Annotated in this window: 121 protein-coding genes, 5 tRNA genes, 3 pseudogenes, 1 riboswitch and 1 other annotated feature (2 of these 131 only partly in view); of the genes and pseudogenes, 61 read left to right on the top strand and 68 right to left on the bottom strand. The window is 51.9% G+C overall.

The genetic code is table 11. The annotated features are described in order from the left end of the window. From HV229_RS26450 to uvrY, 15 genes and pseudogenes are all read right to left on the bottom strand, one after another. Positions 1–119: the 5' portion of an HNH endonuclease family protein gene (locus HV229_RS26450; RefSeq protein ID WP_256435244.1), read on the bottom strand. Its footprint begins 1276 nt before the window's first position; only the first 119 of its 1395 coding nucleotides appear in the window; its start codon is at positions 117–119; its stop codon lies off the left edge, out of view. After that, positions 112–597 (bottom strand): DUF262 domain-containing protein, encoded by a 486-nt coding sequence (locus HV229_RS26275; protein ID WP_252491783.1) that lies wholly within the window; start codon positions 595–597, stop codon positions 112–114. The genes HV229_RS26450 and HV229_RS26275 overlap by 8 nt, the downstream gene beginning before the upstream one ends. Positions 598–654: 57 nt before the next feature. Continuing rightward, positions 655–1164 (bottom strand): hypothetical protein, encoded by a 510-nt coding sequence (locus HV229_RS10185; RefSeq protein WP_047358320.1) that lies wholly within the window; start codon positions 1162–1164, stop codon positions 655–657. A gap of 51 nt (positions 1165–1215) precedes the next feature. Then, a complete protein-coding gene (locus HV229_RS10180) occupies positions 1216–1971 on the bottom strand; it encodes a SprT family zinc-dependent metalloprotease (RefSeq protein ID WP_080858834.1) in 756 nt (251 codons plus the stop codon). Next, positions 1968–5252, bottom strand: coding sequence for a type I restriction endonuclease subunit R (locus HV229_RS10175; protein ID WP_080858835.1), 3285 nt, complete (start codon positions 5250–5252; stop codon positions 1968–1970). The genes HV229_RS10180 and HV229_RS10175 overlap by 4 nt, the downstream gene beginning before the upstream one ends. Positions 5253–5321: 69 nt before the next feature. Beyond that, positions 5322–7106, bottom strand: coding sequence for a cold shock domain-containing protein (locus HV229_RS10170; RefSeq protein ID WP_080858836.1), 1785 nt, complete (start codon positions 7104–7106; stop codon positions 5322–5324). Between the two features lie 22 nt (positions 7107–7128). Continuing rightward, positions 7129–7813 (bottom strand): annotated as a pseudogene (locus HV229_RS10165) (YecA family protein). After that, positions 7810–8994, bottom strand: coding sequence for a restriction endonuclease subunit S (locus HV229_RS10160; RefSeq protein WP_080858837.1), 1185 nt, complete (start codon positions 8992–8994; stop codon positions 7810–7812). The pseudogene HV229_RS10165 and the gene HV229_RS10160 overlap by 4 nt, the downstream one beginning before the upstream one ends. After that, on the bottom strand, positions 8984–10507 hold the full coding sequence (locus tag HV229_RS10155; protein ID WP_181547468.1) for a type I restriction-modification system subunit M: 1524 nt from the start codon (positions 10505–10507) through the stop codon (positions 8984–8986). Before HV229_RS10155 ends, HV229_RS10160 begins: the two co-directional genes overlap by 11 nt. Positions 10508–10740: 233 nt before the next feature. After that, positions 10741–10827, bottom strand: a tRNA-Leu gene (locus tag HV229_RS10150). Positions 10828–10839: 12 nt separating this feature from the next. After that, positions 10840–10913, bottom strand: a tRNA-Cys gene (locus HV229_RS10145). A gap of 51 nt (positions 10914–10964) precedes the next feature. Next, positions 10965–11040: transfer RNA gene (locus HV229_RS10140), tRNA-Gly, on the bottom strand. Between the two features lie 151 nt (positions 11041–11191). Further along, a complete protein-coding gene (pgsA, locus tag HV229_RS10135) occupies positions 11192–11740 on the bottom strand; it encodes a CDP-diacylglycerol--glycerol-3-phosphate 3-phosphatidyltransferase (RefSeq protein ID WP_016153472.1) in 549 nt (182 codons plus the stop codon). 55 nt (positions 11741–11795) lie between these two features. Then, positions 11796–13628 (bottom strand): excinuclease ABC subunit UvrC, encoded by a 1833-nt coding sequence (gene uvrC / locus HV229_RS10130; protein ID WP_181547466.1) that lies wholly within the window; start codon positions 13626–13628, stop codon positions 11796–11798. Next, positions 13625–14281 (bottom strand): UvrY/SirA/GacA family response regulator transcription factor, encoded by a 657-nt coding sequence (uvrY, locus tag HV229_RS10125; RefSeq protein ID WP_006684079.1) that lies wholly within the window; start codon positions 14279–14281, stop codon positions 13625–13627. Before uvrY ends, uvrC begins: the two co-directional genes overlap by 4 nt. A gap of 458 nt (positions 14282–14739) precedes the next feature. Between uvrY and HV229_RS10120 the strand changes: the two genes are divergently transcribed. Further along, complete coding sequence (locus tag HV229_RS10120; RefSeq protein ID WP_016153474.1) at positions 14740–14964, top strand: DUF2594 family protein; 225 nt, start codon at positions 14740–14742, stop codon at positions 14962–14964. Between the two features lie 66 nt (positions 14965–15030). Here the strand turns inward: HV229_RS10120 and sdiA are convergent, their stop codons facing one another. From sdiA to HV229_RS10080, 8 genes are all read right to left on the bottom strand, one after another. Then, positions 15031–15753, bottom strand: a complete 723-nt coding sequence (gene sdiA, locus HV229_RS10115) for a transcriptional regulator SdiA (protein WP_181547464.1) — start codon at positions 15751–15753, stop codon at positions 15031–15033. Positions 15754–15984: 231 nt separating this feature from the next. Then, positions 15985–16737: an L-cystine ABC transporter ATP-binding protein TcyN gene (gene tcyN, locus HV229_RS10110; RefSeq protein WP_003030477.1), complete on the bottom strand. Its 753-nt coding sequence runs from the start codon at positions 16735–16737 to the stop codon at positions 15985–15987. After that, entirely contained in the window at positions 16734–17402 is a 669-nt protein-coding gene (gene tcyL, locus HV229_RS10105) for a cystine ABC transporter permease (RefSeq protein WP_003030474.1), read from the bottom strand. The genes tcyN and tcyL overlap by 4 nt, the downstream gene beginning before the upstream one ends. Before the next feature lie 21 nt (positions 17403–17423). Next, positions 17424–18410 carry a D-cysteine desulfhydrase gene (gene dcyD / locus HV229_RS10100; protein WP_181547462.1) on the bottom strand — a complete coding sequence of 329 codons (987 nt, stop codon included), beginning with the start codon at positions 18408–18410 and terminating at the stop codon, positions 17424–17426. Between the two features lie 106 nt (positions 18411–18516). After that, on the bottom strand, positions 18517–19317 hold the full coding sequence (gene tcyJ, locus HV229_RS10095) for a cystine ABC transporter substrate-binding protein (protein ID WP_016156835.1): 801 nt from the start codon (positions 19315–19317) through the stop codon (positions 18517–18519). 100 nt (positions 19318–19417) lie between these two features. Beyond that, positions 19418–19969, bottom strand: coding sequence for a flagella biosynthesis regulatory protein FliZ (fliZ, locus tag HV229_RS10090; RefSeq protein ID WP_016153478.1), 552 nt, complete (start codon positions 19967–19969; stop codon positions 19418–19420). 57 nt (positions 19970–20026) lie between these two features. Further along, on the bottom strand, positions 20027–20746 hold the full coding sequence (fliA, locus tag HV229_RS10085) for an RNA polymerase sigma factor FliA (RefSeq protein ID WP_016153479.1): 720 nt from the start codon (positions 20744–20746) through the stop codon (positions 20027–20029). A gap of 162 nt (positions 20747–20908) precedes the next feature. Further along, complete coding sequence (locus HV229_RS10080; RefSeq protein ID WP_181547460.1) at positions 20909–22405, bottom strand: flagellin; 1497 nt, start codon at positions 22403–22405, stop codon at positions 20909–20911. Positions 22406–22660: 255 nt separating this feature from the next. On the opposite strand from HV229_RS10080, the gene fliD reads away from it, so the two are divergent. From fliD to amyA, 4 genes are all read left to right on the top strand, one after another. Further along, complete coding sequence (fliD, locus tag HV229_RS10075; protein WP_181547458.1) at positions 22661–24067, top strand: flagellar filament capping protein FliD; 1407 nt, start codon at positions 22661–22663, stop codon at positions 24065–24067. A 15-nt stretch (positions 24068–24082) separates the two neighbouring features. Further along, positions 24083–24490: a flagellar export chaperone FliS gene (gene fliS, locus HV229_RS10070; RefSeq protein WP_047502078.1), complete on the top strand. Its 408-nt coding sequence runs from the start codon at positions 24083–24085 to the stop codon at positions 24488–24490. Beyond that, positions 24490–24861, top strand: a complete 372-nt coding sequence (gene fliT, locus HV229_RS10065) for a flagella biosynthesis regulatory protein FliT (RefSeq protein ID WP_003030458.1) — start codon at positions 24490–24492, stop codon at positions 24859–24861. Before fliS ends, fliT begins: the two co-directional genes overlap by 1 nt. A 68-nt stretch (positions 24862–24929) precedes the next feature. After that, positions 24930–26417 (top strand): alpha-amylase, encoded by a 1488-nt coding sequence (gene amyA / locus HV229_RS10060; protein ID WP_181547456.1) that lies wholly within the window; start codon positions 24930–24932, stop codon positions 26415–26417. Positions 26418–26457: 40 nt separating this feature from the next. On the opposite strand, the gene yedD is transcribed toward amyA, so the two are convergent. Next, on the bottom strand, positions 26458–26871 hold the full coding sequence (gene yedD / locus HV229_RS10055; protein WP_016153484.1) for a lipoprotein YedD: 414 nt from the start codon (positions 26869–26871) through the stop codon (positions 26458–26460). 185 nt (positions 26872–27056) lie between these two features. On the opposite strand from yedD, the gene yedE reads away from it, so the two are divergent. Together yedE and yedF are read left to right on the top strand one after the other, a co-directional pair. After that, positions 27057–28262 (top strand): selenium metabolism membrane protein YedE/FdhT, encoded by a 1206-nt coding sequence (yedE, locus tag HV229_RS10050; protein ID WP_019077070.1) that lies wholly within the window; start codon positions 27057–27059, stop codon positions 28260–28262. Then, entirely contained in the window at positions 28259–28492 is a 234-nt protein-coding gene (gene yedF / locus HV229_RS10045) for a sulfurtransferase-like selenium metabolism protein YedF (RefSeq protein WP_000790504.1), read from the top strand. Before yedE ends, yedF begins: the two co-directional genes overlap by 4 nt. 45 nt (positions 28493–28537) lie before the next feature. Here the strand turns inward: yedF and fliE are convergent, their stop codons facing one another. Further along, complete coding sequence (gene fliE / locus HV229_RS10040; RefSeq protein ID WP_016153486.1) at positions 28538–28852, bottom strand: flagellar hook-basal body complex protein FliE; 315 nt, start codon at positions 28850–28852, stop codon at positions 28538–28540. Positions 28853–29068: 216 nt separating this feature from the next. Between fliE and fliF the strand changes: the two genes are divergently transcribed. From fliF to rcsA, 14 genes are all read left to right on the top strand, one after another. Next, positions 29069–30751, top strand: a complete 1683-nt coding sequence (gene fliF, locus HV229_RS10035) for a flagellar basal-body MS-ring/collar protein FliF (protein WP_016156841.1) — start codon at positions 29069–29071, stop codon at positions 30749–30751. Continuing rightward, complete coding sequence (gene fliG / locus HV229_RS10030; RefSeq protein ID WP_016153488.1) at positions 30744–31739, top strand: flagellar motor switch protein FliG; 996 nt, start codon at positions 30744–30746, stop codon at positions 31737–31739. The genes fliF and fliG overlap by 8 nt, the downstream gene beginning before the upstream one ends. Further along, positions 31732–32439 (top strand): flagellar assembly protein FliH, encoded by a 708-nt coding sequence (gene fliH / locus HV229_RS10025; RefSeq protein ID WP_016156842.1) that lies wholly within the window; start codon positions 31732–31734, stop codon positions 32437–32439. Before fliG ends, fliH begins: the two co-directional genes overlap by 8 nt. Beyond that, complete coding sequence (gene fliI / locus HV229_RS10020; RefSeq protein WP_016153490.1) at positions 32439–33809, top strand: flagellar protein export ATPase FliI; 1371 nt, start codon at positions 32439–32441, stop codon at positions 33807–33809. Before fliH ends, fliI begins: the two co-directional genes overlap by 1 nt. Positions 33810–33830: 21 nt before the next feature. Further along, a complete protein-coding gene (gene fliJ, locus HV229_RS10015) occupies positions 33831–34274 on the top strand; it encodes a flagellar export protein FliJ (RefSeq protein ID WP_016153491.1) in 444 nt (147 codons plus the stop codon). Next, on the top strand, positions 34271–35485 hold the full coding sequence (fliK, locus tag HV229_RS10010) for a flagellar hook length control protein FliK (protein ID WP_047502069.1): 1215 nt from the start codon (positions 34271–34273) through the stop codon (positions 35483–35485). Before fliJ ends, fliK begins: the two co-directional genes overlap by 4 nt. 104 nt (positions 35486–35589) lie before the next feature. Further along, positions 35590–36057: a flagellar basal body-associated protein FliL gene (gene fliL, locus HV229_RS10005; protein ID WP_016153493.1), complete on the top strand. Its 468-nt coding sequence runs from the start codon at positions 35590–35592 to the stop codon at positions 36055–36057. A 4-nt stretch (positions 36058–36061) separates the two neighbouring features. Next, positions 36062–37066: a flagellar motor switch protein FliM gene (gene fliM / locus HV229_RS10000; protein ID WP_003030434.1), complete on the top strand. Its 1005-nt coding sequence runs from the start codon at positions 36062–36064 to the stop codon at positions 37064–37066. Beyond that, positions 37063–37476, top strand: a complete 414-nt coding sequence (gene fliN, locus HV229_RS09995) for a flagellar motor switch protein FliN (protein ID WP_003030433.1) — start codon at positions 37063–37065, stop codon at positions 37474–37476. The genes fliM and fliN overlap by 4 nt, the downstream gene beginning before the upstream one ends. After that, entirely contained in the window at positions 37476–37853 is a 378-nt protein-coding gene (gene fliO, locus HV229_RS09990; protein ID WP_029139581.1) for a flagellar biosynthetic protein FliO, read from the top strand. The genes fliN and fliO overlap by 1 nt, the downstream gene beginning before the upstream one ends. Then, complete coding sequence (gene fliP / locus HV229_RS09985) at positions 37853–38590, top strand: flagellar type III secretion system pore protein FliP (RefSeq protein WP_006684053.1); 738 nt, start codon at positions 37853–37855, stop codon at positions 38588–38590. The genes fliO and fliP overlap by 1 nt, the downstream gene beginning before the upstream one ends. 9 nt (positions 38591–38599) lie before the next feature. Beyond that, positions 38600–38869, top strand: a complete 270-nt coding sequence (gene fliQ, locus HV229_RS09980; protein WP_003030425.1) for a flagellar biosynthesis protein FliQ — start codon at positions 38600–38602, stop codon at positions 38867–38869. Between the two features lie 8 nt (positions 38870–38877). Continuing rightward, a complete protein-coding gene (fliR, locus tag HV229_RS09975) occupies positions 38878–39663 on the top strand; it encodes a flagellar biosynthetic protein FliR (RefSeq protein WP_019077076.1) in 786 nt (261 codons plus the stop codon). 289 nt (positions 39664–39952) lie between these two features. Beyond that, entirely contained in the window at positions 39953–40576 is a 624-nt protein-coding gene (gene rcsA, locus HV229_RS09970) for a transcriptional regulator RcsA (protein ID WP_016153497.1), read from the top strand. Positions 40577–40630: 54 nt separating this feature from the next. On the opposite strand, the gene dsrB is transcribed toward rcsA, so the two are convergent. Continuing rightward, complete coding sequence (gene dsrB / locus HV229_RS09965) at positions 40631–40819, bottom strand: protein DsrB (RefSeq protein ID WP_003030419.1); 189 nt, start codon at positions 40817–40819, stop codon at positions 40631–40633. Between the two features lie 163 nt (positions 40820–40982). Between dsrB and yodD the strand changes: the two genes are divergently transcribed. Beyond that, the gene (gene yodD / locus HV229_RS09960) at positions 40983–41210 is read left to right on the top strand and encodes a YodD family peroxide/acid resistance protein (protein ID WP_003030417.1); all 228 of its coding nucleotides are present in this window, start codon (positions 40983–40985) and stop codon (positions 41208–41210) included. 206 nt (positions 41211–41416) lie between these two features. Here the strand turns inward: yodD and HV229_RS09955 are convergent, their stop codons facing one another. Continuing rightward, positions 41417–41599: a DUF2158 domain-containing protein gene (locus HV229_RS09955; RefSeq protein WP_016153498.1), complete on the bottom strand. Its 183-nt coding sequence runs from the start codon at positions 41597–41599 to the stop codon at positions 41417–41419. Positions 41600–41676: 77 nt separating this feature from the next. Continuing rightward, complete coding sequence (locus HV229_RS09950) at positions 41677–42588, bottom strand: DUF808 domain-containing protein (protein ID WP_181547454.1); 912 nt, start codon at positions 42586–42588, stop codon at positions 41677–41679. A 178-nt stretch (positions 42589–42766) separates the two neighbouring features. Between HV229_RS09950 and yedA the strand changes: the two genes are divergently transcribed. Beyond that, entirely contained in the window at positions 42767–43687 is a 921-nt protein-coding gene (yedA, locus tag HV229_RS09945) for a drug/metabolite exporter YedA (RefSeq protein WP_016156848.1), read from the top strand. Here the strand turns inward: yedA and HV229_RS09940 are convergent. The 3 genes from HV229_RS09940 to HV229_RS09930 all read right to left on the bottom strand — a co-directional run bounded on the left by HV229_RS09940 (position 43679) and on the right by HV229_RS09930 (position 46326). After that, positions 43679–44146 (bottom strand): very short patch repair endonuclease, encoded by a 468-nt coding sequence (locus HV229_RS09940; RefSeq protein WP_049269529.1) that lies wholly within the window; start codon positions 44144–44146, stop codon positions 43679–43681. The genes yedA and HV229_RS09940 overlap by 9 nt on opposite strands. Then, positions 44127–45557: a DNA cytosine methyltransferase gene (locus HV229_RS09935; RefSeq protein ID WP_049282106.1), complete on the bottom strand. Its 1431-nt coding sequence runs from the start codon at positions 45555–45557 to the stop codon at positions 44127–44129. The genes HV229_RS09940 and HV229_RS09935 overlap by 20 nt, the downstream gene beginning before the upstream one ends. Positions 45558–45633: 76 nt before the next feature. After that, on the bottom strand, positions 45634–46326 hold the full coding sequence (locus HV229_RS09930; RefSeq protein ID WP_049041212.1) for a phosphohydrolase: 693 nt from the start codon (positions 46324–46326) through the stop codon (positions 45634–45636). A 442-nt stretch (positions 46327–46768) separates the two neighbouring features. On the opposite strand from HV229_RS09930, the gene HV229_RS09925 reads away from it, so the two are divergent. Further along, positions 46769–47830, top strand: coding sequence for a porin (locus HV229_RS09925; protein WP_181547452.1), 1062 nt, complete (start codon positions 46769–46771; stop codon positions 47828–47830). A 161-nt stretch (positions 47831–47991) separates the two neighbouring features. Here the strand turns inward: HV229_RS09925 and HV229_RS09920 are convergent. Next, a tRNA-Ser gene (locus HV229_RS09920) sits at positions 47992–48081 on the bottom strand. Between the two features lie 93 nt (positions 48082–48174). Between HV229_RS09920 and mtfA the strand changes: the two genes are divergently transcribed. From mtfA to HV229_RS09895, 5 genes are all read left to right on the top strand, one after another. Then, on the top strand, positions 48175–48972 hold the full coding sequence (gene mtfA, locus HV229_RS09915) for a DgsA anti-repressor MtfA (RefSeq protein WP_046275704.1): 798 nt from the start codon (positions 48175–48177) through the stop codon (positions 48970–48972). 99 nt (positions 48973–49071) lie between these two features. Further along, a tRNA-Asn gene (locus HV229_RS09910) sits at positions 49072–49147 on the top strand. A 262-nt stretch (positions 49148–49409) separates the two neighbouring features. Beyond that, positions 49410–50447 carry an extracellular solute-binding protein gene (locus HV229_RS09905; protein WP_181547450.1) on the top strand — a complete coding sequence of 346 codons (1038 nt, stop codon included), beginning with the start codon at positions 49410–49412 and terminating at the stop codon, positions 50445–50447. Beyond that, positions 50431–52119 carry an iron ABC transporter permease gene (locus HV229_RS09900; protein WP_181547448.1) on the top strand — a complete coding sequence of 563 codons (1689 nt, stop codon included), beginning with the start codon at positions 50431–50433 and terminating at the stop codon, positions 52117–52119. Before HV229_RS09905 ends, HV229_RS09900 begins: the two co-directional genes overlap by 17 nt. Before the next feature lie 10 nt (positions 52120–52129). After that, positions 52130–52813 (top strand): ABC transporter ATP-binding protein, encoded by a 684-nt coding sequence (locus HV229_RS09895; RefSeq protein ID WP_131346268.1) that lies wholly within the window; start codon positions 52130–52132, stop codon positions 52811–52813. Positions 52814–52836: 23 nt separating this feature from the next. On the opposite strand, the gene ldtA is transcribed toward HV229_RS09895, so the two are convergent. The 23 genes from ldtA to pduF all read right to left on the bottom strand — a co-directional run bounded on the left by ldtA (position 52837) and on the right by pduF (position 73626). Continuing rightward, positions 52837–53766 (bottom strand): L,D-transpeptidase, encoded by a 930-nt coding sequence (gene ldtA, locus HV229_RS09890; RefSeq protein ID WP_053390209.1) that lies wholly within the window; start codon positions 53764–53766, stop codon positions 52837–52839. Between the two features lie 854 nt (positions 53767–54620). Next, complete coding sequence (cobT, locus tag HV229_RS09885; RefSeq protein ID WP_016156857.1) at positions 54621–55685, bottom strand: nicotinate-nucleotide--dimethylbenzimidazole phosphoribosyltransferase; 1065 nt, start codon at positions 55683–55685, stop codon at positions 54621–54623. A 24-nt stretch (positions 55686–55709) separates the two neighbouring features. Beyond that, on the bottom strand, positions 55710–56453 hold the full coding sequence (gene cobS / locus HV229_RS09880) for an adenosylcobinamide-GDP ribazoletransferase (protein WP_019077089.1): 744 nt from the start codon (positions 56451–56453) through the stop codon (positions 55710–55712). After that, a complete protein-coding gene (cobU, locus tag HV229_RS09875) occupies positions 56450–56995 on the bottom strand; it encodes a bifunctional adenosylcobinamide kinase/adenosylcobinamide-phosphate guanylyltransferase (RefSeq protein WP_016156859.1) in 546 nt (181 codons plus the stop codon). Before cobU ends, cobS begins: the two co-directional genes overlap by 4 nt. Beyond that, positions 56992–58512 (bottom strand): cobyric acid synthase, encoded by a 1521-nt coding sequence (locus HV229_RS09870; protein WP_080858867.1) that lies wholly within the window; start codon positions 58510–58512, stop codon positions 56992–56994. The genes cobU and HV229_RS09870 overlap by 4 nt, the downstream gene beginning before the upstream one ends. Continuing rightward, the gene (locus HV229_RS09865; protein ID WP_046275697.1) at positions 58509–59324 is read right to left on the bottom strand and encodes an energy-coupling factor ABC transporter ATP-binding protein; all 816 of its coding nucleotides are present in this window, start codon (positions 59322–59324) and stop codon (positions 58509–58511) included. Before HV229_RS09865 ends, HV229_RS09870 begins: the two co-directional genes overlap by 4 nt. An 8-nt stretch (positions 59325–59332) precedes the next feature. Then, complete coding sequence (locus tag HV229_RS09860; protein ID WP_049040276.1) at positions 59333–60010, bottom strand: energy-coupling factor ABC transporter transmembrane protein; 678 nt, start codon at positions 60008–60010, stop codon at positions 59333–59335. Further along, positions 59997–60278, bottom strand: coding sequence for an energy-coupling factor ABC transporter substrate-binding protein (locus tag HV229_RS09855; RefSeq protein ID WP_006683999.1), 282 nt, complete (start codon positions 60276–60278; stop codon positions 59997–59999). Before HV229_RS09855 ends, HV229_RS09860 begins: the two co-directional genes overlap by 14 nt. A gap of 2 nt (positions 60279–60280) precedes the next feature. Further along, positions 60281–61018, bottom strand: a complete 738-nt coding sequence (gene cbiM, locus HV229_RS09850) for a cobalt ECF transporter S component CbiM (RefSeq protein WP_016153516.1) — start codon at positions 61016–61018, stop codon at positions 60281–60283. Beyond that, the gene (locus HV229_RS09845) at positions 61015–61728 is read right to left on the bottom strand and encodes a cobalt-factor II C(20)-methyltransferase (protein WP_095715300.1); all 714 of its coding nucleotides are present in this window, start codon (positions 61726–61728) and stop codon (positions 61015–61017) included. The genes cbiM and HV229_RS09845 overlap by 4 nt, the downstream gene beginning before the upstream one ends. After that, the gene (locus HV229_RS09840) at positions 61725–62519 is read right to left on the bottom strand and encodes a sirohydrochlorin cobaltochelatase (RefSeq protein ID WP_016156864.1); all 795 of its coding nucleotides are present in this window, start codon (positions 62517–62519) and stop codon (positions 61725–61727) included. The genes HV229_RS09845 and HV229_RS09840 overlap by 4 nt, the downstream gene beginning before the upstream one ends. Before the next feature lie 10 nt (positions 62520–62529). After that, positions 62530–63315, bottom strand: coding sequence for a cobalt-precorrin-6A reductase (locus HV229_RS09835; RefSeq protein ID WP_047357942.1), 786 nt, complete (start codon positions 63313–63315; stop codon positions 62530–62532). After that, complete coding sequence (locus HV229_RS09830; RefSeq protein ID WP_003030278.1) at positions 63312–64037, bottom strand: precorrin-3B C(17)-methyltransferase; 726 nt, start codon at positions 64035–64037, stop codon at positions 63312–63314. Before HV229_RS09830 ends, HV229_RS09835 begins: the two co-directional genes overlap by 4 nt. After that, positions 64037–65092 carry a cobalt-precorrin 5A hydrolase gene (gene cbiG / locus HV229_RS09825; RefSeq protein ID WP_016153520.1) on the bottom strand — a complete coding sequence of 352 codons (1056 nt, stop codon included), beginning with the start codon at positions 65090–65092 and terminating at the stop codon, positions 64037–64039. Before cbiG ends, HV229_RS09830 begins: the two co-directional genes overlap by 1 nt. Beyond that, positions 65073–65846 carry a cobalt-precorrin-4 methyltransferase gene (locus HV229_RS09820; RefSeq protein WP_003030275.1) on the bottom strand — a complete coding sequence of 258 codons (774 nt, stop codon included), beginning with the start codon at positions 65844–65846 and terminating at the stop codon, positions 65073–65075. Before HV229_RS09820 ends, cbiG begins: the two co-directional genes overlap by 20 nt. Continuing rightward, a complete protein-coding gene (locus tag HV229_RS09815; protein WP_016153521.1) occupies positions 65839–66408 on the bottom strand; it encodes a decarboxylating cobalt-precorrin-6B (C(15))-methyltransferase in 570 nt (189 codons plus the stop codon). The genes HV229_RS09820 and HV229_RS09815 overlap by 8 nt, the downstream gene beginning before the upstream one ends. Next, entirely contained in the window at positions 66398–67003 is a 606-nt protein-coding gene (locus HV229_RS09810; RefSeq protein WP_181547446.1) for a cobalt-precorrin-7 (C(5))-methyltransferase, read from the bottom strand. Before HV229_RS09810 ends, HV229_RS09815 begins: the two co-directional genes overlap by 11 nt. Beyond that, a complete protein-coding gene (gene cbiD / locus HV229_RS09805; RefSeq protein WP_016153523.1) occupies positions 66997–68133 on the bottom strand; it encodes a cobalt-precorrin-5B (C(1))-methyltransferase CbiD in 1137 nt (378 codons plus the stop codon). The genes HV229_RS09810 and cbiD overlap by 7 nt, the downstream gene beginning before the upstream one ends. Beyond that, complete coding sequence (locus HV229_RS09800) at positions 68130–68762, bottom strand: cobalt-precorrin-8 methylmutase (RefSeq protein WP_008785140.1); 633 nt, start codon at positions 68760–68762, stop codon at positions 68130–68132. The genes cbiD and HV229_RS09800 overlap by 4 nt, the downstream gene beginning before the upstream one ends. Before the next feature lie 10 nt (positions 68763–68772). Next, positions 68773–69732 carry an adenosylcobinamide-phosphate synthase CbiB gene (gene cbiB, locus HV229_RS09795; RefSeq protein ID WP_181547444.1) on the bottom strand — a complete coding sequence of 320 codons (960 nt, stop codon included), beginning with the start codon at positions 69730–69732 and terminating at the stop codon, positions 68773–68775. Next, positions 69729–71108, bottom strand: a complete 1380-nt coding sequence (locus HV229_RS09790) for a cobyrinate a,c-diamide synthase (protein ID WP_016156869.1) — start codon at positions 71106–71108, stop codon at positions 69729–69731. The genes cbiB and HV229_RS09790 overlap by 4 nt, the downstream gene beginning before the upstream one ends. Before the next feature lie 87 nt (positions 71109–71195). Next, a riboswitch (cobalamin riboswitch) is annotated at positions 71196–71371 on the bottom strand. A gap of 332 nt (positions 71372–71703) precedes the next feature. Beyond that, on the bottom strand, positions 71704–72615 hold the full coding sequence (gene pocR, locus HV229_RS09785; protein ID WP_016153526.1) for a regulatory protein PocR: 912 nt from the start codon (positions 72613–72615) through the stop codon (positions 71704–71706). Between the two features lie 201 nt (positions 72616–72816). Next, positions 72817–73626: a propanediol diffusion facilitator PduF gene (gene pduF, locus HV229_RS09780; protein ID WP_016153527.1), complete on the bottom strand. Its 810-nt coding sequence runs from the start codon at positions 73624–73626 to the stop codon at positions 72817–72819. A gap of 525 nt (positions 73627–74151) precedes the next feature. Here pduF and pduA point away from each other — a divergent pair. The 21 genes from pduA (at position 74152) to HV229_RS09675 (ending at position 90924) form a co-directional block, all read left to right on the top strand. Further along, a complete protein-coding gene (pduA, locus tag HV229_RS09775) occupies positions 74152–74433 on the top strand; it encodes a propanediol utilization microcompartment protein PduA (RefSeq protein WP_003030255.1) in 282 nt (93 codons plus the stop codon). Continuing rightward, positions 74433–75245: a propanediol utilization microcompartment protein PduB gene (pduB, locus tag HV229_RS09770; protein WP_016153528.1), complete on the top strand. Its 813-nt coding sequence runs from the start codon at positions 74433–74435 to the stop codon at positions 75243–75245. Before pduA ends, pduB begins: the two co-directional genes overlap by 1 nt. Before the next feature lie 18 nt (positions 75246–75263). Then, complete coding sequence (gene pduC / locus HV229_RS09765; protein ID WP_003030249.1) at positions 75264–76928, top strand: propanediol dehydratase large subunit PduC; 1665 nt, start codon at positions 75264–75266, stop codon at positions 76926–76928. A gap of 10 nt (positions 76929–76938) precedes the next feature. After that, positions 76939–77613 carry a propanediol dehydratase medium subunit PduD gene (gene pduD, locus HV229_RS09760; RefSeq protein ID WP_003844241.1) on the top strand — a complete coding sequence of 225 codons (675 nt, stop codon included), beginning with the start codon at positions 76939–76941 and terminating at the stop codon, positions 77611–77613. A 14-nt stretch (positions 77614–77627) separates the two neighbouring features. After that, positions 77628–78146: a propanediol dehydratase small subunit PduE gene (pduE, locus tag HV229_RS09755; protein WP_046275691.1), complete on the top strand. Its 519-nt coding sequence runs from the start codon at positions 77628–77630 to the stop codon at positions 78144–78146. 15 nt (positions 78147–78161) lie between these two features. Beyond that, positions 78162–79994 (top strand): diol dehydratase reactivase subunit alpha, encoded by a 1833-nt coding sequence (locus HV229_RS09750; protein WP_019077098.1) that lies wholly within the window; start codon positions 78162–78164, stop codon positions 79992–79994. Beyond that, the gene (locus HV229_RS09745) at positions 79984–80334 is read left to right on the top strand and encodes a glycerol dehydratase reactivase beta/small subunit family protein (protein ID WP_016156873.1); all 351 of its coding nucleotides are present in this window, start codon (positions 79984–79986) and stop codon (positions 80332–80334) included. The genes HV229_RS09750 and HV229_RS09745 overlap by 11 nt, the downstream gene beginning before the upstream one ends. 19 nt (positions 80335–80353) lie before the next feature. Continuing rightward, positions 80354–80629: a propanediol utilization microcompartment protein PduJ gene (gene pduJ, locus HV229_RS09740; protein WP_001057752.1), complete on the top strand. Its 276-nt coding sequence runs from the start codon at positions 80354–80356 to the stop codon at positions 80627–80629. Positions 80630–80653: 24 nt separating this feature from the next. Beyond that, complete coding sequence (locus HV229_RS09735; protein ID WP_053389622.1) at positions 80654–81130, top strand: BMC domain-containing protein; 477 nt, start codon at positions 80654–80656, stop codon at positions 81128–81130. Then, positions 81130–81762: a phosphate propanoyltransferase gene (locus tag HV229_RS09730; RefSeq protein ID WP_016153533.1), complete on the top strand. Its 633-nt coding sequence runs from the start codon at positions 81130–81132 to the stop codon at positions 81760–81762. Before HV229_RS09735 ends, HV229_RS09730 begins: the two co-directional genes overlap by 1 nt. Continuing rightward, positions 81759–82250, top strand: a complete 492-nt coding sequence (pduM, locus tag HV229_RS09725) for a microcompartment protein PduM (protein WP_049040282.1) — start codon at positions 81759–81761, stop codon at positions 82248–82250. Before HV229_RS09730 ends, pduM begins: the two co-directional genes overlap by 4 nt. Positions 82251–82253: 3 nt before the next feature. Continuing rightward, positions 82254–82529 carry a EutN/CcmL family microcompartment protein gene (locus HV229_RS09720; protein ID WP_003030211.1) on the top strand — a complete coding sequence of 92 codons (276 nt, stop codon included), beginning with the start codon at positions 82254–82256 and terminating at the stop codon, positions 82527–82529. An 8-nt stretch (positions 82530–82537) separates the two neighbouring features. Beyond that, positions 82538–83545: a two-domain cob(I)yrinic acid a,c-diamide adenosyltransferase PduO gene (gene pduO / locus HV229_RS09715; RefSeq protein WP_053389620.1), complete on the top strand. Its 1008-nt coding sequence runs from the start codon at positions 82538–82540 to the stop codon at positions 83543–83545. Then, positions 83542–84927: a CoA-acylating propionaldehyde dehydrogenase PduP gene (pduP, locus tag HV229_RS09710; RefSeq protein WP_047415486.1), complete on the top strand. Its 1386-nt coding sequence runs from the start codon at positions 83542–83544 to the stop codon at positions 84925–84927. The genes pduO and pduP overlap by 4 nt, the downstream gene beginning before the upstream one ends. 10 nt (positions 84928–84937) lie before the next feature. Continuing rightward, a complete protein-coding gene (locus HV229_RS09705) occupies positions 84938–86050 on the top strand; it encodes a 1-propanol dehydrogenase PduQ (RefSeq protein WP_047357933.1) in 1113 nt (370 codons plus the stop codon). Further along, on the top strand, positions 86047–87402 hold the full coding sequence (gene pduS / locus HV229_RS09700) for a cobalamin reductase PduS (RefSeq protein ID WP_080858873.1): 1356 nt from the start codon (positions 86047–86049) through the stop codon (positions 87400–87402). The genes HV229_RS09705 and pduS overlap by 4 nt, the downstream gene beginning before the upstream one ends. Before the next feature lie 2 nt (positions 87403–87404). Then, the gene (gene pduT, locus HV229_RS09695; RefSeq protein ID WP_003030201.1) at positions 87405–87959 is read left to right on the top strand and encodes a propanediol utilization microcompartment protein PduT; all 555 of its coding nucleotides are present in this window, start codon (positions 87405–87407) and stop codon (positions 87957–87959) included. Next, positions 87959–88309, top strand: coding sequence for a propanediol utilization microcompartment protein PduU (gene pduU / locus HV229_RS09690; protein WP_016156881.1), 351 nt, complete (start codon positions 87959–87961; stop codon positions 88307–88309). The genes pduT and pduU overlap by 1 nt, the downstream gene beginning before the upstream one ends. 4 nt (positions 88310–88313) lie before the next feature. Next, the gene (gene pduV / locus HV229_RS09685; RefSeq protein ID WP_181547442.1) at positions 88314–88766 is read left to right on the top strand and encodes a propanediol utilization protein PduV; all 453 of its coding nucleotides are present in this window, start codon (positions 88314–88316) and stop codon (positions 88764–88766) included. Next, positions 88751–89965 carry an acetate/propionate family kinase gene (locus HV229_RS09680; RefSeq protein ID WP_016156883.1) on the top strand — a complete coding sequence of 405 codons (1215 nt, stop codon included), beginning with the start codon at positions 88751–88753 and terminating at the stop codon, positions 89963–89965. The genes pduV and HV229_RS09680 overlap by 16 nt, the downstream gene beginning before the upstream one ends. Positions 89966–90057: 92 nt before the next feature. Next, on the top strand, positions 90058–90924 hold the full coding sequence (locus HV229_RS09675) for an L-threonine kinase (protein ID WP_046275680.1): 867 nt from the start codon (positions 90058–90060) through the stop codon (positions 90922–90924). Between the two features lie 40 nt (positions 90925–90964). Here HV229_RS09675 and HV229_RS09670 read toward each other — a convergent pair whose 3' ends face one another. From HV229_RS09670 to phsA, 7 genes and pseudogenes are all read right to left on the bottom strand, one after another. Beyond that, entirely contained in the window at positions 90965–91300 is a 336-nt protein-coding gene (locus HV229_RS09670; protein ID WP_003834176.1) for a DUF496 family protein, read from the bottom strand. A gap of 238 nt (positions 91301–91538) precedes the next feature. Further along, positions 91539–92597 carry an FUSC family protein gene (locus HV229_RS09665; RefSeq protein WP_016156885.1) on the bottom strand — a complete coding sequence of 353 codons (1059 nt, stop codon included), beginning with the start codon at positions 92595–92597 and terminating at the stop codon, positions 91539–91541. 86 nt (positions 92598–92683) lie between these two features. Beyond that, on the bottom strand, positions 92684–93151 hold the full coding sequence (sbmC, locus tag HV229_RS09660; protein WP_080858874.1) for a DNA gyrase inhibitor SbmC: 468 nt from the start codon (positions 93149–93151) through the stop codon (positions 92684–92686). 123 nt (positions 93152–93274) lie between these two features. Beyond that, positions 93275–94447 (bottom strand): serine-type D-Ala-D-Ala carboxypeptidase DacD, encoded by a 1173-nt coding sequence (gene dacD / locus HV229_RS09655; protein WP_032931656.1) that lies wholly within the window; start codon positions 94445–94447, stop codon positions 93275–93277. 138 nt (positions 94448–94585) lie between these two features. Continuing rightward, on the bottom strand, positions 94586–95353 hold the full coding sequence (gene phsC / locus HV229_RS09650; protein ID WP_019077107.1) for a thiosulfate reductase cytochrome B subunit: 768 nt from the start codon (positions 95351–95353) through the stop codon (positions 94586–94588). After that, entirely contained in the window at positions 95350–95928 is a 579-nt protein-coding gene (phsB, locus tag HV229_RS09645) for a thiosulfate reductase electron transport protein PhsB (RefSeq protein ID WP_016153548.1), read from the bottom strand. Before phsB ends, phsC begins: the two co-directional genes overlap by 4 nt. Before the next feature lie 14 nt (positions 95929–95942). Continuing rightward, a pseudogene (gene phsA, locus HV229_RS09640) lies at positions 95943–98217 on the bottom strand (thiosulfate reductase PhsA). Between the two features lie 400 nt (positions 98218–98617). On the opposite strand from phsA, the gene sbcB reads away from it, so the two are divergent. After that, entirely contained in the window at positions 98618–100042 is a 1425-nt protein-coding gene (gene sbcB / locus HV229_RS09635; protein ID WP_181547440.1) for an exodeoxyribonuclease I, read from the top strand. Between the two features lie 58 nt (positions 100043–100100). On the opposite strand, the gene plaP is transcribed toward sbcB, so the two are convergent. The 3 genes and pseudogenes from plaP to HV229_RS09615 all read right to left on the bottom strand — a co-directional run bounded on the left by plaP (position 100101) and on the right by HV229_RS09615 (position 103527). Then, positions 100101–101462: a putrescine/proton symporter PlaP gene (gene plaP, locus HV229_RS09630; RefSeq protein ID WP_003834188.1), complete on the bottom strand. Its 1362-nt coding sequence runs from the start codon at positions 101460–101462 to the stop codon at positions 100101–100103. Positions 101463–101676: 214 nt separating this feature from the next. Continuing rightward, positions 101677–102661, bottom strand: a pseudogene (locus HV229_RS09620) (LysR family transcriptional regulator). A gap of 41 nt (positions 102662–102702) precedes the next feature. Then, positions 102703–103527: an SDR family oxidoreductase gene (locus HV229_RS09615; protein WP_136392093.1), complete on the bottom strand. Its 825-nt coding sequence runs from the start codon at positions 103525–103527 to the stop codon at positions 102703–102705. 174 nt (positions 103528–103701) lie between these two features. On the opposite strand from HV229_RS09615, the gene hisL reads away from it, so the two are divergent. The 9 genes from hisL (at position 103702) to hisIE (ending at position 111054) form a co-directional block, all read left to right on the top strand. Beyond that, the gene (gene hisL / locus HV229_RS09610) at positions 103702–103749 is read left to right on the top strand and encodes a his operon leader peptide (RefSeq protein ID WP_100250077.1); all 48 of its coding nucleotides are present in this window, start codon (positions 103702–103704) and stop codon (positions 103747–103749) included. After that, positions 103725–103847: a sequence feature (His leader region), on the top strand. Its footprint overlaps the gene before it by 25 nt. 45 nt (positions 103848–103892) lie before the next feature. Beyond that, entirely contained in the window at positions 103893–104792 is a 900-nt protein-coding gene (gene hisG, locus HV229_RS09605; protein WP_003834191.1) for an ATP phosphoribosyltransferase, read from the top strand. 127 nt (positions 104793–104919) lie between these two features. Continuing rightward, positions 104920–106224, top strand: a complete 1305-nt coding sequence (gene hisD, locus HV229_RS09600; RefSeq protein WP_008785163.1) for a histidinol dehydrogenase — start codon at positions 104920–104922, stop codon at positions 106222–106224. After that, positions 106221–107300 (top strand): histidinol-phosphate transaminase, encoded by a 1080-nt coding sequence (gene hisC, locus HV229_RS09595; RefSeq protein WP_181547435.1) that lies wholly within the window; start codon positions 106221–106223, stop codon positions 107298–107300. Before hisD ends, hisC begins: the two co-directional genes overlap by 4 nt. Continuing rightward, positions 107297–108364, top strand: a complete 1068-nt coding sequence (hisB, locus tag HV229_RS09590) for a bifunctional histidinol-phosphatase/imidazoleglycerol-phosphate dehydratase HisB (RefSeq protein WP_000080054.1) — start codon at positions 107297–107299, stop codon at positions 108362–108364. The genes hisC and hisB overlap by 4 nt, the downstream gene beginning before the upstream one ends. Beyond that, positions 108364–108954, top strand: coding sequence for an imidazole glycerol phosphate synthase subunit HisH (hisH, locus tag HV229_RS09585; protein ID WP_181547433.1), 591 nt, complete (start codon positions 108364–108366; stop codon positions 108952–108954). The genes hisB and hisH overlap by 1 nt, the downstream gene beginning before the upstream one ends. Further along, on the top strand, positions 108954–109691 hold the full coding sequence (gene hisA, locus HV229_RS09580) for a 1-(5-phosphoribosyl)-5-[(5-phosphoribosylamino)methylideneamino]imidazole-4-carboxamide isomerase (protein WP_103014228.1): 738 nt from the start codon (positions 108954–108956) through the stop codon (positions 109689–109691). Before hisH ends, hisA begins: the two co-directional genes overlap by 1 nt. After that, positions 109673–110449 (top strand): imidazole glycerol phosphate synthase subunit HisF, encoded by a 777-nt coding sequence (gene hisF, locus HV229_RS09575; protein WP_000880132.1) that lies wholly within the window; start codon positions 109673–109675, stop codon positions 110447–110449. Before hisA ends, hisF begins: the two co-directional genes overlap by 19 nt. After that, positions 110443–111054 carry a bifunctional phosphoribosyl-AMP cyclohydrolase/phosphoribosyl-ATP diphosphatase HisIE gene (gene hisIE, locus HV229_RS09570; protein WP_000956425.1) on the top strand — a complete coding sequence of 204 codons (612 nt, stop codon included), beginning with the start codon at positions 110443–110445 and terminating at the stop codon, positions 111052–111054. The genes hisF and hisIE overlap by 7 nt, the downstream gene beginning before the upstream one ends. Positions 111055–111109: 55 nt before the next feature. Here hisIE and wzzB read toward each other — a convergent pair whose 3' ends face one another. Then, positions 111110–112093 carry an LPS O-antigen chain length determinant protein WzzB gene (gene wzzB / locus HV229_RS09565; RefSeq protein ID WP_181547431.1) on the bottom strand — a complete coding sequence of 328 codons (984 nt, stop codon included), beginning with the start codon at positions 112091–112093 and terminating at the stop codon, positions 111110–111112. A gap of 398 nt (positions 112094–112491) precedes the next feature. Between wzzB and HV229_RS09560 the strand changes: the two genes are divergently transcribed. Next, on the top strand, positions 112492–113496 hold the full coding sequence (locus HV229_RS09560) for an NAD-dependent epimerase (protein ID WP_181547430.1): 1005 nt from the start codon (positions 112492–112494) through the stop codon (positions 113494–113496). A 59-nt stretch (positions 113497–113555) separates the two neighbouring features. On the opposite strand, the gene ugd is transcribed toward HV229_RS09560, so the two are convergent. Continuing rightward, positions 113556–114722, bottom strand: coding sequence for a UDP-glucose 6-dehydrogenase (gene ugd, locus HV229_RS09555; RefSeq protein ID WP_181547428.1), 1167 nt, complete (start codon positions 114720–114722; stop codon positions 113556–113558). A 206-nt stretch (positions 114723–114928) separates the two neighbouring features. Then, positions 114929–115343: the 3' end of an NADP-dependent phosphogluconate dehydrogenase gene (gene gndA, locus HV229_RS09550; RefSeq protein WP_181547426.1), read on the bottom strand. The gene runs 992 nt beyond the window's last position; the window shows 415 of its 1407 coding nt (coding positions 993–1407); the start codon falls outside the window, past its right edge — the gene reads right to left on this strand; it ends in the stop codon at positions 114929–114931.

Below are 115343 nucleotides of genomic sequence, written 5' to 3'. Positions count from 1 at the left end.
TCAATGACAACCAGCTCAACTTTTGTTAAAAAAAAGCGAGCGAAGGAGATTAATCCATTCAAGCTATCTTGCAATTGGTATTTAAGATAATCACGAATGTGATCATACGCGTCAGCCATTTTTTTTTACTGAAGCTGTTTCCGCAAAGGTATTGGTTTGCCCTTCAATTAACCGCGAAATAAATCCTCGACTTTCTTCATATTGAAGATCTAGTCTAATTAGATTTTCCTCACTATTAATATCATAACTAGAGAGCCATTCCTCAATAGTTTTCAGATATTCCAGCCCTTTTTTGTCAAGTGTATCCAATCTATCTTTTAATAGATCCCGTAAGGCACACATAGTGATGACAATAGTGGTCAACCGCTGCTGTCCGTCAATAACATCATGCTTTTCCCCATTCTTTACGATAATAACAGAACCGAGAAAATAACCATTTTGATCTTTCTGCTCTGGTTGGTATTCATTGTCTAAATCCATGATAAACTGTTCAACCTGATCATCAACCTTCCATACATACTCACGTTGATAATCGGGAACTAAAAAATAATAATCGCTTAATTTTGATATATTTTTTACATCGGCTTCTATTTTCATTTTATATCCTTACATAGCTGGATGAACACCACAGATCATACTGATCCCAGATCCAATTCACAAACGAACAGGAGAGTAGACCCCTTCTACATTACAGCTATCTCCGTCATCAAAAATCAACTCTCCTGCACTATAACCATCCATGGATAAAATAGCCTTTTCATTGAGAGCCAGACTAAGGCACATTGATGTTTTTATCATATTATCTGTACCATAAACCTCATACCAGTTATCTTCTTTTTTAGAAACCTCTACCTCATACTTTCCTGAGTCAATATTAACCATGCTAAATACATTATCTACATCACATGAATCCTTGCTATCTGTAAAAATTATTTTTTTATCATAGCCATCAACCCTGAGATATGCGTCTTCAGAATAAGCATAAACATAACAATATTTAGTATTAACAAAAGAATCCTTCCCAGTAATTTGATATAAATTACTATCTTTTCTTGTGACATTTATTTCCCACGTATTGGCATGAACATAACCTGGAGCCAAAAACAGGGTTAATAAGAACGGTCCAATCTTGGCTTTAAAGTTTCTAACAATTTTGAAAAACATAAAACCCCTTCTTATATAGTTCTGTAATATTTTAATTTAGCTGGGCTCTTACTACATATCAGCCAACAACATCCCAGCCATGCCATCCAGCCGTTTCTTGACCTTTTCCCACCCAGGCATAACCTGCCCCATCAGGCGGTAAAACTCTTCACTGTGGTTGTGCTCAGCAACATGGCATAACTCATGTAGCAAAACATAATCGATACATTCTGAGGATGCCTTAACCAGCCATGGATTCAGGGTCAGACAGCCTTTTGCTGAACAGTTGCCCCATTGCGTTTGCATCGCCCGCAGACGTATCGGAGGACGCTCACTGACCCAAAGGGTCTGCGGAATCAGTAAATCAAGCCTGCGCTGAAAAACATCTCTGGCACGTTCCCGATACCATTCGGCCAGCAACGCTTTAATCTTTTCTGCCGATTTGTGTCTGACAGTCACTTCCAGCCGCCCACGCAACATTTTCACTCGTTGCGGTACAGTAGCGTCTTCTGTCACTTTCAACTGATATTGCTTACCGAGATAATAATGGCTTTCTCCGCTGACATACTGACGCGAAACAATGTGTGTCTGTTGCTCCCTGAAATCACGCAGTTGCTGGTATATCCAGCGACTTCTTTTTTTCAGCGCAGACAACACCTCGTGCTCCGGTGTTTCTGGAGGTACAGAGACAATAACCCGGCAGTCCGGATGCACCTTGATGAGCACCCTGCCCTTAACGACCTGACGCGAAACACACTGTACGACGATGACCTCATCACCATAGACAATGCGTATTGCTTTCATTGCTGGCGACTCTTTTTCACTCATGATTTCATTAAACCAACGCGCAGTATCTGGATGATAGTTTCCACAATACGGTTTACCTGGTTCATTCCGGCACCTATTTCCCGGCAGGCCGTAAACAGCAGCGGTAAGAGATTTGTCTTGACTGCTTTCTCGATATCCTGAGGGTTCAGGGAGTTTTCTGCCACCGCTTTGACGATAATGCTGTCCACTTCAAAAGCAAGTTTTGTCCACTTATCCTGCACCTGATCGTCGTTTACCGCAAAAACCTCAGGTAGCTCTTTTTTAAATACACCGTAATACGCCTGAGCATGTTTGTTTACCGCCAGTGCATCCGGGATATCACTGAGCTTACGGGCTTCAACTTTTTCTTCAAACTCACGGAATAGGAGATACTGTTTTAGTGGATGGTCGAACAGTTTTTCTGCTTCTTCGATAGCCATACGCAGGAGTTTTGAAAAAGCCTCCTGAGCGTACGGGTCATCACGCAGTTCCTGCTCAATCATCTTCGTCACACGGGTTTTAATGATGTCGGTTTCATTGCGGGTTTTATTGTTGTCCCACTCTTCGGGCTTTTCGCTCTTGCCCATTTTACCTACTTCATATACGCCATTCGGTTCGCGAACCTCAACGCCGGTGACATGCTTATCCAGCAATTTTTTCACTTGCTCAGCGTAGTCGTCATAATTGACCTGCTCGCCGCTGACCTGCATTGCCCACTGGCGCAGACTGGACATCTGTTTTACGGTTTCTTTATAGAGATTTCGGTCTTGTTCCGTAAAGCTCTTGTCGGTGAAGAAGGTAGCGGACTGCAGTGCCACTTTCAGGCATCCGGCAAAGGCCGTTAATGCCTCGAAGAAATCATCACGGGTTTTCTGATGGATATCGACCATATCTCCGTCACGTTCTTCCATTTTAGGCACCAGAACTGCACGCAACTGCTCAGTATCATTCTTGTTTATGACACCGGCAAATATGGCCCACAGTTGGTTATAGAGATGTGGCAGCCGCTTGTATTCAGAACTCATGGCGCTGTACAACCCATCAATATCCTTGATGTCGTATCCTCCTTGAGTTCGGGAGGCGAGATCCTGATATTTACCGATAGTCGTGTCCAGCTCAGCCAGAATGCCGCGATAATCAATCAGCAGACCGAACTTTTTCAGTGGATGCAGTCGGTTCACCCGGGCAATCGCCTGGATAAGGTTGTGGGACTTGAGCGGCTTGTCGATATACAGCACGGTATTCTTCGGTTCATCAAACCCGGTGAGCAGTTTATCAACGACGATCAGCAATTTAAGCTTATCATCGGTATCGAAACGACTGATGATATTGCGGGTATACACAGACTCCTCCTGCGTGCCGACATTATCCTTCCACCATTTCGTCACTTCCGGCAGTTTGCTTTCATCCACCTCGGTATTCCCTTCCCGGGAATCCGGCGGGCTGATAACTACAGCTGACTCAAACAACCCGGCTTCATCAAGATACTTTTTATATTTGATGGCGGAAATCTTGCTGTCGCAGGCAAGTTGCCCTTTCAGCCCCTCATCGATATTCTTCGAGAAGTGTGTGGCGATATCGAGTGCGATCAGCCGGATGCGGTCATCTGCACTGTAGACCTCACCTTTACGGGCATATTTACGTTTAAGGTCGGCTTTTTGCGCTTCGCTTAACCCATCGGTAATACGGTCAAACCAGGCATCTATTGCCCGGTCGTTTACCTCAAGATCAGGAATACGCTCCTCGTAGAGCAGAGGCGTCACCGCCTGATCTTCTACCGCCCGCTGCATGGTATAAGCGTGGACAATCGGCCCGAATTTATTGGTGGTCTTATCTTCTTTCAGCAGAGGCGTACCGGTAAATGCCACAAAGGCGGCATTCGGCAGGGCCAGTTTCATTCGCACATGGTTCTCACCACCCTGGCTGCGGTGTCCTTCATCAATCAGAACGATGATGTTGGGGCTGGTATTGACGCATTCAGGCAATTTTGTCGCTGAGTTAAATTTCTGGATAAGGGTAAAGATTATACGTTCTTTACCAGAGCCAATCTGCTGTGCCAGCTTCTGACCAGAGGTCGCCATCGCTTTGGCTTTATCATCCTTCCCGGCCAGTTCTCCACCAGAAGCGAAAGTACCGCTGAGCTGCCCTTCAAGATCGACACGGTCCGTCACCACCACAATGCGACACTGCTTCAGGCTGTCATGAAGAATCAGCGCCTTGCTGAGGAAAACCATGGTGTACGATTTACCTGACCCCGTGGTATGCCAGATCACCCCACCTTCCCTGCCCCCATCCGGTCTGCGAGTACTGATGCGTTCCAGCAGTCTTTTAATCCCGAACACCTGCTGATAGCGAGCGACTATCTTCCCGGTCTTTTTATCAAGCAGCGTGAAGAAGCGGGTCATCTCCAGCAGACGTTCCGGCGAAAGCAGGCTGATAAGCAGCTTATCCTGTCCACTGACAGCCAGTTCACCTGCGGCTATTAACTGTTGGTACCAGTCGAGATCGGCTGAAGGACGATGATCAAACAACGCATGAATTTGTTCAGACGATAACTTATGGTTGCGCAGCGCATACATCTGCGCGTCAGTAATATCTTCTTCGCGCCATGCCGCCCAGAATTTCATTGGTGTATGACAGGTACCGTAGCGCCCGTCATGCCCGTTAATCGATAGTAATATCTGGCTGTAAGCAAACAGCTGCGGGATTTCATCGTTGAGCTGGTTGCGGATACTCTGGGATATCCCCTCGTCAATGGTTGGCCCTTTCTTACCGTGACCTGCCGGGCTTTTCGCTTCAATGACAGCCAGCGGGATACCATTAACAAAACAGACAATATCCGGCCTGCGGGTTTCAACACCGCCTGACCGCAATACCGTAAACTCTTCAGTAAAATGGAACTGGTTATTTTCCGGATGTTCCCAGTCAATCAGCGCAATCGTGGGGTTCACCTTCTTGCCATCGACAAACTCGGTGACAGCAATACCGTAGAGCAGATGGTTGTACATCCGCTCGTTAGCTTTCAGCAGCCCTTCATTCAGTGCCGGAGAACAGACCTGTGATATCAGGTTATCCAGTGCCTTTTCCGATAACTGACAGGTTTTGCCACCTGCCATAAACGAGCGCTTCGACAACACCTCACGCAGAACCGGACGCAGCACTACCTCATCCTGTTTATAGCCCCGATAACCCATAATCTGTTTCGGGGATAAAAACGTCCAGCCGAGGCTGGTTAGTAATGTCAGTGCCGGAATTTTGGCGCTGTATTCTTCCTGGAATTTAGGTTGGTAGTGCTTATCCACCCGGTAATCCTTCTTGGCAAAGAGGTGAAACTGTATGCCTGGATGGACATACTCAAAATGGACGAAGACTTATGATGAAAAGAACGGCGAGTCCCGATAAAGGCGATCGTACTTGACCTGTTCTGTCTCTCCCTTGTTTACATTACCAAATTTCTCCTGATGCGTCGTACAGCAGGAACCACAGGATGCACAAATAAATCGTCCTTCTGAACATTTTTCATGCAAATCTCTGGCGTCAATTATTTCGCTACATTTGTAACCAATACAGTGATTAATGTAATGCCCAATACCAAACTGTTCGCAGGAATGACTGGCGCATTTAAAGACGGTTAGACGATACGCGGCCTGGAAAGGTTTTTTCACAAATCCTTTCGACTTCGTATCCCAGACGCTGACCTCAACACGAGCATATTTCATATCTGGAACCATCAACACCCCACAACTACGGCAATTCAAGCGGGAATGTAATTCTCTGATACGGTTGAAATACCCGGCCAGTTTAATTGGGAAATCTCGCTTAGAAGGTTCGCCAGCAAACAGATAGGTCATGCCATAATGGGCAAGCCAATCATAAATAGTGAAATCAATATAATCCCGACTGAGGTCGGGTAGTACCTGCGGATCATGGCAGACTTTCGAACGACAAAGGTATTTTTTCTCTATCGTTCCATCAGACTGTTTTGCATTCCAGTGAAATGCCTCACAGGATAATTTTAAATTCCGGGAACGAATTTTCAATGAGCTACACTGCGGGAATAATTTGAAAACAGAAGGATGACTTACAGGGATTTTACCCGATAACACTCCCTGCCATATCTCATGCAGAATAATACTCAGAACCGACTGTTCATCGTTGCGCCCAATCAACGGCAACAATTTACTCAGAATAAAGTATTCAGGATCAGAAGAAATCTCAGGATTTGATTCAATATCATTAACGAAACTGAAATCTTTTCTGAACACTTTCTGTTTAATCAAATACGCATTGATAAAAGGACTAATCACGGAATGTTTGTAAAATTTCTCTCTCGATGAGAATTTCTGCTGATAGGCATCACGGACAAATGGTTGTATATTCATTTTATTTTTCGTGAAACTACGTCGAACAAAGTTTCCTATATCATCATGCCGATGTTCAAGAATCAGCTTACTGCTTATATAATCGTAAAATGCCAAGTAGAGAATAGCACTTATAGATACGTGACTGAGTAATACATTGATGATGTCCGATGGTGCCCCCCCCTGGCAACTCGTAGCCGCAGAACAGCTTTTCACCCAAACAGCGAACTGACCAATATTATCATCGATAAATGACGAAGGCATGACCGCAGGAGATATTTGTTGTGCGATTAAATCATCAAAATTTTTATCAGAGGCGAAAGATGTAAATTGGTCATCGTAGTTACGTGATTTTAAAAATAGCGGTAATATTTTTGTGGCAGCAATATCACTCATAACTAACCGAGTTATAGCACCTTCGCCAAAGGACTGAGTAAGGCAATTAACAATGCTGTCACGATAAGGCCAACGAACGAAATCAACACCCTCCTCAATAATAGCCCGGAGATACTCAATGAGGAGCTCACCCGTCTCCTCATCTGTTTTATCAAGTAAGTGAACGTTAAAAGCTGTAGGCTTACCATTTTTACCTGTACCTTGCCTGAACAGTACCGGTGTATTGTCAGCAGGCGTATAGTTCCGGTTTATCTCATTCTTATGAAAAAACAGCTCATTACCGTTCTCAGACGAGATAAACCCAAAGTTATTTTCTCGATCCGTTTTGCTGTTATAGCCTCCGAACCAGAGAACATGTCCCAGGTACCACCGGGAACTATCTAGACTGTTCACTGCCATAAGTAAGCCTCCTTCCGCTTTGTCAGTGCAGGCAGCACTTTTTAAATTTTTTACCGCTGCCACACGGACACGGGGCATTACGACCGGGCAGTTTTTCTGCCCTCTTCACGGGAACAGGCCGGGATGATACCTCTGACATTCTCACCGACAACCAGTGCTGATAAAGCGCCAGTGCCGCAGGCTGAATGAGAGTAATACTCTGTCAAATTGAGCGGGTGACATTTTCTCAACCACAGGGAAGTTTTTTTCGATACCATGAAGGGCTATTGCCTCCAGCGAGGGGCGTAAGGCCTCCGGCAAGGCTGACCAGTCATCCAGAGACCGGCCTTTCATATACCCGAAACACCACACTCTTCGACGATGGTATATGTTTTACCTTTAACCTTACGTCCATTGAATATCGGTTCAAACTGTTCAGGGACCTCATACAAGCAGCCTGCAATATCGTTAATATGCTGAAAACACAGCCCCACAAAACGCGTCATCTCGATTTCGGTGGCCCAGTGAGGGTGGTAGTCACCACGTCCCCAGATAGCACTGAGCCAGGTATTAGGGGGAATCATATTAGGGCCAGAGACAATCGCCGTCAGGAAGCCATCCAGCTCAGAGAAACAGAGCACAGAGTCATCATTACCATATTTCAGCAACACCTCTTCCAGCCAGTCGATTTCCCGGTCAGTCAGTGGCCCTCTTTTCGTCAGTTTCATGCAGCAACAGCCTCATCGATTTTCACCCGACGTTTCCCGGTCAGTAATTGCTGCATCAGGGCTTTTTTCTCGTCTTTCAGGCAGGCGAGTTTTTTCTCCAGCGTGGAGATTTCGACGTCAGCTGCGGACAGGACGATGGCGATTTTTTGTTGTTCTTCATAATTAGGTATTGCTAATTTTAATGTCTTTATGTCATCACTATTGATTGATTCAAATGTGCTACCTTGTGATAGGGAACACCATTTTGGTTCAAACCAAAGAAACCATTGATAAAGAAATGATTGGCTCATTTTTCTCTTGGATTTTATAGCCGATATACCACGCCCTATACATGCTTTATGTTGAGAAAGTGCAACAGTACCTACAGGTGCCCTGACACTTAGAAGAATATCTCCGGGAGAACATTCTTTCGTAATGTCAGACGTATAAACTCTGGGACATGAAACTCGGCACTTTATATCGGTATTACCCTGTATTAATGGTAAACCTAAGCCATTATCATTGTAGGCTTCGGATTTAGGCGATGACCCCATAATAATATGCGCTACTTCAGACAATGAGCACGTATACCACTCCCCACTAAATCTCCCCCCATTCTCATCCAGCAACCGTTTTTTTCCCGTGAGCAATTGCTGCATCAGGGCTTTTTTCTGCTGCTGACTATTGGCGAGCAGCTTTTCCGTCACCGAAATGGCCTTATCCCAGGTTGACAGGATTTGGGCTATTTTCTTTTGTTCAGCAACAGGAGGGGTAAGCACAAATTGATTATCAATGTCTTTTTTTTGAACATGTAATAATGTTGATTTGAAACCATGAGCCTGCGCTTCAATTTTTTGAGTTATATGCAATAAAGCTAAATACAGCCAGTGTCCATGAACATTTTCATTTGCAAATACCTTGTAGATATGCTGATTCAAAACACCTTTTGGCCCATTCCAAATGAAAGGACCGAAGGATACACCTTTTGTACCTGCCCAGGAAAATAGTAACTGCCCTGGTTCAACCAACCATTTATCCTGAGGAACACCTGAAAAATAGTTATAATTATCGCTTCCATTCAAATTTTGAATTCGAATGATAGGGATACCTTGTGTATCCCACTCATGTGGCTTAAAACTATTACCATTTTGTAACTTACAAATATCTGACACTTGGAGAAGCGTCCACCCCTTAGGCACCATAACCCAACTCCTCCAGATAACCCGCCATCTGCATTTCCAATTTCGCTAGTTCCACTTTCAATTGCTCACGCTCAGCACGCACGGCTAGTAAATCAATCTCGTCCTCTTCCTCAAAGGTATCCACATAACGAGGGATATTGAGGTTGTAATCGTTGTCCTGAATTTCCTTCAGGCTGGCAAGATAAGCGTATTTCTCGACGTTATCGCCATTGCGGTAGGTCTTAACGATTTTTTCGATGTTTTCTTCACTGAGCTGGTTCTGGTTTTTACCTGCCTTGAATTCGCGGCTGGCATCGATAAACAGCACCTTGTCATCCACTTTCTGTTTTTTGAAAATCAGAATCGCAGCCGGTATCCCCGTACCGTAAAACAATTTTTCCGGCAGACCAATTACCGCATCCAGCAGATTTTCATCAATCAGTTTTTGGCGAATCTTACCTTCGCTGGAACCACGGAACAGCACACCGTGTGGCACTACCACGCCCATACGACCTGTCCCCGGTTTCAGGGTTTCTATCATGTGCGAGATAAAGGCGTAATCCCCCTTAGTCTTCGGCGGTACACCACGACGGAAGCGGCCAAACTTATCGTTCTCGGCCTCATCGTGGCCCCACTTATCCAGGCTGAACGGCGGGTTAGCGGTCACGATATCAAACAGCATCAGGTCGCCATTTTTATCGAGCAGCTTCGGGTTACGAATGGTATCGCCCCACTCGATTTTGTGGTTGTCTTCGCCGTGCAAGAACATGTTCATTTTCGCCAGCGACCATGTAGAGCCAATGGCCTCCTGACCGAACAACGCATAATTGCGGCTATCATGTCCTGAGACAATTTTACGCCCGCACTTCATTAGCAAAGAACCGGAACCACAGGCCGGGTCGCAGATGGTATCACCCGGTTGCGGATCGAGCAGTTCAGCAATCAGATCCGAGACTTCCGGCGGAGTATAGAACTCACCTGCTTTCTGCCCACCGCTGGCGGCAAAGTTTTTGATCAGATATTCGTAAGCATTACCGATAACGTCCAGCGTACCTACACGGCTCGGCTTCAGGTTGAGATCTTCACCGGCGAAGTCTTCCAGCAACTGGCGCAGAATTGTGTTCTTCTGTTTTTCTTCACCCAAGCGGTCAGTGTTAAACGAAATATCCTGGAAGACACTTTTCCCGGCGTCTTTCAGTTTGGTGCCATTGGCTTCTTCAATCGCATGCAATGCCTGATCGATACGCTCGCCGTTGCCCGGTTCATGACGGCGCTCATACAGAGCATAGAAACTGGCGATTTTTGGCAACACGAAGCGTTCATTCGCCATCATCGCTTCAATCAGCTCCGGCGTATCACCATATTGTTCTTTATATTCGTCGTAGTGATCTTGCCAGACATCCGAAATGTACTTGAGGAACAGCATGGTAAGGATAAAGTCTTTGTAAGTATCAGCACTGATGGTGCCACGGAAGGTGTCGCACGCGGACCACAGGGCTTTGTTGATGGTATCCTGACTGATTTTATTATTCATGAATCATCCAATTACGAGAGTGATTGCACCAGCATTCAGCATTGGCAATTAATGGGCTAATAATACCGGAAAACATATTTTGGGGCATGTCATACTCTGACAGAAATCAAAATGAAGTAAGAGGAAAAAGAGAAATGAAGCAGGATGATGAACGCAATAAACAAAAACAAAAAAACCACCCGTAGGTGGTTTCACGACACTGCTTATTGCTTTGATTATTCTTTTCTTTCCCATGGTACCCGGAGTGGGACTTGAACCCACACAGCGCGAACGCCGAGGGATTTTAAATCCCTTGTGTCTACCGATTCCACCATCCGGGCTCGGGAAGAAATTGGAGGCGCGTTCCGGAGTCGAACCGGACTAGACGGATTTGCAATCCGCTACATAACCGCTTTGCTAACGCGCCGAAATCTTCTGGCTTTTCAGCCGACATCCGCTATTGCCGATGTCTTTAATTTGGAGCGGGAAACGAGACTCGAACTCGCGACCCCGACCTTGGCAAGGTCGTGCTCTACCAACTGAGCTATTCCCGCATCACCAAGTAACTTTGTTAATCACTTGATTTTGTTATCGTCTGGCAATCAGTGCTGCCGTTCGATGCGTTGCATTCTACTTACCTGACGCAATGAGTCAACGATATTTTTCACCACTGACGATCGTTTGCTGAAATTTGCGCCGAAACGATCACTGTTCAAGCAAATCTCCCCACGCAGCGCTCAAATACTGGAACATTGACCACAACGTCAGTATCGCGGCGACGAAGAAAAGTGCGATCCCGGCGTACTCTACCCAAATATTTGGACGCCACAGCAGCCATGCGAGCGCGGCCATTTGCGAAGTGGTTTTCACTTTACCGATCCAGGACACCGCCACACTGCTACGTTTACCCAGTTCAGCCATCCATTCACGCAGCGCAGAGATAATAATTTCACGCGCGATCATCGTGGCGGCAGGAAGCGTTACCCACCAGCTGTGATAGTGCTCGGTCACCAGCACCATCGCGATAGCCACCAGTACCTTATCAGCGACCGGATCGAGGAAGGCGCCAAAACGCGTGCTTTGGTTCCAGCGACGCGCCAGATAGCCGTCAAACCAGTCGGTGACCGCCGCAATACAGAAGATCAGCGCACAAACGAAGGGAGCCCAGGTGAATGGCAGATAAAAAGCCAATACAAAGAATGGGATCAGGATGACGCGAAACAGCGTGAGCAACGTAGGGATATTAAATTGCATATGACGGATAACTATCTGTTGTCAGTAAAATTACCCCTATGTTGCTACAGAGGGCCTAATGTTTCAACGAGTAGAAGATCTTTTCTGCCAGAGCTTGCGAAATACCCGGCACTTTTGCAATTTCTTCAATACTCGCGTTACGAAGACCTTGCAAACCGCCCATATATTTCAACAACATCTGCCGACGCTTCGGCCCGACACCTTCAATAGTCTCCAGCATGCTGGTACTTTTCACCTTCGCCCGTTTTTTACGGTGCCCGCTAATTGCATGATCGTGAGATTCATCGCGGATATGCTGGATAACGTGCAATGCAGGCGAATCCGGCGGAAGGCTAAAGCCCTCACCTTCCGGCTCAAAGAACAACGTTTCCAGACCAGCTTTACGATCGGCCCCTTTTGCCACGCCCAACAAAAGCGGGTGCTGTTTGTCCCAGGGAACGTCCAGCTCAGCAAAAACGGCTTTCGCCTGCCCCAGTTGACCTTTCCCGCCGTCGATCAATATGACGTCCGGAATCTTACTTTCTTCAATCGCCTTACCGTAGCGCCGACGGAGAACCTGATTCATTGCCGCATAATCATCACCAGGCGTAATACCCGTGATGTTATAGCGGCGATACTCGGCGCGCAGTGGTCCATTGGCATCGAATACCACGCAGGAGGCTACCGTCTGCTCGCCCATCGTGTGGCTGATATCAAAGCACTCCATGCGTTTCACTGCGGGTAACTTGAGTACTGATGCCAGCGCCGTCAGGCGTTGAGTAATGGTCGACTGCTGGGAAAGTTTTGTGGTTAACGCCACCGCCGCGTTGGTACGCGCCAGCTTCAGATACCGCGCGCGATCGCCTCGCGGTTTCGTCTGAACGTTGATCTTCCGCCCGGCCAGCTCAGACAGAGAGTCTGCCAGCAGGGTTTTATCGCTAAGATTAAAATCGAGCAGGATCTCACCGGGTAAGGTGCGCATCTGACTTCCCTGCAGATAAAACTGTCCGACAAAGGTTTCAACGACCTCGCCGAGTTCTGTTCCACCTGGTACTTTCGGGAAATAGCTACGACTGCCTAACACTTTACCCTGGCGAATAAACAGCACGTGCACACAGGCCATGCCAGCGTCAAACGCCACGCCGATGACGTCCAGATCATCTCCGGTATTAGAGACAAACTGTTTTTCGGTCACGCGGCGTACGGCCTGAATTTGGTCACGAATGCGGGCAGCCTCTTCAAACTCGAGATTCTGGCTGGCTTTTTCCATCCGGGCGATCAGCTGCGTTAATACCTGATCGTCTTTTCCGGACAGGAACAGACGAACGTAATCAACCTGCTGCGCATACTCTTCCTCACTCACCAGGCCCGCCACACACGGACCGAGGCAGCGGCCAATCTGATATTGCAGACAGGGCCGCGAGCGATTGCGATAAACACTATTTTCGCACTGACGAATAGGGAAGATTTTCTGCAGCAACGCCAGCGTTTCGCGTACGGCGTAGCCGTTAGGGAACGGTCCAAAGTACTCGCCTTTGGCATGCTTGGCCCCGCGATGCATTGCCAGGCGAGGATGGGTATCGCCGCTGAGGAAAATAAAAGGATAGGATTTATCGTCGCGCAGCAAAACGTTATAACGCGGCTGATACAGCTTGATGTAGTTGTGCTCAAGCAATAACGCCTCGGTTTCGGTGTGCGTAACCGTGACATCAATCTGCTGGATTTGCGCGACCAGTGCTTCGGTCTTACGCGATGCGAGGTTGCTACGGAAGTAGCTGGAAAGCCTTTTTTTCAGGTCTTTCGCTTTCCCGACGTAGATGACCGTCCCGGCGTCATCATACATACGATAAACGCCGGGCTGACTGGTCACGGTTTTCAGGAACGCTTTGGCATCAAACTGATCGGTCACTGGCTTGTTAATGTCTCCGCATTACACAGGCCATGGCGAATTGCCAGGTGAGTCAGCTCAACATCGCCGTGAATGTTTAATTTACTGAACATTCGATAGCGATAGCTGTTCACCGTTTTAGGACTAAGATTCAGTTGCTCTGAGATCTCATTGACCTTCTGACCTTTGGTGATCATCAGCATAATCTGCAACTCACGTTCAGACAAACTGGCAAACGGGGTTTCCGTTTTCTCAGGCTCAATCTGGCTAAGCGCCATCTGCTGAGCGATATCGGAGGCAATATAACGTTGGCCAGAATAAACCGAACGAATCGCACTCACGACCTCCTGGGGCGCAGCCCCCTTACTGAGATAGCCCGCGGCTCCCGCCTGCATGACTTTTGCAGGTAACGGGTTTTCGGTATGGACAGTCAGCATGATCACTTTAATGTCAGCCGTTGAACGCGCAATTTTACGCGTTGCCTCAAGGCCACCAATACCGGGCATATTCATGTCCATCAGCACAACGTCAACGGAATTTGAGCGGCACCATTTTACCGCATCTTCACCGCAGCACGCCTCACCGACAACTTTAATGCCTTTTATATCTTCAAGAATGCGTCGTATCCCTGCGCGCACCAGTTCGTGGTCATCAACAAGAAAAACGTTGATCAAAGGAATATCTCCAGAATAGGGATAACGCTACCGATAGTTAATCGGTCCTATGTTAACGGGTTTTATCTCAACTTTGAAATGTAAAAATCGCCGTCTTTCGATTTTGCTCTCGTTTTTGGAAATTAGAAGGTACGACGAGTGGAAACTTTCTGTTATGGCAACCTTTTGCCACGGTTATATCTGCATAGCTGTTTCAGAATAGTGACAAAAAATTCATATTCGTCCGTTGAATGCAAAATAGGCAGCTAAAGTTGTAACAATAATTAACGAGTAAAATACTCGAAATAAACAACAGGTGGAGAAAATATATGCAGCGCAACATGTTGTTTATTTTAATGTCCGCGACTTATGTTTGCGCAGAAAACAACCGCTGATATTTTTAGCCTCGCTTATGGTATACTCCGGCGCCTTAAGATTTGACATCGCACTTTTTCATTGAAACATAACGAGGAAAATAAATGAGTACGCCTGACTTTTCCACTGCTGAGAATAACCAGGAACTGGCCAACGAAGTCACCTGCCTGAAAGCCATGTTAACGCTGATGCTGCAGGCAATGGGCCAAGCCGATGCAGGGCGCGTGATTCTTAAAATGGAAAAACAGATCGCGCTGATTGAAGATCAATCACAGGCTGCGGTATTTTCCAGCACTGTTAAGCAAATTAAACAGGCCTACCGCCAGTAATAAGAACCCGGCTGACAGCGATGCTCTCAGCCGGGTTTGCGTCTGACACTCAGAACGATAATTTACTCAGATCAGCCCGGTTGCCGCAGCATAACAGGCGATCTGCGTTTTGTTGGGTGCATTAAATTTCTTTTGCATATTTTTCTGGTGAAAGTTAACGGTATTTTCAGAAATCGACAGAATTATCGCTATCTCTGAAGAGGTTTTCCCCTCTGCCGTCCATTTCAATATCTCTTTTTCCCGCTTGCTAAAGCGCATCTCTGGCGCCATGACCATGTCATCTTGCAGTCGCGTCAGTACCGACAAGCTTTCCCGCACCAGCAGTTGCATCCTGAGCTCTACCTCATCGTTTGCAAAGCGACTATTACGGACACTCGCACGCGATACCGATAAAAAACCCAACGCCCGATTAGGCAACATTAAGCATTGCGTCATCCCTTTACGTAAACCGTGATTGCGCGCGGCATCCCACAGGGGCTGTGCATCGCGAAATAAGGTATCGTTCCAGGGTAAATGCCCCTGACTGAAGTTTTCAGGCTTCAGCACCGGATCAATAGTGAAATAATTCTCGGACTGATAATGCGCCACCCATGCTTTGGGATAGGTCGTGTGAAGCGACGTTTTAGGTCGGGTAAAAGGTACGGGATGACGAACACAGAGCGCGTAAAAATCGAACTCTAAATGCTGCGTCTGTTGTTGTAATTCATTATAGACATCCTCTGCCGTCGCCATTTCCTGAAAGCGTAACAGCATGCTCCGTCGCCAGGTGAAGAAATCATGACCCTGCATACTAAGTGGTAATACCCCTGAGATTGATAATCATCCAAACATATGAAACAAGCTAACACATAAATGTATTTTATATATGCAAATTATCGGACAAATGGTCAATTACTTGAGCATTACTCAACGACGGCAGGAAGTAACAGTATTGGGAGTTAATAATAAAGCAATAATTATAAATAGTTATGCGAACAGCACTCGTCAAAAAACAATTTCGACGAGTGCTGCATGCACTATTTATTGCATCAGAAACTTTTCAAGAAACTGACGGGTTCGCGGTTGCTGCGGATGCGTGAATAAGGATTTAGCGGGCCCTTGCTCCACTATCCGTCCTTGATCCATAAATATCGCCCGATCGGCAACGTCGCGTGCAAAGCTCATTTCATGCGTCACAATCACCATGGTGCGTTTTTCCTGCGCCAGTTGGCGGATGGTATTAAGTACCTCACCAACCAGTTCAGGATCAAGCGCGGAGGTCGGTTCATCAAAAAGAATAACCTCAGGTCGCATCGCCAACGCCCGGGCAATAGCCACGCGCTGCTGCTGCCCGCCGGACAAACGCCGCGGATAGCTGGTTTCTTTACCAGCTAACCCGACTTTCGCCAGCAGTTCGCGCGCTCGGGCTGTCGCTTCGGCTTTCGGTTCGCCTTTAACAATCACCGGACCTTCAATAATGTTTTCCAGCACCGTGCGATGCGGGAACAAATTAAAGTTCTGGAACACAAAGCCCACGTGCTGGCGCAACTGACGAATCAGACCTTTCTGCTGAGTTAACGAACGCGCGGTATCAATGGTAATCTCACCCACCTTAATGGTGCCCGCCTCGGGTTGCTCCAGCAAATTAATGCTGCGCAGCAGCGTAGTTTTGCCCGAGCCGCTCGGCCCGATAATCGCCACAACTTCACCGGGTTTGACGTCAAGATCGATCCCATGCAGCACCGTTTGCCCATGGAATTTTTTGACCAGGTTTCTGACTTCGATAGCACTCATTTCGGCTCTCTCTCCTGGCGATTCAGTTGCTCTTCAAAATAGTTTTGCAGTGCAGAAAGCACCGTCGCCATCACCCAATAAATCAACGAGGCTGCCAGATACATCGTGAATACCTCCAGCGTACGCGAGGTAATCAACTGCGCCTGACGGAACAGTTCCGGTACCTGAATAGTCGCGGCCAGAGAGGTGTCCTTCACCAGGCTGATAAAGCTGTTACTCAGCGGCGGGAGCGCAACCCGCGCAGCCTGCGGCAGGATTGCCCGGCGCATGGTTTGCCACCGCGTCATACCAATACTGGCACCCGCTTCCCACTGCCCTTTGTCGATGGAGGAGATTGCCGCACGCAGCGTTTCCGCAGCGTAGGCCGCCGTATTAAGCGATAAGCCAATCATCGCCGCCGGAATAGGATCAAGCTCAATACCAAACTGCGGCAGACCGTAATAGATCATGAACAGCTGGGCAATCAACGGCGTTCCGCGAAAGATAGAGATATAAAAGCGCGCCAGCCAGCGCACAGGCAGCAGCGGCGACAGACGCATCAGCGCCAGGATAAACCCCAGCACGAGACCAAAGAACATCCCACCGATACTCAGTTGCAGCGTAAACACTGCGCCCTTGAGCAGATACGGCAGAGAATCAATCACCAGTTGGATACTTTCATGCATTAGCGTTTTTCTACCTGGTCGTTACACGTGAGGATGGTAGGCAAACAGCGCAGGTGCCCCACCAGTATGAATAAAGAGAATTGGCCCTTCATCCTTGAAGCGCTTCTGGCTAATGCCATCAATCAGACCCGCCATCGCCTTGCCGGTATACACCGGATCCAACAAAATACCTTCCAGGCGCGCCAGCAGTTTTACCGCCTCCATGCCCTCTTCGTTTGGCGTACCGTAGCCCGGCGCATAATAATCGTCCCATAACTGGATTTCCGCTGAGGCCGTCAGTTCCAGCTCCCGGGCAATATCCTGCTGCAGTACAACAACTTTGGGCTTTTGATCCGCCACGCTGCGTGAGACGGTCACGCCGATGAGTTCGACGTCTGGCATCAATTGCTCCAGGCCCACGGCCAGTCCGGCATGCGTTCCCGCACTGCCCGAGGCCACCACTACGGAAGAGAGCGAAACGGCCCCTTCACACTGTTGGGCAATTTCCAGCGCGCTTTCCACATAGCCCAGCGCACCCAGTGCATTGGAACCCCCAACCGGGATCACATACGGGCGGAACCCTTGCGCTTCAATCCGCGTCGCCAGATCCTGCAGCTGTGCATTCGGGTCGGTCAGCGCATCGCACATTTCAATTTGCGTATTAAACAGGTCCAACAGCAGACGGTTGCCATTGGTGAGATAGTTTTCGGCAGTGGTGCCTATCGGATTTTCCAACAGCGCCACGCAGTGCAGGCCTAGCTTAGCGGCGACCGCCGCCGTCTGGCGAACATGGTTAGACTGAATAGCACCCGCGGTTATCAGCGTATCCGCGCCTTCACGCAGCGCGTCTGCGGCCAGAAACTCCAGCTTACGCAGCTTATTGCCGCCCATAGCCATCGGCGTGACGTCATCGCGTTTAATGAAAATATCGCGCCCGAGGTAATCTGAGAGGCGCGGAAGATATTCGAGTGGCGTTGGCGCGCCAATAAATTCCAGACGTGGAAAGCGCGTTAAATTATGCAGCGGCATACAGCCTCCGGTATTCGTTGTTGTGATGTTCTTTTATTATGCACGTTCAGGCGCAATGAAATAAAAAAAGGCGCTGTTAAAGGCGCCTTTTTTCATCAGATGACGATTATTTCGTCACATCTGCTCCAAACCATTTTTCAGACAGGGCTTTCAGCGAACCGTCTTTCTGCATTTCAGCAATGGCTGCATCCACCGCTTTCAGCAGATCTTCATTGCCTTTACGCAGCGCCACGCCGGACTCCTGGCGGGAGAATGCTTCACCGGTAACGGCCAGCGTATCCTTGGTTTTTTTCACCAGATCCAGCGCGGCCAGACGGTCAACCAGGATGGCGTCGATACGACCTACGCGCAGATCCTGATATTTGGTCGGGTCATCATCATAGGTACGAATATCCACGCCCTGCACGTTCTGGCGCAACCACTCTTCATAGTTGGTTCCCAGACCCACGCCGACTTTTTTACCTTTCAGATCGGCAGCAGTCTTAATAACGCCTTCATTGCCTTTCTTCACCAGCGCCTGGATACCAGAGACCGTATACGGGGTAGAGAAATCGTATTTTTTCTTACGATCATCAGAGATAGTTACCTGGTTGATGACCACGTCAATGCGTTTGGAATCAAGAGATGCCAGCATACCGTCCCATTTGGTCGGCTTCAGCGTGGCTTTCACTCCGAGATGCTTGGCCAGTTCCTCGGCAAACTCCACTTCGAAACCGGTCAGTTTGCCGTCATCGCCCTGAAAACTAAACGGGGGATAGGTCCCTTCCAGGCCCACCAGCAGCGTGCCGCGCTCTTTAACTTTATTTAACAGACCTTCATCTGCATAAGTCTTCACGCTCATTCCGGCGACAAGTGCAACAGCCATTACACCCATCAGAGCCTGACGTCCCAGAAGTGCTAATTTCATAGTTACCCCGAATATTGTCATTATTGACTATCATTTATGACTACAGTGTAAAGCGTTTGCCGTGATCCACAAACACGACTCTGTTACACCTTATTCGTTTTTAATATATATCAGAACTGGCTGTCCAGGAGGATTTCTGCATATGTCCCATATGCGTATGGGCTTTAAACTGCTCATACTTACGCAAGGCGATGCGGTAATTGTTGGTGCTGGTTTCCGGCAGCCACGGGGCAAGGTTTTCGTCGAGAAAACCTTCCTGCAGCAGATCGTGAGAGATATTTTGTTCGGTCAGATGATTCCCGAGGCGACGCAGGCGCACAACGTATTCGCGTACCGTGCCGTGACTCATTTCGGTCTGCTCGAATAAAAATTGCTTGAAGCCTATAATGTCAAAAAAGTCGCTCTGCTCTTTGCAGTGCAAATCACCACAAAAGCGACACAGTGCCACCCACTCTTTTTTCTCCTGTTCCCACTCTGCTTCATTCAGCAACGTGTCCAGTCGGGCGATGGCGATTTTATTCACAATTTGCCCGCGGCGAACCAGCGTGATCCTGTCGAGCAACTTAAAGCAATGGGCGCAATGCGTCTGGCTGTGTTTGAAATCTTTGAGGTAGCGGCTTAGAGGCCGTCTTTTTGATTGCTGCACCGTCATGAGAACTCCTGGTAGTCAATTCGTAATGCGGCATTGTTCAGGGGTAATGATGTACCCCTATAGCTTACCCAGCTTGGTGCGTAGACGTTTGATGGCCTGACTGTGCAACTGGCTAACCCGTGACTCCCCCACTTCCAGTACCGCGCCAATCTCTTTCAGATTCAGCTCTTCCTGGTAGTACAGCGTTAACACCAGCTTTTCGCGTTCCGGCAACGCTTCGATGGCGTCCATCACGCGCTGGCGGAGGTTCCCCTCAAGTAGCTGCTGTAACGGGTTTTCCTGCTGATGTTCTTCCGTCACCAGCTCAATACTATCGCCATGCTCTTCCCGCCACTCGTCGTAGGAGAAGAGTTGGCTATTATTGGTATCAAGCAACATCTGACGATACTCTTGCACAGGAATAGCCAGACGCTCCGCCACTTCGGTTTCCGTCGCGTTACGCCCTAATTCCTGCTCCAGTTGCCCCATCGCCTGTGCCACTTCGCGAGCATTGCGCCGAACGCTACGCGGCACCCAATCCCGGCTACGTAGTTCGTCCAGCATCGCTCCACGAATACGCTGCACTGCGTAAGTGGTAAATGCCGTTCCTTGCAAAGCGTCATATCGGTCGACTGCATTCAATAACCCGATGCCGCCCGCTTGTAGCAGGTCATCCAGTTCTACGCTCGCCGGCAAACGCACCTGAAGGCGCAATGCTTCGTGACGCACCAACGGTACATAACGCTGCCACAGCGAGTGTTTATCCATTACACCTTCAGCGGTATACAGTGAATTCACGATAAACAGCCCTGCGTTAAATGAGTTATCGGCATGATTATCCGTTTCTGCAGGGGTTTTAATCGGGTGAATAGTGGGTGAAATGGGGGGTTATTTGGGGGTTACGGGTAAAGCTGAATGTAAAAAACCCCGCCGGAGCGGGGTTTGCGCGATAAGCGTAAATTAACGCAGCAGAGACAGTACGTTCTGCGGAACCTGGTTGGCCTGTGCCAGTACAGAAGTACCTGCTTGTTGCAGGATCTGTGCTTTGGACATGTTAGACACTTCGGTCGCGTAGTCAGCATCTTCGATACGGCTACGAGCTGAAGACAGGTTGTTTACAGTGTTACCCAAGTTGGTGATAGTGGAATCAAAACGGTTCTGCACCGCACCGAGGTCAGAACGCAGTGCATCAACCTGAGCCAGCGCCTTATCAATTGTCTCCAAAGGATTAGCTGTCGCTTTCTTGGCAACACTTTCAGTAACTAGAGTCGCTTTACCAGCCTGATTCTGGCTCAGGAACATCGCAACACCACCGTTGGTAACTTTGCTACCATCAGCTGAAACATCATAAACTTTGCCATCAATAGTCAGAGCGCTACCAGTTTTAGTACCTGCAGATTTGAGGTCAGCAACTGTAGCAGCTAAGTTAGTTTCAGCACTTTTAGTTGTTAACTTACCAGATACAGATGAGGTATAGACACTCTCGCTAGATTTTAATGTTGAGTTGGCTAAGTCAGCGCCTGCTGTAGTAAATGTAACAACACTGCCGCCAATGTTTGCAGTGAAGGTACCATGACCGTCAGCACTTGCATCGGAACCACTTACAGTAAAGTCAATACCTGCAGCGTTGAATGTCTGACCAACTTTTAAATCTTTAGCAGCGGTTGCAATAGCCACAGCGTCAGCATCAGCAGCAGCGGTTGCTGTTGTGGAATATTTAGCTGCTCCGTTCGTTTTAGTCGCATCTTTAACCAATGCGCCTGTTTTTGCATCTACAAACTTAGCTTCAAAACCACCAACTCCATCATCGCCAGTTACTGCACCTGTTTTCAGATCAACACGAAATTCTTTTCCACCCACGGTATAAGCATCATAACCAGTAGCGTCAAACTTAGACACTAAATCGCTACCTGTCGCTGCTTTTGAGCCATTGACGTTAAAACCGTCCATTCCCAGAGTTTTGGAGTCAATCTTTTTTAGGTCAATAGAGATGGTTTCACCATCATTTGCACCGACCTGGATTTTCAGAGTGTTATCCTGAGCCAGTACTTTCACGCCGTTAAACTGAGTCTGGCCGGATACGCGGTCAATCTCACTTAAACGTTGAGTGATTTCGTTCTGGATAGAGGTCAGGTCGCTATCAGAGTTTGAACCATTCGTTGCCTGAACAGAGAGTTCACGAACACGCTGCAGGTTATTATTGATTTCATTCAGCGCGCCTTCAGTGGTCTGCGCGATGGAGATACCGTCGTTGGCGTTACGAGAAGCCTGAGTCAGACCTTTGATGTTTGCGGTGAAGCGGTTAGCAATCGCCTGACCAGCTGCATCATCTTTCGCGCTGTTGATACGCAGACCAGAGGACAGACGTTCGATAGCGGAGCTCAGAGTAGACTGAGATTTGTTCAGGTTGTTTTGGGTCAACAGCGACAGGCTGTTTGTATTGATGACTTGTGCCATGATCTTTTCCTTATCAATTACAACTTGATGTTATTGGGCTGTTGCCCACGGTTTCTCACCGTAACCCATGTATCGGCACCTTAATTTCGAACTTTAGAAAATTTTTACTTTCCGCCCTCTTTTTTCTTAGCCTCCGAAATACCCGCATTATGCCCCACTATTCTGCGCATTATTTTTGCAAAACTATTATTAAACTTTGCGCGCAGATTGCCGATAACCCGCTTAACTACTGTTTGCAATCACAAGGAATTAGGCATGCCTTCATTTACATCATTGGGCGTCGGCTCAAACTTACCACTGGATACATTGCTGACAAACCTGACTACTGCTGAAAAAAAACGTTTAACTCCAATTACCCAACAGCAGAGTTCCAATACTGCACGGCTAACAGCCTACGGCACGCTGAAAAGCGCGCTGGAAAAATTCCAGACAGCAAATACAACACTGAACAGTGCCGATCTATTTAAAAGTACTACCGTAACCAGCAGCACAGAAGATCTGACGGCCACGACCTCCGCCGGTGCAGCACCGGGGACCTATATGATCAGCGTAACGCAACTTGCGCAGGCGCAATCATTAAGTACCAAAAGCGGTATCAGTTCGATGAAAGAGGCGTTAGGTGACACTTCCTCAGACAGCCGTACCATTAAAATTGAGCAAAAAGGCCGTAAAGAACCGCTGGAAATTAAACTCAGCAAAGACCAAACGTCGCTGGAAGGAATTCGAGATGCTATTAACGACGCCGACAGCGGTATTTCCGCCAGCATCGTTAAAGTTAAAGAAAATGATTACCAACTGGTATTAACGGCCGATAGCGGTGTCGATAATAAGATGACCATTTCCGTCAGCGGCGACAGTAAGCTCAATGATTTACTGGCCTACGACAGCACCGCCGGCAGCGGAAATATGAAACAGCTGGTGGAAGCAAAAAATGCGTTATTGAAAGTTAATGGTATTGATATTGAACGCCCAAGCAACACCATTACCGATGCCCCGCAGGGCGTAACGCTGAATCTGACTAAAGAAGTCACCGACGCGCGAATCACCGTCACCAAGAGCAATGATAAAGCAACCGAAGCAATCAAAGGTTGGGTGGATGCCTATAACTCGTTGCTGGATACGTTTTCAACGCTGACCAAATACACTGAAGTTGATCCGGGAGCCGAAGCACAAGATAAAAATAACGGTGCGCTGATCGGCGACAGCGCGGTACGCACTATCCAGATAGGCATTCGCGCCCAGTTTTCCAATGGTGCCAGCGATGGTGCATTCAAAACGTTGGGTGAAATCGGTATTACCACCGACGGTACCTCAGGCAAGCTGAAAATTGACGACACCAAGTTGGAAAAAGCGCTGAAAGATAACACCGCAGCGACTCGTCAATTACTGGTTGGTGATGGTAAAGAAACCGGTATTACCACCAAAATCGCCACCGAAGTAAAAGGTTACCTGGCTGATGACGGCATTATTGACGTTGCCCAGGACAATATTAACGCCACGCTGAAAAAACTGACCAAACAGTATCTGGCCGTCAGCAACAGCATCGACGATACCGTCGCGCGCTATAAAGCGCAGTTTACGCAGCTGGACACCATGATGAGCAAGCTGAACAGCACCAGTAACTATCTGGGCCAGCAATTTACGGCGATGAGTAATTCCTGATAACACGAGGTAAGTATGTATACCGCGAGCGGTACCAAAGCCTATGCACAGGTCAGCATAGAGAGTGGCGTAATGAGCGCCAGCCCGCATCAGCTGATTGAAATGTTGTTTGATGGCGCGAACAGCGCCCTGGTGCGCGCTCGCCTGTTTATGCAACAGGGTGATATCGTCGCCAAAGGTGAGGCGTTAAGTAAAGCCATTAATATTATCGACAATGGCCTGAAGGCAGGACTTGATCAAGAGAATGGCGGCGAAATCGCCACCAATCTGTCTTCTCTGTATGACTATATGATTCGCCGTTTACTGCAAGCTAACTTGCGTAATGATTGTCAGGCCATTGAAGAAGTCGAAGGGTTACTCGGCAACATTGCAGATGCCTGGAAACAGATCTCACCGAAAGCATCTTCCCAGGAGTCTCGTTAATGACCTCAGCCGTGGAGTTTATCAACCGTTGGCAGCGCATCGCGCTGCTCAGTCACTCACTGCTGGAACTGGCGCAGCGCGGTGAATGGGACCTTTTACTGGAACAGGAAGTTACCTATCTGCAAAGTATTGAAGTGGTCATGGAAGAGCAAACTCCACCAGGCATTACGCGAAGTATTCAGGATTTAGTGGCCGGGTACATTAAACAGACGCTGGATAACGAACAACTGCTCAAAACATTGTTGCAGCAGCGTCTGGATGAACTCAGCAATCTCATCGGTCAGTCGACGCGCCAAAAGACGCTAAATAACGCTTATGGCCGTCTTTCCGGCATGCTGTTAGTTCCCGACGCCCCCACTGCCCCACAATAATTTCCCGTCTCGTCTGAATAATCTTCCATACTCCAGAGGTCGGCCAAACGACTTCTGGAGCACGGAAGATGAAAAATCCCACGTTATTGCAGTATTTTCACTGGTATTACCCCGAGGGCGGTCAACTCTGGCCCGAACTTGCCGAACGCGCAGGTGGACTCAATGACATCGGCATCAATATGGTGTGGTTACCTCCCGCTTATAAAGGCGCATCCGGCGGCTATTCCGTTGGCTACGACTCCTACGATCTGTTTGATCTGGGCGAATTCGACCAAAAGGGAACCGTCGCCACTAAATATGGCGATAAAAACCAGCTGCTGGCGGCGATAGACGCGCTAAAACACAATGATATTGCCGTACTGCTTGACGTGGTGGTTAACCACAAAATGGGTGCAGATGAGAAAGAGAATATTCGTGTCCAGCGGGTTAACGCCGAGGACCGCACGCAAATAGACGATGAGATCGTCGAATGCGAAGGCTGGACGCGCTACACCTTCCCTGCCCGCGCGGGCCAGTACTCGCAATTCATTTGGGATTTTAAATGCTTCAGCGGTATTGACCATATCGAAAACCCAACCGAAGACGGCATTTTTAAAATCGTGAACGACTACACCGGCGAAGGCTGGAACGATCAGGTTGATGATGAGTTGGGTAATTTTGATTATCTGATGGGCGAAAACATCGATTTTCGCAATCACGCCGTAACTGAGGAGATCAAATACTGGGCGCGTTGGGTGATGGAGCAAACCCAGTGTGACGGCTTTCGTTTAGATGCCGTGAAACATATTCCGGCATGGTTTTATAAAGAGTGGATTGAGCATGTGCAGGAAGTCGCCCCCAAGCCGCTGTTTATCGTCGCGGAATACTGGTCGCATGAAGTCGACAAGCTGCAAACCTACATTAATCAGGTGGAGGGGAAAACTATGCTATTCGACGCCCCTTTACAGATGAAATTCCACGAAGCCTCCCGTCAGGGACGCGATTACGACATGAGTCAGATTTTCACCGACACCCTGGTGGAAGCCGATCCGTTTCATGCCGTCACGCTGGTGGCCAATCACGACACTCAGCCCTTGCAGGCGCTGGAAGCCCCTGTCGAAGCGTGGTTTAAGCCGCTGGCCTATGCGCTGATCCTGTTGCGCGAAAACGGCGTGCCGTCAGTGTTTTATCCTGACCTCTACGGAGCGCATTACGAAGACACCGGCGGCGATGGCGAAACCTATCCTATCGACATGCCGATCATTGAACAGCTTGATGAACTGATCCTCGCGCGCCAGCGCTTCGCACACGGGGTACAGACGCTCTTTTTCGATCACCCTAACTGTATCGCTTTTAGCCGCAGCGGAACGGACGACGATCCCGGCTGTGTGGTTGTTCTGTCTAACGGCGATGACGGGGAAAAGACCATCAATCTCGGTGCGAATTACGGGAATAAAACCTGGCGCGACTATCTGGGAAATCGCGAAGAAAGCGTGGTCACCGATGAAAACGGTGAAGCGACGTTTTATTGCAACGGCGGTAGCGTCAGCGTGTGGGTGATTGAAGACGTGTTATAAAGCTCAACCCCGGTGGCCGTTGGCTACCGGGGCGTATAGCTTATGGCAGTGGCGTGGCCAGCGGCGTTTTCTTTAACGCGTCAGCACATTCCTGCGTCGGGCGGTCGACCCGCTGCAGCGTCATACCGTCATATTCCAGCGTATTGCCTTCCCGCTCAATCTCATACAGCTCGCGTTTCACCGTCACGTTGGTGAGATCGCCAGAGATCATCGTCAGTTTCCCCGGCAGCGCGATCACTCGCTGCCACTGGCGACAATCCAGCGTGTCGCCCTCTTTTGTTACCACCAGGCTGGCAATCGCTTCCGGGCTCACCAGACTGCGTTGCGGACCTTTTGACTGCCAGTATCCTTCCAGACCGGCTGGCGCTGGCGTTTTCACCACGTCGTTATAATTTTCTACTTCGGCGCATCCGGTAAGCGCCAGAAATACAGCAACGATTGCTAATTTTTTCATCATTCATCCTGCATGCGAAGAAAATGGGATTGTGGCATTAAAGGCCTGATGTCGCCAGCCTTTCGGCAGTGTCGAGAAAGATTGATCCAGACGGTGTTACCTCTTATTACTCATAGTCAAAAATTCTGATCGGTGTAGTATCCACACTTCTTGTTACATACCTTCTGAGTTCAGAGGCACAACGCATGTCATGGCAACACTTCAAACAGGCCTGGTTAATTAAATTTTGGGCCCCCGCCCCTGCGGTCATCGCAGCGGGTATTCTCTCTACCTACTATTTCGGCATTACGGGAACCTTCTGGGCCGTTACCGGCGAATTCACTCGCTGGGGTGGTCAAATCCTGCAACTGTTCGGCGTTCACGCCGAAGAATGGGGATACTACAAGCTGATCCATCTCGAAGGCTCACCCCTGACCCGCATTGACGGCATGATGATCCTCGGTATGTTCGGGGGCTGTTTTGCTGCCGCATTGTGGGCAAACAACGTCAAATTACGCATGCCGCGCAGTCGGGTGCGCATTATGCAGGCGATAGTCGGCGGAATGATTGCCGGATTCGGCGCCCGGCTGGCAATGGGCTGTAACCTGGCCGCATTCTTCACCGGTATTCCACAGTTCTCGCTACACGCCTGGTTTTTCGCCCTGGCAACGGCTATTGGCTCATGGTTTGGCGCACGCTTTACCCTGCTGCCGATGTTTCGTATTCCGGTTAAAATGCAGAAAGTCTCCGCCGCTTCTCCGTTAACGCAAAAGCCGGATCAGGCCCGTCGCCGTTTCCGCCTCGGCATGCTGGTGTTTATCGCCATGATCGGCTGGGCGCTCCTCACTGCGATGGATAAGCCCAAACTTGGTTTGGCCATGCTGTTCGGCGTCGGGTTCGGGCTGCTGATTGAACGGGCGCAAATCTGCTTCACCTCCGCCTTCCGCGACCTGTGGATTTCCGGTCGCACCCATATGGCGAAAGCGATCATCTTCGGGATGGCGGTCAGCGCCATTGGTATCTTTAGCTACGTGCAACTGGGCGTCGAGCCTAAAATCATGTGGGCAGGTCCGAATGCGGTGATCGGCGGCTTGCTGTTCGGCTTCGGCATTGTTCTGGCGGGCGGGTGTGAAACGGGCTGGATGTACCGCGCCGTTGAAGGCCAGGTGCATTACTGGTGGGTGGGTCTGGGCAACGTTATTGGCTCGACCATTCTGGCCTACTACTGGGATGATTTTGCTCCTGCACTTGCCACCAATTGGGACAAAGTGAATCTGCTCAACACCTTCGGCCCGCTCGGTGGCCTGCTGGTAACCTATCTGCTGTTATTTACCGCGCTGATGCTCATCATCGGCTGGGAAAAACGCTTCTTCCGTCGCGCTGGGCTGACGCCTGCCAAGGAGTCTGTATGAAAAATATCGTGCCTGATTATCGCCTCGATATGGTCGGCGAGCCGTGTCCGTATCCGGCTGTCGCCACACTGGAAGCGATGCCGCAATTGAAGAAAGGTGAGATTCTGGAAGTGGTGAGCGATTGCCCGCAGTCAATCAACAATATTCCACTGGATGCGCGTAATCACGGCTATACGGTGCTGGATATTCAGCAGGATGGTCCAACGATTCGTTATTTAATTCAGAAGTAATGCGATTCTCCCGTTGCCCGACGCAGCGGGAGAATGTTCGGCTTGCTACACCTGCATCGACATTACTTCCTGATACGCCGACACCAGTTTGTTGCGCACCTGGATCCCCATCTGCATCGATACCGACGCTTTTTGCATATCGGTCATCACATCGTTCAGCGCAATACCCGGTTCACCGAGGGTAAATTTCTCAGCCTGCACACGGGACGCGGTTTGTACATCGCTGATCCTGTCTAACGCCGCATGCAGTTGACCGGCAAAGCTCACGGTCGGTTGTGGCTGCATATCCTGCATTTTTGCTGACATCGCCGTGGTCTGTAGCTGGCTGATGACCCCTTCAATCCCCTGTATTGCCGACATTCTGATCCCCTGGATAATTTTTTACGTAGTTGAGATTACCAGTTAGTCAATAAGATAAAGGCGTTAAATAACGATAAAAAACCACGGTTTTTAACGCATAGAAAAATTCGAAACCGCAAATAATGAGACCGTCAATTTTTCGAGTTTGCTGACCCGGGAGTGAGTCTTGTTCCACTTTGCAAAAAACGCCGTCCACGATAAGCCACGAGGTGCGAGATGAGTGCGACAGCATCGACTGCAACCCAGCTTAAACCTCTCGAGTGGTTAAACCGCCTGCGCGCGAATCCCAGAATTCCTCTGATTGTGGCGGGAGCCGCTGCCGTCGCGATCATCGTGGCGATGGTCCTGTGGGCCAAAGCACCTGACTACCGCACGCTGTTCAGCAATCTTTCCGATCAGGATGGTGGCGCGATCGTCACCCAACTGACGCAGATGAACGTTCCCTACCGTTTTACTGAGGGAAGCGGCGCCATTGAAGTTCCTGCCGATAAAGTCCACGAACTGCGTTTACGTCTGGCGCAGCAAGGTCTGCCCAAAGGCGGCGCGGTGGGTTTTGAACTGCTGGATCAGGAAAAGTTTGGTATCAGCCAGTTTAGCGAGCAGGTCAACTACCAGCGCGCGCTGGAAGGTGAATTAGCCCGTACGATTGAAACGTTGGGACCGGTAAAACGCGCCCGCGTGCATCTGGCTATGCCGAAACCGTCGCTGTTTGTGCGTGAGCAAAAAGCGCCTTCAGCCTCCGTCACCGTCAATCTGGAACCGGGTCGCGCGCTGGATGAAGGTCAGATCAGTGCGGTCACGCATCTGGTTTCCAGCGCTGTTGCAGGCTTGCCGCCGGGCAACGTTACGCTGGTCGACCAGGCGGGGCATCTGTTAACCCAGTCAAATACCAGTAGCCGCGATCTTAACGATGCGCAGCTGAAATACGCCAGCGACGTCGAAGGCCGCGTTCAGCGTCGTATCGAATCAATTCTGTCGCCGATTGTCGGCAACGGTAACGTACATGCGCAGGTTACCGCGCAGCTGGATTTTGCCAACAAAGAGCAAACCGAAGAACAGTACCGTCCAAACGGTGATGAGTCCCAGGCCGTGCTGCGTTCTCGTCAGTTGAACGTCAGTGAGCAGGTCGGTAGCGGAGCACCAGGCGGCGTACCGGGCGCGTTGTCAAATCAGCCCGCTCCGGCAAATACTGCGCCAATCGCCAACCCACCCGCTAATCAGCAAAACGCGCAAAATACGCAAAACGCACAGACGGCGAATAACAGTAATAATGCCGGCCCGCGCAATACTCAGCGCAATGAAACCAGCAACTATGAAGTTGACCGCACCATTCGCCATACCAAAATGAACGTTGGCGATGTGCAGCGTCTTTCGGTGGCTGTTGTGGTCAACTACAAAACGTTACCAGACGGCAAACCGTTGCCGTTAACAGCCGAGCAGATGAAACAGATTGAGGATCTAACCCGCGAAGCGATGGGATTCTCCGACAAACGTGGCGATACCCTGAACGTGGTGAACTCTCCCTTCACGGCGACCGACGATTCCATTGGCGAGCTACCGTTCTGGAAACAGCCGTTCTTTATTGATCAGTTAATGTCCGCAGGTCGTTGGTTGCTGGTTCTGCTGGTGGCGTGGATCCTGTGGCGGAAAGCCGTTCGTCCGCAGTTGGTCCGTCGCAGCGAAGAAGCGAAAGCCGTACAAGAACAAACGCGTGTCCGTCAGGAAACCGAAGAAGCGGTAGAAGTTCGCCTCAGCAAAGACGAACAAACCCAGCAGCGTCGTACTAATCAGCGTCTGGGAGCAGAAGTCATGAGTCAGCGTATTCGTGAAATGTCAGATAACGATCCGCGCGTCGTGGCGCTGGTCATTCGCCAGTGGATGAGTAACGATCATGAGTAATCTTACCGGTACCGATAAAAGCGTCATCCTGCTGATGACCATTGGCGAAGATCGCGCGGCGGAGGTGTTTAAGCACCTTTCCACGCGCGAAGTTCAGGCGCTCAGTACGGCGATGGCCAACGTTCGCCAGATTTCCAACAAGCAGTTGACGGAAGTGCTGGCCGAATTTGAACAAGAAGCCGAACAGTTTGCCGCGCTGAATATCAACGCCAACGAATATCTGCGCTCCGTGCTGGTGAAAGCGCTGGGCGAGGAACGTGCCTCCAGTCTGCTGGAAGATATTCTGGAAACCCGCGATACCACCAGCGGCATTGAAACGCTTAACTTTATGGAGCCGCAAAGCGCCGCCGACCTTATCCGCGACGAGCATCCGCAGATTATCGCCACCATTCTGGTGCACCTCAAGCGGGGCCAGGCTGCCGATATACTGGCGCTGTTCGACGAGCGTTTACGTCACGACGTGATGCTGCGTATCGCCACTTTTGGCGGCGTACAGCCTGCCGCGCTGGCAGAACTGACCGAGGTACTCAACGGCCTGCTCGATGGCCAGAACCTCAAGCGCAGCAAAATGGGCGGCGTGAGAACGGCGGCAGAAATTATCAACCTGATGAAAACCCAGCAGGAAGAAGCGGTTATTACCGCCGTACGCGAATTCGACGGCGAGCTGGCGCAGAAAATTATCGACGAGATGTTCCTGTTCGAGAACCTGGTGGATGTCGACGATCGCAGTATCCAGCGCCTGCTGCAGGAAGTGGATTCCGAATCGTTGCTGATTGCCCTGAAAGGTGCCGAACAGCCGCTGCGCGAGAAGTTCCTGCGCAACATGTCGCAACGTGCTGCCGATATTCTGCGCGACGACCTCGCCAACCGCGGTCCGGTGCGTTTGTCGCAGGTGGAAAACGAACAGAAAGCCATTCTGCTTATTGTGCGTCGTCTGGCGGAAACCGGCGAGATGGTGATAGGCAGCGGCGAGGATACCTATGTCTAACGAACTGCCGTGGAAAGTCTGGACCCCGGACGACCTCGCCCCACCGATGGCGGAGTTCGTACTGGCTGACCACAGCGAAAACCCGCTGTCAGAAGAAACAGAAGAACCAGAGCTTTCCGCAGAGCAACAGCTTGAACAGCAGCTTGCACAGCTGCAACTGCAGGCCCATGAGCAAGGCTATAACGCGGGTCTGGCGGAAGGTCGACAAAAAGGCCACGAACAAGGTTATCAGGAAGGTCTGAGTCAGGGGCTGGAGCAAGGCCAGAACCAGGCGCGCGCTCAGCATGCGCCGATCCATGCCCGCATGCAGCAACTGGTGAGCGAGTTTCAGAATACGCTGGACGCACTGGACAGCGTCATTGCCTCGCGTCTGATGCAAATGGCTCTGGAAGCTGCGCGTCAGGTTATAGGTCAGACGCCTATTGTGGATAACGCTGCGCTGATTAAACAAATCCAACAGCTGTTACAGCAAGAACCGCTGTTTAGCGGTAAACCGCAGCTACGCGTACATCCGGACGATCTCCAGCGTGTAGAAGAAATGCTCGGTGCGACCCTCAGCCTGCACGGCTGGCGGCTGCGCGGTGATCCGACGCTGCATCACGGCGGCTGTAAAGTCTCAGCCGATGAAGGCGATCTGGATGCCAGCGTCGCCACGCGCTGGCAAGAACTCTGCCGTCTGGCAGCACCGGGAGTCGTGTAATGACCACTCGCCTGACTCGCTGGCTCAATACGCTGGACAGCTTCGAAGAGAAAATGTCGCTGCTGCCTGCGGTGCGCCGTTACGGTCGCCTGACCCGCGCCACTGGGCTGGTGCTGGAGGCCACGGGATTACAGTTGCCGCTGGGCGCCACCTGCGTTATTGAACGCCAGGACGGCAACGAAACCCAGGAGGTCGAAAGTGAAGTTGTGGGCTTTAACGGTCAGCGTCTGTTTCTGATGCCCCTCGAAGAGGTTGAAGGCGTTCTGCCCGGCGCACGCGTGTACGCAAAAAACATTGCCGGAGAAGGTCTGCAAAGCGGGAAGCAATTACCGCTTGGCCCTGCATTGCTGGGTCGGGTGCTGGACGGTAGCGGCAAACCGCTCGACGGTCTGCCCGCCCCGGATACCACCGAAACCGGGGCGCTGATTACGCCGCCGTTTAACCCGCTACAACGCACCGCGATTGAACACGTCCTGGATACCGGCGTACGTCCCATCAACGCGTTGTTAACCGTCGGTCGCGGTCAGCGTATGGGACTTTTCGCGGGCTCCGGTGTCGGTAAAAGCGTTCTGCTCGGCATGATGGCGCGCTATACCCAGGCCGATGTTATCGTCGTGGGTCTGATTGGCGAACGTGGTCGCGAAGTTAAAGATTTTATTGAAAATATTCTCGGTACCGACGGTCGTGCACGCTCGGTGGTGATTGCTGCTCCCGCAGATGTCTCGCCGCTGTTACGTATGCAAGGCGCGGCCTATGCCACGCGTATCGCCGAAGATTTTCGCGATCGTGGACAGCACGTATTGCTAATTATGGATTCCCTCACCCGCTATGCGATGGCGCAACGTGAGATCGCCCTGGCGATCGGAGAGCCGCCAGCAACGAAAGGTTATCCCCCCTCAGTATTCGCCAAATTACCGGCGCTGGTCGAACGTGCCGGGAACGGTATTCACGGCGGTGGTTCCGTTACCGCGTTTTACACGGTACTGACCGAAGGTGACGACCAGCAGGACCCCATTGCGGATTCCGCGCGCGCGATTCTGGACGGCCACATTGTGCTGTCCCGTCATCTGGCCGAGGCGGGTCACTATCCGGCCATCGATATTGAAGCTTCGATCAGCCGCGCCATGACCGCGCTTATTAGTGAACAACACTATGCGCGGGTACGAAACTTTAAACAGCTGCTATCCAGCTTCCAGCGCAACCGCGATCTGGTCAGCGTGGGGGCGTATGCCAAAGGCAGCGATCCCATGCTGGATAAAGCCATCGCCCTATGGCCACAACTGGAAGCATTCTTACAGCAAGGCATTTTTGAACGGGCGGACTGGGAAGATTCTCTGCACGCGTTAGAACTGATTTTCCCTGGTGTGTGAGTAAGCAGGAGAGCATAGGTCATGGCACAACATGGTGCATTAGCCACACTTAAAGACCTGGCTGAAAAAGAGGTAGATGACGCCGCTGTCTTATTGGGAGAGATGCGTCGTGGCTGTCAGCAGGCGGAAGAGCAGTTGAAAATGCTGATCGATTATCAGCATGAGTATCGCAACAATCTGAACAGTGACATGGGTCAGGGTATTACCAGTAATCGCTGGATCAATTACCAACAATTTATTCAGACGCTGGAAAAAGCGATTGAGCAACACCGCCAACAGCTCAATCAGTGGACGCAGAAAGTAGACCAGGCATTGAACAGTTGGCGCGACAAAAAACAACGTTTACAGGCGTGGCAGACTCTGCAGGACAGACAAACCTCGGCGGCGTTACTGGCCGAAAACCGCCTGGATCAGAAAAAAATGGATGAATTTGCTCAGCGTGCAGCTATGAGGAAACCCGAATGATTACTTTACCCCAACTGATTACCACCGACACCGACGTAGCCGCAGGTCTTCAGTCAGGCAAAGCGGTTGATTCACCCGAGGATTTTTTAGCGCTGCTGGCGGGTGCATTAGGTGCGGACAACGCGCAGGGTAAAGACGCCCCGCTGTCGTTTGCCGACTTACAGGCGGCCGGTAGCAAACTGCAAAAAGGGTTACTGCAAAAAAATGGCGATTCAGCACCGTCGCTCAAGTTGACCGAACTACTGGCGCAAAAAGAGATGCACACTGATGCTTCTCTTGTCGACATGACAGACGCTCAGCAACTGTTGTCTGCCCTCACGCCCTCACTGAAAGTTAATGCCCTGACGACTCTGGGCAAAGTCGCTCAGCAGGATGAAAAAAACACCGCACTGAGCGATGAGGATCTCGCCAACCTGAGCGCGTTGTTCGCCATGCTGCCAGGACAACCGCAGACCACGCCTGCCGTCGACAGCGCGCCAGCCCCCGTTGATGCGACGCTTTCGGCGTTGTCACGAGGTTCGGTACACAGCGCTATCGCCGATAATGCTGGCGAATTGCTGCCAGGTGATGCCAAAAAAGGCAAAGCGGATATTGCAACGCCTGCCAGCAGCGTAGATCAGACAAACAATCCGACATTAACCCCGTTGACGGCAGCGGCGACGACCAGAGCGGAAATTGAAAGCGCCCCTTCGCCGACCAGCATTGGCATGACGACGGCGCCGTTAAGTGGCCCGCAGTCCCACGCTCAGCCGTTACCGACCGCCGCACCTGTGCTAAGCGCGCCATTGGGTAGCCAGGAATGGCAGCAATCACTGAGCCAGCACGTCACTCTGTTTACTCGCCAGGGCCAGCAAAGCGCAGAACTGCGTCTGCATCCACAGGATCTGGGCCAGGTGCACATTTCCCTCAAGCTGGATGACAATCTCGCGCAGTTGCAAATGGTATCGCCACACAGTCACGTGCGCGCTGCGCTGGAAGCTGCATTACCGATGCTGCGTACGCAGTTGGCTGAAAGCGGTATCCAGCTTGGACAAAGCAGTATCAGTAGTGAAAGCTTTGCCGGTAATCAGCAGTCTTCCGGGCAGCAACAGCAGGCGGGTCGCGCTCAGGGACAAGACATTTTTGCCGCTGAAGATGACGCCGTACTGGCAGCGCCAGCCTCACTGCAAGCCGCAGCACGCGGTGATGGAGCAGTAGACATCTTCGCCTAACGCCAGAGGTAGCATGATTATCCGCGTCTTTTCCACGCTTTGTCGTGGACAGGACACGGGATAATCAGCCCATAAGCTGTACCGAAACAGGAAGCCCGTATCTGATGACTGACTCCGCGATTAACAAAAAAAGTAAACGCGCTATTTGGATCCCTCTGCTGGTATTGATTACCCTCGCCGCCTGCGCAACTGCGGGTTATAGCTACTGGCGCATGCAGCAGCAGCCGTCCGCCAGCGTCAAAGCGGAACCGGCTCCACCGCCAGCCCCGGTATTCTTTGCGCTGGATACCTTTACCGTCAATCTGGGTGATGCGGACCGTGTACTGTATATCGGTATCACGCTGCGCATGAAAGACGAGGCAACGCGTTCACGTCTTAACGAATATCTGCCGGAAGTGCGCAGCCGCTTGCTGCTGCTGTTCTCTCGTCAGAACGCGGCTACGCTCGCCACCGAAGAAGGTAAGCAACAGCTCATTGCCGCCATCAAAGAGACGCTCGCGACTCCGCTCGTTGTTGGACAACCCAAACAGGTTGTCACCGACGTTCTTTATACAGCTTTTATTCTGCGGTAAAGACATGGGCGACAGTATTCTTTCTCAGGCTGAAATCGACGCATTGCTTAATGGCGATAGCGAAACTAAAGACGAACCCATTTCCGGTATCGCAAAAGAAAGCGATATTCGTCCTTACGATCCCAACACCCAGCGCCGCGTGGTACGTGAGCGTTTACAGGCGCTGGAGATCATTAACGAACGCTTCGCGCGCCAGTTCCGTATGGGGTTATTTAACCTGTTGCGCCGTAGCCCGGATATTACCGTGGGTGCGATCCGTATCCAGCCATACCACGAGTTTGCGCGCAACTTACCGGTTCCGACCAACCTGAACTTAATCCACCTGAAGCCGCTGCGCGGTACGGGTCTGGTGGTGTTCTCACCGAGTCTGGTATTTATCGCCGTCGATAACCTGTTCGGCGGTGATGGCCGCTTCCCGACGAAAGTGGAAGGCCGCGAATTTACCCATACCGAACAGCGCGTTATCAACCGCATGCTGAAGCTGGCGCTGGAAAGCTACAGCGACGCGTGGAAGGCCATCAATCCGCTGGAAGTGGAATACGTTCGTTCCGAGATGCAGGTGAAATTTACCAATATCACCACGTCTCCTAACGACATCGTGGTCAATACCCCATTCCACGTTGAAATTGGCAACCTGACCGGTGAATTTAACATCTGTCTGCCATTCAGCATGATTGAACCGTTGCGTGAGCTGCTGGTGAACCCGCCGCTGGAAAACTCGCGTAATGAAGATCAGAACTGGCGCAATAATCTGGTGCGTCAGGTTCAGCATTCTGAGCTGGAGCTGGTGGCAAACTTTGCCGACATTCCGCTGCGGCTATCCCAGATTTTAAAACTGAAACCCGGCGATGTACTGCCGATTGAAAAACCCGACCGCATTATTGCTCATGTGGACGGCGTGCCTGTACTGACCAGCCAGTATGGCACGGTGAACGGTCAGTATGCGTTACGCGTAGAACATCTGATAAACCCGATTTTGAATTCGCTGAATGAGGAACAGCCCAAATGAGTGATATGAATAATCCGTCCGATGAGAACACTGGTGCATTGGACGATCTGTGGGCTGACGCGTTAAACGAGCAAAAAACCACGCCCACCAAAAGTGCGGCCGATGCGGTATTCCAGCAGTTAGGTGGCGGCGACGTCAGCGGTGCCTTGCAGGACATCGACCTGATCATGGACATTCCGGTCAAACTGACCGTCGAATTGGGCCGAACCCGCATGACCATCAAAGAGCTGCTGCGTCTGACGCAGGGTTCGGTCGTCGCGTTGGATGGGCTGGCGGGAGAGCCGCTGGATATCCTGATCAACGGTTACCTGATTGCCCAGGGTGAAGTGGTGGTTGTCGCAGACAAATACGGCGTACGTATCACCGACATTATTACCCCATCTGAACGCATGCGCCGTCTGAGCCGTTAATCATGAATACCCAGGCTACAGTTTCTCAGCCAGCCGCCGTACCCGGCTCACCGCTGGTTCAGGTAAGCGGCGCGCTGCTTGGGATCATCGTATTGATCCTGGCTGCAGCCTGGGTGATTAAGCGTATGGGGTTTGCCCCCAAAAGCGCCGGTACGCGCGGACTGAAAGTTGCGGCAAGTACCTCACTGGGTCCACGTGAGCGCGTGGTGATTGTTGAGGTTGAAGATGCGCGCCTGGTACTGGGCGTCACGGCCTCGCAAATTAACGTGTTGCACACCCTGCCCCCGGCGCCTGCTGATGCAGAAGAAAAACCGGCCTCCCCCGCGGATTTCCAGGCCATGATGAAGAGTTTGCTTAAGCGTCCCGGGAGATCCTGATGCGCCGTTTGTTATCCATCACGCTGGCAGGCTTATGGCTTTTCAGCCCAGTAGCCCTCGCCCAGCTCCCGGGTCTGGTTAGCCAGCCGCTGCCTGGCGGCGGACAAAGCTGGTCTTTGCCCGTGCAAACGCTGGTGTTTATCACCTCGCTGACGTTCCTGCCCGCCATTTTATTGATGATGACCAGCTTCACCCGCATCATCATCGTTTTCGGTCTGTTACGAAATGCGCTGGGAACCCCTTCGGCCCCCCCGAACCAGGTGCTACTGGGCCTGGCGCTATTTTTGACCTTTTTCATCATGTCGCCGGTAATCGACAAAATCTACGTCGACGCATATCAGCCGTTCAGCGAAGAGAAAATCTCTATGCAGGAAGCCATGGAGAAAGGCGCACAGCCGCTGCGCGAGTTTATGTTGCGCCAGACCCGTGAAGCCGATCTGGCACTCTTCGCGCGCTTAGCAAACAGCGGTCCCCTACAGGGACCAGAAGCCGTACCGATGCGGATTTTGCTTCCAGCCTATGTCACCAGCGAGCTGAAAACGGCATTCCAGATAGGCTTTACCATTTTTATTCCGTTTCTGATTATCGACCTGGTCATCGCCAGCGTGCTGATGGCGCTCGGGATGATGATGGTCCCCCCGGCCACGATCGCGCTACCGTTCAAGCTGATGCTGTTTGTGTTGGTAGACGGTTGGCAATTGCTTGTCGGCTCGCTAGCTCAAAGCTTTTACAGTTAGAGGCGCGAAATGACACCTGAATCGGTCATGATGATGGGCACAGAGGCGATGAAAGTCGCCCTGGCCCTTGCCGCGCCTTTGCTGTTGGTCGCCCTCGTCACAGGTCTTATCATCAGTATTTTGCAGGCGGCGACCCAGATAAACGAAATGACGCTGTCCTTCATTCCCAAAATTGTCGCGGTTTTTATTGCCATCATTGTTGCCGGCCCGTGGATGCTTAACCTGCTGCTCGACTACGTGCGTACGCTGTTCAGCAATATCCCCTACATCATCGGGTAGATGACATTATGCTGCAGGTGACCAGCGTTGAGTGGCTCCACTGGCTGAATCTTTACTTCTGGCCTTTGCTGCGCATCCTGGCGCTCATCTCAACGGCTCCGATTCTCAGCGAGCGCGCGATCCCCAAACGAGTAAAACTGGGGCTGGGGTTAATGATAACCGTCGTTATCGCTCCGTCGATTCCCCCGGTAGACGTCCCTATCTTTTCTATCGGCGCGCTATGGCAGGCAATGCAACAAATCCTGATCGGCATCGCTCTGGGCTTCACTATGCAGTTTGCCTTCGCGGCAGTACGTACCGCCGGGGAATTAATTGGTCTGCAAATGGGTCTCTCCTTCGCAACCTTCTTTGATCCCGGCAGCCGTCTGAATATGCCGGTACTGGCGAGACTGATCGACATGCTCGCCATGCTGTTATTCCTGACTTTTAACGGCCATTTGTGGCTTATTTCGCTGTTGGTGGATACATTTCATACCTTGCCAATCGGCGGCAATCCGGTGAACAGCAATGCGTTTCTCGCGCTGGCGCGGGCGGGTAGCCTGATTTTCCTCAACGGACTAATGTTGGCCCTGCCGATAATGACGCTGCTACTCACCCTAAACCTCGCACTCGGTCTGTTGAATCGCATGGCTCCTCAGCTGTCGATTTTCGTCATCGGTTTTCCACTCACCCTCGCCGTGGGTATTTCATTAATGGCGGCCCTGATGCCATTAATTGCGCCATTCTGCGAGCGATTATTCAGCGAAATTTTTAATTTATTGGCTGATATTGTCAGCGAAATGCCCGGAAAATAATAACCCTTAATTTTTATCCTGTTTTACTAAGGATTGTCCTAAATTTAAAAAGCGACAACATCCACCAGGATATCTCTGTCGCGGTTTATTTATTATTGACTCACTCACATAACGCAACATTTACTTTACTTTAAGATGTTTCCTGGCAAATTATACGCAACTTTACGGGATAGTAATTTCGCCTGAAAAACAGCGAAAGCGTCATCTTGGGTCGTTATTATTCCGTTTAGTTGTGATGAAAATAATCAGGTAAGGGGAATTATCGTTACGCATTGAGTGAGGGTATGCCATGTCAACGATTATTATGGATTTGTGCAGTTACACCCGGCTAGGGTTGACCGGATATCTGGTAAGTCGGGGGGTGAAGAAAAGGGAAATCAACAACATTTCCAACGTTGAGGAGCTCAGTCTCGCCTGTGTCTCTCAACAGCCCGCTGTGGTGTTTATTAATGAGGACTGCTTTATCCACGATCCTGCTAATAGCCAGCAAATAAAGCAAATCATTAATCAGCATCCCGGCACATTATTTATTGTGTTTATGGCAATTGCCAACGTGCATTTTGATGAGTATCTATTAGTCAGAAAAAATTTATTGATTAGTTCTAAGTCGATTAAACCAGATTCACTGGATGAACTCCTTGGCGATATTCTGAAAAAAGAAGTAGATTTTGTCATTGATGTGAATCTACCGACATTATCATTGAGCCGTACCGAGTCCAGCATGCTACGCATGTGGATGGAGGGTCAGGGCACAATACAGATATCCGACCAAATGAATATCAAGGCCAAGACCGTGTCATCCCATAAGGGGAATATAAAACGAAAGATAAAGACGCATAATAAGCAAGTTATCTATCACGTTGTGAGACTCACCGATAACGTTACCAATGGTATCTTTGTGAATACGCGCTAACACGTTCTGACTGGTGGCGAATCCACCAGTCAGGATCATGCAGCAAAACTCACCTTATTCTACTTTTTCCACGAAGATACCATCCTGATGACCTGACTCATTAAAGAACCAGATACCGAGCGGGTAGTCTTCCAGCGAAACCAGGTACATGGTGCCTTCACTAAACTCTTCGATAGCCAGTACCACGCCCGGTCGACGAGGACCGCCGTCCGTTTTGACTGTGACCCGATCATTCACCTTCATAGTTTTCCTCCTGTGGCTTTGTGCCAGTGTAGAACAATTTCCTTTTTCTGGCAGCGCCCGCCTCGCGCGATTGCGGGTTTTATCGACGGTCTATACTTAAGTTGTGCGTATCTGATGTTTGGATGCGCTCCCCCGGTATCCTTAACGGTTGAGAGGTATGAGGATGAAAACCGCGAAAGAGTACAGCGATACGGCCAAACGTGAAGTCAGCGTCGATGTGGACGCGCTACTGAAGGCAATCAACGAAATCTGCGAGAGTGAAATTCATCGCAGTCAGGATGACCCTGAACGCGTCAGCGTCGACGGACGTGATTACCACACGTGGCATGAACTGGCCGACGCGTTCGAGCTTGATATCCATGATTTTAGCGTGTCGGAGATCAATCGCTGACTGAGGGCGAAAAAAATCCCGGCCCTTATCGGGTCGGGATCAAGCTTGCTTATGCAAGAAGCACTTGAAAATTCGTTACACCAGGAAATCTGATGTGAAACAAACCTTATCTGCAATTTTTTTGCCTGACAAGTAAATAATTCTCACTAAAATGATAAATATAACTAATGATTGAAAGATCACCCGGTTACGCGCACCCCAGGTGTTCAGGCATCCTGGCAGAGCTTTCTTCGCTCGCCCGGCACCAGTTCATCTTCACGGAATGCTTCCCGTTTGACGCCAAAGCCGTCGTACCAGCGACACTCCACCATTCCGCTGGCATACCCGGTAACGATCATGCGTGGGCCACCCTCTTTGGAGGTGACTTCCTCACTGACAGAAAAGACCATACCTGCCTCCTGTATCAAGAGAAACCTTTACACCTTAGACGACAAAGAAGGGTTTTGCGTAATCAACCCTGCGACAATTAGTGCGAAAGTCCGCGCACTCTGGCGACGGCTTTCACCAGCAGCACCACTATTGCGCCGATGATAAAACCGAGCACCAGATTCAGCAGGGTCGGAAGCATCAGCGCAATCAATGCACTTTGCTGTTGGGCAAAATGTTCAATCGCATGATGCAGCGGTGTTATTCCGTGCACCACAATTCCGCCGCCAACCAAAAACATCGCCAGCGTGCCGACCACGGAAAGTGTTTTCATAAGCCAGGGGGCAACAACCAGCAACCCTTTACCCAGCGACTGGGCCAGCGTACTGCGCTTTTCTGCCAACCAGTATCCGATATCATCGAGCTTAACGATAATCCCGACCAGGCCGTAGACCCCCACGGTCACCACTAACGCGATGCCAGATAACACCAACACCTGATTCAACAATGGCGCATCCGCTACGATCCCCAGCGTAATCGCGACAATCTCAGCAGATAAAATAAAGTCGGTACGTATCGCCCCTTTAATTTTGTCTTTCTCAAAGGTGAGTGGATCTTGCGCTGCCAAAGATGTCAGACGCTGCTGACGCTCTTCCGGGGTTTCTTTGTGCTTACGCGCTTCCAGGGTATGGAGAACTTTTTCTACACCTTCAAAACAGAGGAACGCCCCGCCTACCATTAATAAGGGGGTGATCGCCCAGGGAATGAAGGCGCTTATCAATAGCGCCAACGGCACAAGGATAACTTTGTTAACAAACGATCCTTTCGCTACGCTCCAGACCACCGGGAGTTCGCGGTTCGCCCGCACACCCGACACCTGCTGCGCGTTAAGCGACAGATCATCGCCCAGCACACCCGCGGTTTTTTTCGCGGCCAGTTTTCCCATGACAGAGATATCATCCAGCAAAGTGGCGATATCATCGAGTAAGGTCAATAAGCTACTTCCTGCCAAAATTTTTACCCTCAATATTATTTTTTTGCAGTCATAAGTATGAAGTAAAACACGCAATGCTGAAACTGACCTTTCTGGTCAACAAATTTTTAACATCGGCACGTAATTATAAATCTCGCCAGCAAGATAGTTTTGACGTTTACTATGTTGCACCTTTTTATTTCCACCGTGAGGGATTATGCGTTTCAGGCAATTGCTACCGCTTTTCAGTGCGCTTTTCGCGCTGTACATCATTTGGGGTTCCACGTACTTCGTTATTCGCATTGGCGTTGAAAGCTGGCCGCCGTTGATGATGGCTGGCGTTCGTTTTCTCTCTGCGGGGATTTTATTAACAGCATTCTTACTTATCCGCGGACATAAGCTGCCGCCTCTGCGCGTGCTCCTGAACGCCGCGTTAATTGGTATCCTGCTGCTGGCTGTCGGTAACGGACTGGTCACCGTCGCAGAACATCAAAACGTGCCTTCCGGTATTGCCGCCGTAGTGGTCGCCACCGTTCCGCTGTTTACGCTGTGTTTTAGCCACTTTTTTGGCATCAAAACGCGCAAACTTGAATGGATGGGGATCGCAATTGGACTCGCGGGGATCATCATGCTGAACAGCGGTGGTAATTTGAGCGGTAATCCATGGGGAGCAATTTTAATCCTGATAGGTTCGATAAGCTGGGCGTTTGGCTCAGTGTACGGCTCGCGCATAACGTTACCCGTTGGCATGATGGCCGGAGCCATTGAAATGTTAGCCGCCGGTATTGTGCTGATGTGCGCCTCGCTGATTTCCGGGGAAAAGTTGACCACTATGCCGACGTTTTCAGGCTTTATGGCGGTCGCCTATCTGGCCGTGTTTGGTTCTATTATTGCCATCAACGCGTATATGTACTTGATCCGCAACGTCAGCCCGGCATTAGCCACTAGCTATGCCTACGTTAATCCGGTTGTCGCCGTACTGTTAGGTACCGGCCTGGGAGGAGAAAGTCTGGCGCCCATCGAATGGCTGGCGCTTGGCGTGATTGTATTTGCGGTGGTACTGGTCACACTCGGTAAATACTTATTTCCCATTAAAGCGGACGCCGTTGCGACCCCGTCGGAAAAGACGTTACAGTAAATGGATACCGAGGGTGTCGATCTGCGCACTTGCGCCACCGCCGCAGATCCACTCGATGACGCGTTCGGACAACGCGTCATCCCCCAGCTTTTCGCGCCCACGCAGGGCGCACTCCCAGACAATCAGTACGCGCCAGCCCAGAGCCTGCAATTTTTCACAATCCCGCGCGTCACGCTGAACATTTTTGCCTATTTTTTCCAGCCAGAACGCTGTTCGTGTGGCGGGGACTTTGAATAGATAGCAGTTGTGATGATGCCAGAAACAGCCGTGGGTAAAAATCACACAACGATAATCATCCACCACGAAATCGGGACGACCAGGTAACGTCGCATCCTGCACACGAAACGTTACCCCCTGCTCTGTCAGTACGCTGGCAAGGCGTTTTTCAATTGCGGTATCGCGGGTTGCTATCGCCCGCATATTTTTACTGCGCGTCGCTTTATCGTGAACGTCTGCCATGCAGTTTCTCTTTCTCGCGAATAGCAACCGCCTGTTTGATTTTTGGCTCCAGCAGTCTGGCTACCGCCGCAAATGCCGGGACGACCACCGAATTACCAAACTGGCGATAAGCCTGTGTGTCCGACACCGGGATCCTGAACTGATAGCCCTGAGGTGATTCAAATCCCATCAGGCGCGCGCACTCTCTGGGCGTCAGCCTGCGCGGACGGTATCGTTGATTGTGCGGATCATCAAAATCCTTTTCACCCAGCGCCATATCCCAACCGCGGTCGATCAAGATCTCCGCCCCATCTTTATAGTAACGCGCCGATAATGTGCGCGTTACGCAATCGGGATTGCCGGGATACACCATGCCATAGCCAAATCCATTGCCCCGTGCCTGATGCTTTTTCGCATAACGATACAGATATTTCCACAGCACCGGCGTGAGCACATATTTTGCATCGACGGTCGGCTCAAGTAGCTCCGCCAGCGTCGTACGCCGCTGAGGATAGCGGGAGACAATATCGCGCAGCGTGAAGTCTGATTTCAGATTCAGATCGCGGCGAAAGCCGACGAGCACAATACGTTCGCGATGCTGGGGCAAAAAATGTTGCCCATCGATAATTTTCGGATCGTCCGGCCCGTTATCGTGTGCATCAGCCACGTCATAACCCAGCTCATCCAGCGTTTGCATAATGATGCGGAACGTTTTCCCCTGATCGTGACTCTTCAGGTTTTTGACGTTTTCGAGCACAAATATTGCCGGCCGACGCGCATCGATGATGCGCACCACGTCAAAAAAAAGTGTGCCTTGCGTATCGCAGGCGAAGCCATGAGCCCGCCCTAACGCGTTTTTCTTTGATACACCGGCCAGAGAGAATGGCTGACAAGGAAATCCCGCCAGCAGCACGTCATGCTGCGGAACATGCTGGCGGATATGTTCCGCCGCCTGCAGGTCGCTCACCCCATCATGATGACTGAGGGTGATATCGCGAATATCTTCATTAAAATGGTGCTGGTGAGGATCACAGTAGTGATTCGCTTTGTAGGTGCGCACCGCATGCTTGTTCCACTCACTGGTAAACACGCACTGCCCGCCAATCGCCTCAAAGCCGCGACGAATGCCGCCAATACCGGCAAAAAGATCGATAAAGCGAAAAGCATAATGTGGATGATGCGCAGGCGGCCTCGGCAGCAAGTCGTTCAGATGAGCCAACTCACCGTCGCTGAGGCGATGCCACGTTTCATTGGCAACCACTCGCTTGAAGATGGCCGGACTCCAGCGGTTCTCGCCAACACCATTCAGATGAGCAACCAGCGTTTTCACGTCATATATTTCAAGCAACTTAGCCAAAATCACCTGTGCGGCGGCCTCGTTATCATCTGTCATCGGGTTCATGGAACCTGCTACTGAAAAATTATCCTGCATACATTTAACCGGCCGAAATGGATAGCTGACAGGTTAACATAATTTAGCGCGGTTGACGTTGCGGCTGTACTGGCGACTAACGCAACTTAAAGGGTTGAATCGCGTCAAGATCCAGCATTTCATATTCTCCTTTTAACTCCGCACTCAGCTTCGCCATGTACGTCAGTAAGAAGTCAGCATTATGTTGCGCCAAATGCCGACCGTGTTCAGTTTGCATCGTCAGCGGCAGCGTCAACAATTTAGTCTGGAAGTGATCGAGTGCGTACTGTTTATCATCAAGGCTACGCTGTCGGGCAAACGGATCTTCCGCATCAAACAGCGCCACACCTAACGTGCCGGACACGGCAAATACGCGTGCTAAACCAATTGCGCCCAACGCCTCAAGCCGGTCAGCATCCTGCACGATTTTGGCTTCAAGGGTTTCTGGTACGATTTTGGCGCTGAAACTGTGCGCCTCAATAGCATGGCACACGGCAGGTAATCGTTGTTGTGGGAAATCAGGGAAATCACGCTTCAAAACGCGACGCGTTTCCTGGGCTGCCAGTACCGACGAACGATGACGATCGGGATGATTCTTCGGCAAACTGACGAGATCGTGGAAGTAGCACGCCGCCAGCACCACCAGCCAGTCTACGGTCACATCCATGCTCAACTTTTGTGATGTCATCCAGACGCGACGAAAATGAAAGATGTCATGGGCAGCGTCGTGCCCGGAATGATTGTCACGTAACCAGGCTTCAAATTTCGACTGCCAGTACTGTAGTTCCATACTCTCGCTCTTCGCAGAAAGAAAACCACCTTAGCAACAATTCTTATGTCAGACTACCGTCGACGCTTTTTATCATCAATACATATTATTCACTTAATAATTATCACCCTCACGGATATATAAGCCCATTATTCAAAACAAGCAGTTCAATTATAATTCCGCATGCAAAATAAATAACAAATATCAATAATATACATTCAACAAGGTAGAATAAAAGAAATCATAACCATATGATAAAAAATACATTTATATGGACAATATTAATTAAAATGTCATGCAATTTTAATTATATAAAAGCAACGATGAAACATCTTGAAATATCTTAAATACATTTGTTACATATTATATTTAAAATTAAATGAACTTCATAGATAGTATTTAAATGTAGTCTTTCAGATAGTGTTACATATTCATTTTAATTATTATATAAAGGGAATACATAATGAAAAGAAAAGTACTGGCACTGCTTCTCCCTGCCTTATTCGCTGCAAGCGCAGCAAATGCGGCTGAAATTTATAATAAGAATGGCAATAAAATTGATTTTTACGGCAAGATGGTAGGCGAACGCATCTGGTCGAATACGGATAGCAGTAACAGTGAAAATGCTGACACCTCTTACGCCCGTTTTGGGGTGAAAGGTGAAACCCAGATCAGCAACGAGTTGACAGGTTTTGGTCAGTTTGAACACAACCTCGACGCCAGCAATGCGGAAGGATCTCAGAGGCAAAAAACCCGTCTGGCCTTCGCGGGCCTGAAATATGCGGATTACGGCTCATTTGATTATGGTCGTAACTATGGCGTAGCCTACGATGCGGCAGCCTACACCGATATGCTGGTTGAATGGGGTGGCGATTCATGGGCTGCGACGGATAATTTCATGACCGGTCGTACCAACGGCGTGGCGACCTACCGCAACACAGATTTCTTCGGCATGGTTGAGGGTCTTGATTTCGCGCTACAGTACCAGGGTAAGAATCACGATGACGCTGTCACTGAAGCAAATGGCGACGGCTACAGCATGTCGGTGGACTACAACGTAGATGGCTTTGGTTTCGTCGCGGTGTATGGTAAATCCGACCGTACTGATAAACAATCCATCGATGGCTATGGCAGCAACGCTGAAGTCTGGTCTCTGGCAGCAAAATATGACGCCAACAGCGTTTATGCGGCAGCAATGTATGGCGAAACGCGTAATATGACCAGAACCGGAACCGCTCAGGTTTTTGCAAACAAAACGCAAAACGTTGAAGCAGTCGTTCAATATCAGTTCGACTTTGGTCTGCGTCCATCCCTGGGTTACGTTTACTCGCAGGGTAAAGACCTGGCCGGCGGTGTTAACGCTGACCGCGTGAATTACGTCGAGCTCGGCACCTGGTACTACTTCAATAAAAATATGAACGTCTACACAGCGTATAAATTTAACCTACTGGATAAAGAAGACGGCGCAATTACGGGCAACGCAGTTGACGATCAGTTTGCCATGGGCATTGTGTACCAGTTCTAATCTCCACAAACTCAAAAGCCCGCGCTGCGGGCTTTTTTTTGTTCAACGAAGCGTATTTTTTACCACACGGGCATTACAACGATAAACTTGTGAGGATACTCAAAGAAAAAGACATCCACGAGAACTGTCGTTGAAAGCAAGGCGTGCAAGTGCTTGAATAGTGGCGGAGAGAGGGGGATTTGAACCCCCGGTAGAGTTACCCCTACTCCGGTTTTCGAGACCGGTCCATTCAGCCGCTCTGGCATCTCTCCGTTTTGGCGGTTGCCATGATGCCAGGTAATTTGGCATTTTAACAGACCCAGTTCCGTCAATTTCGTTCAAGTGACGAGTTTGCGAGCAAAACGATGATTAAGTGGCCCTGGAAAGAACAAGAAGCAACCCGGAGTGACGATTGGCCGTGGGACGACGCCCTGGCTATTCCCCTTTTGGTGAATCTCACCGAGCAAGAACAAGCCAGACTTATTGCCCTGGCCGAGCGCTTTTTGCAACAAAAAAGAGTAGTCGCTCTTCAGGGGTTTGAGCTGGACCCGCTAAAAAGTGCGCGCATTGCTCTGCTATTCTGTTTACCTGTTCTGGAAATGGGGATTGAGTGGCTCGACGGGTTTCATGAAGTTCTCATCTACCCTGCCCCATTTGTCGTAGACGATGAATGGGAAGACGATATTGGGCTGGTGCATAATCAACGCGTGGTACAGTCCGGGCAGAGTTGGCAACAAGGCCCGATAATCCTCAACTGGCTTGATATTCAGGATTCCTTTGATGCCTCCGGCTTTAATCTGATCATCCATGAAGTGGCGCACAAGCTTGATATGCGTAATGGCGATCGTGCCAGCGGTATTCCGGCGATTCCCCTGCGCGATATAGCCGGTTGGGAACACGACCTGCATGCTGCAATGAACAATATTCAGGATGAGATCGATCTGGTTGGTGAAACTGCGTGCAGTATAGATGCCTACGCAGCGACCGATCCGGCTGAATGCTTTGCCGTGCTATCCGAGTATTTTTTCAGTGCTCCTGAATTATTTGCTCCGCGTTTTCCTGCCTTATGGCAACGTTTCATCCAGTTTTATCGCCAGAACCCCATGGAGAGGTTACGCGATACCCGGGGAGACGACGATTATCGCTCACCAAACACGCATTAACACTGAATTTGAAGATTAATTAACCAATTGAAATGACGCGCTAATTTTACTGTTGACACCTCATGATGAGGTCAGTAATATGCGCCTCGTTCACACGATTCCTCTGTAGTTCAGTCGGTAGAACGGCGGACTGTTAATCCGTATGTCACTGGTTCGAGTCCAGTCAGAGGAGCCAAATTTAAGAAGCTCGCTTAAGGAAACTTAAGCGGGCTTTTTGCTTTTCACGTCTGTGTAAAAGCTGCCTCTATAAGCGCTCAGTCTGCCATAACTCCCCATTCCATGCCGCATCACATCGTTGATTAAAGTTGTGTAAATGTAAATCGTTTAAACTTTGCAATTATTGTAAGTGCTAGTGATTATCATTTATTGTACGCGAACCAAAAAAACGAGCCCTGACTCGGTTCACTGTATGTTCCAATTACTCTGGGATAAAAACGATGAATGCTCTGACTCGCACCGGATTGCGCCGTATCACGCTTGCCTCTGCCCTCCTCTTCTCTGTCAGCCTGCCGGCTTTCGCTCAGGAAACGTTAACGCTTTACACCACCCGTGAACCGGGCCTGATCCAGCCTTTACTTGATAGCTGGACTAAAACCAGCGGTATCAAAGTAAGTACGGTCTATATCAAAGACGGTATGCTTGAGCGTGTTAAGGCTGAAGGCAAAAACTCCCCTGCCGACCTGCTGATGACCGTCGATGCCGGAAATCTCATCGATTTGGTTGAAGCTGGCGTCACCCAGCCGGTAGAGTCAGAAGCGCTGAAAGCCGCCATTCCGGCGAATCTGCGCGGCGCGGATAATCAGTGGTTTGCGCTTTCTATGCGCGCCCGCGTACTGTATGCCGAGAAGTCGCTGCCAATCGATAACTGGCATTACGAACAGCTCGCCAGCCCTGAATACAAAGGTAAAGTTTGTATTCGTTCCGGTCAGCACCCCTACAACACGGCGCTGATCGCCGCGATGATTGCCCATCATGGTGAAGCTAAAACTGAAGAATGGCTACGCGGCGTGAAGGCTAACCTGGCGCGTAAAGCCACCGGCGGCGATCGCGATGTTGCCCGCGATATCCTCGGTGGAATTTGTGATATTGGTCTGGCCAACTCCTATTATGTCGGCCATATGAAAAACGCCAAAGAAGGCAGCGATGCTCGTCAGTGGGGCGATGCCATTAAAGTCGTTAAACCAACCTTTGAAAATGGCGGTACGCACGTCAACATCAGCGGTGCTGCCGTTGCCCGCTATGCGCCAAATAAAGCCGATGCCGTTAAGCTGATGGAATATCTGGTTTCCGCGCCTGCCCAGCAGCAGTATGCGAAAGCGAACTTCGAATATCCGGTACTGAAAGGCGTAACGCTTGACCCGGTCATTAGCGCCACAATCGGTGAAATCGACGTCGATAAAACGCTGCTCACCGAGATCGTGAAGTATCGTAAACAAGCTAGTTTGCTGGTAGATAAAGTTGGATTCGATCAATAAACCGCTGCAGTTTCCGACGTTACGCGGCCTGGTTTCCGGGCCGCAGTCATTATTAACGCCGTTGCATCTTGGCGCGTTGTGCGTCGCGCTTGGCGTCCTGACCCCCATCGTTGCGCTGATCTGGCAGGCTATCCAGGCTGATTTATCCCACTGGGATAATCTTATGACATATGTACTGCCTTCAGCGCTAAAAAACACCGTGCTGTTGCTAGCGGGTGTCGCGATAATGGTTGGCGTCATTGGCGTAGGCAGCGCATGGGCGGTAACGGCATGGGATTTCCCTGGGCGAAAAATTCTCAGTTGGGCGCTGCTGTTGCCGCTGGCAATGCCGACCTACATCGTTGCCTTTGCATGGCTCGATCTGCTGCATCCGATTGGCCCCCTGCAAACCTTTATCCGTTTCTTACTGGGCTTTGACAGCCCGCGACAGTTCCGCCTGCCCGATTTACGTTCCCTTTCCGGCGCAATAATCTTGCTCGGATTAGTACTTTATCCTTACGTGTACCTGACAACCCGCGCCATGTTTATCAGCCAGCCGGCCCATCTGTTGGAAGCTGCACGTACGCTGGGTTGCAGCGCAACCGGGACCTTTTTTCGTGTTGCACTCCCCATGGCACGCCCGGCACTGGCCGTCGGGATCAGTCTGGCGCTGCTGGAGACGCTTAACGATATTGGCGCGTCGGAATTTCTCGGGGTACAAACGTTAACCGTTACCGTATACACCACATGGATCTCTCGCTCTGATTTATCTGCCGCAGCGCAAATCGCCTGCATGATGCTGATGTTTATATTCTTTATTCTGACGCTGGAATTTTATGGCCGCAGAAAACAGGGATTCAGCAGCCGTAGCCTGCGGGAAATTCAACCCACCCGCGTGCAAGGCTGGCGTGGCTGGCTACTCGGTGTCGTTATTTCGCTGCCAGTTGTGCTGGGCTTTCTGGCCCCGGTGCTGTTTTTAATCTGGGAAAGCGCCAAACGTATAGGTGACGAGAGCCCTATATCCTCCTCGTTACTGTCTGCATTACAAAATACGTTATCACTGGCCGCGGGAACCACGTTGGTGGTGGTTTGCGTCAGTATGTTGGTGGCCTGGAGCGCGCGGCATAGCGCCGCAGACAACGCGATGCCAGGATTTCGCCGTGGTGTAATGCGTCTGGCTTCTTTAGGCTACGCGGTTCCTGGTACAATTCTGGCGATTGGTTTTTTAACCCCCGCCATGGCAGTCGACCGCTTGCTGGCAGATTTACTGGATGTTCGCGGCCTGCCGCTGATGTCTGCGGGGATCCTGCTGGTAATTTGTTGTGCCATGCGTTTCCAGGCGATTGCTATCGGCGCACTGGATTCCGGCCTGGGCCGCATTCCGCCTTCGCTGGAGCAGGCTTCTCGTCTGTTGGGTGAGAATGGTGCGGGCACATTTGCACGGGTTCATTTCCCATTGCTGCGCCCGGCGTTAGTGAGTAGCGCCCTGCTGGTTTTTGCCGATGCCATGAAAGAACTGCCAACAACGTTGCTGTTGCGCCCGGTAAACTTCGAAACGCTGGCAACGTTGCTGTATGCAGAAGCCGCCCGTGGAACCTATGAAGAAGGTGCTATCGCCGCGCTAATGATTGTTTTAGCTGGCACGCTACCGGTTATTTTGTTGGTGCGTCACCAGATGACTCGCCGTGGTTAAGAGAGTAACAATGTCAGAAATTGCATTACGACTCCAGGATGTGCACGTTGCCTACGGCAACAGCCAGCAATCGGTGCTGAGCGGGTTTTCAATGTCGGTACGTAAAGGAGAGATCGCCTGTCTACTGGGCGCTTCAGGTTGCGGAAAAACCACCGTGTTACGCGCAGTTGCCGGATTTGAACGGCTGCGAAGCGGAGAGATCTATGTGTCGCAGCGCCGCGTTGCCGGTTCCGGTGTTCATCTGCCGCCGGAAAAACGGCATGTCGGCATGGTCTTTCAGGAATATGCGTTATTCCCTCACCTGACCGCGCAACAAAACGTGGCCTTTGGGTTACGACGTATGCCGCGTGAGCAGCAGCAGGTCCGGGTGGCGGAGCTGTTAAAAATGGTGGAGTTGCACAGTCATGCCAGCCGTTATCCGCATGAACTGTCCGGCGGTCAACAGCAGCGTATCGCTCTTGCGCGCGCGCTGGCGCCGCATCCGGAAATCCTGCTGCTCGATGAGCCTTTCTCCAGCCTTGATAAGCGCACGCGTGAGCGTCTTGGCAACGAGGTGCGGGATATTTTGCGTGCCGCCGGGCAAACGGCACTGCTGGTTACACACAGCGAACACGAGGCGCAGCTAATGGCAGACCATATTGGCGTGGTAAAAATGGGGCAGTATCAAATTAAAAAAGCGACCCACCCAGACTAAAGGTCACAGGGGCGCCTTGAAAATTAGTAATGGGTCTGAATCAGACTGATATTCACCGGCATGCCGGAGCGTCTTTCCAGTGCCTGATTTCCGCGACTCACATCCACGTCATTCCCGCTGATGAAGGTGCGCAGCGCGGGGGTGACTGGCAAGGGAACTTTTCTGTCAGACTCGTATTCCGACCGGTTTCGTGACAGTGGTTCATGCACTTCCACCCAGCGACTACCGTCCGGCTCTACGCTGTATTTCACCGGTCGGTCTATCAGTTGCACACGCGTCCCTACCGGTACGGTATCAAACAGATATTTAATGTCGTCATTACGCAAACGGATACACCCCTGACTTACCCGCAGACCAATACCGAAATTCGCATTTGTGCCATGAATGGCATAAAGCCTGCCGATATAAATCGCATACAGTCCCATCGGGTTATCTGGCCCGGCAGGAACAAACGCAGGCAGGCTTTCCCCACGTGCTGCGTATTCGCGCCGGGTATTCGGCGTAGGCGTCCAGCTTGGTGCTTCCTGCTTACGTTCTACCGCCGTCACCCAGTTACGCGGCGTTTCTCTACCCGCCTGGCCAATGCCAATGGGTAAAACCTCAACCGTATTGCTGCCAGCGGGATAATAGTAAAGGCGCATTTCTGCGACGTTGATTACGATCCCCTCGCGTACAGTATCCGGTAATATCAGTTGCTGTGGCACAACCAGCGTCGAGCCAGACTTAGGCAGAAAAACATCCACGCCGGGATTGGCCTCCAGCATATTGCTCAACCCCTGTCCGTACTGCGCGGCAAAAGCTTCCAACGGCTGAGTGTTTCCTGAAGGTACCGTAATGGTCAAAGGGCTCCCCACCAGGCGACTGCCTTCAGGCGGGAGCGGATAACTCACCGCCTGCGCGCTCTGACTCACGAGCAGCATAATGAGTGAACAAAGCAGTTTTACACGACGCATCTTTTTCCTTTCCTTCGCCGCAGCAGATATCCGTTAATTATAGCTTTTATTATCTGTTTTAGTGGGTTACGACTAAAATCCGCATAAAAAAGCCGCCTGAGGCTAATGCAATTCAGTTAACGCCTATGTATCAGAAAGCATCACCTGTGTTGGCAGAAGTTATGAATATGCTATCTCACGGTAAGGGTTCCGTTCACCTCATGTGCATCGTTTATCTGAAACACCGATTCCTGTGAACATGTAAAGGGCGTTCTCCGCCACGCCCTTTACAATCCCGGCTCCCGGCGGGAAAATTGCCGCTCCGCGGTCCCCTCCGTTTATTCCTCCAGGCTACCGGGCCGGGCGCGAGGTAGCATCCCTGCAAAACGCGCCCTGAACCCGCATCCCTGCGGGTTCTCCCGGCCTTACGGAAACACGTCGGCAATTTTCAGCCGGACCAGCCCACACCTGACCACCTGCGTTTTTTATCTGAACAGCAAAACAGAGTTAACTGGAAGTCAGTGCGTTGCAGCGATGACCCCGGTCCGGCTGAAAATCGATGAGGCGTTGACGGCTGACCGGGTCTGCCCGCAGGGATGCGGGCAGAGGGGACGGCCTGCAGGGACGCAGGCCCGGCCCCGACCCGACAGGCAGACGGCATAAGACGAATGAATCGCGCAGCGACGATTTTCCCGCCGGAAGCCTGGGTTGCAAGGGAGGCGGCGGTGAGCCTCCCTTGCACGTTCACGGGTATCTGCGCTTCAGAGAATTGCTACCGCCGAGGTGAACGGAACCCTTAGCAAGAATCACATGTTCCCCATAATGCTTAACTGAACGGTATTGCACCATGGGGCGAGGTTCAGCGTGGCCAAAAACTATGCTTCCTTACCATCCGGAAGCACAATATTGCTGGCGGCGAGCTGCCCCATGTTGTTGTACATTGCACAGGCGGCTTCAACAATCGGCATCGCCAGCGCGGCCCCGCTGCCTTCGCCCAAACGCATCCCCATATTGAGATACGGCTCCAGTTCAAGATGCGCCAGCGCGGTGCGAGCCCCCTTCTCGGCGGAGAAATGTGACGGGATCAGGTAAGGTTTAATCTGCGGCGCAATCTGGCAGGCCGCCAGCGCGGCGGAATAAGAGAGAAAACCGTCCAGCACAACCGGCAGGCCGCAGGAGGCCGCCCCCAACATCACCCCCGCCATGCCGACCAGATCAAACCCGCCTACCTTAGCCAGCACATCGATACCGTCATTACGATCCGGTTGATTGACGGCAATTGCTCGCCGCACAACATCGACTTTATTGCCGACTCTTGAAAGCGGCAGGTTAGCGCCGATACCCACCACGTCCTCGGCATCGCTGCCGGTCAGTACGCTGACGATTGCCGCCGCTGGCGTCGTATTTGCCATACCAAGTTCACCGACGCCAAACAGCGTTACGCCGTCTTTGGCCAGCTCATGGGTATAGCGGATAACCTCCAGCAGCAGCTCCTCGGCCTGCGAACGACTCATTGCCGGGCCTTGTGCAATATTGCCGCAGCCGCGCGCCACGCGCATATTCACCACGCCAGGGATAAGCTCAGCATCGATGCCGACATCAATCACATGTACCTTTGCCCCCGCCTGAGCGGCCAGCACACAAACGCCTGTCGTCCCACGCGTCATATTAGCAGCCTGAATAGCCGTGACGATTTTAGGCGAAACGGCAACCCCTTCATCCCATACACCGTGATCGGCGCACATCACCAGCATCGCTTTGCCATTCACATGCGGTACGCCCTTCAGACCCGGCATTCCGGCCAGTTGCACGGCGAGCGACTCGAGTCGACCAAGACTTCCTGGCGGTTTAAGCAAGCCATCGACATGCTGCTGTGCACGCAGCATCGCAGCACTATCAGGTGAAGGGATTGCGTGGAGTAAAGAGGTTAAAGTCTGCATAAGGGTTCCAGTATGTTGGCTGACTCAGAGCAGAGCCAGCAGGAAAATCAACTCGCCAAGTTCAATGGCTGCGCCCAGCGTATCGCCGGTCTGCCCACCCAACGTGCGTTTTAATAACTGCCCAAGAATAAAAATCGCCACTATCGTAACAACCAGCGCCGCCACGCCGCGCATGCCAGGAAGAAGCACGGCAGCCAGGATCGCCGCAAATCCCAACGTGACGCAGGTTTGACGCCCGGTGACTTTACCGATAAAGACGTTGCCCAGCCCTTCTTCGCGGGCGTAGCGATGTCGATACATCAGCAAAACAGCGGTACCCCGCCCGGCGACACAAGCGGCTGCAAGCGCCGCCAGCATCGGCGTGCCCCGCAAAGCCAGTTCGCTCACCACCAGCACTTTTGCCAGCAACACGAAAATTAACGCCAGTCCACCGTGAGTCCCCAGGCGGCTGTCACGCATGATTTCCAGCATCCGCTCGCGTCGACGCGCCGAAAAAATACCGTCACAGGTATCCGCCAGACCGTCGAGATGAAATCCCCCGGTCAATAACGCCAGCGTGAGAACTGCAAACAGGGCCGCCAACGGCACCCCACACCAGGGCTGCAGCGCCATAAAGACCAGCCCCGTCAGCCCTCCCAGCACCACGCCAATTAGCGGGAACATCACAATGCCACGTGAATAGTGCTCGAAATCCAGTCCTTGCGACCAGCGAGCAGGAACGGGCAAGCGACTAATAAAAGAGAGCATTGCCCAGAACAACTTACTCATTTAATTTTGACTCCAATTCCTGATACCACCAGCCAGACCTCATCAGCCGCCGCCGCCAGTCGCTGGTTCACACGTCCTGCAATATCGCGAAAATGCCGTGCCAGACGGTTCTCCGGTACAATCCCCATTCCGACTTCGTTAGTGACCAGCACAACCTTCGCCGGACAGCGCTGACAGGCCGCAATCAGCGAACGAATTTCATCCTCAATAGATTGCTCCATCGCCGCGTAATCCCAGCTATCCGGGTCGCTGTCACCGCCCAGCGCAAACAGCAGGTTAGTCACCATCGTGGTGATGCACTCCAGCAGAATGGCTTCTTGTGGATCGTTTGCTGCCGTAATCAGTTCATCGAGATGTTGCCAGCGTTCGGCTGTACGCCAGTGTGCAGGACGTCCGTCACGATGATGCTGAATTCGCGCAGCCATCTCCTCATCAAAAATCTGCGAAGTCGCGATATACAAAACGTTTGGAGAATCTGCGATCAGCGCTTCCGCATGCCGACTCTTGCCGCTTCGCGCGCCGCCAGTCACCAGAATCATCATACTGGCTCCCGGTGTTGCTGCATGATGGTATAAATTCTCTCAATATCGATGTGTTGCCGCATCGCATCCGCCAGCAGATCAAACTGCTGCGATTTATATTGCGCGTAATGGAAGGTGGAATCCAGCGGCGCTAACCCTTTACGTTCTCGCAGGCCATTAACCAGCGCACGGGTAAATTCATCGCTGTCGAACAGACCGTGAAGATAGGTGCCAAACGCCAGGCCATCGGCAGTGACCGCGCCATCAGCCACGTTGCCACCGTCTTTACGCAGCGTCATCACCGACCGGCATTCCTCGGTTAATGCCGTTTCGCCCATATGGATTTCATAACCGCGAACGGATAATCCCGCGGTACCCGCCAGCCAGTCCGGCAGCGAGGAGGACATTTGTCCCTCAACCAGGGTCGTGGTTTTATGCTGGGCAAAATGCGTTACGGTATTGAGCAAGCCCAGACCCGGCAACGTACCGAGTCCTGACTCAACTTCATCAATGATGGTTTCGCCGAGCATTTGATAGCCACCGCAAATCCCCACTACGGGTACGTTATTACGATGTAATTGCACCACGCCATGCGCCATCCCGCTTTCACGCAGCCACACCAGATCGCCCAGGGTGTTTTTGCTGCCGGGCAGAATCACCAGATCGGCCCCCGCCAACTCTTCAGGCTGGCGAACATAGCGCACGCGCACATCCGGCTGTGCGGCAAGCGCATTGAAATCAGTAAAGTTAGAAATGTGTGGTATCTGAACAACGGCGATATCGATGTCGCGTTTGTCTGTGCGCAAATATTTGCCCTTTTGCAGCGCAACGCCATCTTCATCTTCCAGATCAACGTCCAGCCATGGCATGACGCCCAGGACCGGAACGCCGGTCAGCGCTTCAATTTGCTCAATCCCGGAATACAGCAACGCCACATCACCGCGAAACTTATTGATGATCACCCCTTTTACCCTGGCGCGTTCATGGTCGTGCAGTAGCGCCAGCGTGCCGTAAATGGAGGCAAACACCCCGCCGCGGTCGATATCCGCCACCAGAACGACAGGGCACTGCGCCATTTCAGCCATACCCATATTGACGATATCGCGATCGCGCAGGTTAATCTCAGCCGGGCTTCCCGCCCCTTCCAGTACCAGCACATCGAACTCCTGCGCCAGACTGTTATAAACAGACAGGATTTGATCCCGTAGTTTCGGTTTGTACTCGTGGTAGCTCACCGCATCCATATCGGTTGCCACTTTGCCCATCAGCACAACCTGCGCTTTACGATCGCTGGTCGGCTTAAGCAGCACCGGATTCATACGCACATCTGGCGTAATACCGGCGGCCTCAGCCTGAAAAATTTGCGCGCGGCCCATCTCTTTGCCCTCTGGCGTAATGCCAGAGTTCAGCGCCATGTTCTGCGATTTGAACGGTGCGGTACGCAGTCCATCCTGATAAAAAATTCGACACAGACCGGCGACCAACACGCTTTTACCTACATCAGATGCCGTTCCCTGCAACATTATTGCCTGCGTCATGACGCCTCCTTCAGTGCGTTCTCTCGCATACAGCTAAAAAATTCAGCCTCTGTTTTACACAGCGGGAAACCCAGCTCGGTATGCAGCTTCACCAGCCAGGGCTGAGTTAATCCCGCTTGTTCAATAAGATCCGTTCGGGCAAACACATCACCCGGCGAGCCGTGTGTTAGCACTTCCCCCCGGCGTAAAACGTACACTGCATCGCTGACTTCATAGATAAGATCGATATCATGGCTGGAGATAACCACGTGGTTTCCTTGCGCTACGATGCGTTTGATTATCTCAATCATCTGCGTGCGACCTGATGGGTCAAGGCCCGCAGTAGGTTCATCCAGTAGCAAATACTGCGCCTGCAACACCAACGCCCCGGCAATTGCCACACGTTTTTTCTGCCCGTGACTTAAACACTGAATAGGCTGATGGCGAAAATGCTGTGCATCAACCAGCGTGAGCGCATCATCCACCCGGCGGGAGATTTCAGCTTCATCCACCCCAAGGTTGCGCAGGCTGAAGGCAATATCGCTGTCGATATCAGTATAAAAAATTTGCTGGTCGGGATCCTGAAATACGGTTGCCACCTGCTGACGCAGCGCCAGCAGGCCGCGCTTGCTGTAATCCAGCGGTTTGCCTTGCCACATCACCGCGCCTTCCTGCGGGCGCAGTAAACCACTCAGGTTCATAAACAGCGTGGATTTCCCGCAGCCATTAGCACCTACCAGCCCGGTGACGGCATGCGTTGAAAAGTCCAGCGTTAGCCCTTTGAGGATCGGGTCATCCTGATAGCGAAACCAAAGCGCTGAAGTGGCAAGCATACTTTTCCTTACAGGTGAAAATCACCCTGATACAGTTTGATATCCAGTGTGGTGGTCATTTGCTGGTAGCGGATCAACACGCGGGTAAACAGCAATCCCACCAGCATCGCCAGCGAGCGATAGCCCAACGGCAAGCTACGATAACCAAAACGTAGCGTTTGTGCGCGATGAATAGCCAGCGCCTCGTCTAACAGGATAAAAATAAAGCGCCAGGTTAGCAGGATCTGCTCAGTGAGCAGGCGAGGAACGTGCGCGCGTTTGAGTAAGATAATCAATTGCGGAAACGGCAGATTCAGTACCAGCCAGAACGTCGCCGCCAGCGCAGCCAGGCTGCGCCAGAAGGTTTCATTGGCGGTGACAAGCCCTGGCGCGCTAACGCCTAACCAATAGCTTCCAACGGGGATGCTGGCCAGCAGCGTCTGCGGATCGCGGCTAAAACTAAACAGAATGGTCACGACGCCGACCGTCAGAAAACCAAACGGTAATGCCATCCAGCGACACCAGCGCCAGAAGGAAATGCGCAGCAGCCAGCAGCTCAGCGCGGCAATCAGTAACAGCTCAATACTCTGCCCCAACGGGGGCAGAGTAAACGCCAGAATCATCATCATCAGCCAGAGCAGAAATTTCCGCACGGGTGAGACATGAAACCAGCGGCTTTGATAGCTAAGCCTGTCAAGCCCGGTCATCACGGCGTTGCCTGCCCTTGGTGTAACCCAGAATGTAGAAAATCACGGCTGCGCCCAGCGATCCCTGGAGCGTAAACAGCAGGCTTTCAATCTCACCGCTTGCCGGTTCATACAAGGGCTGGAACCACGGCTCATAATGTGGGGCAATTGCCTGAATCTGACTCTCCGCCTCACCGTCTGAGCCACCGTACTCTCCACCATGGTTGATAAAGAACGGCAGGATCACCAGCGCCACTACCATCCCTAACAAAATCAGCGTCTTTTTCATCGTTAATGTCCTTGAGCGGTAATCAACTGCCGTTTGGTTAACTGGTCATAAATCATTACGGTGAGCAGACCTTCCGCTATCGCAATTGGGATCTGCGTCAGGCAGAAAATCCCCATGAACTTGATGATTGACCCCGTAGCACCGGCGGATGGGTCCGGGAACGCCACGCCCAGTTGCACCGAGGTCACGAAATAGGTGACGAGATCCGCCAGCATCGCGCACAGGAAGACGCAAACATCACGACGCAACCCCGCACGGCAGGCCATTTTCCATACCATGTAACCCACTACCGGGCCAATCACCGCCATCGACATGCCGTTAGCGCCAAGCGTTGTCAAACCACCGTGCGCCAGCAACAGCGCCTGGAACAGCAGGACGATTGCCCCAAGGATTGCCACCACGCCCGGTCCAAACAGGATAACCGCCAGGCCTACCCCGGTAGGGTGCGAGCAACTTCCGGTAACAGAAGGAATTTTCAGCGCCGACAGCACAAAAATAAACGCGCCGCACAGAGCCAGTAACACTTTTTGGTGACTATCTTCCTGCACGATTTGGCGCAGCCGCACCAGCCCGTACCACAGGCACGGTAAAAACAGCAGCCACCAGGCCAGCGCCCACATTGGCGGCAAGAAACCTTCCATTATGTGCATGGCGAACGCTTGTTCAGGAACAACCATCAGTAATAGCGCCGCAGCCAACCCGCTGAAAGACAGCTGTTTTAGCTGTTGTTCAAGCTTCATTGTGCATACTCCCACTGTTTATTGACCAGAATGGTCGAGAAATAAGGCAGCGGCTGATCGTCGCTCACCTCATCGAGATGACGCCAGCACTGTTCACCCGGCAGCGTGGCTTCAGACATCATCAATGCACAGCCCAACAAACCCTCTTGTTGCAGCAGCGCTTTGATGCGCGCAAAACGACCGTATACCTTCATCAGCACCAGACTGTCATGCTGCTTTAACGCCTGCTGGATTTCTGCTTCCGGCGCGGTACAGGAGACCACGGCCAGTGACTGTTGCTCCATGGCGAGCGGCGTTTTTGACCGCGCGGCAATCGCAGCGAAAGAGGTCACGCCCGGGACGATTTCTAACCAGTCAGGACAGCCAATACGCTGGAGTAAAAAAACCCAGGTGCTGAACAGCATGGCGTCGCCGAGTGTAATAAAGCCCACCTGCTTACCCGCTTCGACTTCCTGAACCAGCGCGGCCGCAACGTCATCCCATACCGCCTCTTTTTCGGCGCTGTCAGCACTCATAGGAAAATGGCAGCAGCGAACTTCGGTCTGCTCGCCGATATATTCACGTATGATCGACAGCGCCAGACTGTCGCCACCTTTACGCCCAGCGGGCGCATAGAGAATATCCAGCGTACCCAGCGTGCGTGCGGCCCGCACGGTGATAAGATCGGAAGCGCCTGGCCCGGTGCTTAATGCGTACAGTTTTCCGCTCATGCTGCTTCCTCCAGCGCCACATTAAGCGCCTGTTGTAAATGCGCCACGAACATAGCGCGAACCGCCGGATTCTCACCCAGACCACTGAGCCACGGCGTAGCCGGTATCCCGGCCGCATTGAACAATGTTTTCCACGAATCCTCTTCGTCAGAGGCCATATCATTGATGGCATGATCGCCAGCAACTAACATCAGCGGCATCAGATGCACCGCCGTCACCCCTTCCTGAGACAAACTTTCAATTAGCACATCGACTTCCGGGTAGCTTTCCACCGCCCCAACCCGCGCCGGGTAGCGCTGTGCCGTCATCATATGGTCGAGGCAGGCATAGGCGGCAAAGGCATGATGGCTGGCACCGTGTCCCATAAACACCACTTTTTCATTTTCGCCAAGCACCGGCATTTGCTGTTGCAGCGCCAGCATCAGTTGGGCGTAATCGTCATGGCTGCTCAGCAGCGGAACACCCAGCGTCAGGCGAGAAAAAAGCGGGCGCATGCTTTGCACTTCGCGGACAATTTTTTCGTATTCATCACCGTTGATAATGTGCAACGACTGAATAGCCACGTCCTGATACCCCTGATCCGCCAGCTTTTGCAGTGCCTGCAGCGGCGTGTCGATCTCAATGCCGTCGCGCTGCTTGAGCTTGCGGATAATCATCCCGGAGGTAAACGCCCGAAACAGGTCGCGGTCAGGGCAACTGGCTGCGAGATCGCTCTCGCAAGCCACAATATTTTTCTCACAGGTGTCGTGATAGCTGGTGCCAAAGCTGACCACCAGAAGCGCCTTTTTCATCTCTAACTCCTTAAGCAGCGGCCAGCCAGCGCGTTAAACGCGCCCCAAAGGCGGCCTGACTTTCCAGTAACTCTTCTCCCGTCACCAACGGTGCCGGACGTGTAATCACGATGCAGGGGATACCAGCATCCAGACAGGGTTGAACTTTTTCCTGATAACCACCTTCCGCACCGGATGCCTTAGTGATCACCACATCAGCCTGACACTGGCGATAAAACGCAGCGTTGAACTCGGCGCTAAACGGCCCGCACAATGCAAAAATCTCACCGACGCCAAATCCCAGGTCCGCGCATTGCTGAATAACCTCGGGTACAGGCAGGACGCGCGCCAGTAGCGTTTTTTCAGGCAACCCTTCGCGCCAGATAGCCAGATCTTTACTGCCGGTCGTCAGCAGCACGCGGTCACCGAAACGGCGCGCAACCTCGCAGGCTTGCTGAATACTCTGTACGGTATAAAGTTGCGGGTGGGTTAAACCGCTCAACTGCTCAGGACGTTGATAGCGGCTCAGCAGTACCCCCGCCGCTTCGCAGGCGTTCATGATGTTGCGGCTCACCACCTCGGCATACGGATGCGAGGCGTCTATCACCCAGCGCGTCTGATTTTCCTGTAGCCAGGCAATCATTTGTTCGCGCTCCAGACGCCCGCAGCGCACCTGACCTTTGATATCTCCCGCCAGCTGCTTCCCCGTTGGAGTCGCAACTGACAGGGTGTAGGCCACATTGGCTGCGTCCAGTTGCTGGCACAGCATGCGCGCATCGCTGGTACCGCCCATGACCAACACATCACCGTAATTCACAGCACATAACCTCGTGGCGTGATCATCAGGCCGTCCTGAACATAGGTTGTTTTGTTGCCAACGATCACAAGGCTGGTCATATCAACCGGTTCAAAGTCCATTTCACCCAGGGTGGTCAACCATTTTTCCTGTTTTTTACGTCCGGCTGACTTCACAATACCCACCGGCGTTTGCGCGCTCTTGCTGGCAGAAAGCAGCTCAAATGCGCGCGCCAGATGACCTTCGCGACCCCGACTGCGCGGGTTGTAGAAACAGATTACAAAGTCTGCTTCGCCGGCAGCCACTATGCGTTTTTCGATAACTGGCCACGGTGTTAACAGATCGCTTAAGCTGATGTGGCAGAAGTCGTGCATCAACGGCGCGCCCAGCAAAGAGGCGGCGGCAATGCTTGCCGTCATTCCTGGGATCAGCCTGACCTCAACGTCCAGCTTTTGCTTGCTGACAAGCTCAAGCACCAGCCCGGCCATACCGTAAATCCCTGCATCACCGCTGCTGATCAGCGCCACATTGTGACCTGCCTGCGCCAGTTCGATCGCCGCCTGGCAGCGTTCAATCTCTTTGCACATCCCGGTTTTGATCACCTGCTTGTCGCCAGTGAACGCTTTTACCAGGTGGGTGTAGGTTTTATAGCCAACGATGATTTCCGCTGCCTGCAATGCTTCAACGGCTTCCATGGTCATCATTGCCTGCGAGCCAGGGCCAATTCCAATTACGCTTAACATCAGTGTGAAACTCCCAAAGTGATAGTGACGCCCTGTTCTCGCAGGGTCTCGCCTAACAGTTTTCCGTGGCTCAGCAGCCAGGCTGCAGGACCGGAAACGCTTCCTGTACCCACCGTTTTGCGAACAAACGATGAGGCCGGAAAACGGTGTTCATGCTCACGCAGCGCGTCAGCAGTAAAGGTTTCGAAAGGAACGCGACAGCACGAAGCCAGTTGGATAAGTCCCTGTTCATCTTTTTTCAGCGTGATACTGCCAATCGCTTTAAGCGCCAGCGGATCGAGCTGCTGGGCTTCGAGTTGCCTGGCAAGCAGCGCGGCCAGCAACGGGAACGGCGTGTCACGACGACAACCAATTCCGGCCACAACACGTTGTGGCACCAGCTTCCAGTGCGGAACAGGCAGATCGGGTAAGTTGGTGCGTAAGGTGATACACACCAGCGCATCCAGTTCAGGAAGCTGATTGAGATCGGTTACCGTGATAAAACCGCGCCGGTCGCAATGACTGACATCCTGCGTCAGTTCATCATCCCACCACAGCCCAACCCGCTTATTACTGACCAGCATCTGATTAACGATCTTCACCGCCGAACGGAAATCACTCATCCGGGCATTCAGTTGAAATGCCAGCGTATCCAGTGCCGCCATATCGTTGACATCCGTCGCCGTGGTGATCACCGGATCGGCGCCCAACATGCCCGCCAGATACCGCGCCAGCGCATTGGCACCGCCCGCGTGACCGGAGAGCAGGCTAATGACATGCTGGGCGCGTTCATCAATGACCACCACCGCCGGATCGCAAAATTTGTCGTTGACCAGCGGGGCCAGCACGCGCACCGCAATGCCGGTCGCACCGATAAAAATCAGCGCCGAGTAATTCGCAAACGCTTCGCGGGCGGTATTCGCAAAGCCGTTTTCGAAAGGAATGAATCCCTCCTCCAGCAGCTTTTCACTGGTAAAACAGGTGACCGGCAGCATGGCCGCCAGACGTTTTGCCAGCGTAACGCCTCCCGGGGTCAGGCAAAAAAGCGCAATTGACTCAGGCTTTACGGTATTCATGGCTAAAGTCCGCCGCATAGAGTTTGGAGTAGTGATACTCCGAGCCCAGGAAATTACCGACCAGAATAAGGGCCGTTTTACGGATGCCCGCATCACGAACCTTGTCGCCAATATCCGCCAGGGTACCGCGCACGGTCTGGCTTTCCGGCCAGGTTGCCTTGTAGATCACCGCCACGGGCGTGGTCGCCGGATAACCGCCTTCAATCAAACGCTCGGCCACACGATGAATACGCTGAACGGACAGATAAATCGCCATAGATGTCTGGTGACTGGCAAATGACTCCAGCTGTTCGCGCTCCGGCACCGGCGTGCGTCCTTCCAGGCGGGTAATAATCAGGCTCTGTGAGACCTCAGGCACGGTATATTCAACGCCCAACTCCGCCGCCGCGCCAAGGAATGCGCTGACGCCGGGCACCACCTGCCAGTCAATCCCGCGTTTGGTCAGTTCCTCGCCCTGCTCGCGCACGGAACCGTACAGCGAAACATCGCCGGTTTGCAGACGCACCACGGTCTTACCCGCTTTCACTCCGGCTTCCATCAGATCAAGGATCTGCTCCAGATGCAGCTCAGCGCTGTCGTGGCATTCAGCACCAGCAGGGCAATATTCCAGCAATTCCGTGTTAATCAGCGAGCCGGCGTAGATAACAACCTGCGCCTGCTGTAGCAACCGGTAACCTTTGAGGGTAATCAGCTCGCGATCGCCAGGACCTGCGCCAACAAACCACACGCTACGGGGATCAAAAATCTCAGACATGGTTTCCTTCCTTCTGACAGGCGATAACAAATACAGGGTTATTCGGTTTGAAATAGTGACCACTGCCAAGCGTGGTAAGCGAGGAAACCTGTAGCTGCAGGCAATCCACTCCCGGTACGCCAAGATGGTCCAGATGTGCCAGCGCGGTGTTGAGGTTTTCCTGGAGGATGAATGTCATCACCAGCCGCCCTGCGGGATGCAATTGACGCATTGACCAGTCAATCAGTTCAGTCAAATGGCCGCCGCTGCCGCCCATGAAAATGGCATCGGCTTTTTCAGCGATGGTCATCGGCGCAACACCGGGAAAAATGTCGATGTTTGCACAGGCAAAATGCTGGCGGTTTTCATCCAGCAACCTGAGCGCCGCCGGATTACGCTCGATTGCCGTCACGCGCAATCCAGGGTATTGCAGCGCGGCTTCTATCGACACGCTGCCAGTTCCCGCGCCAATATCAATCAGGTGACTGGCGCGGTGTAATTCAAGTTTTGAGAGGGCAAGTGCACGTACCGCTTCTTTGGTCATCGGCACTTTCTCTCCACGTAAAAACAGCTCATCTTTCATCAAGGATCACCACTGCATTCATGTCATAGTCGGCGTTAACTTCGCTCACAGGCAGGAAATGGATCCGTTCGTTTTCCATTGCCAGGTTTTCGCCAATCACCATACAGCGATGTCCCTTGCCTCGTGCAATGAGCTGCTGCGCAATTTCACGCGGGCCGCACTGCGCATCTGTCACCATCGCCACCTTGTTATGTCGCGCCAGTTCATCGAAACAGACGCTGCGACCATGGCTACTGGTCAGCCACATATCGTTCATATCAATACCGGACTGCGCACACAGGTACTGCACCGCGCTAATACCGGGAATAATGCGCACATTTTCAATACCAAAATGCGCCACCATGCGCGTCCCGATGCCGTAAAACAGCGGATCGCCAGATGCCAGCACCACAACGCGTTGCTCCTGGTGCGCGCAAATCCAGTTCAAAAGTTCGAGAATATTGGCGCCGAGAACAAACTGTTCACCGGTAAAATCCGGGAATTGCTGCAAATGTCGCTTTCCACCGACCAGAACATCAGCCGTTGCGACCGCTTCACGCGCCGCAGGCGTCATCAAATGCAAACCGGCTGGCCCCATCCCTACAACGGTTAACATTGCATCTCCTCAGCAATCTCTGCGACCGGGCGATTACTTCCAAGCACCTGATTATCAAAAGAGAACATGATGGCGTCACAGGTCGGGGGATTTTTGGTAAAGCGCAACGTTTGCAGGACGCGCATACAGATGCGCTTAGCCAGATGGTTGTAAATGTGCTGAAAACCGTATGCTTCTATGTGTTCCATCGCCGCCTCGGTGGTATCGCAGTCGCTGACCAGCGTGAGCAGTTCCAGCGGCGCCCCCAGTAACGCGAGGTGGGCCACCAGCGTTTCCATGCGAGCATCGGCAATATGGCTGTGGGTATGAAAGATCCCCGCCGCAATTTTGACGAGCTTACCAGGGTGTCCCACCAGCACAATTTGTCGGAACCCCAGACGTACGGCTTCTTCAATCATGTAGCCGACAAAATTGCTCATAGTGACCACAACCTGGGTGTCGATCCCCATCTGCTCACGCACAAAACGTTCGCCGTGGTTTCCTGGCACCAGTACGACACGCTCCAGCCCCGCCGCTCGCTTAATTTCCAGCTCCAGCGACAGTGAACGTTTCCAGCTTTCTTCAGACATCGGCGTGACGATCCCAGTCGTACCAATGATCGAAATGCCGCCCAGAATGCCAAGGCGGGAGTTGTAGGTTTTTTGCGCCCGCTCTTCGCCTTCCGGCGCGAAAATTTCAATTTGCGCCCCACGATTCGGACCAATCGCCTCACGAACCGCAGACTCAATGGTCTGGCGAGGTGTGCGATTAATCGCCGAACTGCCCACTGGCAGGCCGATCCCTTTGCGGGTTACCGTGCCAACGCCTTCCCCGCCCTGAAGGGTTATCTCTTTGCTATCGTTTAACGTCACGCGGGCAAAAATCAGCATGCCGTGAGTGGCATCCACATCATCGCCACCGTCTTTGCGGATGGCGGCTATCGCCTGCTGTCCTTCGATATGCGGTGACTCTACGTTCAGACACAGCGTCACACCTGATGGCGTCACGATAGAAACCTGATGGATCAGGTGTTGGCGCAATACCATCAGCGCCGCCACTTTTGCCGCCGCCGTCGCGCACGATCCCGTGGTATATCCTTTACGCAGCGCTTTACCGTTGTGCCACACAGGCGTATCGAAGGACTCGCTCATCGCGCCCCCTGCATGTGATAAAGCATGGCGTTGACGATCGCGGCGGCGACGTTACTTCCTCCTTTACGACCTAACGCAGCAATGGCGGGCAGATTGCTTTGGGTCAGTGCATCTTTCGACTCTTCTGCACCGACGAACCCAACCGGTACACCAACTACGCCACTGACGGCCACATCATGCTCAAGCAGGCGGAACAGCGCTGTCGGCGCGTTGCCAAACACAAACAGCTTTTCACCCTCTTCCTTCACCGCAATGTCAACGGCCGCCATTGACCGGGTAATGCCCTGCTCTTTTGCCGTCCGCACGACCCGCGGGTCGCTGATGTAGCAGCGGCATTCGCCACCGAATTTTGCCAGCAGCGTTTTATTAATCCCGGAAAGGGCCATAGTGGTATCGGTATAAATCACGCTCGAACGGCTAAGCGCCGCACAGAACTGCTCCAGCACATCACTGGAAAACCACAGAATGTCCAGCCAGTCGAAATCCGCTGTCGTGTGAATAACCCGCTTGATAATGGCTTCATGTAACGGGCTGGCAAACTGATAGTCCGGGCGGGTTTCACGGATGATCTCGCCAATAATGTCGAAACTTTTGGCCTCAATCGCCTGGGGTTGCTGGATATATTGCATTGTGTTGTCCTCAGGCTACACCGACCAGCAGCCACCGCAGCGCAATAAACAGCGCCAGTGCCAGCATCGATGCCACCCACATCAATCGAATCGTATGGGAAATGTCGTCTACCGAAATGTCGCGTTGTGCATCACCGATCCACGGTTTCTCAACGCGCTCGCCAAAGTAGTCATTAGGACCACCCAGACGAATTCCTAATGCCCCGGCAACGGACGCTTCTGACCACGCGCAGTTTGGGCTGCTGTGGTTGTAGCGATCGCGCCAGCCAATCTGCAAAGCACGCGTGCCGTCCTGGCGACATAAAAATGCCGCTGCGCCCAACAGCAGCCAACTTAGTCTCGCGGGAATATAATTTGCGACATCGTCCAGACGAGCGCTGACCATACCGATAGCACGGTATTTTTCATGTTTGTAGCCCACCATGGAGTCAAGGGTGTTTACCGCTTTGTAGGCCATCGCCAGAGGCGCACCGCCGAGGAGCAAGAAGAACAGCGGCGCGATGATGCCATCAACGGTGTTCTCAGCCACGGTTTCCACTACACCGCGGTTGATCTGTTGTGGCTGTAATTGCGAGGTATCGCGTCCTACAATCCATGACAGCTTTTCCCGACTTGCAGCAAGGTTACCGGCACGTAGCGGACGCTCGACATCCTGCGCGGCGTTTGCCAGGCAGCGCCCGGCCAGCACGGTAAAGATCATCCAGACCTCAACCACCCAACCAAGCCAGGGATGAATAGAGTGCGCCAGCGCCAGTACTCCCCAGGACACAACCCAGGTCAGCCCAACCACCACAATCCACATCACCGCGCCACCGATGCGTAGCGCACGGTCGCTATGGCAGTAACGCCGAACAACTCGCTGCACTGCAGAAATCAGATTGCCAATCCAGCGCACCGGATGCGGCCAGTTCTGCGGATCGCCGATGATAAAATCAAGCAGCCAGGCAACACACCACGCGAGGATGGTCATAGTGCGCTCCTCGCGGCTGCCAGCCAGTGGTTAAGCATCTGCGGACGTTGAGCAAAATGAACGTGTAGATAGCTGGCAAAGGTATTTCCCACCTGCCAGCCGCCGGACCAGGCTTGCAGCGTTTTGCCATCGCGCACTTTGCGACAGTTCATCACCGCGGGAGTTTCAGGGGTAAAATCGGAGTAGTGGAATTCATGTCCGCGCAGCACTTCGCCTTCTGCAGCCAACAACGTTTGCTGCGCGGCCTGCGCTTCGCAGTAGCCAAATCGGGTCAGACGTTTTCCCATTTTGCTGTGACCGGGAATGATATCCGCCATCAGCCAGGTATCACCCTGGCTGTCTTCCAGCGAACTGCCGAGATACATCAGCCCCCCGCACTCGGCATAAATCGCGACACCCTGCTGGTGCGCCGCCCGCAGTTGGTTAAGCATTGCAATATTACGGGCCAACGCCGCAGCATGTAACTCAGGATAGCCACCCCCCAGCCAGATCATCTGACAGTCGGGTAAACAGGTGTCGTGCAACGGACTAAAACGGACAATTTTAAGCCCCGTGCGCTCCAGTAGCGTAATGTTGTCCGGGTAGTAGAAGTTGAACGCTTCGTCATCGGCGATAGCAAGCGTTAGCCCTGCCCCGGCGTCTGCGGCGGGCAGCGCTGGCCATTCACCAGCAGGAAGCGTGTCTAACTGGCTTAATCTCAACAGCGCGTCGATATCAAGGGTTTGCTCCAGCGTCGCGGCAAACGCCTGCCACGGCTGCTGGTTGATAACCGACTCACGCGCGGTAACCAAACCCAGATGACGCTCGGGAAGCGCAACGCCTTCCATACGGGGAACGTAGCCTAAGACGGGTACAGCGCAGTAACGCTCAATCGCCACTTTCAGGAGCTGGTAATGCGTTTCGCTGTTAACCCGGTTAACAATAACGCCGGCAATATTCAGGGTTGGATCAAAATGCTGAAACCCCATTACCGTCGCGGCGATCGAGGTGGAAACGGCTTTGCCATCAACCAGTAGGATAACCGGACAGCCTAACTGTTTGGCCATCGCGGCGGTGCTGCAGTAGTTTGGGTCGGTGCCGTATCCGTCATACAACCCCATAACGCCTTCAATAACGGCGATATCCGCATGTTGCATGTGCTCGCGAAATAAAGCATTCAGGGTGGGGACGGGAAGCATGAAGCTATCAAGATTGCGGGAAGCAGTGCCGCATACCGCGGTATGCCAGCCGGTATCAAGGTAATCGGGGCCTACTTTGCAAGGCTGGACGCGTAAACCGCGTTTTTTCAACAAGCTCAACAAGCCCAGCGTCACCGTGGTTTTACCACAGCCGCTTCCGGTACCTGCAAGAACAAAAGCGTGAAAATTGGCCGCCATACCCTGATCCTGTTCAGGGTGGTAGGGGTGTAAAGATACCCAGTCTCTCGACTGTATGCATCTGAACCACCCACTTCCCACCGAAGTTGTTGGTAGTCACTGACAGGCAGGTCTTCTGGCTTAGCGTCATCCTCACCCGTCCTTCCCAATCTTGCGATCAGTGGTCAATACGGGGTCGTCAGCATCACAGCAGCGGGGGCTGCGGGGGATTCTCACCCCCTTCCCTACCACAAATGTGGCAAACCTGTCAGTTCAAGAGCCTGATTAATTAAGCTCTCTGTTATGAGGTAAATTCACGACCTCATGACAATAATTCAATTTAATATCTTGCCGGGTTCATTCAACCAATTACCTGGCATAAACCCACTTATTCATATGCTCGCATTCTGAATGAAAGTGCCAACAAAGAATAAAGAAAGTCATTCACAGAGACACTGTATCTCATCACAAAAATAAAAACTGGTGCAGTTTATCCCTCTAATACTAATATTTTGTTGCGCTATGACAATTTATTGACTGCTGTCGCTACTTTTCATTTTATAATGACTGGCATAGCGCCCTATATCAAAAATCGGCAATAGCAAAATATTGCCATTTAAGCGGATTCGCCACGTGAAATGACATTTATTTGTTGGCGAAATGCCTGCGGCGTGACCTGATACGTTTGACGAAAAACTTTGCAAAAATAACTGGTTTGCGAAAATCCTAAATTACGCGCAATGCTGGCTATGCTCCAGTCGCTGTGGCAAAGCAGCTCTTTTGCACTGGCCATTCGCTGCTGGTTTACCCATGCGTTAAAACCGATACCATGATATTTTTTGAACAATTTGCTGAAATAGTAAGGGCTAAGGTAAACATGAGAGGCGACATCCTCCAGACGCAATTCGTCTGATAAATGCGCATCAATATAACGCAGTGCTTTTTTCATTTTGCTGTCATGAGGATTGGTGCTGCGGTTAGCGCGTACCGGCTCTGACTGCTGCGGGTTATCTTTGATAACCACAAAATTAAGTTGTTTCTTAAGGCAATTTTCTACGATGAGCTTCAGCAGATCCGCTGAGGCGATGACTCGCGAATAATCCATTTCCGGTACATTACGAAACTCGTTGACCAGTTCGGGATCGGCTTGCCAGCGGTCATCTACATTCAGAATATCAACCAAACCAACATCGTTACTTAAGCGTACCTGGCCACAAAGCACAAACCCTACCAGGTGCCCCGCAATGACCAGCGGAATTGAGAAATCGGTAAGTCCGGCGTGACAGCGATAGATGCAGGGTTGATCGGATTTAGAGGCTTCCAGCCCTCCACAGCGATCGCTCATACGACAACGGGTACTGTGCTGAGGATGCTGGCGCATCAACTGGCAAAAAGGGGTGAAATTAAAAAGCTCAGAAATTTCATCACCGTGAATATTGACAACCACAACGGCCAGACTGGTGGCCTGCGCAAAATCCTGTGCGATTTTATTAATGAGTTCTGAGTTCAGGGCACTCGCAGAAATCATGATAAAACCTCTCAGTTAATTTATTGTTATAAATAAAACATATTATTCACATTCATTTTCACCCTGCCATCCTGAGCATTGATGAAAGTCGTAATTGAACATAACAAAAGTCTCCCATTCTTGGGAGACTTTTTGGGCAGTTCAGGATACCGGATCACGAAAACAGTTTTTACTTTTCAAAAATAAACTTCTTCTGTGAAGCTAGCTCTCATTTTCGTCCAGCTTACACGTATTACACGGTAAATTTTTGCCAATCAAATAACGATAAATTGCTGCACCCGCGCACGCGCCGATGATAGGGGCCACAATCGGTACAATGAAATAAGGGATATCACGCCCGCCGGTCATCGCAACATCTCCCCATCCGGCCATCCAGGCAAACAATTTAGGACCAAAATCACGCGCCGGATTCATCGCAAATCCGGTGAGCGGACCGGTGGATGCGCCGATAACAGCAACCAGAATACCAATCAGCAATGGTGCCAACGGACCTTTAGGAACGCCGTTACCGTCGTCAGTCAGCGCCATGATCATCCCCATAAGAATGGAGGTAATCACCACTTCAACCAACGCTGCCTGCCAGACGCTGAGCGCCGCCGCAGGATAAGTACTAAAAATACTGGCAAGGTGCAGGCTTTCCAGACTGCCGCGCACCATCTGGTGGGCCGACTCATACTCGGTAAACAGACTGCCGTAGAGCAAATAAGCCAGCAAAGCGCCACCAAAGGCCCCCGCGACCTGCGCCACAGTGTAAGGTAAAACTTTGCGCCCCGGAAAACAGGCAAACAGCCACAGTGCGATGGTGATAGCAGGGTTGAGATGCGCGCCAGAGATCCCGGCTGTCAGGTAGACTGCAAGCGAGATCCCCAGACCCCAAATGATGCAGATTTCCCACAATCCCAGGCTGGCACCTGCGACTTTCAGAGCGCTCAGGCAGCCAATACCAAAAAACAAAAATAGCCCGGTACCCAAAAACTCAGCAATGCATTGCGCTTTTAGTGAATCGTTCATTGTGACACCTTCTAAGCAGAGTTCGTGTCTTTACCAGCGGACTCCTTACTGGCAAGTAGAATACTTCGAGGCTTACTATAAAAGGCCGTATCAGCAAATTGTTGGCATTCTGCGGATAGCTTGCCCTTTAAAATCGTGGCGCAATAGCAAATTCTTGCTACGCACTTTATTAAAACATTAGAGACAATCGGGATTTCGCGTATTACACGGACATTTTCAAAACAATAAAATATTGCTATTAGCAGAAATCCGTTTTCAAACCACCATCACAATTTCATTTTTTTCGCATAGCAAATGATATTTATAATGTCACCAGAAAAAGTGTAAATGTGGAACTGACATAACTAAATAATCATATCAATAAGATTTAATATATCCATTAAAAACAACAAGTTAAAATAATTAATAGCAATTTTATATCACCTTACCTCTATTATTTTTTCACTCTCAATTTCAAGTCAGCCATTCTTTTTCCTCGCTTCTTTTTATAGTCATGAACATCGGGACAACCCAGGCGAGGTCTTTATGCAACAAGAAGCGTTAGGAATGGTAGAAACCAAAGGCTTGACTGCAGCCATAGAGGCCGCAGATGCAATGGTGAAGTCAGCCAATGTAATGCTGGTCGGCTACGAAAAAATTGGTTCGGGGCTGGTAACAGTCATTGTCCGCGGCGATGTTGGCGCAGTCAAAGCAGCAACAGATGCAGGTGCCGCCGCAGCACGTAATGTGGGAGAAGTGAAAGCCGTACACGTCATCCCACGCCCTCACACCGATGTAGAAAAAATCTTACCGAAGGGAATTAGCTAATGAGCAGCAATGAGCTGGTTGATCAGATCATGGCGCAGGTGATTGCTCGCGTGGCAACGCCGGAACAGCAGGCTATCCCTGAAAATAATCCTCCAACACGAGAAACGGCTATGGCAGAGAAAAGCTGCAGTTTAACGGAGTTTGTCGGTACTGCGATTGGCGACACCGTCGGTCTGGTAATCGCCAACGTGGACAGCGCCCTACTGGACGCAATGAAACTTGAAAAACGGTATCGCTCCATTGGCATCCTTGGCGCGCGTACTGGTGCAGGCCCGCACATCATGGCCGCAGATGAAGCGGTAAAAGCCACCAATACTGAAGTCGTCAGTATTGAGTTGCCACGTGATACCAAAGGCGGCGCGGGTCACGGTTCGCTGATTATTCTCGGCGGCAACGATGTTTCCGACGTGAAACGCGGAATTGAGGTTGCGCTGAAAGAACTGGATCGCACCTTTGGCGATGTTTATGCCAACGAAGCCGGTCACATCGAGATGCAATACACCGCACGCGCCAGCTACGCGCTGGAAAAAGCCTTTGGTGCACCGATTGGCCGTGCCTGTGGCGTGATCGTCGGCGCCCCGGCATCCGTTGGTGTCCTGATGGCTGATACTGCGCTGAAATCCGCCAACGTGGAAGTTGTGGCCTACAGCTCCCCTGCCCATGGCACCAGCTTCAGTAACGAAGCCATTCTGGTCATTTCAGGCGATTCCGGCGCTGTGCGTCAGGCCGTTATCTCCGCCCGCGAAATCGGTAAAACCGTACTCGGGACCCTCGGCTCAGAACCGAAAAACGATCGTCCGTCCTACATCTGATATCAGTGAGGCTGATTCATGAGATCGAAAAGATTTGAAGCACTGGCGAAGCGCCCTGTGAATCAGGATGGCTTCGTTAAGGAGTGGATCGAAGAAGGCTTCATTGCGATGGAAAGCCCGAACGACCCTAAACCGTCGATTAAAATCGTCAATGGTACAGTCACAGAACTGGACGGCAAATCCGCCAGTGAATTTGACTTAATTGACCATTTCATTGCCCGCTATGGCATTAACCTGGCGCGCGCTGAAGAAGTCATGGCGATGGACTCAGTAAAACTTGCCAATATGCTTTGCGACCCTAACGTGAAGCGCAAAGACATTGTGCCGCTGACCACCGCAATGACCCCGGCAAAAATTGTCGAAGTGGTGTCCCATATGAACGTCGTTGAGATGATGATGGCCATGCAGAAAATGCGTGCTCGTCGTACACCGTCTCAGCAGGCGCACGTCACTAACGTTAAAGATAATCCAGTGCAGATTGCCGCTGATGCGGCTGAAGGCGCCTGGCGCGGATTTGACGAACAGGAAACGACGGTTGCCGTTGCGCGTTATGCACCCTTTAACGCCATTGCGCTGTTAGTCGGCTCACAGGTTGGGCGCCCTGGCGTATTAACCCAGTGCTCGCTGGAAGAAGCGACCGAACTTAAACTCGGTATGTTAGGCCACACCTGTTACGCGGAAACCATTTCTGTTTATGGTACTGAACCCGTCTTTACCGACGGCGATGACACGCCATGGTCGAAAGGTTTCCTCGCCTCTTCCTACGCCTCACGCGGTCTGAAAATGCGCTTTACCTCCGGTTCTGGCTCAGAAGTTCAGATGGGCTACGCCGAAGGTAAATCGATGCTTTACCTCGAAGCCCGCTGTATTTACATCACCAAAGCCGCTGGCGTACAGGGTTTACAAAATGGCTCAGTAAGCTGCATCGGCGTGCCTTCCGCTGTGCCGTCAGGCATTCGTGCGGTGTTAGCTGAAAACCTGATCTGTTCTTCCCTGGATCTGGAGTGTGCCTCCAGCAACGACCAAACCTTTACCCACTCGGATATGCGTCGTACTGCCCGCCTGCTGATGCAATTCCTGCCGGGTACTGACTTCATCTCTTCCGGTTATTCCGCTGTACCGAACTACGACAACATGTTTGCGGGTTCGAACGAGGATGCCGAAGATTTTGACGACTACAACGTTCTCCAGCGAGACCTCAAGGTAGATGGGGGTCTGCGTCCGGTTCGTGAAGAAGACGTTATCGCCATTCGTAATAAAGCGGCACGTGCACTGCAGGCCGTCTTTGCCGGGATGGGATTACCGCCAATCACTGATGAAGAAGTGGAAGCGGCGACTTACGCCCACGGTTCGAAAGATATGCCGGAGCGAAACATCGTTGAAGATATCAAGTTTGCGCAAGAGATCATCAATAAAAACCGTAACGGTCTGGAAGTGGTGAAAGCCCTTGCTCAGGGCGGGTTTACCGATGTTGCTCAGGACATGCTCAACATCCAGAAAGCCAAGTTAACCGGGGATTATCTGCATACCTCCGCCATTATCGTTGGCGACGGACAGGTGCTATCCGCAGTAAATGACGTCAATGACTATGCCGGTCCGGCAACAGGTTATCGCCTACAAGGCGAACGCTGGGAAGAGATCAAAAACATCCCTGGCGCACTTGATCCCAACGAACTTGGCTAAGGGGTGAAAAATGGAAATCAATGAAAAGCTGCTGCGCCAGATAATTGAAGACGTACTGTCTGAAATGCAAACCAGCGACAAACCCGTCTCATTCCGCGCATCGACAGCGGCTAGCGCGCCACAGGCTGCAGCGGCGCAGGGCGACAGCTTTCTGACCGAGATTGGCGAAGCCAAACAAGGCCAGCAGCAGGACGAAGTGATTATTGCCGTAGGTCCCGCGTTTGGACTGTCGCAAACCGTCAATATCGTAGGGATCCCGCATAAGAACATCTTGCGCGAAGTGATTGCGGGTATTGAAGAAGAAGGCATTAAAGCGCGCGTTATCCGCTGCTTTAAATCTTCCGATGTGGCATTTGTCGCCGTGGAAGGTAACCGTCTGAGCGGTTCCGGGATCTCTATCGGCATCCAGTCAAAAGGCACCACGGTTATCCACCAGCAGGGGTTACCGCCGCTTTCTAACCTGGAGCTGTTCCCTCAGGCACCGCTTCTGACGCTGGAAACCTATCGTCAGATCGGTAAAAACGCCGCGCGTTATGCCAAGCGTGAATCTCCGCAACCGGTCCCTACTCTGAATGACCAGATGGCTCGTCCTAAGTACCAGGCGAAATCGGCCATTCTGCACATTAAAGAGACCAAATACGTCGTGACGGGCAAAAACCCGCAGGAACTGCGCGTGGCGCTTTGATAAAGGATAACTCCATGAATACCGACGCAATTGAATCGATGGTTCGGGATGTGCTGAGCCGGATGAACAGCCTGCAAGGCGAGCCCGCGACGCCGGCCGCGGCGAGTTCACCAGCACATACCGCGAAAGTCACGGATTACCCTCTCGCGAATAAACATCCTGAGTGGGTAAAAACCGCAACCAACAAAACTCTGGATGACTTCACGCTCGAAAATGTTCTGAGCAACAAAGTGACGGCGCAGGACATGCGCATCACCCCTGAAACGCTGCGCCTTCAGGCGGAAATCGCCAAAGATGCCGGACGTGACAGGCTGGCGATGAACTTCGAGCGCGCCGCTGAGCTAACCGCTGTACCTGACGATCGCATTCTTGAGATCTACAACGCGCTGCGCCCATACCGCTCAACGAAAGACGAGCTGATGGCTATCGCTGACGATCTCGAAAATCGTTATCAGGCAAAGATCTGTGCAGCTTTCGTTCGTGAAGCGGCAGCGCTGTACGTTGAGCGTAAAAAACTCAAAGGCGACGACTAACTCAGGGACAGGATCATGCGATATATAGCTGGCATTGACATAGGCAACTCATCAACGGAAGTCGCTCTGGCTACCCTCGATGAGTCTGGCGCACTGAGCATCACCGGCAGTGCGCTGGCAGAAACCACCGGAATTAAAGGCACATTACGTAATGTGTTTGGTATTCAGGAGGCACTTTCGCTGGCAGCAAAAAATGCCGGTATCAATGTCAGCGATATTTCGCTCATCCGCATTAACGAAGCCACCCCGGTCATTGGTGACGTCGCGATGGAAACGATAACCGAAACCATCATCACTGAATCCACCATGATCGGCCATAACCCTAAAACGCCGGGCGGCGTCGGATTAGGCGTTGGCGTCACTATTACGCCGGAAGACCTGCTCAGCCGTCCGGCGGATACGCCCTATATTCTGGTGGTGTCATCGGCATTTGATTTCGCCGATGTCGCCACGATGATTAATGCCTCCGTCCGCGCCGGATACCAGTTAACTGGCGTTATTTTGCAGCAGGACGATGGCGTGTTGGTCAGTAATCGTCTGACCCACCCCCTGCCTATCGTCGATGAAGTCCTTCATATCGACCGCATCCCGTTAGGTATGCTGGCTGCCATTGAGGTCGCAATTCCAGGAAAAGTCATTGAAACGCTTTCTAACCCTTACGGGATTGCGACCGTTTTTGGCCTCAACGCCGACGAGACTAAAAACATTGTCCCGATGGCGCGGGCGCTGATTGGCAACCGTTCTGCCGTGGTTGTGAAAACACCGTCAGGTGATGTGAAAGCACGAGCCATTCCTGCCGGAAATCTGGAGCTACAGTCACAGGGTCGTACCGTACGGGTCGACGTTGCAGCTGGCGCTGAAGCGATTATGAAAGCGGTTGGTGAATGCCCGAAACTGGATAACGTCACCGGAGAGGCTGGCACCAATATTGGCGGCATGCTGGAGCATGTGCGCCAGACAATGGCTGAATTAACCAACAAACCCAGCCACGAAATTTTTATTCAGGACCTGCTGGCAGTCGATACCTCGGTTCCCGTCAGCGTGACCGGCGGACTAGCCGGTGAGTTCTCGCTGGAACAGGCTGTCGGCATTGCTTCCATGGTGAAATCAGACCGCCTGCAAATGGCGATGATTGCTCAGGAAATCACGCAAAAGCTCAACATTGACGTCCAGGTTGGCGGCGCCGAAGCCGAAGCTGCCATTCTGGGGGCCTTAACCACCCCCGGCACGACGCGTCCACTGGCTATTCTGGATCTCGGTGCAGGATCGACCGATGCCTCCATCATCAACCCGAAAGGCGAAATTATTGCCACACACCTGGCGGGTGCGGGCGATATGGTCACGATGATTATTGCCCGTGAACTGGGGCTGGAAGACCGTTATCTCGCTGAAGAGATCAAAAAGTACCCGCTGGCTAAAGTCGAGAGCTTATTCCATCTTCGCCACGAAGATGGCAGCGTCCAGTTCTTCCCTACACCTCTCCCGCCAACGGTTTTTGCCCGCGTATGCGTAGTAAAACCCGATGAACTGGTGCCACTGCCAGGCGAACTGGCGCTGGAGAAAGTCCGGGCCATTCGCCGCAGCGCTAAGGAACGCGTTTTCGTCACCAACGCACTCAGAGCGCTACGTCAGGTGAGTCCGACCGGGAACATTCGGGATATTCCCTTTGTGGTGCTGGTTGGCGGCTCATCCCTGGACTTTGAAGTTCCGCAACTGGTCACCGATGCGCTGGCACACTATCGCCTGGTTGCCGGGCGCGGCAACATTCGAGGCACCGAAGGTCCGCGCAACGCGGTCGCGACAGGGCTGATTCTCTCCTGGTACAAGGCATTCGCTCATGGAAAGTAATCTCACCACGCCAGCCATCGTTATCTTCGCCACTGCTGGATGCACTGACGTCTGGAGTGATGTGCTGCTGGGTATTGAAGAAGAAGGGATCCCCTTTGTGATTCAGGAGAGCCCGTCAACTGACGTTATCCACAACGCATGGCTGGCGGCTTGCCAATCGCCACTGCTGGTTGGCATTGGCTGCAGTCGCGAAAAACTGGTCGTGCACTATAAAAACTTACCCACATCAGCGCCACTATTTACGCTGACGTATCAACAAGATAACCATGCCCGACGCAGCATTGGTAATAACGCTGCGCGGCTGGTTAAAGGCATTCCGTTTCGGGAATGCCACTCATAACCCACAGGAGAAAAGCAGTATGAATAACGCACTGGGACTGGTTGAAACAAAAGGGCTTGTCGGCGCTATTGAAGCCGCTGATGCCATGGTGAAATCCGCAAACGTGCAGTTGGTTGGTTACGAAAAAATCGGCTCAGGCCTTATCACCGTTATGGTTCGCGGCGATGTCGGCGCAGTGAAAGCTGCCGTAGATGCAGGAAGCGCTGCAGCAAGCGCCGTTGGCGAGGTGAAATCCTGCCACGTTATCCCGCGTCCGCACAGCGACGTTGAAGCCATTTTACCTAAATCCGCATAAGTCGTTGCAACCAAGGAGCACAGCGTGAAGCAATCACTGGGATTACTTGAAGTTAGTGGTCTGGCATTAGCCATCAGTTGCGCGGACGTCATGGCGAAAGCCGCCTCCATCACGCTGGTGGGCCTCGAAAAAACCAACGGTTCAGGCTGGATGGTGATCAAGATAATCGGGGATGTGGCCTCCGTCCAGGCGGCCATTTCCACCGGTGTCAGTTTCGCTGACCAGCGAGATGGACTGGTGGCTCACAAAGTCATATCCAGACCAGGGGATGGCATTCTGTCACATAGCATCACCCCGGAGTCTGAGTCTGAGTCTGAGCCAGCGCCCGCCCCGACACCGGTCGTACCACATGAAGAGATTCCTGAGGACCATGCAGCGCCCGAAGCGCCACAAGATGCAGAGTTGATTAGCTGCAATCTGTGTCTTGACCCTGCCTGCCCCCGTCAAAAGGGCGAGCCGCGCTCTCTTTGTCTGCACTCAGGCAAACGAGGTGAAGCGTGATGGATAAACAGCAACTGGAGACAACGGTCACCAAAGTTCTGGATGAAATGCGTGAGCGCCCTATTCCGCTAGGGATCTCTAATCGTCATATTCATCTATGCGCTGAAGATTACGACCGCTTGTTTCCCAATCACCCTATTAGTGAGAAAAAAGAGCTGCTGCAGCCCGGACAATATGCAGCAGACCAGACCGTCACGCTGGTGGGACCAAAAGGTCAGTTAAAAAATGTGCGCTTACTCGGCCCACTGCGTAGCACCAGTCAGGTCGAAATTTCTCGTACCGACGCTCGTACGTTGGGAATTGCTGCTCCACTACGGATGTCAGGCAGTATCGAGGGCACGCCAGGCGTTCGCCTTATCAGTCCATTTGCTGAACTGGACTTAGCATCCGGGGTAATCGTCGCCCAACGCCATATCCATATGTCGCCGCTCGATGCCCTAATCCTGCGCGTTTCCCATGGCGATAAAGTCTCTGTTGCCATTAATGGCGATGAACGTCGACTGATTTTCGATAACGTCGCCGTACGCGTTTCGCCGGATATGCGCCTTGAGATGCATATCGATACCGACGAAGCCAATGCTGCGGGCGCAGATAATCCGCAGGCATTTGCCACACTGGTGAGCCCACGATGAACAACGAACTGCTGCAACGCATTATCGAGGAGGTTGTTTCCCGATTAAAAAAACGCGCGGAAAGCACGCTCTCGCTTAGCGTCGCGCAGTTACGGGAAATCGAACCACGGACATTGTGCTGCCAGTACTCGTCGCTCCACCTCCTGCAGGCGGACCTGCCATTGCTGGAGCAAATTGCCGAGGGCTGCGCGGACAACATGTCGGTGGTAACGATCCACGAAGCGCTGGCATGCGGAGTCCGCGTGAAAATTTCACTACAACACCGATTGTTACCCGCAATCCCCGTTAGAAAACTTGCGCGTCTGCCTCTGGAGTTCAGCGACGAGCTGGGGCGAATCATCGTTTTGCATCCTGACAAACTTCTCAGCTATGCCGACGTCGCCCAACTGAAGGGGGGCGTTCTGGTGCTACGTCGTCGATGTGTCGTGACGGCTCTGGCTCAGGACGCCGTCGGTACGCGAAATGTCCAATTAATTAAGCAGGAGTGAGCTATGCATCTGGCACGGGTTACAGGCGTTGTGGTTTCCACGCAAAAATCCCCATCACTGGTGGGGAAGAAACTGTTGCTGGTACGTCGGGTGAGTGCGGACGGAGAGCTTCCCGCGTCCCCTGTGAGTGGAGATGAAGTCGCGGTTGATTCTGTCGGCGCTGGAACTGGAGAACTGGTATTACTCAGCAGTGGCTCCAGCGCCAGACACGTTTTTTCCGGCCCTAATGAGGCCATCGATCTGGCTATCGTCGGCATTGTCGACACGCTTTCTCGTTAGGAGGAACTATGGCGATTTATACCCGCACTGGCGATGCCGGCACAACGGCCCTCTTTACCGGGCAACGCGTGAGCAAAACGCACCCGCGCGTTGAGGCTTACGGTACGCTGGACGAACTTAATGCGGCGCTTAGCCTGTGTGTTTGCGCAGCGAAAAACCCGCAGCACCGCCAGTTACTCGAAAACATTCAACTGCAGCTTTTTTGGTTCAGCGCCGAGCTGGCAAGCGAAAGCGAACAGCCAGCGCCAGAGCAGCGCTACATCAGCTCAGAAGAAATTGCCGCGCTGGAAGCCGCCATCGATACCGCGATGCGGAGAGTGCCCCCCCTACGCAGCTTTATTTTACCTGGCCGCAGCGAAGCCGCCAGCCGTCTGCACTTTGCCCGCACGCTGGCCCGCCGCGCAGAGAGGCGACTGGTCGAACTCTCCACCGAGATTTCCGTCAGACACGTGCTGATGCGTTATATCAATCGCCTCTCCGACTGCTTATATGCGCTTGCACGAGCAGAAGATCATGACGCCCATCAAAACAACATTATTCAGAAAGTGGCGGAGCGTTATCTCGCAGCCATCCGTACATCAGCCACCAGGGAGCCGGCTATGTCTCTGTCTTTTCAGGAACTCCACCAACTCACTCGCGCTGCGGTAACGAGAGCAGAAGAACTTCAGGTTCCGGTCGTCATCAGCATTGTTGATGCGAATGGGACCCAAACGGTGACCTGGCGCATGCCTGACGCATTACTCGTCAGTAGCGAACTGGCACCGAAAAAAGCCTGGACCGCCGTGGCAATGAAAACCGCCACGCATGAGCTGACATCGGCAGTGCAGCCAGGCGCCGCGCTTTACGGTCTGGAAAGCCATATGCAGGGAAAAGTCGTCACCTTCGGTGGCGGGTACGCATTATGGCGTGAGGGGTTACTCCTTGGGGGTCTTGGCATCAGCGGGGGAAGCGTTGAGCAGGATATGGACATTGCAGAAACGGCCATTGCGGCAATTAACGTGAGAACACATCAATGAACACTTCAGAACTTGAAACCCTTATTCGTAACATTTTGAGTGAGCAACTTGCCCCGGCAAAAGCAGAAGTTAAGGGTAATGGAATTTTTCCGTCCGTTAGCGAAGCGATCGATGCCGCTCATCAGGCTTTTCTGCGTTATCAGCAATGTCCATTGAAAACCCGCAGCGCCATCATTAACGCCCTGCGAGAAGAGCTGACGCCTCACCTTGCTTCATTGGCTGCTGAAAGCGCTGCCGAAACGGGAATGGGCAACAAAGAGGATAAGTTCCTTAAAAATAAAGCTGCGTTGGACAATACCCCGGGTATCGAAGATCTCACCACCACGGCGCTTACCGGCGACGGTGGCATGGTGTTATTCGAGTATTCACCCTTTGGCGTGATTGGTTCCGTCGCCCCCAGCACCAACCCGACGGAAACCATTATTAACAACAGCATCAGTATGCTGGCTGCGGGAAATAGCGTTTATTTTAGCCCACATCCAGGTGCAAAAGCGGTCTCACTGAAGCTGATTACCATGATTGAAGATATTGCTTTTCGCTGCTGCGGGATTCGGAATCTTGTCGTCACGGTCACAGAACCCACTTTTGAGGCTACCCAGCAGATGATGGCGCACCCTAAAATCGCAGTTCTGGCGATTACCGGTGGTCCAGGCATTGTTGCTATGGGCATGAAAAGCGGGAAAAAAGTCATTGGCGCAGGCGCAGGCAATCCTCCCTGCATTGTTGATGAAACAGCCGACCTGGTTAAGGCGGCGGAAGATATCATCAATGGCGCATCCTTTGATTACAACCTCCCCTGCATTGCTGAGAAGAGCCTGATTGTTGTTGATGCCGTTGCCGAACGACTGGTTCAACAAATGCAGTCTTTTGGCGCGATGCGACTCAATAGCGAAGAGATAGACAAACTGCGCGCAGTTTGTCTGCCAGAAGGAATAGCCAATAAACAACTGGTAGGGAAAAGCCCGGCAACCTTACTGGAAGCCGCGGGAATACCGGTTCCGGCAAAAGCACCTCGATTACTGATAGGTATCGTCAAGGCTGACGACCCATGGGTTACCAGCGAGCAACTGATGCCAATGCTCCCCATCGTAACGGTGAGCGATTTTGACAGCGCGTTAACGTTGGCCCTGAAGGTTGAAGAGGGATTGCATCACACCGCCATTATGCATTCGCAAAATGTGTCACGTCTGAACCTTGCCGCGCGCACGCTTCAGACCTCCATTTTTGTGAAAAATGGCCCCTCTTATGCTGGGATTGGCGTTGGTGGTGAAGGCTTTACCACCTTCACCATCGCAACGCCGACCGGCGAAGGAACGACATCTGCGCGCACTTTCGCACGCTCTCGTCGTTGCGTGCTGACAAACGGTTTTTCTATTCGCTAATGGGGCCGTTATGAAAAGCTTTTCACTGCAAACTCGATTGTACAGCGGCCAGGGAAGCCTGGATGTGCTTAAGCGCTTCACGAATAAGCATATCTGGATTATCTGCGATGGTTTTCTCGCGCGTTCTCCCCTGATTGAAAAGCTGCGCGACGCGCTGCCAGCGGATAACCGCATCAGCATTTTCAGCGATATCACCCCCGATCCCACCATTAACACGGTAGTACAAGGGATTGCGCAAATGCAGTCCCTACGACCGGACGTCGTAATTGGTTTTGGCGGTGGCTCTGCACTGGACGCCGCAAAAGCCATCGTCTGGTTCAGCCGACAGTTCGGTATTGAGATTGAAACCTGCGTTGCAATTCCCACCACCAGCGGCACGGGATCGGAGGTGACCAGCGCCTGCGTGATTAGCGATCCGGATAAAGGCATTAAGTATCCATTATTTAATAAGGCGCTTTATCCGGACATGGCCATCCTTGATCCGACGCTGGTCGTCAGCGTTCCACCAGCCATAACAGCGAATACCGGCATGGACGTATTAACGCATGCGCTGGAGGCTTACGTGTCCACGAAAGCCAGCGACTTCACCGATGCGCTGGCTGAAAAAGCGGCACAAATTGTCTTCCAGTACCTGCCTGTCGCCGTCAGCAAAGGCGACTGCCTGGCAACCAGAGGAAAAATGCACAACGCGTCAACGCTCGCGGGAATGGCATTCAGTCAGGCTGGTCTGGGTATCAATCATGCGATTGCCCATCAGTTGGGCGGCCAGTTTCATCTGCCCCACGGACTTGCCAATGCGCTGCTGCTGACCCATGTCATTCATTTTAATGCCCGCGATCCGCGGGCTGCGAAGCGCTATGCCCGTTTCGCTAAAGCCTGCCACCTATGCCCGGATAACGCGAACGATACGGCGGCACTGAATGCGCTAATTCGTCATATAGAGCTACTCAAAAAACAGTGTGCGTTACCTTCTTTTGCTGACGCGCTTAAAGACGGAAAGCAAGCCTGGTCACAACGTATACCGTCGATGGTTCAGGCCGCGCTGGCTGATGTCACGCTGCAAACCAATCCTCGTGTTGCCGACGCCAGCGCCATGCAGGAACTGCTTGAGGAATTATTATGAAGACAGCCATGACGGCAGAGTCCACGCTTTATGATGCGCAGACAATTCGCGAACGCGTTCGCGCAGCGGGTGTTGTCGGGGCCGGAGGCGCAGGCTTTCCTGCTCACGTAAAATTACAGGCGCAGGTCGATACGTTTCTGGTCAATGCGGCAGAATGTGAACCGATGCTGAAAGTTGACCAGCAATTGATGGCCGTTCAGGCTGAGCGACTTATCCGTGGCGTTCAATATGCCATGACGGCTACCCGGGCCAGGGCCGGTATTATTGCGCTCAAAGAGAAATATCAAAAGGCTATCAATGCGTTAACGCCCCTTCTGCCTGCCGGGATCCGCTTACATATTTTGCCTGATGTCTACCCGGCTGGTGACGAGGTTTTGACCATCTGGATGGCAACGGGCCGGAGAGTTCCGCCTGCCGCGCTGCCGGTCAGCGTCGGCGTGGTGGTCAATAACGTCCAGACTGTACTCAACATCGCCAGAGCCGTTGAGCAGCAATATCCGGTTACGCGCCGTACCCTGACCGTTAACGGCGCGGTCGCCAGACCAATCACTCTTACCGTCCCTATCGGAATGTCTTTACGTGAGGTTCTGGCACTGGCCGGTGGTGCTACCGTTGACGATCCCGGTTTTATTAACGGTGGTCCGATGATGGGCGGCCTGATTACCTCACTGGATACCCCAGTCAGCAAGACCACCGGGGGACTGTTGGTTTTACCAAAGTCTCATGCGTTGATTCAGCGGCGGATGCAGGATGAACGCACCGTGCTTTCCGTCGCAAAAACCGTTTGCGAGCAGTGTCGTTTGTGTACGGATTTGTGCCCAAGGCATTTGATCGGCCATGAATTATCGCCGCACCTGCTGGTTCGCGCGGTTAATTATCAGCAGGCGGCCACACCGCAGTTACTGCTCACGGCCCTGACCTGTTCAGAATGCAATGTATGTGAAAGCGTAGCCTGTCCGGTTGGGATTTCACCGATGCGAATTAACCGCATGCTTAAACGCGAGCTACGGGCGCTCAACCATCGTTATGAAGGGCCGTTAAATCCTGAGGATGAAATGGCGAAGTATCGGCTTATTCCGGTGAAGCGCCTTATTACCAAACTGGGCCTTAGCGACTGGTATCACGATGCGCCACTGACTGAGACTGATTATCCCACGGATAAAACGACGCTGTTGCTACGCCAGCATATTGGTGCCAGCGCCATCCCATGTGTACTGCAGGGCGAACACGTTGTTCGCGGTCAATGCGTTGCCGATGTGCCGTCCGGTGCATTAGGCGCACCTGTCCACGCCAGTATTGACGGTATTGTCAGCGAAATTACTGAGCAATCCATCACGGTAATAAGAGGTTAATCATGTCTCAGGCTATAGGGATTTTAGAACTCACCAGCATTGCCAAAGGAATGGAAGCGGGCGATGCCATGTTAAAAAGCGCGAATGTGAATTTACTTGTCAGCAAGACCATCTGCCCGGGTAAATTTCTGCTCATGCTCGGTGGTGACGTAGGCGCAGTACAACAGGCGATCGCCACCGGAACTTCTCTTGCTGGCGATATGCTCGTTGATAGTCTGGTACTACCCAACATTCACGCCAGCGTACTTCCTGCGATCAGTGGACTTAACAGCGTGGATAAGCGTCAGGCCGTGGGCATTGTTGAAACATGGAGCGTTGCGGCCTGCATCTGCGCCGCCGACCGTGCGGTTAAAGCCTCCAATGTCACGCTGGTACGCGTCCATATGGCATTTGGTATCGGTGGCAAGTGCTACATGGTTGTCGCTGGCGATGTGTCTGATGTGAATAACGCAGTCACAGTTGCCAGTGAAAGTGCGGGTGAAAAAGGCCTGTTGGTTTACCGTTCGGTCATCCCTCGTCCGCATGAAAGCATGTGGCGACAGATGGTGGAGGGATAATGGAAAGACAACCCACCACGGATCGCATGATTCAGGAATATGTTCCTGGCAAGCAGGTTACGCTGGCGCATCTTATCGCTAATCCGGGTAAAGATTTGTTCAAGAAACTGGGATTACCAGAATCGGTTTCCGCAATCGGTATTCTGACGATTACCCCCAGCGAAGCCTCAATCATCGCCTGTGATATCGCCACGAAATCCGGGGCGGTAGAGATTGGTTTTCTCGACCGTTTTACCGGCGCTGTGGTACTGACGGGCGATGTTTCCGCCGTTGAGTACGCGCTGAAACAGGTAACCCGGACGTTGGGCGAAATGATGCGTTTTACCGCCTGTCCCATCACCCGGACATAATCTCATGAAACGCATAATGCTAATTGGCCCCAGCCAGTGCGGTAAAACGTCACTCACGCAGTGCATGCGGGGAGAGGCGCTTCACTATCAGAAGACCCAGGCCATTGTCTGGTCTCCCACAACGATAGACACACCGGGTGAATATCTCGAAAACCGCTGCCTGTACAGCGCGCTGCTGGCCAGCGCCTGTGAAGCAGACATCATCGCGCTGGTTCTCAATGCTGACGCGCCGTGGTCACCTTTTTCTCCAGGTTTTACTGGCCCGATGAACCGACCCGTTATCGGCCTCGTCACCAAAGCCGATTTAGCCAGCCCGCAGCGTATTTCTCTCGTGGAGAGTTGGTTAGCTCAGGCTGGCGCGCAAAAAGTATTTGTCACCAGCGCGCTGGAGAATACCGGGGTCGATGAGATGTTCATTTTTCTGAATGCAAAGGAACCTTCATGTCTCACAAAATAATGGCCATTAATGCAGGTAGTTCCTCGCTTAAGTTTCAGCTTCTGGCGATGCCGCAGGGTGAAATGATTTGCCAGGGACTGATCGAGCGTATCGGTATGTCTGATGCGCAGGTCACCCTAAAAGCACCAGCGCAAAAATGGCAGGAGACTTTGCCCGTAGCCGATCACCGTGAAGCAGTAACGCTGCTACTGGAAAAACTGCTCAGCCACAATATTATCAGCAGTCTGGAAGAGATCGACGGCGTTGGCCATCGCGTCGCACACGGTGGAGAATCCTTCAAAGATTCCGCGCGGGTAACTGATGAAACACTGGCGGAAATCGAACGCCTTGCGGAACTGGCACCGCTTCATAACCCGGTTAATGCGTTGGGGATTGCGGTATTTCGCCAGCTACTGCCGAAAACGCCGGCCGTTGCGGTTTTTGACACGGCTTTTCATCAGACCCTTGATGAGCCTTCTTTCATCTATCCCCTGCCCTGGCGCTACTATTCAGAGCTGGGTATTCGTCGTTATGGTTTTCATGGTACCAGCCACAAGTATGTCAGCGCTCAGCTTGCTGAAAAGCTGGGCGTGCCGCTCAGCGCCCTGCGGGTTGTTTGTTGTCATCTGGGCAACGGCAGCAGCATCTGCGCTATCAAAGGCGGACACTCGGTGAATACCTCCATGGGTTTTACGCCGCAGTCTGGCGTAATGATGGGCACGCGAAGTGGCGATATTGATCCATCCATTCTGCCGTGGATTGCCCTGCGTGAAGGCAAAACCCCGCAGCAGCTCAACCAATTGCTCAACAATGAGTCCGGATTACTCGGAGTTTCTGGTGTTTCACCCGACTACCGGGATGTTGAACATGCCGCAGATACGGGCAATCACCAGGCAGCACTGGCATTGACGCTTTTTGCCGAGCGGATTCGCGCCACTATTGGCAGCTATATTATGCAGATGGGCGGTCTGGATGCGCTGGTGTTTACCGGGGGAATTGGTGAAAATTCAGCGCGTGCTCGCGCCGCGATTTGCCACAACCTGAATTTCTTAGGTCTGGCCGTTGATGAAGAAAAAAATCAGCGTAACGCCACCTTTATTCAAACGGAAAATGCGGTGGTTAAAGTGGCGGTGATTAATACCAATGAAGAGCTGATGATAGCCCAGGACGTTATGCGTTTAGCGATATCAGAAACTGTGACATTGGGCATTCCCGCCTGATATTGCCGCACCGCAAATTGCGGCAAATCATGGTAATAGCGCGATCGCCATGACACTATGCGCCGAGGATTGCTGAACACAAAGGTGAAGACGTGGCTGTTGCGCAATGTCCCGCATCGTGCGGAGAACTTATCCAGGGCTGGATTCTGGGCAGTGAGAAACTGGTCTCCTGCCCGGTCGAATGGTATAGCACCGTTGAGGTCACTTCAGGCTCACCGCTGACAGATGAACGTCCACTTTCTCGGGCAATGGTTGACAGGTTATTACAGCACTGGCAGTACCCGGCGCATCTCAGTCAGGATATCCGGATAGATGTTCAGTCAACCATTCCCATCGCGAAAGGAATGGCCAGCAGCACTGCGGATATTGCCGCCACGGCCATCGCCGCAGCGCATTATCTGGGTCATCAACTGGACGAGCCAACACTGGCACAGCTTTGCGTTTCTCTGGAGCCAACCGACAGCACCGTTTTTCGTAAGCTAACCCTTTTCGATCATAACAACGCTTCCACGCAAATTGGTTGTGAAGCTCAGCCTCAACTCGATCTGCTGGTTCTCGAAAGCCCTGAAACATTGCGTACCGCGGATTATCACCGTATTCCACGTCATTCCGGCTTGCAGGCGGGAGCTGCGGCCCTCCAACGGGCATGGGAAAAAGTACAGGAAGCCTGTATTAGCCAAAATCCTTACCGGTTGGGAGAAGCGGCTACGCTTAGCGCAATCGCCAGCCAATTGCTGTTACCAAAACCGGATTTTGATTCACTATTAGCACTGGTGGAAGAATGTGATTTATACGGCGTCAACGTCGCGCACAGCGGCAGCGTAGTCGGACTGATGCTGGACAGAAATCGTCATGATGTGGATTACATTAAATGGATGCTGACGCAGAAAAAACTTACGATTCACTGGCCAGAACAGCATTTGTTACGCATGGTAACGGGCGGGGTCGAACTGCAATAAGGGTCGCCGCACGGCAGCGACCCGGACAAGCATAAAATCGTTACTCGGCTTTCGCTTCGCCGTTTTTCACTTCGCCCATGGCTTTCAGCTTTTTAGAGATATCGCGGCGTTCTTTAGAGATCTCGGCGTTTTTGATGATGTAGTCATCAACACGATCTTCATAATCGCTTTTCATGCTGGCAATGATGCCCTGAATCGCTTCCACGCTCATACCTGGCTTGATGTAGTCGCTCAGGTTGTCCAACAGCAGAACGCGTTTCTGGTTGTCACGGATCTTTTTCTCAACGTCCTGGATTTCACGTTGCAGTTTGTTTTTACGACGGAACAGACGAACAAATTCCAGCACGTCCTGGAAAGAAGGCTTGGTAGTTTCCATTTTTACACCCCTGATAATGTGAGATTCGGATTCGTTAAAACAACGGCTAAAGTGGGTCAACATTACTTTCATGCCCGCCATACTTCAAGTTGCATCTGCATCGACAATGCATGGTTGAAACCTGAGTTATCGAGGGTAAAGCCATTGCAGTTACCAATGGTTTTAGCCTTTTTCAGTATCATACCTCTAATCTTTGCTGAATCGAAGCAGCAGTAGAACCAATCCCCTCATCTGCTCTTTATTTGCGCAGTGCGCGACAGATTAAATGTGAAAGTAACTCGAGTTGTCGAGCCATCTCCATGTTCAACCAAACGTAGCCGTGAATGGGCGTTTCTGCGACATTATCGCCTTTATGCTCAGCAATAAGCTGACGCAGCTCTGCCACGGTGTCATTGAGCTTTTCCGTATTGGCAAGCACCGGCTGCGGATTACCTTCATACAAGGCGTGGGTTATTGTCAGTAGTGCCTGCTGGGTCCTGAGCTGAGTTTCACGCAGCGTATGCGCATTCAACATGACAAAGTGGCTGGTACGGCTGGCCCACAGCGCATTAATTTGCAGCTCGAGCATGCAGACCAGATTGCGATTCACCGTCTGAATAGCCTCAAAGATCGACTTTTGAATGCGGGTTTCCTTGCTGGCAGGAGCGATGAGCCCACGCATTTTGACAACGTCGCTCAACAGTTGTTGTAAATGCTTCTCCAGCCGCGGTTGCTCGAGCAGATTGGGGGATAGCGCGGCCTGATACACCCGATTGTACCCCGTGACGCAATGCGCCAGTTGGATACGCCAGTGTATAAATGCTCGCTGCGGCCAGATGCCGGTAAACAGCATCGCCAGTAACGACCCCAGAATAACATCACCACCGCGCCATAACGCGGTATTCATATCTCCGGCAGGCGCACCCACGACCACGGCAAGCGTTATGCCAATCAGTAGCGCCTGATACGGCCTTTTCCCCAGCGCCAGCCAGCCGCAGAGAAACATCGCTACCGCGCACCATATCAGCATTAACGGCAGCGAGAAGAGTTCCAGACGCAGGGCAACCAGTCCCAGGACCGAGCCCAGGATCGTGCCGCCTATACGTTCAAAGGCCCTGGGAACAACGTTACCCCAAAAAGATATTGGCCCCATGATCACCACCAGCGTGATCAGAGGCCATGTACCTTCGGGAATGTTTAACAGGCGTACCAACAGAAAAGTAAGGAGAAACGCCAGCGCAATGCGAATACCATGCACCACACGATAATGACGATACAAACGAATTTCAAAAGGACTCAGCGATTTGTCTGCACGCACTCATGCACTCCGTCAGGGAATAGCAAAGAAGCGAATTGTACCTGTTTTTAGCGTGAAAAGATCATCCTGATTTACACCCCAAACAGTTACTTCGTCTGCACTGGCACGTACATTTCAATGTCCCAGTAACCGTCCTCCATGCCATTGTTCATATAAACTTCAAAGCAGGGTTTAGCGGCTATCGTATAAGTTGTATCCTGCAACAGGCGCTCGAAGAACTGATACCAAGGCGTCGCAAAATCGTGATTCTCAACGCGCGCAACGGCGACAGCATAGTCGCCACCCGCCAGTTCGGTGAGGATCACCCCTTCGCTGTTTTCCGGGATTTCAAAACCTTCAGGCACAGAAACCACGGTATCACAGCGCAATTTTTCCGCAGGAACAACATCAGGGTTGTCGTAATAAACAGCAATCCATTCCAACGGCACAATCTGTTTACCGTCGACCCACTTCATTAATTGCTCAAACCCCTGCTTCACCGTTTGTTCCCACGGTCCAACCATATGGAAACCGGCAATCATGCGTTTTTCGACCTGCTTTATCTCGTACTCCATACAACCTCCACTGTTACACTGTATTTATATACAGTGTAATTTCTGGCTATGTCGGCCACAAGGAAATAGTGATTATTATGTGAGCAGATTCGCACTCTTGCCAGTCAGACGCATCAGGAAAAACTACGCCTTGTGGTGGAAATAGTCGCTCAGGCGCGAGAAAACGCCGCCTTCGCCGACGGATTCCAGCGTAACCAGAGGCCAATGCGCCACCAGCTTATCCCGATCGTAGAGTTCAATTTCCCCCACACGTTGATGTGCAGCGATGGGAGCAACCAGCTCTTTCTTATCAAGGACATATTTTGCTTTGATGTTAGGGACTTCTGCTTTAGGCAGGGCCATCCAGAAATCCTGCTCGGTTCCGAGGCTGATTTTTTCTTTATCGCCATACCAGATCCGTTCAGTGCCAACCTGCTTACCGCTACGCAAAACCTGCACTGTATCGAAGTTGTGTTGCCCCCATTGCAGCAGTTTACGCGCCTGATCTTCGCGCCCTTTCGCACTCTCCGCACCCATCACCACTGCAATCAGACGGCGCTGACCATCGACGGCGGAAGCAATCAGGTTAAACCCGGCACCGGACGTATGCCCTGTCTTCAGGCCATCAACGTTCATGGTTTTATCCCACAACAAGCCGTTACGGTTTTGCTGTGTGATGCCGTTCCAGGTAAGGCTTTTCTCACTGTACATATGGTAGAAATCCGGTTCCCCGTGGATGATAGCGCGAGACAACACGGCCAGGTCGTACGCCGAGCTATGCTGACCCGGCGCATCCAGACCATGTACCGTTTCAAAATGGGTGTCCTGCAGGTTCAGTTTTTGCGCATAGTTGTTCATCATCGCGACAAACTGCGGCTGCCCTCCGGCGATGTAATCCGCCAGTGCCACGCAGGCATCATTACCGGAATCAACAATTAACCCACGGCTGAGGTCACGTACCGAAACGCGATCCCCTTCTTTCAGGAACATCAAGGATGAACCGACAAATACCGGATTATCTTTTGCCCATGCATCGCGCCCGACGGTCACAATATCTGTCGGACTAATACGCTTGCTGTCAATTGCGCGATCGACAACATAGCCAGTCATCAGTTTCGTCAGGCTGGCAGGATTGCGCTGCTGGTGTTCATTACCGGCTGTCAGGATTTGGCCCGTGGTGTAATCCATTAACACCCATGCCCCGGCAGTAATCGCAGGAGGTTGTGGGGCGAAGCTCACGGCATCGCTCGCCCAGGCGGGCGAAAAACTCATCGTTAATAGTGAAGCGGCAATAAACAAACGGCGTTTCAACAGCATGTCCTCAGGAAAGGGAGAAATAGCCGTTCTTTTTACGGAAGTTCTGTCGAACAAACATGGATAAATTGCAAGAAAATGTGACATAAAGCACATTTTCTTGCTATCAGGAAAGGGTTTCAGAGACAAATCTCGCCGGAACTACCCTTTACGCGGCGCGGTCTCTGCGTGATGACTGCGATGGCGGTGATAACCATCGATCATACTGCGAAAAATTTGTCCTGGCGTGTCACCCAGCGTGCACAGGTAAATATGCGCGCAGATGAACAGTAAGCCCACAATCGCTAACGCCATATGCAGCACCAGCATCACCGGCCCCGCCCCTACCACCTGCGGGTAGAGACATAGCAACCCGGTGATGATCAGTAGTGGAACCAGTGCGTACATGATGGCCAGGTAGGCCAGCTGTTGCAGCGGGTTAAATTTGTCCTCTGCCGTTGCGGCAAACGGGTGCGGCTCACCTTTCATAATGCCATACAGATAAAAGCGTGTTTGCAGCAGGCAGCGTGATATCAACCCGCTAAATTTCACGCGATAATGGCAGCCGTTGCCGCTGGTTGCGTTTATTAACACAAAGCCAATCCAGAAGGCCAGCAATGCGAAGCCACACCAGGTATGTACCTGCACCATTAAGGCCACCGGTCCGACAGAAAAGTGGCCAAACAGGCCGCTCAGCAGAAGCAGGATAAAGAGCAGCGCATTACCCCAGTGCCAGCGGCGGACCGCCAGCGAATAGAGGTAGTCCCGATGCTCTTCCCCGGTTGCCGTTTTGGGCGCCAGCATCCGACGTAACAGCGCGTGCGTTACCAGGCCCGCAATCATCAGCACAATAATAACGCCTGCATAAATGAGCCACAGCGGCCAGTAGTCCGGCGCATAGTGAAGCTCTGCTCCCCAGATAGAATTCATACATTACCCTCCTGATGGATCTCTTTACGCCGATAGACACTTACCGGGCCGCTACGCGTATCTTGCTGGCGATAAACCTCTTTTTGATTAATCCAGTGCTGAATTTCCGGGTCATCGCGACGTCCAAACTTCAGCGCATCCGTCGGACAAACGGAAACGCAGGCTGGCGATTGTCCGACCTCCAGGCGAGTATCGGCGCAGAAGTTACATTTGTCGGCAATCCCCGTTTGTGGGTTGAGGTAGCGGACATGGAACGGGCAAGCGGCAACGCAGTAGTCACAACCAATACAGCGAGACTTATCCACTTGCACAATGCCATTTTCGTCACGAAATGAAGCGCCGGTAGGACAGACGCTGACGCACGGCGCATCTTCACAATGCTGACAGGAAACGCGAACAAACTGGAAGTGGGACAGCACCTCAGGTTCATGTTCGGGTGAACGGATCTGCACTTGTAGGCGACTAAATCCCTCCGGCACGTCATTCAGTACCTTGCAGGCAACCGTACACGCCTGACAGCCAATACAGCGTTTCTCGTCATGCAGCATGACATAAGGGTTTGTTGATTGATTCATGATGTTCTCCTTTCTCATGCCCGACGAAGCGTGACGCCAGCGGTGTGCACCACCGTACCGGAAACCGGACTGGTAACATGCGGAAGCAAATTACCGCAGTGAATACCGTGCGTCGTCGCCGCGGTTTTAGCTCCCGCCTTGGCGCCAAATCCCATATAAACGAACAGCGTATCGGGTCGTATTCCGGCAGTAACCAGCGCTTTGCCTTTTTCCTTACCGGTCGCATTTTCCAGCCAAATCTCATCGCCGTTTTTGATGCCTTTTTCACGGGCCGTTTGCGGGTGGATCCACACCGCGTTATCCCACATCAGCTCACTCAGCAGTGGTACATATTGCGTCGCGCCGTTGGTATGCACCGCAACTTTTCCCTGAATAAAATAGAGTTCATTGTCGCCTTTGAGGGCAAAATTGCGGGCGCGCGGAATACCGTAGCCAGGCAAAAGTGCTTCCAGCTCTTCAGAGTAGAGTTCAATTTTTCCAGACGGGGATTTAAAGCGCAGTTGCTCGCCATAGGTACCGTCGCCGTCAACCGCCACCGCGCCCGGATAACGCGCCACAAACTGACGCACTGCTTCAGGTTCCCGCAGCAGCAGCGGAATCCCCCACTCCCGATATCCTTTCTGACGCAGTTCAGCGGAAAGCGCATGATCGCCATTAAGCTGGTACAGCTGCCGTGTCTGCATATCCTGCCAGGGGGTAGAACTGCCCAAGGCCTAACTGCACGGCCAGCTCTTTCCAGATTTGCCAGCTCGGACGCGCATCCCCAATCGGCTCTACAACCTGCTGGCGCAGGGCATAGGCCGGATTCAGGCCCGACATGTCAGAGACTTCTTCATCACGTTCAAGGTAGGTGCATTCGGGTAACAGATAATCGGCATATGCCGCGCTTTCGCTTAAATAGACATCGCAACTGACCACCAGATCGAGTTGTTCGACGGTTTTGACCAGATCAGGCCGACAGGTCACGGTTTGGAAAGGATTGTGGCGGGACATGATCCATCCCTTCACCGGATACGGCGTCTGGTTTAACACGGCATCGATGATGCTTTGCACCACGCCGCCGCCCGCCGCGATGTACTTGAATTGTGGGGCAACCAAATCGATGCGCTGCGCCGTTGGCTTGGGCAATTTGGCATCAGGTTTTGCCAGCACCGGAGCGACCTTCTCTCCGGCCAGCTTATTGTAGGTCGCCGCGGCTTTTTTCTGGTACAAGCCCCCTTCACGCTCAATATTTCCCAGCAGCGCATTGAGGGTGAAAATCATACGCCGCATATCAATTTCTTCTTGCGAAAACGTCGCGCGATGGCCTGGGCTGACGATAGCATGAGGCGCACAGGCGGCCATTTCGCGGGTGACCCGAACAATGACATCAGCAGGCACATCAGCCTGCTTTTGCGCCCATTCCGGCGTGGTCTCTTGTACCGCTTCTGCCAGTTGGTCAAACCCTGTGGTGTAGCGCGCAACGAAGTCCGCGTCATACAGATGTTCATTAATCATGACGTGACACATGGCCATTAACACCGGCAAGTCGCCGCCCGGCTTGAGCGCATGCCATTCATCCGCCTTGCTGGAGAAGACTGACAAACGGGGATCGAAGCTGACCATTTTTGCGCCCTTTTCCTGCGCGGTCATCAGTTCATGCGTTTCGGCAACCTCAATACCTTCATAGAGATTGTGGCCAAAAGAGACCATATAACGGGTATTGGCGATATCCATAGCCAAATCGCCGCCCATCATCACTTTGGCGGCAATCGATTTTCCGGCAGGGCATGTCGAGGCATGCGTAAAGGTGTTTGGCGATCCAAACGCCGTTGCCAGCTGAAATAAATGACCCGAAAGCGAACCGGATTTGGAAGAGAATACGACCCCCTGAGGACCATGCTGCGCTTTTATTGCCATCATTTTTTCGGCAATTTCTTTGTAAGCCTGTTCCCAACTAATAACCTGCCATTCTCCGCTGCCGCGAGGCCCTGTGCGTTTCATGGGTTTGACAATACGGTGCGGGTCGTTGACCAGGTTAACGCCGCTGCCGCCGCGAGCGCAGACACGTGTCCCCTGTTGTGGCGCATTAGGGTTTCCCTGAATAAAAACCGTTTTATTATTAATCACCTGAGCCTGAATTGGACAGCGAAAAGAACACATCTCGCACAAACTTGGCGTCAGGGATGTTTTCCCTTTGATGCTCTCCGGAGAATTTCGCGCCAGTGCCCCAGGCGGGAAACTGCCTATCGCACAGGCTGAACAGCCTATACCCACTCCTCGCAAAAAATTACGCCGACTAATGCTCATATAACCTCCTGTTATTAGATATATCCAATAATTATATGGCGTTTGGATTATTTATTTTTTACATCAATCACATTTCATTACAATGCATGACAGCGAATTGACATAAATAAAAACCCATTGTTTATAAAAGATTTTTAAAGTTTCCAGAACACAACAAAGAAGAGGAAAATAACAATAATGGTTATCAGTTAGATTATTTACAAACCCGCAACCTCAAGATATTTTATTTCCGTAATTTATTTTTAACCGCGCGAAATTTATTAGTTAATTCCATTAATGTCCTGTTTATCTCAATTTTATTGCGTACACAATCCAGCTTCTATAATGCCATAGCTGATTATCTCGCTATTTTTTGGTATTCTTGAACCAGCGCTAAATTGATCCCGGACATAACTGAACAATGAATGACGGCAAGCAGCAACCTGGTTTTCTCTTCCACGATTACGAGACCTTTGGTACCCATCCGGCGCTGGACAGACCCGCGCAATTTGCGGCTATCCGCACAGATAATGATTTCAACATCATCGGTGAACCAGAAGTCTTTTATTGCAAACCCGCGGACGATTATCTGCCGCAGCCTGAGGCGGTGTTGATTACGGGTATCACACCGCAGGAAGCACGTGAAAAGGGAGAAAATGAAGCCGCTTTTGCTGCACGCATCCACGCCCTGTTCACCGTGCCGAAAACCTGTATCCTGGGTTATAACAACGTTCGCTTCGATGATGAGGTGACGCGCAACATCCTGTATCGCAATTTCTACGATCCCTATGCCTGGAGCTGGCAGAACGATAATTCGCGCTGGGATCTGCTGGATGTGATGCGCGCCTGCTATGCCCTGCGCCCTGAAGGCATTAACTGGCCGGAAAACGACGACGGCTTACCTAGCTTCCGACTGGAGCATTTGACCAAAGCCAACGGTATTGAGCATACCAATGCTCACGATGCGATGGCGGACGTATACGCCACAATCGCAATGGCGCAATTAGTGAAGTCGCGCCAGCCGCGTCTGTTTGATTATCTCTACAGCCATCGTAATAAGCACAAGCTGGCGGCGCTGATTGATGTCCCGCAAATGAAGCCGCTGGTCCATGTCTCTGGTATGTTCGGCGCATGGCGCGGCAACACCAGTTGGGTAGCGCCATTGGCGTGGCATCCGGAGAATCGTAACGCGGTTATTATGGTCGACTTAGCCGGTGATATTTCGCCGCTGCTCGAACTCGACAGTGACGCCCTGCGCGAGCGGCTCTACACGTCTAAAGCGGATCTGGGTGATAACCCGGCCGTACCGGTTAAACTTGTGCACATCAACAAATGCCCGGTACTGGCACAGGCGAATACCCTGCGTCCGGAAGATGCCAACCGTCTTGGCATTAACCGCCAGCACTGTCTGGATAATCTCAAAGTCCTGCGCGAAAATCCGCAGATACGCGACAAAGTGGTCGCGATCTTCGCAGATGCGGAACCCTTTACACCATCAGATAACGTAGATGCCCAACTTTATAACGGCTTTTTCAGCGATGCTGACCGTGTGGCGATGAAAATCGTTCTGGAAACCGAACCACGCAATTTACCGGCGCTGGATATCTCCTTTGTCGATAAGCGCATTGAAAAACTGCTGTTTAATTACCGTGCACGTAACTTCCCCGGAACGCTGGACGAAGCTGAACAGCAGCGCTGGCTGGACCATCGCCGCCAGGTATTCACACCGGAGTTTTTGCAAAATTACGCCAATGAATTGCAGTTATTGAGCCAGCAATATGCGGATAACAAAGAAAAGTTGATGCTGCTGAAATCACTCTGGCAGTATGCCGAAGAGATTGTATAAATCCCACGTATAAAAAAACGGAGAACATGTCTCCGTTTTTTTTAGTTAAATGCTGTTATTACGCGACATCTTCGTCGTACTGCGGTACCGGGTTGCGGAAGCTTTTGGTCACACAAGCCAGGTAAATCAGACCGATACCGGCCCAGATCAGCCCCAGAACCATTGAGCTCTCTTCCAAATTCACCCACAACGCACCAACGGTCAGCGCGCCGCACATCGGCAGGAACAGATACTGGAAGTGGTCTTTCAGCGTCTTGTTACGCTTCTCACGGATCCAGAACTGGGAGATCACCGACAGGTTAACGAAGGTAAACGCCACCAGCGCACCAAAGTTAATCAGCGCCGTCGCCATTACCAGGTCGAAGTTGATTGCCAGCAAAGCAATCGCACCAACCAGAATGATGTTCATGGACGGAGTACGCCATTTCGGGTGTACATAACCGAAGAAACTTTTCGGGAACACGCCGTCACGCCCCATCACGTACATCAGACGCGCTACGCCAGCATGCGCCGCCATACCGGACGCCAGTACGGTAATGGTAGAGAAAATCAGCGCGCCAACCTGGAAGAACTTACCGGCGACGTACAGCATGATTTCCGGCTGTGAAGCGTCTGGATCTTTGAAGCGCGAGATATCCGGGAAGTACAGCTGCAACAGATAGGTGGAGACGATAAAGATCAGGCCACCAATCAGCGCAGTCAGGAAAATCGCACGCGGGATCACGCGCTCAGCGTCTTTGGTTTCTTCTGACAGGTTGCTGATACCGTCAAAACCGGTGAACGAGAAGCACAGGATGGTAGCGCCCGTGATCATCGGGATCACGTGTGCATCACCTGACCAGAACGGACGGCTGCTCGCCAATGTACCAGCACCTTCCCCTTCGAACACGCCATAAACGACCATGCCGAGGATCACTGCAATCAGCACCACCTGCAACAACACGATTACGGTGTTGAAATTCGCAACGGATTTAAGGCTGCGCAGGTTAAAGGCTGTCATAAAGGCCACCAGCGCCACCACGAATATCCATGACGGTATCGACGGCACCAGGGCTTCAAAATAAATTTTTGCCAACAGAATGTTGATCATCGGAGCGAACAGGTAGTCCAGCAGTGATGACCACCCCACCATAAAGCCAACGGTCGGGCTAATGGATTTCTGGGCGTAAGTGTAGGCAGAGCCTGCAGACGGATAGCGACGCACCAGTTTACCGTAGCTCAGTGCGGTAAAGAGGATGGCTATCAGTGCAAAGGCGTAAGCTGTCGGGACGTGACCATCGGTCATTCCTGATACGATACCGAATGTATCGAACAGCGTCATCGGCTGCATATAGGCAAGGCCCATCATGACAACCGGAACCAGCGTAAGCGTTTTACGTAATTCCACGCGAGAGGTGTTTGGAGTAGCGTTATGCGACATGGTTATCCCCCATTACGGCGAAAACCGTCGCGTAAGCAAAAAATTGCCCCATTTTTTGTTAATCCTCAGCGACAACAACTGTCGATTTTTAAGTAAGTATCTATCCGGTACGAAGCCCGGCCTCTTTTATGAATGATTGGTTTGATGCAAAAAAATAACCGACGCGTATTAAAACGTCGGTTAATGTCATTTTTTGCAAGCGGCGTATTTTGCACTAATTTGGGGAGAAATAACAAGAGATTGAAGCAACTGTAAAAAAATATTTTTTCTCAACTGATTGATTTATCAGCATCCGTTTTAACATACACCCCGGCAATAGCACTATTTGCTAAAATCTCATCCCGCCACCAGGCGCTGGCAAGCCCGGCGGTCTGTTCATTCCACCCTATCCACACGGGTTCAAACAGAATTTGTCCGACCACTTTCTTCTCGATCAGTGCGCCGCTCTCCAAAAATCGCTGCGCCAGATAACGTGGAATATATCCGCATCCCAGACCACTAATTTGCAGCTCCAGCTTGGTTTTGAAGTCAAAAACGGTAATGGCTTCCTGATCGTCAAGCACCTGGGAACCTGAGACGTTGGCATGCTGCGCATTGTCGCCCACTACAATGGCGCGAAAACGGCGAATGGTACGACGATTTAACGGTTCCTGTTCCTGCGCCAGCGGGTGATGCGGCGCAACCACAAACACCTGTTCCAAAACCCCGAGCCGTGCAAAGCCAAATTCGCTCGCTGCAGGGGGTTCATGCATGGCGCCAACGATAATATCCGCCCGGCCCTGAGTGAGGGCATCCCAGGAGCCGCCCAGCACGCCATTGATAAATTTCAGGCGCGTCACGCTGTGGTGTTGATAGAAAGATTCGATGAGTGGGGCCAGCAGTGAAAAGGGAAACGTATCATCTACGCCAATAACCAGTTCATTCTCCCAGCCTTCGTGAAGTTTAATCGCCTGCTTTTCAAGTTCGCGGACGGTGTGCAGCACCTCCCGCCCCTTTTCCAGCAGCATCTGCCCGGTGCGGGTGAACTTAGCCCGGTGTCCGCTGCGATCGAGTAGCTGAATATTAAGATCACTTTCCAGCTTATGGACGGTGTAGCTGAGCGCAGACGGCGTCTTAAACAATTTTGCCGACGCCGCCGCGAAACTGCCCTCTTTTTCTAATGCATCGAGGATGATAAGAACGTCCAGCAGTGGTTTCATACTCGCCCCCTGGCGGTATACAGCGGCACTCTGCTGGATTGTCACTCCATCGGCATCACCAGCGGGTCAGGATACTGGTACTCAAACCCAAGCTCATTACAAATACGGTTGCCATCAATGACTTTACCTTTACCGTTATCCGTACCGCCGCAAAATTCCGGCGGCTCCATCCCCAACTGGCGGGCCATCTGCGGATAGAACACGTTACGCGCTGGATGCATAGGCGCACATATATTATAGATGTGTCCCCCTTTAGGCGCTTGCAGCAGTAACGTGATGGCAGAAACCACATCGTCCAGATGCACCAGATTGACGCCATGATGTCCGTCTGGTGCCGTCTTGCCGGCAAAGAAGCGACCAGGATGTCTTCCCGGACCGACCAACCCGGCCAGACGCAAAATATCCACCGACGTGCCTGGCAAATTGTGCAACCAGTCTTCAAGTTCTTTCAGGACACGACCGCTCGCCGTGACCGGATTACGCGGCGTCCCCTCTTTCACTGTGCCTTGCACGTCACCATAGACTGACGTCGAACTGGTAAAAATAATTCGTGGGATCCGATACGCCAGCGCGCTGTCGACCAGCTCCTGCATTGCCTGCAAGTAAAATGCTTCCCCAGGACCGCTACGACGCGCAGGCAGCGTAATAACCAGCGCATCGGCGTCCATCAGTGCATCGAGATCGTCAGCCTCACAGACCAGTTCAGGTTCCAGGCGCAGCGAATAACTCTCGATACCGCTCATGCGGGCCGCTTCCACCCCATCCAATGTGGTTTTGCTGCCGGTAACCTGCCAGCCTCTCGCCGCCAGCGACATGGCTAACGGCATGCCTAACCAACCTAACCCGACAATTGCGACCTTTTTCATGCCTTCTCTCCTGACTTTTGGCCTATAACGCAAGGCTACGCCAGCCCACGGTGGCTGACAATTCATAGTATCAATATGAAATGAATTAATGATCAAAAAAAGCCCTTGCTTTCCGTAGCTAAAGTGGTTTAGGTTAAAAGACATCAAATGAATAAACATTCATCGAGAAAATTTATGACACGCGCTCAATTCAAACACCATCATCACCATCATCCTGACTAGTCTTTCAGGCGATGTGTGCTGGGAGACGTTTAAATCTTCCAGCGGTGCATGAGCGTATGAGAAAGCCCCCGGAAGATTTCTTCCGGGGGCTTTTTTTTGTGCGTGACCCAAACTGATTCAGACAGGATAACGAGGAATAAAGAATGTTAGACAACACCCGTTTACGCATAGCTATGCAGAAATCAGGCCGCTTAAGCGATGATTCACGCGAATTACTGGCCCGTTGCGGCATTAAAATTAATCTTCACACCCAACGCCTGATTGCGATGGCGGAGAACATGCCGATCGATATTCTGCGTGTGCGTGATGACGATATCCCGGGTCTGGTGATGGACGGTGTCGTTGACCTCGGCATCATCGGGGAAAACGTTCTGGAAGAGGAACTGCTCAACCGCCGGGCACAGGGTGAAGACCCTCGCTATTTTACCCTGCGCCGTCTGGACTTCGGCGGCTGCCGTCTCTCGCTGGCTACCCCGGTTGATGAAGCCTGGGATGGCCCGGCAGCGCTGAACGGTAAACGTATCGCGACCTCTTACCCACACCTGCTCAAACGTTATCTCGATCAGAAAGGAGTTTCGTTTAAATCTTGTCTGTTAAACGGCTCAGTAGAAGTTGCTCCCCGTGCGGGTCTGGCTGATGCGATTTGCGATCTGGTGTCCACCGGCGCAACGCTTGAAGCCAACGGTCTGCGCGAAGTAGAAGTGATCTATCGCTCTAAAGCCTGTCTGATTCAGCGCGACGGCGAAATGGCCGAAGCCAAGCAACAACTGATCGACAAACTGCTAACCCGTATCCAGGGGGTTATTCAGGCCCGTGAATCCAAATACATCATGATGCACGCGCCGAGCGAGCGTCTGGACGAGGTCATCGCCCTGCTGCCCGGCGCTGAGCGCCCTACCATTCTGCCTCTGGCGGGCGACCAGCAGCGTGTTGCCATGCACATGGTCAGCAGCGAAACCCTGTTCTGGGAAACAATGGAAAAACTGAAAGCGCTCGGTGCCAGCTCAATTCTGGTGTTGCCGATTGAGAAGATGATGGAGTGATCTGATGCCTGATGGCGCTTCGCTTATCAGGCCTACAAGAATTGTCACAATCATTGATATTACGGGTCTTGTAGGCCGGATAAGGCAGCGCCGCCATCCGGCAACACCCGATAATGGAGTAACGACCATGAGCTTCAATACCCTGATTGACTGGAATAGCTGTAGCCCCGAGCAGCAGCGCGAACTGCTGATGCGCCCGGCCATTTCCGCCTCTGAAAGCATTAGCCGCACAGTGGCTGAGATCCTTGAGAACGTCAAAAATAACGGCGACCGGGCGCTGCGTGAATACAGCGCAAAGTTCGATAAAACCGAGGTTGGCGCGCTGCGCGTGACCAAGGAAGAAATCCAGCAAGCCAGCAGTCGCCTGAGCGACGAACTGAAACAAGCCATGCAGGCGGCGGTGCGTAATATCGATACTTTCCACACCGCGCAGATCCTGCCGCCGGTGGATATCGAAACCCAGCCGGGTGTGCGTTGCCAGCAGGTTACCCGCCCTATCGCTTCCGTGGGCCTGTATATTCCTGGAGGTTCGGCGCCGCTGTTTTCTACCGTATTAATGCTGGCGACCCCGGCGCGCATCGCCGGCTGCAAAAAAGTGGTGCTGTGCTCACCGCCGCCGATTGCCGATGAAATCCTCTACGCCGCGCAGCTGTGCGGCGTAAAAGAGGTGTTTAATGTGGGTGGCGCGCAGGCTATTGCCGCGCTGGCGCTGGGCACCGAATCTATTCCTAAGGTCGATAAAATCTTCGGGCCGGGCAATGCGTATGTGACCGAAGCCAAACGCCAGGTCAGCCAGCGTCTTGACGGCGCGGCCATCGACATGCCTGCAGGCCCGTCAGAAGTGCTGGTTATCGCCGACAGCGGCGCGACGCCGGACTTTGTTGCCTCTGACCTGCTTTCTCAGGCAGAACACGGCCCCGACTCGCAGGTTATTCTCCTGACGCCAGACGCTACGCTTGCCGAAGGCGTTGCCAAAGCCGTTGAACGCCAGCTCGCTGAGCTTTCCCGCGCTGAGACCGCACGTCAGGCTCTCTCCGCCAGCCGCTTAATCGTGGCGAAAGATCTGGCGCAGTGCGTTGAAATATCTAACGCCTACGGTCCGGAACACCTGATTATTCAGACTCGCAACGCGCGTGAACTGGTTGATGAGATCACCAGCGCCGGTTCGGTGTTCCTCGGCGACTGGTCGCCGGAATCCGCAGGCGACTATGCTTCTGGCACCAACCACGTTCTTCCGACCTACGGCTATACCGCGACCTGCTCAAGCCTTGGGCTGGCTGATTTCCAGAAACGGATGACCGTACAGGAATTAACCCCACAAGGTTTCTCTGCCCTGGCCTCAACCATTGAAACACTGGCCGCTGCTGAACGACTGACTGCCCACAAAAATGCCGTCACCCTGCGCGTTAACGCCCTGAAGGAGCAAGCATGAGCACTGACAACTTTCTCAGCGTCACTGATTTAGCCCGTAAGAATGTTCGCGAATTAACTCCCTATCAGTCTGCCCGTCGTCTCGGCGGTAACGGCGATGTCTGGCTCAACGCGAATGAATACCCCACCGCCGTTGAGTTCCAGCTCACTCAGCAAACGCTGAACCGCTACCCGGAATGTCAGCCGAAAGCGGTGATTGAAAATTACGCGCAGTATGCTGGCGTCAAGCCGGAGCAGGTGCTGGTCAGCCGCGGCGCAGATGAAGGGATCGAACTGCTGGTGCGCGCGTTTTGCGAACCCGGTAAAGATGTGATTCTGTACTGCCCGCCGACTTATGGCATGTACAGCGTCAGCGCCGAAACGATTGGCGTTGAGTGCCGCACCGTTCCAACACTCGACGACTGGCAACTGGATTTGCAAGGCATCGCGGACAAGCTTGATGGCGTGAAGGTAGTCTACGTATGCAGCCCTAATAACCCAACCGGCCAGCTGATTAACCCGCAGGATCTGCGTTCACTGCTCGACATGACGCAGGGTAAAGCTATTGTGGTCGCTGATGAGGCCTATATTGAGTTTTGCCCGCAGGCCACGCTGGCAGGCTGGCTGTCTGAGTATCCGCATCTGGTGATATTACGCACGCTATCCAAAGCGTTTGCGCTCGCCGGTTTACGCTGCGGGTTTACGCTGGCGAATGAAGAGGTTATCAATCTGCTGTTAAAAGTGATTGCCCCTTACCCACTCTCTACGCCGGTGGCAGATATCGCCGCCCAGGCGCTGACGCCGCAAGGGATTTCCGCCATGCGTAAACGCGTAGAGCAGATCCTGGAAGAGCGTCAGTATCTGGTAGATAACCTGAAAACAATTCGCTGTGTAGAGCAGGTATTCGATTCTGAAACCAACTATGTTCTGGCGCGCTTCACCGCATCAAGTAGCGTATTTAAATCTTTGTGGGATCAGGGCATTATCTTACGAGATCAGAATAAACAACCTTCGTTAAGCGGCTGCCTGCGAATTACTGTCGGAACCCGTGAAGAGAGCCAGCGCGTCATTGACGCCTTACGTGCGGAGCAAGTATGAGCCAGAAGTATCTTTTTATTGACCGTGATGGAACCCTGATTTCCGAACCGCCAAGTGACTTTCAGGTCGATCGCTTTGACAAACTCGCCTTCGAGCCGGAAGTTGTTCCCGTTTTGCTGAAACTGCAAAAAGCAGGTTTTAAGCTGGTTATGATCACTAACCAGGATGGACTCGGAACCCAGAGTTTCCCGCAGGCTGATTTTGACGGTCCGCATAACCTGATGATGCAAATTTTCACCTCTCAGGGCGTAACGTTTGATGAGGTATTGATCTGCCCGCACTTGCCAGCGGACGAGTGTGATTGCCGTAAGCCAAAAGTGAAGCTGGTTGAACAGTATCTGGTTGAACAGGCCATGGATATGGCGAACAGCTACGTCATTGGTGATCGGGCGACCGATATTCAGCTCGCTGAAAACATGGGCATTAGCGGATTGCGTTACCATCGCGATACCCTGAACTGGGCGATGATCGGCGAGCAGTTGACCAAACGTGACCGCTACGCACACGTTGAGCGTAATACTAAAGAAACGCAGATTGACGTCAAAGTCTGGCTGGACCGCGAAGGCCGCAGCAAAATCAATACTGGCGTTGGCTTCTTTGACCACATGCTGGATCAAATCGCCACCCACGGCGGTTTTCGCATGGAGATTGCCGTCAAGGGCGATCTGTATATAGACGATCACCACACCGTTGAAGATACCGGTCTGGCGCTGGGCGAAGCCTTAAAGCTGGCGTTAGGCGATAAACGCGGCATCAACCGTTTTGGTTTTGTGCTGCCGATGGATGAGTGTCTGGCACGTTGCGCGCTGGATATCTCCGGGCGTCCGCACCTGGAATACCGCGCGGAGTTTACCTACCAGCGCGTTGGCGATTTGAGCACGGAGATGATCGAACACTTCTTCCGTTCACTCTCTTACACTATGGGCGTCACCCTACACCTGAAAACCAAAGGCAAAAATGACCACCACCGTGTGGAGAGCCTGTTTAAAGCCTTTGGCCGTACGCTGCGTCAGGCGATCCGCGTAGAAGGCGACACGCTCCCCTCCTCAAAAGGGGTGCTGTAATGGACGTGGTGATTCTGGACACCGGCTGCGCCAACCTGCACTCGGTAAAATCCGCCGTCGCACGCCACGGATACGATCCTGTTGTCAGCCGTGACCCGGACGTAGTGCTGCGCGCCGATAAACTGTTTCTGCCGGGCGTCGGCACCGCGCAGGCGGCTATGGACCAGTTGCGCGAGCGCGAACTGATCGAATTGATTAAAGCCTGTACGCAACCGGTACTGGGGATCTGTTTAGGTATGCAACTACTGGGCCGTCGCAGCGAAGAGAGTAACGGTGTCTCCCTGCTGGGCATTATTGAGCAGGACGTCCCGAAGATGACCGATTTCGGTCTGCCGCTGCCGCATATGGGCTGGAATCGCGTGTATCCGCAGGCGGGAAATCGTCTGTTCCAGGGCATTGAAGATGGCGCCTATTTCTACTTTGTACACAGCTACGCTATGCCGGTAAACCCGTGGACCATCGCCCAGTGCAATTACGGCGAACCGTTTACCGCGGCGGTACAAAAAGACAATTTCTTTGGCGTACAGTTTCACCCGGAACGTTCGGGCGCGGCTGGGGCACAGTTGCTGAAAAACTTTCTGGAGATGTAATGATTATTCCGGCATTAGATTTAATCGACGGCACGGTGGTGCGTCTTCATCAGGGCGATTACGCTAAGCAACGTGATTACGGCAACGATCCTCTCCCCCGTTTGCAGGATTATGCAGCCCAGGGTGCTGAAGTGCTGCACCTGGTTGATTTAACCGGCGCGAAAGACCCGGCACAGCGCCAGATCCCGCTGCTCAAAACGCTGGTCGCTGGCGTCAATGTTCCGGTACAAGTTGGCGGCGGCGTGCGTACGGAAGCAGACGTGGCGGCGCTTCTTGACGCAGGTGTGGCGCGCGTGGTGGTGGGTTCGACGGCGGTAAAATCCCCCGAGATAGTCAAAAGCTGGTTTGCCCGTTTTGGTGCCGACGCACTGGTGCTGGCGCTGGACGTTCGTATTGACGAGCACGGTAATAAACAAGTTGCGGTCAGTGGCTGGCAGGAAGATTCAGGGGTTTCACTGGAAGAACTGGTTGAGACCTATTTACCCGTCGGCCTGAAGCACGTGCTGTGCACCGATATCTCCCGCGACGGTACGCTGGCAGGCTCAAACGTCGCGCTGTATGAAGAAGTGTGCGCCAAATATCCGCAGGTGGCATTTCAGTCATCTGGCGGCATTGGCGGAATCGAGGACGTAGCGGCCCTGCGCGGGACCGGTGTTCGTGGTGTGATCGTCGGACGCGCCCTGCTGGAAGGAAAGTTCACCGTTGAGGAGGCCATCCAATGCTGGCAAAACGCATAATTCCTTGTCTGGACGTCCGTGACGGGCAGGTGGTAAAAGGCGTCCAGTTCCGTAATCACGAGATTATTGGTGACATCGTCCCGCTGGCAAAACGCTATGCCGATGAAGGCGCAGATGAACTGGTATTCTACGATATCACTGCTTCCAGCGATGGACGCGTAGTGGATAAAAGCTGGGTATCGCGCGTGGCGGAAGTGATCGATATTCCGTTCTGCGTAGCCGGCGGCATTAAATCCATCGACGATGCGGCGCGCATTCTCTCCTTCGGTGCGGATAAAATCTCCATCAACTCCCCGGCGCTGGCCGAACCGGAACTTATCACCCGTCTGGCGGATCGCTTTGGCGTGCAGTGCATCGTGGTGGGCATTGATACCTGGTATGACGCGGACACCGGCAAATATCACGTTAATCAGTATACCGGGGATGAAAGCCGTACCCGCGTCACGCAATGGGAAACACTGGACTGGGTGCAGGAAGTCCAAAAACGCGGCGCGGGTGAAATCGTCCTGAACATGATGAATCAGGACGGCGTACGTAACGGTTATGACCTGGAGCAACTGAAAAAAGTGCGTGACGTTTGCCACGTACCGCTGATTGCCTCCGGCGGTGCGGGCACCATGGAACACTTCCTGGAAGCTTTCCGGGATGCCGACGTTGACGGCGCGCTTGCCGCCTCCGTCTTCCACAAGCAAATTATCAATATTGGCGAATTAAAAGCGTACCTGGCAACACAGGGCGTGGAGATCAGGATATGTTAACGAAGCAACAATGCCGCGAGCTGGACTGGGAAAAAACCGACGGACTGATGCCAGTCATCGTGCAGCATGCGGTTTCCGGTGAAGTATTGATGCTGGGTTATATGAACCCGGAGGCGTTGGATAAAACGCTCGAAAGCGGCAAAGTGACCTTTTTCTCGCGGACCAAACAGCGCCTGTGGACCAAAGGAGAAACCTCCGGTCACTTCCTGAATGTGGTGAGCATTGCGCCTGACTGCGACAACGACACTCTGCTGGTGCTGGTTAACCCGATTGGCCCGACCTGCCATAAAGGCACCTCAAGCTGCTTTGGTGACGCCAGCCACCAGTGGCTGTTCCTGTATCAGCTTGAGCAACTGCTGGCCGAACGTAAAACCGCTGATCCAGCCAGTTCCTACACCGCGAAACTGTATGCCAGCGGCACCAAACGCATCGCACAGAAAGTGGGGGAAGAAGGCGTAGAAACCGCGCTGGCCGCGACGGTGAACGACCGTTTTGAGCTGACAAATGAAGCCTCTGATCTCATGTATCACCTTCTGGTTCTGCTGCAGGACCAGGACCTCGACCTGACAACGGTGATTGAGAATTTACGTAAGCGTCATCAGTAAGTTGCAGACGTAAAAAAACCGGGCAGAGCCCGGTTTTTTGTTATCAGCTTTAGACTTACTCAGCTTTGGCTTTGTAACCACGCAGAGCATTTCGCCCCAGCACCACACCGGCACCAATCATCCCACCGAGCAGAACCGCCAGCACGAGGGTAATCGCTTTTTTCGGGCTGTCACGACGAATCGGTAACGTTGGTTTCATCACATAGCGGTAGGCGTGTAACTCAGCACCTTCAAGCTTAAGATTTTCAATATCCAAAAGCTTTTGCTTGGTCTGGAAGTAGTTATCAGACAATATCAAAGGACGTGTAGATTCGTGCTCAATCATGGACTTCAGGGCATCACTACCCAACAGGAACATACTGTCCTGCGTCACATCCTGCGTCTGCTGAATTTGCGGCTTAGTCACCCCGGCCTGCTCTGCATAACGCAGCGCTTCCTGAATTTGCTTAATTCGCAGATCTTTTTGCTCCTGCGCGACCACTTCCTGTGTTTTCAGAGAGTCTTTCAACGTGGTGGTTTGCAACTTGATATTATCAACCAGGTCAAGCTCCAGCTCTTTAGCGACCTTTTCATCTGTTTGTTGAATGTATTCAGCCAGCTGACGCTGAGCGTCTTCTGGTGAGCCACCCACATAAGAAACCGCCAACGGCAGCGGTTGACCTTTAACAGACTGCTCAATCGTCAGTTTTTCTGGTTTTTCCTGATTATCTAGCATTTCAGCCAATGCGGAAAAAGAGGTGCTGAATCGCCCGATCACATTTGCCTGAAGTTCAGTGGCCTTAGGCGCACTGGCACCATACAACACATTGAGGGCGTTGTTATATGTGGCTATCTGACCAACATCCGGTTGGGTGATGATGGCTGTTGAGGTCCATTTCTCCTTGGCAACTGCCAAATAGCCCACAGCAAGCACTATGGCAATAACAATCGCGATAACGATTGTTACTTTCCCACGCCACAACTGTACCAGTAAATCAATCAGATCAATCTGTTCCGGATCGTGACTGCGCCCGGACATGTTGTTATCACTTACAGACATAGAAACCCTGGATAAGGAAAGACTTAAACTGGGATTAGTTTAGCTATAAATTGAGGCAATGCCATAGGATTAATGATAAAAAAATCAAATTGTTTCTGGGATTTTGATTGGTATTTCAAACACTACTGAATAGCGATACGATTAAACAAAAGTGTCAATACTCAAAGAGCATCTTCATGCGCAATAAACCATCAACAAACAGGTTTCATGCCCGCTAATCGTTATACTTTACAACTCATTTTATTGAATTCATATCGTGATTATTTTCAGTTTGACCAGTAAAATTGGTAAGCGTAAAAAAGATAACGATTAGCTTTTTCGCCATCTGGCGGTATCATTTCGCTTTCAGTAGCATCTGATGGTGCTTGGCTATCCTTTAGCCGAACAGAGGAATTAGAATGAACTATTTAGTTACTGGTGCCGCTGGCTTCATCGGCTTCCACGTTAGCAAACGCCTCCTTGAGGCTGGCCATCAAGTTGTCGGTATTGATAATCTGAACGATTACTACGACGTCAGCCTTAAACAAGCTCGTCTGGAATTACTGGCACAGCCTGGTTTCCAGTTTCATAAAATTGATTTAGCCGACCGCGAGGGTATGAGTGAACTCTTCGCATCCGGGCATTTTGAACGTGTGATTCATCTCGCCGCACAGGCTGGCGTACGTTATTCACTCGAAAACCCGCATGCCTATGCAGACTCAAATCTCACAGGCTTTCTGAACATACTGGAAGGGTGTCGCCATAATAAAATCCAGCATTTACTCTACGCATCCTCCAGTTCAGTTTACGGCCTGAATCGCAAAATGCCTTTCTCAACGGATGATTCCGTTGATCACCCCGTGTCGCTGTATGCAGCAACCAAAAAAGCCAATGAACTGATGGCCCATACGTATTCCCATTTGTACGGATTACCCACAACTGGCCTGCGTTTCTTCACCGTGTATGGTCCATGGGGTCGCCCGGATATGGCGCTGTTCAAGTTCACCAAAGCGATGCTGGAAGGGAAGAGTATTGACGTCTATAACTACGGCAAAATGAAGCGCGACTTTACCTATATAGATGATATCGCAGAAGCAATCATTCGCCTGCAGGATGTCATTCCACACGCAGACACGCAATGGACCGTTGAAACAGGTACGCCAGCAGCCAGCATTGCGCCCTATCGCGTCTATAATATCGGCAATAGTTCACCGGTTGAGCTGATGGACTATATCCAGGCTCTGGAAGATACTCTGGCTATTGAAGCGAAGAAAAATATGCTACCACTACAGCCTGGTGATGTTCTGGAAACCAGCGCAGACACTAAAGCACTGTATGATGTTATTGGTTTTAAACCTGAAACCACGGTTAAAGATGGGGTGAAGAACTTTGTTGACTGGTACCGTGATTTCTACAAAGTTTAATTACTGACCTGATTAAAATAAAAAAGGCCTTATATGAGGCCTTTTTTATGGAGACGAGATTAATCACTACCAAACAAATCGCGGGTATACACTTTATCGGCAACATCAGCTAATTCTGACGTCATGCGGTTAGAAATAATAATATCTGCTTCATTTTTGAACGCATTAAGATCACGCACTACTCGAGAGTGGAAAAACTCATCTTCCTCCATGACGGGTTCATAAATAATAACGGGCACACCCTTGGCTTTAATACGCTTCATGATGCCCTGAATCGATGATGCCCGGAAATTATCAGAACCACTTTTCATGATTAAACGGTACACGCCAACTACTTTAGGCTTTCGTGCCAAGATTGAATCTGCAATAAAATCTTTACGCGTACGGTTAGCATCTACAATTGCGGAGATGAGATTATTAGGCACTGACTGATAGTTCGCCAGCAACTGCTTGGTATCTTTTGGCAAACAATATCCGCCGTAGCCGAATGAAGGATTATTATAATGGTTGCCAATACGTGGATCCAAGCAAACACCCTCAATAATTTGTCGAGCATTTAGACCTAAGCTTTCAGCGTAGCTGTCCAACTCGTTAAAATATGCTACACGCATAGCTAGATAAGTATTAGCAAAAAGTTTTATCGCTTCGGCTTCAGTAGAGTCTGTAAATAATATTGGAATATTTTGTTTTATTGCACCTTCCTGCAATAACGCTGCAAATCGTTTGGCTCGTTCAGAACACTCACCAATCACAATACGTGATGGATGAAGGTTGTCATAAAGCGCTTTTCCTTCTCGCAAGAACTCCGGCGAGAAAATGATATTATCTGTGCCCAAACGTTCTTTAATTGACTGGGTAAAACCAACCGGGATGGTTGATTTAATAATCATTACTGCCTGTGGATTCACTTCCAACACATCACGGATGACTGATTCCACGCTGGAGGTATTAAAATAGTTGGTTTTAGGATCGTAATCAGTCGGAGTAGCGATAATGACATAATCGGCATGTTTGTAAGCAGCTTGCTTGTCGGTTGTTGCCCGAAAATTAAGATCTTTCGTTGACAGATACTCTTCTATTTCTTTGTCAGCAATGGGTGATTGCTTCCTGTTAAGCATATCCACTTTAGACTGCACAATGTCCAGCGCGACCACTTCGTGATTTTGGGCAATCAAAATGCCATTTGAGAGTCCCACATAACCTGTTCCTGAAATAGTTATTTTCATTAGCTCTGACTTCTTTTGGTTAAGCATTAAAGAGTGAAAAAATCACCATCGTTAGACCCAACGTTACCGTATTGGATCAGTGTGAACACATTATATCGCGATTTAGTGCAGCTATGCCTACCAGACTTGACCGAATGCATTTTTTTGCCCATAAAAAAGCCCGGAGGAACGCTCCGGGCTTGCACTTTCGCTTGGATTAAATCAGATTAATCCAGCCATTCCGTATGGAACACGCCTTCTTTATCTGTGCGCTTATACGTATGTGCACCGAAGTAGTCACGCTGGGCCTGGATTAAGTTAGCCGGCAACACTTCAGCACGATAGCTATCGTAGTACGCCACAGCGGCAGAGAATGTCGGTACAGGAATACCGTTATGCACAGCGTAAGCCACTACATCACGCAGCGCTTGCTGATATTCGTCAGCGATATTTTTGAAGTACGGGGCCAGCAGCAGGTTCGCGATGCCTTTGTTTTCAGCATACGCGTCAGTAATTTTCTGCAGGAACTGCGCACGAATGATGCAGCCCGCGCGGAAGATCTTCGCGATTTCACCGTAGTTCAGATCCCAGTTGTACTCGTCAGACGCGGCACGCAGCTGAGAGAAGCCCTGTGCGTAGGAG

The sequence above is a fragment of the Citrobacter sp. RHBSTW-00524 genome (genome assembly GCF_013747755.1).
Classification (GTDB): domain Bacteria; phylum Pseudomonadota; class Gammaproteobacteria; order Enterobacterales; family Enterobacteriaceae; genus Citrobacter; species Citrobacter braakii.
Note: the sequence above shows the minus strand (reverse complement) of the source record. Positions and strands in the feature narration are given on the sequence as shown.

Bases quoted from the DNA above. Each gene is read 5' to 3' on its own strand.
- HV229_RS09705 (WP_047357933.1), top strand. From the start codon at position 84,938: ATGAAAAGCTTTTCACTGCAAACTCGATTGTACAGCGGCCAGGGAAGC.
- hisC (WP_181547435.1), top strand. From the start codon at position 106,221: ATGAGCACTGACAACTTTCTCAGCGTCACTGATTTAGCCCGTAAGAAT.
- HV229_RS10170 (WP_080858836.1), bottom strand. From the start codon at position 7,106: ATGGCAGTGAACAGTCTAGATAGTTCCCGGTGGTACCTGGGACATGTT.
- HV229_RS09905 (WP_181547450.1), top strand. From the start codon at position 49,410: ATGAATGCTCTGACTCGCACCGGATTGCGCCGTATCACGCTTGCCTCT.
- hisD (WP_008785163.1), top strand. From the start codon at position 104,920: ATGAGCTTCAATACCCTGATTGACTGGAATAGCTGTAGCCCCGAGCAG.
- yedA (WP_016156848.1), top strand. From the start codon at position 42,767: ATGCGTTTCAGGCAATTGCTACCGCTTTTCAGTGCGCTTTTCGCGCTG.
- hisF (WP_000880132.1), top strand. From the start codon at position 109,673: ATGCTGGCAAAACGCATAATTCCTTGTCTGGACGTCCGTGACGGGCAG.
- dsrB (WP_003030419.1), bottom strand. From the start codon at position 40,819: ATGAAGGTGAATGATCGGGTCACAGTCAAAACGGACGGCGGTCCTCGT.
- pduM (WP_049040282.1), top strand. From the start codon at position 81,759: ATGAACAACGAACTGCTGCAACGCATTATCGAGGAGGTTGTTTCCCGA.
- HV229_RS09670 (WP_003834176.1), bottom strand. From the start codon at position 91,300: ATGGAAACTACCAAGCCTTCTTTCCAGGACGTGCTGGAATTTGTTCGT.
- pduD (WP_003844241.1), top strand. From the start codon at position 76,939: ATGGAAATCAATGAAAAGCTGCTGCGCCAGATAATTGAAGACGTACTG.
- sbmC (WP_080858874.1), bottom strand. From the start codon at position 93,151: ATGGAGTACGAGATAAAGCAGGTCGAAAAACGCATGATTGCCGGTTTC.
- tcyN (WP_003030477.1), bottom strand. From the start codon at position 16,737: ATGAGTGCTATCGAAGTCAGAAACCTGGTCAAAAAATTCCATGGGCAA.
- HV229_RS10155 (WP_181547468.1), bottom strand. From the start codon at position 10,507: ATGAATAATAAAATCAGTCAGGATACCATCAACAAAGCCCTGTGGTCC.
- pduF (WP_016153527.1), bottom strand. From the start codon at position 73,626: ATGAACGATTCACTAAAAGCGCAATGCATTGCTGAGTTTTTGGGTACC.
- fliE (WP_016153486.1), bottom strand. From the start codon at position 28,852: ATGTCGGCAATACAGGGGATTGAAGGGGTCATCAGCCAGCTACAGACC.
- ugd (WP_181547428.1), bottom strand. From the start codon at position 114,722: ATGAAAATAACTATTTCAGGAACAGGTTATGTGGGACTCTCAAATGGC.
- HV229_RS09865 (WP_046275697.1), bottom strand. From the start codon at position 59,324: ATGCTTGCCACTTCAGCGCTTTGGTTTCGCTATCAGGATGACCCGATC.
- pduC (WP_003030249.1), top strand. From the start codon at position 75,264: ATGAGATCGAAAAGATTTGAAGCACTGGCGAAGCGCCCTGTGAATCAG.
- amyA (WP_181547456.1), top strand. From the start codon at position 24,930: ATGAAAAATCCCACGTTATTGCAGTATTTTCACTGGTATTACCCCGAG.
- fliR (WP_019077076.1), top strand. From the start codon at position 38,878: ATGCTGCAGGTGACCAGCGTTGAGTGGCTCCACTGGCTGAATCTTTAC.
- pduS (WP_080858873.1), top strand. From the start codon at position 86,047: ATGAAGACAGCCATGACGGCAGAGTCCACGCTTTATGATGCGCAGACA.
- HV229_RS10180 (WP_080858834.1), bottom strand. From the start codon at position 1,971: ATGAGTGAAAAAGAGTCGCCAGCAATGAAAGCAATACGCATTGTCTAT.
- HV229_RS09935 (WP_049282106.1), bottom strand. From the start codon at position 45,557: ATGCAGGATAATTTTTCAGTAGCAGGTTCCATGAACCCGATGACAGAT.
- pduP (WP_047415486.1), top strand. From the start codon at position 83,542: ATGAACACTTCAGAACTTGAAACCCTTATTCGTAACATTTTGAGTGAG.
- HV229_RS09810 (WP_181547446.1), bottom strand. From the start codon at position 67,003: ATGTTAACCGTTGTAGGGATGGGGCCAGCCGGTTTGCATTTGATGACG.
- fliN (WP_003030433.1), top strand. From the start codon at position 37,063: ATGAGTGATATGAATAATCCGTCCGATGAGAACACTGGTGCATTGGAC.
- HV229_RS09870 (WP_080858867.1), bottom strand. From the start codon at position 58,512: ATGACGCAGGCAATAATGTTGCAGGGAACGGCATCTGATGTAGGTAAA.
- cobU (WP_016156859.1), bottom strand. From the start codon at position 56,995: ATGATGATTCTGGTGACTGGCGGCGCGCGAAGCGGCAAGAGTCGGCAT.
- yedD (WP_016153484.1), bottom strand. From the start codon at position 26,871: ATGAAAAAATTAGCAATCGTTGCTGTATTTCTGGCGCTTACCGGATGC.
- HV229_RS09745 (WP_016156873.1), top strand. From the start codon at position 79,984: ATGGAAAGTAATCTCACCACGCCAGCCATCGTTATCTTCGCCACTGCT.
- HV229_RS09925 (WP_181547452.1), top strand. From the start codon at position 46,769: ATGAAAAGAAAAGTACTGGCACTGCTTCTCCCTGCCTTATTCGCTGCA.
- pduU (WP_016156881.1), top strand. From the start codon at position 87,959: ATGGAAAGACAACCCACCACGGATCGCATGATTCAGGAATATGTTCCT.
- HV229_RS09800 (WP_008785140.1), bottom strand. From the start codon at position 68,762: ATGCAATATATCCAGCAACCCCAGGCGATTGAGGCCAAAAGTTTCGAC.
- HV229_RS09940 (WP_049269529.1), bottom strand. From the start codon at position 44,146: ATGGCAGACGTTCACGATAAAGCGACGCGCAGTAAAAATATGCGGGCG.
- HV229_RS09860 (WP_049040276.1), bottom strand. From the start codon at position 60,010: ATGACCGGGCTTGACAGGCTTAGCTATCAAAGCCGCTGGTTTCATGTC.
- pduE (WP_046275691.1), top strand. From the start codon at position 77,628: ATGAATACCGACGCAATTGAATCGATGGTTCGGGATGTGCTGAGCCGG.
- HV229_RS10185 (WP_047358320.1), bottom strand. From the start codon at position 1,164: ATGTTTTTCAAAATTGTTAGAAACTTTAAAGCCAAGATTGGACCGTTC.
- sdiA (WP_181547464.1), bottom strand. From the start codon at position 15,753: ATGCAGGGTCATGATTTCTTCACCTGGCGACGGAGCATGCTGTTACGC.
- fliZ (WP_016153478.1), bottom strand. From the start codon at position 19,969: ATGACGGTGCAGCAATCAAAAAGACGGCCTCTAAGCCGCTACCTCAAA.
- cobT (WP_016156857.1), bottom strand. From the start codon at position 55,685: ATGCAGACTTTAACCTCTTTACTCCACGCAATCCCTTCACCTGATAGT.
- HV229_RS09790 (WP_016156869.1), bottom strand. From the start codon at position 71,108: ATGGCGGCCAATTTTCACGCTTTTGTTCTTGCAGGTACCGGAAGCGGC.
- fliI (WP_016153490.1), top strand. From the start codon at position 32,439: ATGACCACTCGCCTGACTCGCTGGCTCAATACGCTGGACAGCTTCGAA.
- HV229_RS26275 (WP_252491783.1), bottom strand. From the start codon at position 597: ATGAAAATAGAAGCCGATGTAAAAAATATATCAAAATTAAGCGATTAT.
- HV229_RS09680 (WP_016156883.1), top strand. From the start codon at position 88,751: ATGTCTCACAAAATAATGGCCATTAATGCAGGTAGTTCCTCGCTTAAG.
- HV229_RS09560 (WP_181547430.1), top strand. From the start codon at position 112,492: ATGAACTATTTAGTTACTGGTGCCGCTGGCTTCATCGGCTTCCACGTT.
- pocR (WP_016153526.1), bottom strand. From the start codon at position 72,615: ATGATTTCTGCGAGTGCCCTGAACTCAGAACTCATTAATAAAATCGCA.
- phsB (WP_016153548.1), bottom strand. From the start codon at position 95,928: ATGAATCAATCAACAAACCCTTATGTCATGCTGCATGACGAGAAACGC.
- HV229_RS09820 (WP_003030275.1), bottom strand. From the start codon at position 65,846: ATGTCTGAGATTTTTGATCCCCGTAGCGTGTGGTTTGTTGGCGCAGGT.
- HV229_RS09845 (WP_095715300.1), bottom strand. From the start codon at position 61,728: ATGAGCGGAAAACTGTACGCATTAAGCACCGGGCCAGGCGCTTCCGAT.
- ldtA (WP_053390209.1), bottom strand. From the start codon at position 53,766: ATGCGTCGTGTAAAACTGCTTTGTTCACTCATTATGCTGCTCGTGAGT.
- cobS (WP_019077089.1), bottom strand. From the start codon at position 56,453: ATGAGTAAGTTGTTCTGGGCAATGCTCTCTTTTATTAGTCGCTTGCCC.
- HV229_RS09615 (WP_136392093.1), bottom strand. From the start codon at position 103,527: ATGAAAAAGGTCGCAATTGTCGGGTTAGGTTGGTTAGGCATGCCGTTA.
- HV229_RS09730 (WP_016153533.1), top strand. From the start codon at position 81,130: ATGGATAAACAGCAACTGGAGACAACGGTCACCAAAGTTCTGGATGAA.
- dcyD (WP_181547462.1), bottom strand. From the start codon at position 18,410: ATGCCGCTGCATAATTTAACGCGCTTTCCACGTCTGGAATTTATTGGC.
- fliH (WP_016156842.1), top strand. From the start codon at position 31,732: ATGTCTAACGAACTGCCGTGGAAAGTCTGGACCCCGGACGACCTCGCC.
- fliS (WP_047502078.1), top strand. From the start codon at position 24,083: ATGTATACCGCGAGCGGTACCAAAGCCTATGCACAGGTCAGCATAGAG.
- plaP (WP_003834188.1), bottom strand. From the start codon at position 101,462: ATGTCGCATAACGCTACTCCAAACACCTCTCGCGTGGAATTACGTAAA.
- fliM (WP_003030434.1), top strand. From the start codon at position 36,062: ATGGGCGACAGTATTCTTTCTCAGGCTGAAATCGACGCATTGCTTAAT.
- hisA (WP_103014228.1), top strand. From the start codon at position 108,954: ATGATTATTCCGGCATTAGATTTAATCGACGGCACGGTGGTGCGTCTT.
- tcyL (WP_003030474.1), bottom strand. From the start codon at position 17,402: ATGCATGAAAGTATCCAACTGGTGATTGATTCTCTGCCGTATCTGCTC.
- HV229_RS09895 (WP_131346268.1), top strand. From the start codon at position 52,130: ATGTCAGAAATTGCATTACGACTCCAGGATGTGCACGTTGCCTACGGC.
- rcsA (WP_016153497.1), top strand. From the start codon at position 39,953: ATGTCAACGATTATTATGGATTTGTGCAGTTACACCCGGCTAGGGTTG.
- HV229_RS10120 (WP_016153474.1), top strand. From the start codon at position 14,740: ATGAGTACGCCTGACTTTTCCACTGCTGAGAATAACCAGGAACTGGCC.
- yedE (WP_019077070.1), top strand. From the start codon at position 27,057: ATGTCATGGCAACACTTCAAACAGGCCTGGTTAATTAAATTTTGGGCC.
- HV229_RS09815 (WP_016153521.1), bottom strand. From the start codon at position 66,408: ATGAAAGATGAGCTGTTTTTACGTGGAGAGAAAGTGCCGATGACCAAA.
- pduJ (WP_001057752.1), top strand. From the start codon at position 80,354: ATGAATAACGCACTGGGACTGGTTGAAACAAAAGGGCTTGTCGGCGCT.
- phsC (WP_019077107.1), bottom strand. From the start codon at position 95,353: ATGAATTCTATCTGGGGAGCAGAGCTTCACTATGCGCCGGACTACTGG.
- fliG (WP_016153488.1), top strand. From the start codon at position 30,744: ATGAGTAATCTTACCGGTACCGATAAAAGCGTCATCCTGCTGATGACC.
- hisG (WP_003834191.1), top strand. From the start codon at position 103,893: ATGTTAGACAACACCCGTTTACGCATAGCTATGCAGAAATCAGGCCGC.
- HV229_RS09840 (WP_016156864.1), bottom strand. From the start codon at position 62,519: ATGAAAAAGGCGCTTCTGGTGGTCAGCTTTGGCACCAGCTATCACGAC.
- HV229_RS09750 (WP_019077098.1), top strand. From the start codon at position 78,162: ATGCGATATATAGCTGGCATTGACATAGGCAACTCATCAACGGAAGTC.
- HV229_RS09930 (WP_049041212.1), bottom strand. From the start codon at position 46,326: ATGGAACTACAGTACTGGCAGTCGAAATTTGAAGCCTGGTTACGTGAC.
- pduO (WP_053389620.1), top strand. From the start codon at position 82,538: ATGGCGATTTATACCCGCACTGGCGATGCCGGCACAACGGCCCTCTTT.
- pduA (WP_003030255.1), top strand. From the start codon at position 74,152: ATGCAACAAGAAGCGTTAGGAATGGTAGAAACCAAAGGCTTGACTGCA.
- wzzB (WP_181547431.1), bottom strand. From the start codon at position 112,093: ATGTCTGTAAGTGATAACAACATGTCCGGGCGCAGTCACGATCCGGAA.
- fliQ (WP_003030425.1), top strand. From the start codon at position 38,600: ATGACACCTGAATCGGTCATGATGATGGGCACAGAGGCGATGAAAGTC.
- cbiB (WP_181547444.1), bottom strand. From the start codon at position 69,732: ATGACCATCCTCGCGTGGTGTGTTGCCTGGCTGCTTGATTTTATCATC.
- HV229_RS09855 (WP_006683999.1), bottom strand. From the start codon at position 60,278: ATGAAAAAGACGCTGATTTTGTTAGGGATGGTAGTGGCGCTGGTGATC.
- fliP (WP_006684053.1), top strand. From the start codon at position 37,853: ATGCGCCGTTTGTTATCCATCACGCTGGCAGGCTTATGGCTTTTCAGC.
- fliF (WP_016156841.1), top strand. From the start codon at position 29,069: ATGAGTGCGACAGCATCGACTGCAACCCAGCTTAAACCTCTCGAGTGG.
- yodD (WP_003030417.1), top strand. From the start codon at position 40,983: ATGAAAACCGCGAAAGAGTACAGCGATACGGCCAAACGTGAAGTCAGC.
- hisH (WP_181547433.1), top strand. From the start codon at position 108,364: ATGGACGTGGTGATTCTGGACACCGGCTGCGCCAACCTGCACTCGGTA.
- fliJ (WP_016153491.1), top strand. From the start codon at position 33,831: ATGGCACAACATGGTGCATTAGCCACACTTAAAGACCTGGCTGAAAAA.
- HV229_RS09830 (WP_003030278.1), bottom strand. From the start codon at position 64,037: ATGTTAAGCGTAATTGGAATTGGCCCTGGCTCGCAGGCAATGATGACC.
- cbiD (WP_016153523.1), bottom strand. From the start codon at position 68,133: ATGAGCGAGTCCTTCGATACGCCTGTGTGGCACAACGGTAAAGCGCTG.
- pgsA (WP_016153472.1), bottom strand. From the start codon at position 11,740: ATGCAATTTAATATCCCTACGTTGCTCACGCTGTTTCGCGTCATCCTG.
- fliL (WP_016153493.1), top strand. From the start codon at position 35,590: ATGACTGACTCCGCGATTAACAAAAAAAGTAAACGCGCTATTTGGATC.
- HV229_RS10080 (WP_181547460.1), bottom strand. From the start codon at position 22,405: ATGGCACAAGTCATCAATACAAACAGCCTGTCGCTGTTGACCCAAAAC.
- hisB (WP_000080054.1), top strand. From the start codon at position 107,297: ATGAGCCAGAAGTATCTTTTTATTGACCGTGATGGAACCCTGATTTCC.
- fliD (WP_181547458.1), top strand. From the start codon at position 22,661: ATGCCTTCATTTACATCATTGGGCGTCGGCTCAAACTTACCACTGGAT.
- HV229_RS10160 (WP_080858837.1), bottom strand. From the start codon at position 8,994: ATGGTGCCTAAGGGGTGGACGCTTCTCCAAGTGTCAGATATTTGTAAG.
- yedF (WP_000790504.1), top strand. From the start codon at position 28,259: ATGAAAAATATCGTGCCTGATTATCGCCTCGATATGGTCGGCGAGCCG.
- fliT (WP_003030458.1), top strand. From the start codon at position 24,490: ATGACCTCAGCCGTGGAGTTTATCAACCGTTGGCAGCGCATCGCGCTG.
- cbiM (WP_016153516.1), bottom strand. From the start codon at position 61,018: ATGAAGCTTGAACAACAGCTAAAACAGCTGTCTTTCAGCGGGTTGGCT.
- HV229_RS09720 (WP_003030211.1), top strand. From the start codon at position 82,254: ATGCATCTGGCACGGGTTACAGGCGTTGTGGTTTCCACGCAAAAATCC.
- tcyJ (WP_016156835.1), bottom strand. From the start codon at position 19,317: ATGAAATTAGCACTTCTGGGACGTCAGGCTCTGATGGGTGTAATGGCT.
- fliK (WP_047502069.1), top strand. From the start codon at position 34,271: ATGATTACTTTACCCCAACTGATTACCACCGACACCGACGTAGCCGCA.
- mtfA (WP_046275704.1), top strand. From the start codon at position 48,175: ATGATTAAGTGGCCCTGGAAAGAACAAGAAGCAACCCGGAGTGACGAT.
- sbcB (WP_181547440.1), top strand. From the start codon at position 98,618: ATGAATGACGGCAAGCAGCAACCTGGTTTTCTCTTCCACGATTACGAG.
- dacD (WP_032931656.1), bottom strand. From the start codon at position 94,447: ATGCTGTTGAAACGCCGTTTGTTTATTGCCGCTTCACTATTAACGATG.
- pduT (WP_003030201.1), top strand. From the start codon at position 87,405: ATGTCTCAGGCTATAGGGATTTTAGAACTCACCAGCATTGCCAAAGGA.
- cbiG (WP_016153520.1), bottom strand. From the start codon at position 65,092: ATGAATACCGTAAAGCCTGAGTCAATTGCGCTTTTTTGCCTGACCCCG.
- hisIE (WP_000956425.1), top strand. From the start codon at position 110,443: ATGTTAACGAAGCAACAATGCCGCGAGCTGGACTGGGAAAAAACCGAC.
- pduB (WP_016153528.1), top strand. From the start codon at position 74,433: ATGAGCAGCAATGAGCTGGTTGATCAGATCATGGCGCAGGTGATTGCT.
- HV229_RS09955 (WP_016153498.1), bottom strand. From the start codon at position 41,599: ATGGTCTTTTCTGTCAGTGAGGAAGTCACCTCCAAAGAGGGTGGCCCA.
- pduV (WP_181547442.1), top strand. From the start codon at position 88,314: ATGAAACGCATAATGCTAATTGGCCCCAGCCAGTGCGGTAAAACGTCA.